Source organism: Niallia sp. FSL M8-0099 (genome assembly GCF_038006945.1).
Classification (GTDB): domain Bacteria; phylum Bacillota; class Bacilli; order Bacillales; family Cytobacillaceae; genus Niallia; species Niallia circulans.
The window spans coordinates 2,362,249-2,477,591 of the sequence record NZ_JBBOWF010000001.1 but is presented as its reverse complement, the minus strand read 5'-3'; the positions used below and the strand labels follow the sequence as shown (position 1 = coordinate 2,477,591).

General features: G+C 34.2%; 132 protein-coding genes, 1 pseudogene, 1 riboswitch and 1 other annotated feature (1 of these 135 running past the window's edge). Of the genes and pseudogenes, 102 read left to right on the top strand and 31 right to left on the bottom strand.

Annotated features, from left to right (window positions below; genetic code table 11):
• The 21 genes from NSQ92_RS12260 to NSQ92_RS12160 all read left to right on the top strand — a co-directional run.
• Positions 1–776, top strand: the final stretch of a protein-coding gene (locus NSQ92_RS12260; protein ID WP_341152824.1) for a GNAT family N-acetyltransferase. 2,326 nt of this gene lie to the left of the window's left edge; the window shows 776 of its 3,102 coding nt (coding positions 2,327–3,102); the start codon falls outside the window, past its left edge; it ends in the stop codon at positions 774–776.
• The gene (locus tag NSQ92_RS12255) at positions 763–1,623 is read left to right on the top strand and encodes an amidohydrolase family protein (RefSeq protein ID WP_047940435.1); all 861 of its coding nucleotides are present in this window, start codon (positions 763–765) and stop codon (positions 1,621–1,623) included. Before NSQ92_RS12260 ends, NSQ92_RS12255 begins: the two co-directional genes overlap by 14 nt.
• Positions 1,624–1,769: 146 nt before the next feature.
• Positions 1,770–2,426, top strand: coding sequence for an HD domain-containing protein (locus tag NSQ92_RS12250; RefSeq protein WP_047940436.1), 657 nt, complete (start codon positions 1,770–1,772; stop codon positions 2,424–2,426).
• Positions 2,407–4,293 carry a ribosomal protection-like ABC-F family protein gene (gene abc-f, locus NSQ92_RS12245; RefSeq protein WP_047940437.1) on the top strand — a complete coding sequence of 629 codons (1,887 nt, stop codon included), beginning with the start codon at positions 2,407–2,409 and terminating at the stop codon, positions 4,291–4,293. Before NSQ92_RS12250 ends, abc-f begins: the two co-directional genes overlap by 20 nt.
• Before the next feature lie 69 nt (positions 4,294–4,362).
• Positions 4,363–5,484, top strand: coding sequence for a conserved virulence factor C family protein (locus NSQ92_RS12240; RefSeq protein WP_095259071.1), 1,122 nt, complete (start codon positions 4,363–4,365; stop codon positions 5,482–5,484).
• A 97-nt stretch (positions 5,485–5,581) separates the two neighbouring features.
• The gene (locus tag NSQ92_RS12235; protein ID WP_047940439.1) at positions 5,582–6,016 is read left to right on the top strand and encodes a BrxA/BrxB family bacilliredoxin; all 435 of its coding nucleotides are present in this window, start codon (positions 5,582–5,584) and stop codon (positions 6,014–6,016) included.
• A 179-nt stretch (positions 6,017–6,195) separates the two neighbouring features.
• On the top strand, positions 6,196–6,972 hold the full coding sequence (locus NSQ92_RS12230) for a class I SAM-dependent methyltransferase (RefSeq protein WP_047940440.1): 777 nt from the start codon (positions 6,196–6,198) through the stop codon (positions 6,970–6,972).
• 121 nt (positions 6,973–7,093) lie between these two features.
• The gene (locus tag NSQ92_RS12225) at positions 7,094–7,690 is read left to right on the top strand and encodes a YpjP family protein (protein WP_047940441.1); all 597 of its coding nucleotides are present in this window, start codon (positions 7,094–7,096) and stop codon (positions 7,688–7,690) included.
• 76 nt (positions 7,691–7,766) lie between these two features.
• Positions 7,767–8,348, top strand: coding sequence for a TerD family protein (locus tag NSQ92_RS12220; RefSeq protein WP_047940442.1), 582 nt, complete (start codon positions 7,767–7,769; stop codon positions 8,346–8,348).
• A 36-nt stretch (positions 8,349–8,384) separates the two neighbouring features.
• The gene (locus NSQ92_RS12215) at positions 8,385–9,167 is read left to right on the top strand and encodes a TerC family protein (RefSeq protein ID WP_047940443.1); all 783 of its coding nucleotides are present in this window, start codon (positions 8,385–8,387) and stop codon (positions 9,165–9,167) included.
• Positions 9,168–9,441: 274 nt separating this feature from the next.
• Positions 9,442–10,638, top strand: a complete 1,197-nt coding sequence (locus NSQ92_RS12210; RefSeq protein ID WP_047940444.1) for an HpcH/HpaI aldolase/citrate lyase family protein — start codon at positions 9,442–9,444, stop codon at positions 10,636–10,638.
• Positions 10,580–11,938, top strand: coding sequence for a phosphoribosyltransferase family protein (locus NSQ92_RS12205; protein WP_341152823.1), 1,359 nt, complete (start codon positions 10,580–10,582; stop codon positions 11,936–11,938). The genes NSQ92_RS12210 and NSQ92_RS12205 overlap by 59 nt, the downstream gene beginning before the upstream one ends.
• Before the next feature lie 2 nt (positions 11,939–11,940).
• A complete protein-coding gene (locus NSQ92_RS12200) occupies positions 11,941–13,059 on the top strand; it encodes a cysteine protease StiP family protein (RefSeq protein ID WP_047940445.1) in 1,119 nt (372 codons plus the stop codon).
• Positions 13,056–13,850, top strand: a complete 795-nt coding sequence (locus NSQ92_RS12195) for an HAD family hydrolase (RefSeq protein WP_047940446.1) — start codon at positions 13,056–13,058, stop codon at positions 13,848–13,850. The genes NSQ92_RS12200 and NSQ92_RS12195 overlap by 4 nt, the downstream gene beginning before the upstream one ends.
• A gap of 822 nt (positions 13,851–14,672) precedes the next feature.
• A complete protein-coding gene (locus NSQ92_RS12190; RefSeq protein ID WP_047940447.1) occupies positions 14,673–16,322 on the top strand; it encodes a YceG family protein in 1,650 nt (549 codons plus the stop codon).
• Positions 16,319–17,422, top strand: coding sequence for a toxic anion resistance protein (locus tag NSQ92_RS12185; protein WP_095259065.1), 1,104 nt, complete (start codon positions 16,319–16,321; stop codon positions 17,420–17,422). Before NSQ92_RS12190 ends, NSQ92_RS12185 begins: the two co-directional genes overlap by 4 nt.
• A gap of 331 nt (positions 17,423–17,753) precedes the next feature.
• Positions 17,754–18,365 carry a TerD family protein gene (locus NSQ92_RS12180; protein ID WP_047940448.1) on the top strand — a complete coding sequence of 204 codons (612 nt, stop codon included), beginning with the start codon at positions 17,754–17,756 and terminating at the stop codon, positions 18,363–18,365.
• Positions 18,366–18,426: 61 nt separating this feature from the next.
• Complete coding sequence (locus NSQ92_RS12175) at positions 18,427–19,005, top strand: TerD family protein (RefSeq protein ID WP_047940449.1); 579 nt, start codon at positions 18,427–18,429, stop codon at positions 19,003–19,005.
• A gap of 249 nt (positions 19,006–19,254) precedes the next feature.
• Positions 19,255–19,962, top strand: coding sequence for an anthrax toxin lethal factor-related metalloendopeptidase (locus NSQ92_RS12170; RefSeq protein ID WP_061796437.1), 708 nt, complete (start codon positions 19,255–19,257; stop codon positions 19,960–19,962).
• A gap of 30 nt (positions 19,963–19,992) precedes the next feature.
• Entirely contained in the window at positions 19,993–20,787 is a 795-nt protein-coding gene (locus tag NSQ92_RS12165) for a thymidylate synthase (protein WP_341152822.1), read from the top strand.
• Complete coding sequence (locus tag NSQ92_RS12160) at positions 20,784–21,272, top strand: dihydrofolate reductase (RefSeq protein ID WP_047940452.1); 489 nt, start codon at positions 20,784–20,786, stop codon at positions 21,270–21,272. Before NSQ92_RS12165 ends, NSQ92_RS12160 begins: the two co-directional genes overlap by 4 nt.
• Before the next feature lie 259 nt (positions 21,273–21,531).
• On the opposite strand, the gene trhA is transcribed toward NSQ92_RS12160, so the two are convergent.
• Positions 21,532–22,170 (bottom strand): PAQR family membrane homeostasis protein TrhA, encoded by a 639-nt coding sequence (gene trhA, locus NSQ92_RS12155; RefSeq protein WP_047940453.1) that lies wholly within the window; start codon positions 22,168–22,170, stop codon positions 21,532–21,534.
• Between the two features lie 199 nt (positions 22,171–22,369).
• Between trhA and ilvA the strand changes: the two genes are divergently transcribed.
• From ilvA to NSQ92_RS12130, 5 genes are all read left to right on the top strand, one after another.
• Complete coding sequence (gene ilvA / locus NSQ92_RS12150) at positions 22,370–23,635, top strand: threonine ammonia-lyase IlvA (RefSeq protein WP_047940454.1); 1,266 nt, start codon at positions 22,370–22,372, stop codon at positions 23,633–23,635.
• A 256-nt stretch (positions 23,636–23,891) separates the two neighbouring features.
• Complete coding sequence (locus NSQ92_RS12145) at positions 23,892–24,734, top strand: DegV family protein (RefSeq protein WP_047940455.1); 843 nt, start codon at positions 23,892–23,894, stop codon at positions 24,732–24,734.
• Between the two features lie 416 nt (positions 24,735–25,150).
• Positions 25,151–26,749 (top strand): ATP-binding protein, encoded by a 1,599-nt coding sequence (locus tag NSQ92_RS12140; RefSeq protein ID WP_341152821.1) that lies wholly within the window; start codon positions 25,151–25,153, stop codon positions 26,747–26,749.
• 193 nt (positions 26,750–26,942) lie between these two features.
• Complete coding sequence (locus tag NSQ92_RS12135; RefSeq protein WP_047940456.1) at positions 26,943–27,755, top strand: SGNH/GDSL hydrolase family protein; 813 nt, start codon at positions 26,943–26,945, stop codon at positions 27,753–27,755.
• A 10-nt stretch (positions 27,756–27,765) separates the two neighbouring features.
• Positions 27,766–28,338, top strand: a complete 573-nt coding sequence (locus NSQ92_RS12130) for a YpmS family protein (RefSeq protein ID WP_047940457.1) — start codon at positions 27,766–27,768, stop codon at positions 28,336–28,338.
• A gap of 89 nt (positions 28,339–28,427) precedes the next feature.
• On the opposite strand, the gene NSQ92_RS12125 is transcribed toward NSQ92_RS12130, so the two are convergent.
• Entirely contained in the window at positions 28,428–29,186 is a 759-nt protein-coding gene (locus NSQ92_RS12125; RefSeq protein ID WP_341132624.1) for a DUF4397 domain-containing protein, read from the bottom strand.
• A gap of 389 nt (positions 29,187–29,575) precedes the next feature.
• Between NSQ92_RS12125 and rsgA the strand changes: the two genes are divergently transcribed.
• From rsgA to msrB, 3 genes are all read left to right on the top strand, one after another.
• Positions 29,576–30,628 carry a ribosome small subunit-dependent GTPase A gene (rsgA, locus tag NSQ92_RS12120; RefSeq protein ID WP_341132623.1) on the top strand — a complete coding sequence of 351 codons (1,053 nt, stop codon included), beginning with the start codon at positions 29,576–29,578 and terminating at the stop codon, positions 30,626–30,628.
• Between the two features lie 171 nt (positions 30,629–30,799).
• Complete coding sequence (gene msrA / locus NSQ92_RS12115; protein WP_082138222.1) at positions 30,800–31,333, top strand: peptide-methionine (S)-S-oxide reductase MsrA; 534 nt, start codon at positions 30,800–30,802, stop codon at positions 31,331–31,333.
• Positions 31,333–31,758, top strand: coding sequence for a peptide-methionine (R)-S-oxide reductase MsrB (msrB, locus tag NSQ92_RS12110; RefSeq protein WP_047940460.1), 426 nt, complete (start codon positions 31,333–31,335; stop codon positions 31,756–31,758). The genes msrA and msrB overlap by 1 nt, the downstream gene beginning before the upstream one ends.
• Positions 31,759–31,817: 59 nt before the next feature.
• Here the strand turns inward: msrB and NSQ92_RS12105 are convergent, their stop codons facing one another.
• Positions 31,818–32,891: an SGNH/GDSL hydrolase family protein gene (locus tag NSQ92_RS12105; RefSeq protein ID WP_095322269.1), complete on the bottom strand. Its 1,074-nt coding sequence runs from the start codon at positions 32,889–32,891 to the stop codon at positions 31,818–31,820.
• A gap of 227 nt (positions 32,892–33,118) precedes the next feature.
• On the opposite strand from NSQ92_RS12105, the gene NSQ92_RS12100 reads away from it, so the two are divergent.
• A complete protein-coding gene (locus NSQ92_RS12100) occupies positions 33,119–33,358 on the top strand; it encodes a YozE family protein (RefSeq protein ID WP_047940462.1) in 240 nt (79 codons plus the stop codon).
• A gap of 428 nt (positions 33,359–33,786) precedes the next feature.
• On the top strand, positions 33,787–34,491 hold the full coding sequence (locus NSQ92_RS12095) for a hypothetical protein (RefSeq protein ID WP_047940463.1): 705 nt from the start codon (positions 33,787–33,789) through the stop codon (positions 34,489–34,491).
• On the opposite strand, the gene NSQ92_RS12090 is transcribed toward NSQ92_RS12095, so the two are convergent.
• Entirely contained in the window at positions 34,488–34,640 is a 153-nt protein-coding gene (locus NSQ92_RS12090; protein ID WP_156485379.1) for a hypothetical protein, read from the bottom strand. The genes NSQ92_RS12095 and NSQ92_RS12090 overlap by 4 nt on opposite strands.
• Positions 34,641–34,830: 190 nt before the next feature.
• On the opposite strand from NSQ92_RS12090, the gene NSQ92_RS12085 reads away from it, so the two are divergent.
• Positions 34,831–35,001, top strand: a complete 171-nt coding sequence (locus NSQ92_RS12085; protein WP_082138223.1) for a YozD family protein — start codon at positions 34,831–34,833, stop codon at positions 34,999–35,001.
• Positions 35,002–35,080: 79 nt separating this feature from the next.
• Here the strand turns inward: NSQ92_RS12085 and NSQ92_RS12080 are convergent, their stop codons facing one another.
• Positions 35,081–35,206, bottom strand: a complete 126-nt coding sequence (locus tag NSQ92_RS12080) for a hypothetical protein (protein WP_095259060.1) — start codon at positions 35,204–35,206, stop codon at positions 35,081–35,083.
• 239 nt (positions 35,207–35,445) lie between these two features.
• On the opposite strand from NSQ92_RS12080, the gene deoD reads away from it, so the two are divergent.
• The 5 genes from deoD to NSQ92_RS12055 all read left to right on the top strand — a co-directional run bounded on the left by deoD (position 35,446) and on the right by NSQ92_RS12055 (position 40,663).
• A complete protein-coding gene (gene deoD / locus NSQ92_RS12075) occupies positions 35,446–36,147 on the top strand; it encodes a purine-nucleoside phosphorylase (RefSeq protein ID WP_047940464.1) in 702 nt (233 codons plus the stop codon).
• An 85-nt stretch (positions 36,148–36,232) separates the two neighbouring features.
• Positions 36,233–37,093 carry a M15 family metallopeptidase gene (locus tag NSQ92_RS12070; RefSeq protein WP_341152820.1) on the top strand — a complete coding sequence of 287 codons (861 nt, stop codon included), beginning with the start codon at positions 36,233–36,235 and terminating at the stop codon, positions 37,091–37,093.
• A gap of 155 nt (positions 37,094–37,248) precedes the next feature.
• Positions 37,249–38,721 (top strand): lmo1851 family serine protease, encoded by a 1,473-nt coding sequence (locus tag NSQ92_RS12065; RefSeq protein ID WP_285850767.1) that lies wholly within the window; start codon positions 37,249–37,251, stop codon positions 38,719–38,721.
• Positions 38,722–38,834: 113 nt separating this feature from the next.
• Positions 38,835–39,740, top strand: a complete 906-nt coding sequence (locus tag NSQ92_RS12060) for a CobW family GTP-binding protein (RefSeq protein WP_144544908.1) — start codon at positions 38,835–38,837, stop codon at positions 39,738–39,740.
• Positions 39,741–39,835: 95 nt separating this feature from the next.
• Positions 39,836–40,663, top strand: a complete 828-nt coding sequence (locus NSQ92_RS12055; RefSeq protein WP_179290064.1) for a hypothetical protein — start codon at positions 39,836–39,838, stop codon at positions 40,661–40,663.
• Positions 40,664–41,100: 437 nt separating this feature from the next.
• Here NSQ92_RS12055 and NSQ92_RS12050 read toward each other — a convergent pair whose 3' ends face one another.
• The gene (locus NSQ92_RS12050; protein WP_047940468.1) at positions 41,101–41,346 is read right to left on the bottom strand and encodes a hypothetical protein; all 246 of its coding nucleotides are present in this window, start codon (positions 41,344–41,346) and stop codon (positions 41,101–41,103) included.
• 456 nt (positions 41,347–41,802) lie between these two features.
• Here NSQ92_RS12050 and NSQ92_RS12045 point away from each other — a divergent pair, with 456 nt between their 5' ends.
• Both NSQ92_RS12045 and NSQ92_RS12040 read left to right on the top strand, forming a co-directional pair.
• Positions 41,803–42,654, top strand: coding sequence for a CAP domain-containing protein (locus NSQ92_RS12045; protein WP_095322267.1), 852 nt, complete (start codon positions 41,803–41,805; stop codon positions 42,652–42,654).
• 248 nt (positions 42,655–42,902) lie between these two features.
• Positions 42,903–43,406 (top strand): GNAT family N-acetyltransferase, encoded by a 504-nt coding sequence (locus tag NSQ92_RS12040; RefSeq protein ID WP_047940470.1) that lies wholly within the window; start codon positions 42,903–42,905, stop codon positions 43,404–43,406.
• Between the two features lie 43 nt (positions 43,407–43,449).
• On the opposite strand, the gene NSQ92_RS12035 is transcribed toward NSQ92_RS12040, so the two are convergent.
• From NSQ92_RS12035 to NSQ92_RS12025, 3 genes are all read right to left on the bottom strand, one after another.
• On the bottom strand, positions 43,450–43,881 hold the full coding sequence (locus NSQ92_RS12035) for an Hsp20/alpha crystallin family protein (protein WP_095259056.1): 432 nt from the start codon (positions 43,879–43,881) through the stop codon (positions 43,450–43,452).
• Between the two features lie 18 nt (positions 43,882–43,899).
• On the bottom strand, positions 43,900–44,382 hold the full coding sequence (locus NSQ92_RS12030; protein WP_095259055.1) for an Hsp20/alpha crystallin family protein: 483 nt from the start codon (positions 44,380–44,382) through the stop codon (positions 43,900–43,902).
• A 152-nt stretch (positions 44,383–44,534) separates the two neighbouring features.
• Positions 44,535–45,899 (bottom strand): MATE family efflux transporter, encoded by a 1,365-nt coding sequence (locus NSQ92_RS12025; protein WP_341152819.1) that lies wholly within the window; start codon positions 45,897–45,899, stop codon positions 44,535–44,537.
• A gap of 292 nt (positions 45,900–46,191) precedes the next feature.
• Between NSQ92_RS12025 and NSQ92_RS12020 the strand changes: the two genes are divergently transcribed.
• The 3 genes and pseudogenes from NSQ92_RS12020 (at position 46,192) to NSQ92_RS12010 (ending at position 49,600) form a co-directional block, all read left to right on the top strand.
• Positions 46,192–46,536: an ArsR/SmtB family transcription factor gene (locus NSQ92_RS12020; protein ID WP_341152818.1), complete on the top strand. Its 345-nt coding sequence runs from the start codon at positions 46,192–46,194 to the stop codon at positions 46,534–46,536.
• Between the two features lie 32 nt (positions 46,537–46,568).
• Positions 46,569–47,872, top strand: a pseudogene (locus NSQ92_RS12015) (arsenic transporter).
• 84 nt (positions 47,873–47,956) lie between these two features.
• Positions 47,957–49,600 carry an FAD-dependent oxidoreductase gene (locus NSQ92_RS12010; RefSeq protein ID WP_341152817.1) on the top strand — a complete coding sequence of 548 codons (1,644 nt, stop codon included), beginning with the start codon at positions 47,957–47,959 and terminating at the stop codon, positions 49,598–49,600.
• A gap of 147 nt (positions 49,601–49,747) precedes the next feature.
• On the opposite strand, the gene NSQ92_RS12005 is transcribed toward NSQ92_RS12010, so the two are convergent.
• The gene (locus NSQ92_RS12005; RefSeq protein WP_047940477.1) at positions 49,748–50,305 is read right to left on the bottom strand and encodes a GNAT family N-acetyltransferase; all 558 of its coding nucleotides are present in this window, start codon (positions 50,303–50,305) and stop codon (positions 49,748–49,750) included.
• Between the two features lie 461 nt (positions 50,306–50,766).
• Between NSQ92_RS12005 and NSQ92_RS12000 the strand changes: the two genes are divergently transcribed.
• The 6 genes from NSQ92_RS12000 (at position 50,767) to NSQ92_RS11975 (ending at position 58,032) form a co-directional block, all read left to right on the top strand.
• Positions 50,767–51,105, top strand: coding sequence for a DUF4870 domain-containing protein (locus NSQ92_RS12000; protein WP_047940478.1), 339 nt, complete (start codon positions 50,767–50,769; stop codon positions 51,103–51,105).
• 604 nt (positions 51,106–51,709) lie between these two features.
• A complete protein-coding gene (locus NSQ92_RS11995; RefSeq protein WP_141231669.1) occupies positions 51,710–52,252 on the top strand; it encodes a hypothetical protein in 543 nt (180 codons plus the stop codon).
• 269 nt (positions 52,253–52,521) lie between these two features.
• Positions 52,522–53,820 (top strand): NCS2 family permease, encoded by a 1,299-nt coding sequence (locus NSQ92_RS11990; RefSeq protein ID WP_047940480.1) that lies wholly within the window; start codon positions 52,522–52,524, stop codon positions 53,818–53,820.
• A gap of 423 nt (positions 53,821–54,243) precedes the next feature.
• Positions 54,244–55,482, top strand: coding sequence for an EAL and HDOD domain-containing protein (locus NSQ92_RS11985; protein ID WP_047940481.1), 1,239 nt, complete (start codon positions 54,244–54,246; stop codon positions 55,480–55,482).
• A gap of 136 nt (positions 55,483–55,618) precedes the next feature.
• A complete protein-coding gene (dapF, locus tag NSQ92_RS11980) occupies positions 55,619–56,605 on the top strand; it encodes a diaminopimelate epimerase (RefSeq protein WP_061796399.1) in 987 nt (328 codons plus the stop codon).
• A 497-nt stretch (positions 56,606–57,102) separates the two neighbouring features.
• Positions 57,103–58,032 carry an ATP-dependent DNA ligase gene (locus tag NSQ92_RS11975; protein ID WP_047940484.1) on the top strand — a complete coding sequence of 310 codons (930 nt, stop codon included), beginning with the start codon at positions 57,103–57,105 and terminating at the stop codon, positions 58,030–58,032.
• Positions 58,033–58,169: 137 nt separating this feature from the next.
• Here the strand turns inward: NSQ92_RS11975 and ligD are convergent, their stop codons facing one another.
• A complete protein-coding gene (ligD, locus tag NSQ92_RS11970) occupies positions 58,170–59,390 on the bottom strand; it encodes a DNA ligase D (protein ID WP_341152816.1) in 1,221 nt (406 codons plus the stop codon).
• A gap of 201 nt (positions 59,391–59,591) precedes the next feature.
• Here ligD and ku point away from each other — a divergent pair, with 201 nt between their 5' ends.
• The 11 genes from ku to NSQ92_RS11915 all read left to right on the top strand — a co-directional run bounded on the left by ku (position 59,592) and on the right by NSQ92_RS11915 (position 71,446).
• Positions 59,592–60,428 (top strand): non-homologous end joining protein Ku, encoded by an 837-nt coding sequence (gene ku / locus NSQ92_RS11965; RefSeq protein ID WP_047940485.1) that lies wholly within the window; start codon positions 59,592–59,594, stop codon positions 60,426–60,428.
• Between the two features lie 60 nt (positions 60,429–60,488).
• On the top strand, positions 60,489–61,136 hold the full coding sequence (locus NSQ92_RS11960; protein ID WP_061796390.1) for a phosphatase PAP2 family protein: 648 nt from the start codon (positions 60,489–60,491) through the stop codon (positions 61,134–61,136).
• Positions 61,137–61,201: 65 nt separating this feature from the next.
• On the top strand, positions 61,202–61,747 hold the full coding sequence (locus NSQ92_RS11955) for a glycerol-3-phosphate responsive antiterminator (protein ID WP_047940701.1): 546 nt from the start codon (positions 61,202–61,204) through the stop codon (positions 61,745–61,747).
• Between the two features lie 290 nt (positions 61,748–62,037).
• Positions 62,038–62,856, top strand: coding sequence for an MIP/aquaporin family protein (locus NSQ92_RS11950; RefSeq protein ID WP_047940487.1), 819 nt, complete (start codon positions 62,038–62,040; stop codon positions 62,854–62,856).
• Positions 62,857–62,882: 26 nt separating this feature from the next.
• Positions 62,883–64,373, top strand: a complete 1,491-nt coding sequence (gene glpK / locus NSQ92_RS11945; protein ID WP_341152815.1) for a glycerol kinase GlpK — start codon at positions 62,883–62,885, stop codon at positions 64,371–64,373.
• A 308-nt stretch (positions 64,374–64,681) separates the two neighbouring features.
• Positions 64,682–66,292 carry a glycerol-3-phosphate dehydrogenase/oxidase gene (locus NSQ92_RS11940; RefSeq protein ID WP_047940702.1) on the top strand — a complete coding sequence of 537 codons (1,611 nt, stop codon included), beginning with the start codon at positions 64,682–64,684 and terminating at the stop codon, positions 66,290–66,292.
• 798 nt (positions 66,293–67,090) lie between these two features.
• Positions 67,091–67,174: riboswitch (ZMP/ZTP riboswitch) on the top strand.
• A 43-nt stretch (positions 67,175–67,217) separates the two neighbouring features.
• On the top strand, positions 67,218–68,063 hold the full coding sequence (locus NSQ92_RS11935; RefSeq protein WP_047940489.1) for a bifunctional 5,10-methylenetetrahydrofolate dehydrogenase/5,10-methenyltetrahydrofolate cyclohydrolase: 846 nt from the start codon (positions 67,218–67,220) through the stop codon (positions 68,061–68,063).
• Between the two features lie 270 nt (positions 68,064–68,333).
• A complete protein-coding gene (locus NSQ92_RS11930) occupies positions 68,334–68,534 on the top strand; it encodes a cold-shock protein (RefSeq protein ID WP_016203922.1) in 201 nt (66 codons plus the stop codon).
• A 499-nt stretch (positions 68,535–69,033) separates the two neighbouring features.
• Positions 69,034–70,491: a DEAD/DEAH box helicase gene (locus NSQ92_RS11925; protein ID WP_047940490.1), complete on the top strand. Its 1,458-nt coding sequence runs from the start codon at positions 69,034–69,036 to the stop codon at positions 70,489–70,491.
• Between the two features lie 157 nt (positions 70,492–70,648).
• Positions 70,649–70,849 carry a cold-shock protein gene (locus NSQ92_RS11920; RefSeq protein ID WP_047940491.1) on the top strand — a complete coding sequence of 67 codons (201 nt, stop codon included), beginning with the start codon at positions 70,649–70,651 and terminating at the stop codon, positions 70,847–70,849.
• Positions 70,850–71,053: 204 nt separating this feature from the next.
• Entirely contained in the window at positions 71,054–71,446 is a 393-nt protein-coding gene (locus tag NSQ92_RS11915) for a hypothetical protein (RefSeq protein ID WP_047940492.1), read from the top strand.
• A gap of 70 nt (positions 71,447–71,516) precedes the next feature.
• Here the strand turns inward: NSQ92_RS11915 and NSQ92_RS11910 are convergent, their stop codons facing one another.
• Positions 71,517–71,804, bottom strand: a complete 288-nt coding sequence (locus tag NSQ92_RS11910) for a DUF6509 family protein (protein WP_047940493.1) — start codon at positions 71,802–71,804, stop codon at positions 71,517–71,519.
• A 437-nt stretch (positions 71,805–72,241) separates the two neighbouring features.
• Here NSQ92_RS11910 and NSQ92_RS11905 point away from each other — a divergent pair, with 437 nt between their 5' ends.
• Positions 72,242–72,445 carry a cold-inducible protein YdjO-related protein gene (locus NSQ92_RS11905; RefSeq protein WP_171510321.1) on the top strand — a complete coding sequence of 68 codons (204 nt, stop codon included), beginning with the start codon at positions 72,242–72,244 and terminating at the stop codon, positions 72,443–72,445.
• 316 nt (positions 72,446–72,761) lie between these two features.
• Here the strand turns inward: NSQ92_RS11905 and NSQ92_RS11900 are convergent, their stop codons facing one another.
• From NSQ92_RS11900 to NSQ92_RS11885, 4 genes are all read right to left on the bottom strand, one after another.
• Positions 72,762–73,454, bottom strand: coding sequence for an LrgB family protein (locus NSQ92_RS11900; protein WP_061796380.1), 693 nt, complete (start codon positions 73,452–73,454; stop codon positions 72,762–72,764).
• Entirely contained in the window at positions 73,451–73,831 is a 381-nt protein-coding gene (locus NSQ92_RS11895) for a CidA/LrgA family protein (protein ID WP_235844422.1), read from the bottom strand. The genes NSQ92_RS11900 and NSQ92_RS11895 overlap by 4 nt, the downstream gene beginning before the upstream one ends.
• A gap of 146 nt (positions 73,832–73,977) precedes the next feature.
• Entirely contained in the window at positions 73,978–74,853 is an 876-nt protein-coding gene (locus tag NSQ92_RS11890) for a LysR family transcriptional regulator (protein ID WP_047940498.1), read from the bottom strand.
• Positions 74,854–74,956: 103 nt separating this feature from the next.
• Positions 74,957–75,139 (bottom strand): hypothetical protein, encoded by a 183-nt coding sequence (locus tag NSQ92_RS11885; RefSeq protein WP_047940499.1) that lies wholly within the window; start codon positions 75,137–75,139, stop codon positions 74,957–74,959.
• Between the two features lie 74 nt (positions 75,140–75,213).
• On the opposite strand from NSQ92_RS11885, the gene NSQ92_RS11880 reads away from it, so the two are divergent.
• On the top strand, positions 75,214–75,501 hold the full coding sequence (locus NSQ92_RS11880; protein ID WP_047940500.1) for a hypothetical protein: 288 nt from the start codon (positions 75,214–75,216) through the stop codon (positions 75,499–75,501).
• A 51-nt stretch (positions 75,502–75,552) separates the two neighbouring features.
• Here the strand turns inward: NSQ92_RS11880 and NSQ92_RS11875 are convergent, their stop codons facing one another.
• Positions 75,553–75,876, bottom strand: coding sequence for a hypothetical protein (locus tag NSQ92_RS11875; protein ID WP_047940501.1), 324 nt, complete (start codon positions 75,874–75,876; stop codon positions 75,553–75,555).
• A gap of 286 nt (positions 75,877–76,162) precedes the next feature.
• Here NSQ92_RS11875 and NSQ92_RS11870 point away from each other — a divergent pair, with 286 nt between their 5' ends.
• Positions 76,163–76,681, top strand: a complete 519-nt coding sequence (locus NSQ92_RS11870; RefSeq protein ID WP_047940502.1) for an HAD family hydrolase — start codon at positions 76,163–76,165, stop codon at positions 76,679–76,681.
• A 220-nt stretch (positions 76,682–76,901) separates the two neighbouring features.
• Here the strand turns inward: NSQ92_RS11870 and NSQ92_RS11865 are convergent, their stop codons facing one another.
• From NSQ92_RS11865 to NSQ92_RS11850, 4 genes are all read right to left on the bottom strand, one after another.
• The gene (locus NSQ92_RS11865) at positions 76,902–77,597 is read right to left on the bottom strand and encodes a DUF3298 and DUF4163 domain-containing protein (protein WP_095259046.1); all 696 of its coding nucleotides are present in this window, start codon (positions 77,595–77,597) and stop codon (positions 76,902–76,904) included.
• A 95-nt stretch (positions 77,598–77,692) separates the two neighbouring features.
• The gene (locus NSQ92_RS11860) at positions 77,693–77,920 is read right to left on the bottom strand and encodes a hypothetical protein (protein WP_047940504.1); all 228 of its coding nucleotides are present in this window, start codon (positions 77,918–77,920) and stop codon (positions 77,693–77,695) included.
• A 12-nt stretch (positions 77,921–77,932) separates the two neighbouring features.
• Positions 77,933–78,163, bottom strand: coding sequence for a hypothetical protein (locus NSQ92_RS11855; protein WP_047940505.1), 231 nt, complete (start codon positions 78,161–78,163; stop codon positions 77,933–77,935).
• A 27-nt stretch (positions 78,164–78,190) separates the two neighbouring features.
• Positions 78,191–78,514: an ArsR/SmtB family transcription factor gene (locus tag NSQ92_RS11850; protein ID WP_047940506.1), complete on the bottom strand. Its 324-nt coding sequence runs from the start codon at positions 78,512–78,514 to the stop codon at positions 78,191–78,193.
• 141 nt (positions 78,515–78,655) lie between these two features.
• On the opposite strand from NSQ92_RS11850, the gene NSQ92_RS11845 reads away from it, so the two are divergent.
• The 4 genes from NSQ92_RS11845 to NSQ92_RS11830 all read left to right on the top strand — a co-directional run bounded on the left by NSQ92_RS11845 (position 78,656) and on the right by NSQ92_RS11830 (position 82,865).
• The gene (locus tag NSQ92_RS11845; protein WP_047940507.1) at positions 78,656–79,039 is read left to right on the top strand and encodes a PH domain-containing protein; all 384 of its coding nucleotides are present in this window, start codon (positions 78,656–78,658) and stop codon (positions 79,037–79,039) included.
• A gap of 165 nt (positions 79,040–79,204) precedes the next feature.
• A complete protein-coding gene (locus tag NSQ92_RS11840; RefSeq protein ID WP_047940703.1) occupies positions 79,205–79,963 on the top strand; it encodes a class I SAM-dependent methyltransferase in 759 nt (252 codons plus the stop codon).
• 81 nt (positions 79,964–80,044) lie between these two features.
• Positions 80,045–80,304: a binding site (T-box leader), on the top strand.
• Between the two features lie 94 nt (positions 80,305–80,398).
• Positions 80,399–82,039 carry a methionine--tRNA ligase gene (metG, locus tag NSQ92_RS11835; protein WP_341152814.1) on the top strand — a complete coding sequence of 547 codons (1,641 nt, stop codon included), beginning with the start codon at positions 80,399–80,401 and terminating at the stop codon, positions 82,037–82,039.
• A 310-nt stretch (positions 82,040–82,349) separates the two neighbouring features.
• Complete coding sequence (locus tag NSQ92_RS11830) at positions 82,350–82,865, top strand: hypothetical protein (RefSeq protein WP_047940509.1); 516 nt, start codon at positions 82,350–82,352, stop codon at positions 82,863–82,865.
• Positions 82,866–82,885: 20 nt separating this feature from the next.
• Here the strand turns inward: NSQ92_RS11830 and NSQ92_RS11825 are convergent, their stop codons facing one another.
• The 3 genes from NSQ92_RS11825 to NSQ92_RS11815 form a co-directional block, all read right to left on the bottom strand.
• A complete protein-coding gene (locus NSQ92_RS11825; protein ID WP_268874777.1) occupies positions 82,886–83,020 on the bottom strand; it encodes a hypothetical protein in 135 nt (44 codons plus the stop codon).
• A 426-nt stretch (positions 83,021–83,446) separates the two neighbouring features.
• Positions 83,447–83,629 (bottom strand): hypothetical protein, encoded by a 183-nt coding sequence (locus NSQ92_RS11820; RefSeq protein WP_061796358.1) that lies wholly within the window; start codon positions 83,627–83,629, stop codon positions 83,447–83,449.
• Positions 83,630–83,772: 143 nt separating this feature from the next.
• A complete protein-coding gene (locus NSQ92_RS11815) occupies positions 83,773–84,603 on the bottom strand; it encodes a type II toxin-antitoxin system SpoIISA family toxin (protein ID WP_047940511.1) in 831 nt (276 codons plus the stop codon).
• Positions 84,604–84,905: 302 nt separating this feature from the next.
• Between NSQ92_RS11815 and NSQ92_RS11810 the strand changes: the two genes are divergently transcribed.
• The 7 genes from NSQ92_RS11810 to NSQ92_RS11780 all read left to right on the top strand — a co-directional run bounded on the left by NSQ92_RS11810 (position 84,906) and on the right by NSQ92_RS11780 (position 89,029).
• On the top strand, positions 84,906–85,436 hold the full coding sequence (locus NSQ92_RS11810; protein WP_341152813.1) for a GNAT family N-acetyltransferase: 531 nt from the start codon (positions 84,906–84,908) through the stop codon (positions 85,434–85,436).
• Positions 85,437–85,460: 24 nt separating this feature from the next.
• The gene (locus NSQ92_RS11805; protein WP_369988083.1) at positions 85,461–86,033 is read left to right on the top strand and encodes a histidine phosphatase family protein; all 573 of its coding nucleotides are present in this window, start codon (positions 85,461–85,463) and stop codon (positions 86,031–86,033) included.
• Positions 86,026–86,700: a Type 1 glutamine amidotransferase-like domain-containing protein gene (locus tag NSQ92_RS11800; RefSeq protein ID WP_095259044.1), complete on the top strand. Its 675-nt coding sequence runs from the start codon at positions 86,026–86,028 to the stop codon at positions 86,698–86,700. Before NSQ92_RS11805 ends, NSQ92_RS11800 begins: the two co-directional genes overlap by 8 nt.
• Positions 86,701–86,919: 219 nt before the next feature.
• Entirely contained in the window at positions 86,920–87,462 is a 543-nt protein-coding gene (locus NSQ92_RS11795) for a GNAT family N-acetyltransferase (RefSeq protein WP_061796355.1), read from the top strand.
• 68 nt (positions 87,463–87,530) lie between these two features.
• Positions 87,531–87,872 carry a PH domain-containing protein gene (locus tag NSQ92_RS11790; RefSeq protein ID WP_082138225.1) on the top strand — a complete coding sequence of 114 codons (342 nt, stop codon included), beginning with the start codon at positions 87,531–87,533 and terminating at the stop codon, positions 87,870–87,872.
• Between the two features lie 115 nt (positions 87,873–87,987).
• Positions 87,988–88,248 (top strand): cupin domain-containing protein, encoded by a 261-nt coding sequence (locus NSQ92_RS11785; RefSeq protein ID WP_341152812.1) that lies wholly within the window; start codon positions 87,988–87,990, stop codon positions 88,246–88,248.
• A 298-nt stretch (positions 88,249–88,546) separates the two neighbouring features.
• Positions 88,547–89,029: an HXXEE domain-containing protein gene (locus NSQ92_RS11780; RefSeq protein ID WP_047940517.1), complete on the top strand. Its 483-nt coding sequence runs from the start codon at positions 88,547–88,549 to the stop codon at positions 89,027–89,029.
• A gap of 388 nt (positions 89,030–89,417) precedes the next feature.
• Here the strand turns inward: NSQ92_RS11780 and NSQ92_RS11775 are convergent, their stop codons facing one another.
• Positions 89,418–90,032 (bottom strand): DedA family protein, encoded by a 615-nt coding sequence (locus NSQ92_RS11775; protein WP_061796352.1) that lies wholly within the window; start codon positions 90,030–90,032, stop codon positions 89,418–89,420.
• Positions 90,033–90,217: 185 nt separating this feature from the next.
• On the opposite strand from NSQ92_RS11775, the gene NSQ92_RS11770 reads away from it, so the two are divergent.
• Together NSQ92_RS11770 and NSQ92_RS11765 are read left to right on the top strand one after the other, a co-directional pair.
• On the top strand, positions 90,218–90,967 hold the full coding sequence (locus tag NSQ92_RS11770; RefSeq protein WP_095259042.1) for a hypothetical protein: 750 nt from the start codon (positions 90,218–90,220) through the stop codon (positions 90,965–90,967).
• Positions 90,968–91,708, top strand: coding sequence for a hypothetical protein (locus tag NSQ92_RS11765; protein WP_341152811.1), 741 nt, complete (start codon positions 90,968–90,970; stop codon positions 91,706–91,708). It begins immediately after the preceding gene.
• Positions 91,709–91,746: 38 nt separating this feature from the next.
• Here NSQ92_RS11765 and NSQ92_RS11760 read toward each other — a convergent pair whose 3' ends face one another.
• Positions 91,747–92,520, bottom strand: coding sequence for a YhfC family intramembrane metalloprotease (locus NSQ92_RS11760; RefSeq protein WP_061796347.1), 774 nt, complete (start codon positions 92,518–92,520; stop codon positions 91,747–91,749).
• Between the two features lie 120 nt (positions 92,521–92,640).
• Between NSQ92_RS11760 and NSQ92_RS11755 the strand changes: the two genes are divergently transcribed.
• On the top strand, positions 92,641–93,828 hold the full coding sequence (locus NSQ92_RS11755) for an RtcB family protein (protein ID WP_061796345.1): 1,188 nt from the start codon (positions 92,641–92,643) through the stop codon (positions 93,826–93,828).
• Between the two features lie 525 nt (positions 93,829–94,353).
• Here NSQ92_RS11755 and NSQ92_RS11750 read toward each other — a convergent pair.
• Together NSQ92_RS11750 and NSQ92_RS11745 are read right to left on the bottom strand one after the other, a co-directional pair.
• Entirely contained in the window at positions 94,354–94,869 is a 516-nt protein-coding gene (locus tag NSQ92_RS11750) for a hypothetical protein (protein ID WP_053215567.1), read from the bottom strand.
• A gap of 222 nt (positions 94,870–95,091) precedes the next feature.
• Positions 95,092–95,412 (bottom strand): hypothetical protein, encoded by a 321-nt coding sequence (locus tag NSQ92_RS11745; protein WP_047940523.1) that lies wholly within the window; start codon positions 95,410–95,412, stop codon positions 95,092–95,094.
• A gap of 163 nt (positions 95,413–95,575) precedes the next feature.
• Between NSQ92_RS11745 and NSQ92_RS11740 the strand changes: the two genes are divergently transcribed.
• The 6 genes from NSQ92_RS11740 to NSQ92_RS11715 all read left to right on the top strand — a co-directional run bounded on the left by NSQ92_RS11740 (position 95,576) and on the right by NSQ92_RS11715 (position 100,780).
• A complete protein-coding gene (locus NSQ92_RS11740) occupies positions 95,576–96,157 on the top strand; it encodes a DJ-1/PfpI family protein (RefSeq protein WP_412759322.1) in 582 nt (193 codons plus the stop codon).
• A gap of 25 nt (positions 96,158–96,182) precedes the next feature.
• Positions 96,183–97,076: a PhzF family phenazine biosynthesis isomerase gene (locus tag NSQ92_RS11735; RefSeq protein WP_328283549.1), complete on the top strand. Its 894-nt coding sequence runs from the start codon at positions 96,183–96,185 to the stop codon at positions 97,074–97,076.
• Positions 97,077–97,108: 32 nt separating this feature from the next.
• On the top strand, positions 97,109–97,819 hold the full coding sequence (locus NSQ92_RS11730; protein ID WP_095322253.1) for a nucleotidyltransferase domain-containing protein: 711 nt from the start codon (positions 97,109–97,111) through the stop codon (positions 97,817–97,819).
• Positions 97,820–98,056: 237 nt separating this feature from the next.
• Positions 98,057–98,431: a VOC family protein gene (locus NSQ92_RS11725; protein WP_047940527.1), complete on the top strand. Its 375-nt coding sequence runs from the start codon at positions 98,057–98,059 to the stop codon at positions 98,429–98,431.
• Between the two features lie 45 nt (positions 98,432–98,476).
• Positions 98,477–99,343 carry a proline iminopeptidase-family hydrolase gene (locus NSQ92_RS11720; protein WP_341152810.1) on the top strand — a complete coding sequence of 289 codons (867 nt, stop codon included), beginning with the start codon at positions 98,477–98,479 and terminating at the stop codon, positions 99,341–99,343.
• A gap of 186 nt (positions 99,344–99,529) precedes the next feature.
• Complete coding sequence (locus tag NSQ92_RS11715; protein ID WP_053215568.1) at positions 99,530–100,780, top strand: DUF445 domain-containing protein; 1,251 nt, start codon at positions 99,530–99,532, stop codon at positions 100,778–100,780.
• A gap of 115 nt (positions 100,781–100,895) precedes the next feature.
• On the opposite strand, the gene NSQ92_RS11710 is transcribed toward NSQ92_RS11715, so the two are convergent.
• On the bottom strand, positions 100,896–101,129 hold the full coding sequence (locus NSQ92_RS11710) for a DUF378 domain-containing protein (protein ID WP_047940529.1): 234 nt from the start codon (positions 101,127–101,129) through the stop codon (positions 100,896–100,898).
• 158 nt (positions 101,130–101,287) lie between these two features.
• On the opposite strand from NSQ92_RS11710, the gene NSQ92_RS11705 reads away from it, so the two are divergent.
• The 8 genes from NSQ92_RS11705 to NSQ92_RS11665 all read left to right on the top strand — a co-directional run bounded on the left by NSQ92_RS11705 (position 101,288) and on the right by NSQ92_RS11665 (position 106,309).
• Positions 101,288–101,773, top strand: coding sequence for an NUDIX hydrolase (locus tag NSQ92_RS11705; RefSeq protein ID WP_053215569.1), 486 nt, complete (start codon positions 101,288–101,290; stop codon positions 101,771–101,773).
• Position 101,774: 1 nt separating this feature from the next.
• Complete coding sequence (locus NSQ92_RS11700) at positions 101,775–102,344, top strand: histidine phosphatase family protein (protein WP_341117857.1); 570 nt, start codon at positions 101,775–101,777, stop codon at positions 102,342–102,344.
• Positions 102,345–102,365: 21 nt separating this feature from the next.
• A complete protein-coding gene (locus NSQ92_RS11695) occupies positions 102,366–103,112 on the top strand; it encodes a class I SAM-dependent methyltransferase (protein ID WP_047940531.1) in 747 nt (248 codons plus the stop codon).
• Between the two features lie 322 nt (positions 103,113–103,434).
• Entirely contained in the window at positions 103,435–104,244 is an 810-nt protein-coding gene (locus NSQ92_RS11685; protein WP_341152809.1) for a pentapeptide repeat-containing protein, read from the top strand.
• A gap of 167 nt (positions 104,245–104,411) precedes the next feature.
• The gene (locus tag NSQ92_RS11680; protein ID WP_047940533.1) at positions 104,412–104,594 is read left to right on the top strand and encodes a hypothetical protein; all 183 of its coding nucleotides are present in this window, start codon (positions 104,412–104,414) and stop codon (positions 104,592–104,594) included.
• A gap of 149 nt (positions 104,595–104,743) precedes the next feature.
• Positions 104,744–105,028, top strand: a complete 285-nt coding sequence (locus NSQ92_RS11675; protein ID WP_341152808.1) for a hypothetical protein — start codon at positions 104,744–104,746, stop codon at positions 105,026–105,028.
• Between the two features lie 628 nt (positions 105,029–105,656).
• Positions 105,657–105,857 carry a helix-turn-helix transcriptional regulator gene (locus NSQ92_RS11670; RefSeq protein ID WP_047940535.1) on the top strand — a complete coding sequence of 67 codons (201 nt, stop codon included), beginning with the start codon at positions 105,657–105,659 and terminating at the stop codon, positions 105,855–105,857.
• A complete protein-coding gene (locus NSQ92_RS11665) occupies positions 105,854–106,309 on the top strand; it encodes a hypothetical protein (protein ID WP_047940536.1) in 456 nt (151 codons plus the stop codon). The genes NSQ92_RS11670 and NSQ92_RS11665 overlap by 4 nt, the downstream gene beginning before the upstream one ends.
• Positions 106,310–106,455: 146 nt before the next feature.
• On the opposite strand, the gene NSQ92_RS11660 is transcribed toward NSQ92_RS11665, so the two are convergent.
• Positions 106,456–107,022 carry a non-canonical purine NTP pyrophosphatase gene (locus NSQ92_RS11660; protein WP_341152807.1) on the bottom strand — a complete coding sequence of 189 codons (567 nt, stop codon included), beginning with the start codon at positions 107,020–107,022 and terminating at the stop codon, positions 106,456–106,458.
• Positions 107,023–107,539: 517 nt separating this feature from the next.
• Between NSQ92_RS11660 and NSQ92_RS11655 the strand changes: the two genes are divergently transcribed.
• From NSQ92_RS11655 to NSQ92_RS11630, 6 genes are all read left to right on the top strand, one after another.
• Positions 107,540–107,914 (top strand): iron chaperone, encoded by a 375-nt coding sequence (locus NSQ92_RS11655; RefSeq protein WP_341152806.1) that lies wholly within the window; start codon positions 107,540–107,542, stop codon positions 107,912–107,914.
• Positions 107,915–107,934: 20 nt separating this feature from the next.
• Positions 107,935–108,597, top strand: coding sequence for a DUF1801 domain-containing protein (locus tag NSQ92_RS11650; RefSeq protein ID WP_082138226.1), 663 nt, complete (start codon positions 107,935–107,937; stop codon positions 108,595–108,597).
• A 130-nt stretch (positions 108,598–108,727) separates the two neighbouring features.
• Positions 108,728–108,958, top strand: coding sequence for a hypothetical protein (locus tag NSQ92_RS11645; RefSeq protein ID WP_341152805.1), 231 nt, complete (start codon positions 108,728–108,730; stop codon positions 108,956–108,958).
• 173 nt (positions 108,959–109,131) lie between these two features.
• The gene (locus NSQ92_RS11640; protein WP_341152804.1) at positions 109,132–109,614 is read left to right on the top strand and encodes a DUF2975 domain-containing protein; all 483 of its coding nucleotides are present in this window, start codon (positions 109,132–109,134) and stop codon (positions 109,612–109,614) included.
• 10 nt (positions 109,615–109,624) lie between these two features.
• A complete protein-coding gene (locus NSQ92_RS11635; RefSeq protein ID WP_047940541.1) occupies positions 109,625–109,840 on the top strand; it encodes a helix-turn-helix domain-containing protein in 216 nt (71 codons plus the stop codon).
• A gap of 2 nt (positions 109,841–109,842) precedes the next feature.
• On the top strand, positions 109,843–110,628 hold the full coding sequence (locus tag NSQ92_RS11630) for a DUF817 domain-containing protein (protein WP_047940709.1): 786 nt from the start codon (positions 109,843–109,845) through the stop codon (positions 110,626–110,628).
• 372 nt (positions 110,629–111,000) lie between these two features.
• Here NSQ92_RS11630 and NSQ92_RS11625 read toward each other — a convergent pair whose 3' ends face one another.
• Entirely contained in the window at positions 111,001–111,348 is a 348-nt protein-coding gene (locus tag NSQ92_RS11625) for a hypothetical protein (protein WP_047940542.1), read from the bottom strand.
• Positions 111,349–111,727: 379 nt separating this feature from the next.
• Between NSQ92_RS11625 and NSQ92_RS11620 the strand changes: the two genes are divergently transcribed.
• The 6 genes from NSQ92_RS11620 (at position 111,728) to NSQ92_RS11595 (ending at position 115,217) form a co-directional block, all read left to right on the top strand.
• On the top strand, positions 111,728–112,423 hold the full coding sequence (locus tag NSQ92_RS11620) for a DUF4176 domain-containing protein (RefSeq protein ID WP_341152803.1): 696 nt from the start codon (positions 111,728–111,730) through the stop codon (positions 112,421–112,423).
• Positions 112,423–112,632, top strand: a complete 210-nt coding sequence (locus NSQ92_RS11615; protein ID WP_047940543.1) for a hypothetical protein — start codon at positions 112,423–112,425, stop codon at positions 112,630–112,632. Before NSQ92_RS11620 ends, NSQ92_RS11615 begins: the two co-directional genes overlap by 1 nt.
• Before the next feature lie 25 nt (positions 112,633–112,657).
• Positions 112,658–112,966, top strand: a complete 309-nt coding sequence (locus NSQ92_RS11610) for a hypothetical protein (RefSeq protein WP_047940544.1) — start codon at positions 112,658–112,660, stop codon at positions 112,964–112,966.
• Positions 112,963–113,826 (top strand): hypothetical protein, encoded by an 864-nt coding sequence (locus NSQ92_RS11605; protein ID WP_341152802.1) that lies wholly within the window; start codon positions 112,963–112,965, stop codon positions 113,824–113,826. Before NSQ92_RS11610 ends, NSQ92_RS11605 begins: the two co-directional genes overlap by 4 nt.
• 269 nt (positions 113,827–114,095) lie before the next feature.
• Positions 114,096–114,728, top strand: a complete 633-nt coding sequence (locus tag NSQ92_RS11600; protein WP_321198392.1) for an HNH endonuclease — start codon at positions 114,096–114,098, stop codon at positions 114,726–114,728.
• 21 nt (positions 114,729–114,749) lie between these two features.
• On the top strand, positions 114,750–115,217 hold the full coding sequence (locus NSQ92_RS11595; protein ID WP_095322245.1) for a DUF6985 domain-containing protein: 468 nt from the start codon (positions 114,750–114,752) through the stop codon (positions 115,215–115,217).
• Positions 115,218–115,343: the final 126 nt, after the last annotated feature.

Genomic DNA, 115,343 nt, shown 5'->3' with positions numbered 1-115,343 from the left:
ATGTTTCGAATGGAATAGTATCTTTTAAAGCTTCTCCTGCTTACTATCCAGGCGTCTATTCTTTAGTAGTAAATGGGAAGGAATGGTTGGAGCATGCTTTTCCTAAGCCTATCGCAAAAAGTTGGTGGAATCCGTGGTGTGGAGGTATAAAAAACGGTCCGCCAGATTTAAATGTATTTTCTCTCTTAAAGGAAGAGACAGCTTGTGCATTTACTAGTCTAAAAGATATCCATCATAACGAATGGACTGGTGTGAAGCTGGTAACAACGATAAGGCATCATGAGAAATGGAAGGGGTTAAAGTATGAACAATATTTCCTTACAATGCCAGGGATTCCTTTGCTCATTACATTTATAGAAATAATCGATGATGCAGGCAGACGTATGGCAGAAGAAGAATGGCATACAAACCTATTTATCACTTGCAATGAGGAGGAAAAAGCTGTTCTCCATATTCAGGATAACAAGGTGAGTACGAAACAATATATGGTTGCTTCAGAAGAGCAAGAAGTTAATATAAAGGGTCATTCCTATTTATCGCTAGAGCAAGAAAAGTGTTATTATATTGCAAGTGATAAATCAAAAGGTATAGATTTTTATAGTAATAAAGATGTGATACAGTTGATTTCCTATGCTAAGTGCAGAAGAACAGAGAACCGCTTATTTACAGAACCAACCTATCTTCTGTTTACCGAGGGGGAATTACAGTCTTCTTTAGTTAATAAGGTAAGGCAAATAGCATTTTCAGAAAGGGAATACGTAGATGAAAATAATTGATGCCCATATACACTACTCAAATATTGGATCGTTTAAAGAGACAGCTCGAGATCTTTCCTTTGTAGATTATAGTTATAATGGCTTGAAAGAAGAGATGAGGAAGGCTGATATTGTCCTTGCGATTGGGATGGGGGTTACAGAAACGCCGGAGATGGGCTTTCCTGATTATAAGGCCCAGACTCCAATGGGATTAGATTTGGACTTATTGGTTCCAGACAATGTCGTCTGCTGTGCTGGGATAAATCCATATGATATGGATTTATCGGCACAAGAACGATTAGAGCAGGAGATTCAAAAGCCACATGTTGTGGGAATAAAAATTTATTTAGGCTACTACCCTTTTTATGCCTATGATGAAGTATATGAACCTGTTTATCGACTAGCAGAAAAGTATCAATTACCAGTTGTGTTCCATACTGGAGATACATACTCTGAAAGAGGATACTTAAAATATAGTCATCCTCTAGCAATTGATGAAGTGGCTGTGAAACATCGTAATGTGAATTTTATGATGGCACATTTCGGTGATCCTTGGACATTGACTGGTGCGGAAATTATTTATAAAAATTCGAATGTATATGCCGATTTATCTGGTTTAATCGTTGGAACAAAAAAAGAACTGGAAGAAGCACATGAAGGGATTTTTCTCGATCATTTACGCCATGCATTAGTTTTTGCCCAATCATATGATAAATTGCTTTTTGGGACAGATTGGCCGCTAGCCCCATTTGAACCATATATAGAGTTTATAAAAAAGCTCATTCCAGAAACTTACCATGAAGACGTATTTTATCGAACAGCATTGAAGGTATTTCCAAAAATAAAGCCCTTTTTAAGTAAGAAATAGGAAATGAATAATGAAACGAAAGCCGGTGTAGAATAGTTTTATTTTCTACTCCGGCTTTCATATTTATATTGATTGTTCTTTCATATTCGAAAAACTACTTTTCATGATACAATATGGACATAATAGATTGCTGGATGTGAGAATAAATGAAGCTTATTACGAAAGTTGAAAATATAATAAAGCAAGAGATGGAGAATGATGCTAGTGGTCACGATTGGTATCATGTAGATAGAGTACGTAAAATAGCCTTATTACTTTCAGAAAAAGAAGGAATTGGGTATTCTCATACTATTGAACTATCTGCGTTATTGCATGACATTTCAGATGAAAAATTAAATAAATCAAAAAGCGAAGGGCAACGGAGATTAGCAAATATACTAATGCAGATTCCAATTGCGAATCAAGAGAAGGAACAGATTAAAGCTATCATCGAAACAGTTGGCTTTAAAGGAGGAAATGGGATAACTCCCAATGGCCTGGAGGCAAAAATAGTCCAAGATGCTGATCGATTAGATGCGATTGGAGCACTTGGCATCGCTCGTACTTTTGCTTATGGAGGAAGTATAGGAAGTCCTATCTATGATCCACATATAGCAGTAAGGGAAAAGATGACAGAAGAAGAATATCGAAAAAACAACTCATCTTCTATTCACCATTTCTATGAAAAACTATTGAAAATTAAAGACCATTTACATACAGACAGTGCTAAAAAAATGGCCGTGGAAAGGCATCAATTTATGGAAAGCTTTCTAAAAGAATTTTATAAAGAATGGAATGTACAAAATGAAGAGTATTTCAATTGAAAATGTAACAAAGACATATGGAGAGAAAAAGTTATTTGAAAACATCTCTTTTTCAATAAGTGAAAAAGAACGGGTAGGTTTAATTGGCATCAATGGAACTGGGAAATCATCCTTATTAAAAATTGTTGCAGGAATAGATATTCCAGACGAAGGAGATATCATAGCACCCAAGGATTTTCGTATAGCCTATTCTGCCCAAAGTCCAGAATTAAATCCAGATCTTACCGTATTAAACCAAGTATATGCTGGTGATGCACCGGTTTTAGCATTAGTTAAAGATTATGAAGCAATGATAATGGAAATCAACCATGATCCTGAGAACAATAAGCTTCATGAAAAATTATTTGATTTACAAAAAAGAATGGATGCTTTAAATGGCTGGGAAGTTCATACAAATGCAAAGACGGTATTAATGAAGTTAGGTATTACTAATTTTAATAAGAAGATTGGCGAATTGTCAGGCGGGCAAAAAAAACGGGTTGCTTTAGCACAAGTTCTGATTCAAGAACCAGATTTGCTTATTTTAGATGAACCGACAAATCATCTTGATTTTGAGGCAGTTAAATGGCTGGAAGATTATTTAAGCAGGTACACAGGAGCACTATTATTAGTAACGCATGACCGCTATTTCTTAGATCGTGTCACAAACAGAATGTTTGAATTAGATGGGGGCAATTTGTATAGCTATAAAGGCAATTACGGTGACTTTTTACAGGCCAAAGCTATCAGGGAAGAAAATGAAGCAGCTACTCTTGATAAGCAAAAGAATTTATTTAGAAGAGAATTAGAATGGATTAGAAGAGGGGCAAAAGCGCGTTCTACTAAACAAAAAGCCAGAATTCAGCGTTTTGACGCATTAGATGATAAATTAGCTAATGTTAAAGCTAAAGATAAATTAGATATCTCCTTGAAAGGTAGTCGATTAGGTAAGCAAGTCTTTGAATTGCTGGGGGCAAACAAACGTTTCCATGATAAAATAATCTTAAATAATTATAATTTGCTTGTAAAACCAGGGGATAGAATTGGAATAATTGGTAAAAACGGGACTGGTAAATCAACTTTCTTAAATATTTTAGCAGGCAAGGCACCCCTTGATTCTGGCGAAAGAATCATTGGTCAAACAGTAAAAGTGGCTTACTATACGCAAGAAAATGAAGATATGGATACATCTAAAAGAATGATTGAATTTCTAAAAGAAACGGCTGAAGTTATAGAAGCCTCCGATGGAAAAGTCATTACAGCTGCCCAAATGCTGGAAAGATTCTTATTTCCTCTTCATACCCATGGAACGATTATTGGGAAGCTATCTGGTGGGGAAAGAAGAAGACTTTATTTGTTGAAAATACTAATGGGAGAACCAAATGTACTCTTATTAGATGAGCCGACAAATGATTTAGATACACAAACATTAATGGTTCTGGAAGATTATTTAGAAGATTTTAATGGTGTGGTTATTACCGTATCCCATGATCGCTATTTTCTCGATAAGGTTGCTGAACAACTGTTGATTTTAAAAGGAAATGGTGTTATCGACACCTATTATGGCAATTACAGTGAATATTTAGAGGTGGAGAGAAAAGAAGATCAACAAATAAAAGATAAAACAGAAATACCACTTGCTAAAAAGGAAGTAAAAGAGAAAAAAGTAAGACTAAGCTATAATGAACAAAGGGAATGGGCAACCATTGATGAGAATATTGAAAAAGTCGAAGAAAGATTAGCTAAAATAGAAACAGAATTAGCCGAGACTGGCAGTGACTTCGAAAAAGCAGCTGAGTTAATGAAAGAGCAAGAACAATTAAATAACCAATTAGAACACCTAATTGAACGCTGGAGCTATTTATCTGAAATCGCTGATAATTCGTAGAAAAGCTGTTTATTTTCGATATAGCATTAAGCGTGATAAGATAAATGTTGAAAAAGAGGGGGATGGAAAATGAGAATTATTTCTATAGAGCCAACACCAAGTCCTAATACGATGAAAATTAATTTAGACCAAGAGCTGCCAATGGGAAAAAGTAATAATTATAAGGTTGATAATTCAGCGGAAGCACCTGAATTAATTCAAAATATCCTTTCCATTGAAGGGATTAAAGGGGTTTACCATGTAGCTGATTTTCTAGCGGTTGAAAGAAATGCCCGCTATGATTGGAAAGAATTACTTTCAAAAGTGCGGAATGTCTTTGGGGAGGACGAGGCTACAGAGGAGTCAAAAGAGATAAATGAACATTATGGAGAGATAAATGTTCAAGTTCAAATGTATAAAGGGATTCCCATGCAAATTAAATTATCGGATGGCACTGAAGAAAGAAGGTTCGGTTTACCTGATTCCTTTATTCAAGCAGTATCAGAAGTTCGTACACCTGAAGATAATGTAGTAATGACTCGTAAATGGAAAGATTTCGGCGTGCGCTACGGTGAATTTGAAGAAATTGGGCATGTAATGGTGGAAGAACTTGTTGCAGCATACCCACAAGAGCGAATTAATGCGATTATTGAGCATGCAAAAAATCCGCAAACTGAAGCAAATGAAAAACCGGTACGAGTGCGAACAAGGCTGTCATTTGCAGATTTAGAGAATCCAGATTGGAAAGTTAGATATCAAAAGCTGGAACAAAGCGAAGATCCTACAGTAGATGATATTCCTGTACTAACGAAAGCATTAGATGATGAAAAACCATCTATCCGCAGACTTGCGACTGTCTATCTTGGAATGATTGAAGATACAGCTGTTCTTCCTTCCTTATATAAAGCATTAAAGGATAAAACGGTAACAGTGCGGCGTACTGCAGGAGATTGCTTATCCGACTTAGGGTTTCCAGAAGCAATGGAAGAAATGATCCATGCATTAGATGATAAAAGCAAGATTGTTCGATGGAGAGCCGCTATGTTCTTGTATGAAGTTGGAGATGAGAGAGCATTGGCTGCACTTAAGGCTCATGAGGATGATCCAGAATTTGAAGTGAGCTTACAAATAAAACTAGCAATTGAGCGAATTGAACTAGGAGAAGAAGCAAAAGGTTCTGTTTGGAAACAAATGACCGAAGCGCGAAAATAAGCTGTAACTATATTTTCCTAATGCTAAAGATTGTACGAAAAACATTTCTAATGTATATTTAGGAATAGAATATACGTATATTATGGAGGGATTACTTATGTCAATGGCATATGATGAGTATATGAAACAAGTGGTAAAACCGATGAGAGCAGAATTAACCCAAGCAGGCTTTGAAGAATTGCTGACAGAAGACGCTGTGGAACAATTTATTGAAACAAACAAAGGTACTTCTTTAGTAGTGGTTAATTCTGTTTGTGGTTGTGCTGCAGGTTTAGCAAGACCAGCAGCAACGCAGGCAGTGCTTGCATCTGAAAAAAAGCCAGATCAACTAGTAACAGTATTTGCTGGCCAAGATAAAGAGGCAACAGCAAAAATGCGCGAATTTTTCGGGGATATTGAGCCTTCTTCTCCGTCCATGGCATTAATCAAAGATAATAAAGTTGTTCATTTTATTCATCGCTACGATATTGAAGGAAATTCAATGGAAGCAATTATGGAAAATCTTGTATCAGCTTTTGAACAATATTGCTAAAAACTTGGTTCATGAGAATAAAGGGTTACCTTTTTTCTCATGGACTTTCTTTTTTAGGTTTTTTGTATAGGGTTTATATTCGTCGATAGATAATTTAAATTTATCTATTTTATAATGATGACCTAATCTTAACATGATTCGTATTGAATATAGTATTACATAGAAGTAGGAGAAAAAATATGATTGTAACAACTGCCGGTAGGACAAATAAGGACATGCAAATTCTCGCAGATAGAATTGCCAAAGACTTCAACTGCAGATATGTCAGGAGAGAAAAAGTATCTATTCAGCACTTAAAAGAGCAATATCAATCAGATATTCTGATAATTGGGAAAAATAGATTTGAGTTCTGTTCGTTAAATGGAGAGGAGCCTTTCTTTTTTCACCCAAATTCAGCAGTCTTTCGAATAAAAAGGCTGATGAATAAGGAAAATGATCCTTTTATTGACGCAACCAATTTAACAAAGGGAAAGAGTTTCTTAGATTGTACTTTAGGACTTGCTTCAGATAGTATTGTTGCAAGTTATGTCGTGGGCAGTAGCGGAAAAGTGGAAGGATTAGAAGCGAATCAAGTGATTGCTTTTCTTGTAAAAGTAGGTTTGAAAGAATGGGAGACGAGTAATGCCGCTGTTGATGAGGCAATGCGAAGGGTTACAGTCAAGCATATTAACGCATTAGAGGCACTTGCTCGAAAAGAAGACAATAGTATAGATTGCGTATATTTTGATCCTATGTTTGAGGAAACTATTTCATCAGCTGGAATCAACCCGTTAAAACAACTAGCACTTTATGAAGAAGTGTCGGTAGAATTAATCAATCAAGCAAAGCGAGTGGCGAAAGAAAGAGTCGTATGGAAAGATCATTTTAGGAGCAGCAGATTTAACCAATTTCAATTTGAACAGGTGAAGCGTAAAACAGCTAAATTCCATTATGGAATCTGGTTAAAAAAAGAATAATAAAAAAATAACCTCTATGATAAGGATAATAGTAGAAGATTAGCTAGTAAATAATATATACTTATTCTATAAATATTTTTTCATATATTAACATCAGGATGCGGAAAGCGAGGTGTAATAAATGCCTAATTGGCTTCGTAAAAGCCTGGTCGTATTTGTTTCTATTTTAACGTTTGGTCTTGTTTCACCATCACCAGCAACCTTTTTAAATAATAATAATAATGATAAGAAACCAATTGATGAGCGAGAAGTACCATTTGCTAGAGAAAGTATCGAAGATGAAGCGATATTTGTTGATAGTACTGAGGGAAATTTCTCAAGAGCAGATTTTATCAGCAATATGATGAAGGAAGCAGAAGCACAAAGCTATTTAAAATTCGGGCCAAAAATTAAACCAGTAATTGAAGATGAATTTCGTTTAGTTGTTCTTCCAAATATGGAAAAAGCAATTAATGAAGTAACGCATATTTTTCCAGAAGAAGAGTTAAGTTATTTAACAGTAACTGAATTTCCTGCTGCAGGTACAAGTGAACGGATATTTCATATTACGAGAGATAACGAGGATATTATCCGATTTCATGTAAGAAGGGATCGTCCCCCACAGGAAGGTTATTATTTTAACTTCCATTACCACACGTATCATGATCAATTCCAAACTCATTATGCACTTGGAGAAATTTACTGGGATAAAAATACTCCGCCAAAGTGGATGAGCTAAAAAGGGGAAATTGAAACTTTTTTATCTATGATTACGTAAAGGAACTATACTGAAAAAACTTGGAGGTAGAAAGATTATGGCAATTAGTTTATCCAAAGGACAAAAAGTAGATTTAACAAAAGGCAATCCTGGTTTATCAAAAGTAATTATTGGTTTAGGCTGGGATTTAAATAAGTATGATGGCGGAACTGATTTTGATTTAGATGCTTCTGTATTCTTACTTGGCGAAAATGGAAAAGTAACAAATGATGCTGACTTTGTATTTTACAATAATCCATCAGGTGGAAATGGTGCGATTGTTCATTCCGGAGATAATCGTACAGGCGCAGGCGAAGGAGACGATGAACAAATTATCGTAGATTTAAAAAGTATTCCAGCTAATATTCAACGTGTTACTTTTACGATTACCATTCATGATGGAGAAGCAAGGAATCAAAATTTCGGACAAGTTTCTAATTCATTTGTACGTATTGTTAACGAAGAATCTAATGAGGAATTGATTCGTTACGATTTAGGAGAGGATTTCTCTATTGAAACAGCGTTAGTTGTTGGGGAACTATATCGTCATAATAATGAATGGAAATTTAGTGCTATTGGCAGTGGTTACCAAGGTGGTTTAGCTGCATTAGCAACAGACTTTGGTCTGCAAATTGGCTAAGACTTTATAAGCATATTTTAGGAGGAACCTTTTTTCATGGGGATATTTGAGACGATTATAGATACATATGCGCAGTTTTTTAACTGGCAAATGTGGGGTGAGGTACTAACAGACCCAGTCAGCTGGGGCTATATTGGAACACTTGTAATATTGGAAGGCTTGTTATCAGCGGATAATGCATTAGTTCTTGCCGTGATGGTTAAGCATTTACCACCAGAACAAAGAAGAAAGGCGTTGTTTTACGGGTTACTAGGTGCATACATATTCCGCTTTATAGCTATCGGTATTGGTGTTTATTTAATCGAATTCTCATGGGTGAAAATACTAGGAGCGGCCTATTTGGCCTATCTCTCTATTAAGTACTTCGTGGATCGTAAAAAAGCTGCGAATCAACCAGAAGACGGAGAAGAAGAGAATAAAGGAATCAACAAAAATGGAATTCTTATTCGCACATTCGGATTATTTTGGGGAACGGTAATTTCTGTTGAATTAATGGATATTGCCTTTTCAGTGGATAGTGTTTTAGCAGCATTTGGTGTCAGTAACCAAGTGTGGGTATTATTACTGGGTGGTATTCTTGGTGTGCTTATGATGCGTGGTGTAGCGGGTGTTTTCCTTAAATTAATTGATAAAATTCCAGAGCTGGAAGCAACTGCTTATATTCTAATCTTGATTATCGCAGTTAAGATGCTATTAGGCGTTTTTGATATTCACATCGAACATATTTATTTCTTCGGATTGTTAGTAATAGCATTTGGAGCAACTTTCGTTATTCACTTTAAAAATAAAAAGAAAGCAGAACAACAAGGCGAGGCTTAATAATTTTGAGGATATTTCTAGTTTCTGTCAATAGTTAGTACTAGGGATATCCTCTATTTTATTAATAAGAAAACTTCTTTGCTGTAACCCTTCCCGAAAACCTCTATAAAAACCTTATGGATGCAGCTAAAGCCATTCATAACGAAATAATACTCAAAAAATGAATTTTATAGTAAAATAGTAATAATTATCCTCTTTCAAACAAAACTATTTATTTGTGAATTTTCAGAATAGTATATAAATGGAATGAAAATACTGGAATGGAGCAAAGGAAATGAAATTATTCTCTGACTTAAATGAAAAACAATTGGAACGTCTTTTCTTCAAATTACCAGAAGAGGTGTTTAGCACTTCGGAGAAAGAAGTATTATCCTACGCACTTGCTTCGACATTGTATATGCCTGCAACTAGACCTAATATTTATCAGGACTTATTGAGAAAGAAACATCCTGCTTTAACCTCTATGGTTATTTGTCTGGAGGATTCTATTGGCGATCATGAGGTCGATTTAGCAGAAAGAAAATTAGTAGAAGAGTTAACCGATATTGATCATGCTATCCAAAATGGCTCCCTGATAAAGAGTGAATTGCCATTGATTTTTATTAGAATCCGTTCCATTGCGCAGTTTTTAAGTTTAATGGATATACTTGGTGATAAGATCGCTTTATTAACAGGTATTGTAATACCAAAATTTGAAGCAGAAGCAGGAGAAATTATTTTAAAGGAATTACAAAAATATAACAAGCTCGGATACTGTTTATATGCAATGCCGATATTGGAAACGAAAAAAATAATTGAAAAAGAAACGCGAATGAATGAGCTTCTCTCCATAAAAAAAGTGCTTGATGATTATAAGCACTTAATTTTAAATGTTAGAATAGGTGCAACTGATTTTTGTGGATTATATGGGATACGTAGAAGCCCAGAAACAACCATATATGATATTGCCATTATTCGAGATTGTATTTCAGATATTATTAATATATTTACACGGGCAGATAGTGCCTATGTTGTTTCTGGACCAGTCTGGGAGTATTTTACGACGAAAGAAAGATTTCTAATTCCTCAATTAAGAGAGACACCTTTTCGAAAACGTTATGGAAAAGCAGGAATGAGTATGCGAACACAGCTAATTGATAAACATATGGACGGATTAATAAGAGAAGTTATGATGGATATAACGAATGGATTAACAGGGAAAACGATTATTCATCCGACCCATATAAAGCCAGTTCAGGCATTAAACGTTGTTTCCTATGAAGAATATTTGGATGCATTAAATATTATGGATAGCAATAATGGAGAAATTGGTGTTATAAAAAGTAGTTTCTCCAATAAAATGAATGAAATTAAGCCTCATTTATATTGGGCGCAAAAAATTATTTTAAAATCAAAGGTTTACGGGGTGTTCCATGAAGGATTTACATACATTGACTTACTTAAACAAGAAAATTTCATTACCAATCATTGATCATTTACAGATGGACATTTATGTTAAAGAAAATCCATTTCAGCTTCCTATCGAGGACTTTTTTAAAATGGCTTCAAGAATCAATAAAAGACGGGCGTTTTTATTTGTCAGTAGACTACTGGGAAAGCATTTGCCAATAGAACCAAAAAAAGGTCTGCTAACAGGTTTTATGCTTGCAGCGAGATATGAAGAAATTATGACAGGAAAGCACTCACCGCAAAAGGAGAAATTATTGGAGATTTATCATGATTCCTCTTTGCCTTTCCTGGATAAGCCTTTTATCCAAAAAGAAGTTTGCAATCCTATTATTATTGGCTTTGCCGAAACAGCAACTGCACTTGGCCACTCTTTTTTCAAGGCTTTTAAACAAGCATCCTTTTTTCATACCACAAGAGAAAAGATTAACGAGCTGGATCCAATCATTTCATTTGAAGAAGAACATTCACATGCCACTTCCCATCGATGTTACGTAAAAACGGATATTCTTGCTAATAATCGGGAAATAATTCTCGTTGATGATGAACTCACAACTGGAAAAACAGCGATTAATATTATCCGAGATCTCCATAGAAACTATCCAAGAGATAAATATACGGTGGCATCCATTCTCGATTGGCGCTCTAATAAATGGCAATTAGAAATGAAAGCTCTTGAAGAAGAGCTGCAAATAACGGTGCAATCTGTCTCCTTATTGAAAGGTAGTTTTGAATTAGTTGGGGAGCAAATAAATCTTACACCTAAAATGGAGAGTTTGGTAACAAATGAAGGGAATCCATTGATAGAATATATTAGTCTAGAAAATTATGTGAAAGATCGCATTGTGCCATTGACGTCTTCAAATCTTGCGGGTGAGTGCAATAGCTTCCGATATTTAAAGGATACTGGCAGGTTTGGGATTCATACAGAAGAAGGAACAGATGATTGGATAAAAGAGGCTGCAAAGATGCTCAAGAAGAAGAGGAGGGGAACTAGTCTTTGTGTCGGAACAGGAGAATTTATGTATATACCCATGAAGTTAGCTAGCTTCATGGGGGAAGACATATCTTATCAATCGACTACAAGAAGTCCAATTTATCCACATAATGAAGAGCATTATGGAGCTCAAACAGCATATTGTTTTGCAAATCCAGAAGATAAAGAGATTGTAAATTTCTTATATAATGTAAAGCCTAATCAATATGATGACATATTTTTATTCTTTGAGAGAAATGTGAAAGAAGATAGCTTAAAAGAGCTGCTGACGGCATTAAAAGCAGTTCAGGTAAAAAAGATTAATATCGTCTATTTTAGCGGGAGGTAAAGATGCATTTAAACATAAATGAGCAAGTGAAATTCGGATCTTATAATAGTGAAGATGTCATTTTTCTTTTGAAAAATTTAAACGGAATTATACTAGAAGGTTCCACCGAGGAACGAGAAAAAAAGATTCAAAGTGGAGCACATTATAGCGAAACATTACCAATCGAATATAATCCACCAGAACAGTATTTACAGCTTTTTTGGAAGACACTGCATGATTATAAAGATAAGGTAGCACTTAGTACCGCAGTTGTCGCAGAGCAGATTTATCGTAAACATGGAAAACAAACGGTCTTAGTTTCATTAGCAAGAGCTGGTACTCCTATTGGGATATTAATTAAGCGATATTTAAAAGAAAAATATCATGTTTCTTTACCGCACTATAGTATTTCGATCATCAGAGACAGAGGGATAGATGAAAATGCCATTAAGTACATATTAAAAACACATAAAGGATCTGCTATCCAATTTATTGATGGATGGACAGGTAAAGGAGCTATTTCAATTGAATTAACAAAAGCCTGTGAAAGTTTTTTTAATAAATATCAGGTTCACTTAGATGATACATTAGCTGTACTGGCAGATCCAGGATACTGTACTACACTCTATGGTACGAGAGAAGATTTCTTGATACCGAGTGCTTGCTTAAATTCCACTGTGTCTGGACTTGTCAGCCGTACCGTACTAAATGAAAGATATATTCAAATGGATGATTTTCATGGTGCTAAATATTATCAGGAATTAGAGCCATATGATGTATCAAATATTTATTTAGATAAAATTACTGAGGCTTTTCAAAATATTAATTCAAAGCAAGTTGAAGAAAGAATGAATGAGAATGGCTTTGATCAATCCGTTGATTTTCGAGGGATGAAAGAAGTTCTAGCCATTAAGGAGGAATTTCATATTGAGAGCACGCATTATGTTAAACCAGGCGTTGGAGAAACTACAAGAGTCCTTTTAAGAAGAGTGCCATGGAAGGTTTTAATGAAAGATCCGGATAGTCCTTATGTGCAGCACATCGTTTTGCTTGCCGAAGAAAGAGGCGTAGAAATAATTCCATATCCCCAAATGAGCTATACATGCTGCGGTTTGATTAAAAAGGTTGTGCAAGAGGGATGAAATTATTTGCATCTGACTTAGATCGAACATTAATTTATTCCAAACGTGCTTTAGAAGAAATGGAAACTCCTTGGAATCAATCGATGATTGGGGTCGAAGAGAAGAATGGGAAGTATGTCTCTTTTATGACAAAGGAGAGCTATGGTTTATTGAAAGAGATTGCTTCCCACTATTTATTTATTCCTGTGACAACAAGAACATATGAGCAATATAAGCGGATCTTTATATTTGAAAGAGATGTACCGGTATCTTACTGTGTAACCAGTAACGGGGCAAGAATACATCATAATGGAGAAATCATGAAAGAGTGGGAAGAAAGGCTAAAGCGGAAGCTTGGTGTGGAATGTATCGAAAAAGAGGAGATATTGGAAATGCTCCGAGAGTATTCTCTCCCTGGAGAATTGAAAATTGCTGATAATCTTTTCTTTTATTATGTGCTAAATACCACTATAGACTCCGATTTAAAAATACAACTAGCAAAAATAGCAGCAGCAAATGGCTGGAATATCTCATTGCAAGGAAGAAAGCTTTACTTTATGCCGAGTCCTGTTTGTAAAGGAGAGGCAATAAAGTATATAAAGGAACGAGAAGGAATCGAGCAAACAATTGGAGCTGGAGATTCCTTATTGGATCTACCTTTTTTAAATATATGCCAAACAGCGTTTATTCCTAGGCATGGCGAGTTAATATGTGGTGAATCAAGTAGATACTCTCATAAAGCCACAGCTCATAAAGGTGCGTCTGCTGGAGAAGAAATCTTAAGAAAAGTTTATAAAGAATTTACTCTTTAACGACTCTAAGGCGACCGAATCACGGTCGCCTTAGAGTCGTTAAAGAGATGGATTTGAATGAAGATAAATATATTTTATAGATCATCAGGTGAATCTTTTATCAATTTGAGCAATAAACAATAAATGGCGACAAAGAATAAATAGCAGCAAACAAATATAATAATCCCAAATAAGATAGATTCGAAAAAGATGGCCATAAAAAAACTAATTATTAGAGAAATAAAGATTAAATCAATAAAAACATACATGTTGGAAGATAGAACATTTTGCACATAATTTAAATCTGTCTCAATTTCATGATATGTGTATTTTCGAAAAAATGATCTCATAGTTAGCACCTACTCGCCTATTGTACTGTATTATATGCACAAACAGAAGGTTAGGTGCTAAAAACACAGGTTGAAGAGTATAAAGAAAAATCTTACGAAAGATTTCAGTGTGACGATAAAATGATTTAGTAAAATTAAATGGGATTTTTATGTGCTGCTTGTGGTGGTTAGGGGGGAACTCCTGTAGGATAAGCGGGATAGCCTGAGACCTTGCAGTCTGAAAGCAGAACGCGGCTAAGCGTGAACCCCTGAAACAAAAAGCAATAACCCTATACATAGGATATACTATAGACAAACTTATAATTCTAAAATTCTGTGGGTTTATATACAGTTTAAAATCTTACGAAAGATTTCTTTTCGGACTACAAAAAATGAAACTTTTTTATTAAAAATTCGTAAATAAATATAAAGTAGAATGTTTAGTGTTTACAAGGAGCTATGCTATGATAAAGATAGAAAGTTATCTTTGGTTTAAAATTAGGAAGTGGAGAAAATGAATAAAGACTTTTATACCATTAATAATATAATACTTCCATTGTCTGAAGAAAACTGGTTTAAACTTTTGCTAAAGCCTATTAAAGAAAGACCATTATATGATACCAGTAATCGTATATTTACTTTCGGGCAGGCAGTCGTTAAACTACTGGGAATATCGCTAGACGAGGATGAATATTATAATCAGCTGTTTAATTGGATACATAAAGATAATACTGGTTTACACTTATTAACAGATGAAACACTCGATAGGACAATCGATAATCAGCATTTCCAATCTATTCAAAAAGTATTTAATCGAATGAATGAGCAGAATTTATCCATTAATCGATTTGTTGCTTTTCTTGACGGAGAGAATGTACTGATAAAATCCTCTGTTCCAGCTATTCATCGGAAATTGCGGGAAAGTTTTATTAAAGTAATTCAGCATTTCGCAGAATTGGAAGAAAACGGCTTGAAAAATAAGGATTTAAGAAGATTAGTAGTGGATATTGTAAAATGGTCGATTAATCATTTACAGCCTGTCTTAGAAGAAACCGAATTAAATGAAAATATGCCTAAGTTTCTTTGGTATGGTGATGCAAGTAAAAGTCAGTCCTATTTTATCTATTATCTCCTTACCATTGGGTGTGATATTGTAATGGTTCATCCTAATGGCACAGATATTTTAGAAAAGTTAAAGCTAGATAAGGAGCTGTTTTTTCAGCATCAATATCCACAACGGAAAGAACCTGAAAGCTTTCCTACAGAAGAAAGAAAAAGAACAGCGACTGTAGCATATCGAGCGTCAAAGGAAATTGAGAGTATACTGCATCATGAGGGATCCAATCTTTATAAACCATGGCAATTTAGAGATTATATCCCCTTTTCGGTTACCCTAAAAACTACATATGATGAAATTTTTCTTTTGGAGAAAGAGCTTGCTATGATTCGACCAAACTTTGAAGTGAAAAATGGAGAAGTGCATATCCCTGCTATTTTTGCTAAAATATTTGGTGTAAGTAAAAATCGCAAAGAATACTGGGATCGTATTCACGGAATAGTCAATCGAGAGGATACGCTATTGATTAAAGATTTTCCGTTTACAAGAGCAATTATTAGCGATTACCGATATCATTATCGCGGAGCGCTGGGAAGAAACGGTTTACTTGATCCGGAAAAGATGATGAGTGCCCATTATTGGAATTATAAACAGCTGCCAACCGGCTTACAAAAAGGGATAGCTGCTGCAATTTCAAGAGTATGCTCAAGACCAGTACTTATAAAACAATCGGATGAATCAGATGAAGATGTAGCAATTTTTCTATTTTCACAATGTTTACTTATACCAGATGAACTTTTAAAAATGCTGCAAAAATTTGATTACTCTCAAGAAGTACCAAGTATTGTATTATTTAAAACAGAAAAAAGCGGCGTATTCACGCGAGAAGATGCAGCAATGTTAATTTTAATGAATGCATTGGGTGTTGATATTATTATTTATAATCCACCTGGACATGTCGATATGGAGAACTTTATACAAGACAATTTATTTGATGCCCATTGGCTCGAGGACGTTGTATTTGATATGGAGTATAAAGAGCCATCCTTTTTGAAAAGGGGACTGTTTGGCGGATTTTTAAAGAGTAGAAAGGGAGATAATGGATGAACATGCAACCATCAAATATAAACAATGCGGATAACCAGGTCGCAGAATTATTAACAGAAGAAAAAGTATCAGAAATTAAATTAGCGCTTAGAAATGAGCCAGAAGTGCAAAAATTGGCCCAGTCTATTGATGAAAAGGATCAAATTCAGATTCTTGAATTCGGGAAAGAGCCGGCAACGCAAATTTCAAAATTCTCCGATAAAATTCTTAACAATATGAGAACTACTAAAGTGGAAGATTCCGGAGAATTATTAAAACAGCTCGGCAGAATAATGGATAAATTTGATAAGAAAGATTTTGAAGATGCGTCAAAAGGTTTCTTTGGCAAACTGTTTAAAAAAAGCGAAAAGATTATGGAAAAACTTTTTGGGAAATATCAGTCTATGGGACAAGAGATTGATAAAGTATATGTTGAAATATCGAAATATCAAAATGAAATGGTTGATTCGACGACGATGCTTGATGAAATGTATGAGCAAAATTATCAATATTATTTGACGCTCGAAAAATATGCAGTTGCAGGGGCAATGAAGTCGGAAGAATTAAAGACACAAGTGCTTCCGCAAATCGAAGCTAAAGCAACTGCTGGAGATCAATTAGCGGGTATGCAGCTCGACTCCCTTAGAAATGCGATAGAGCTCCTTGATCAGCGGGTTTATGACTTAGAAATGGCCAAAATGGTTGCTCTGCAAACAGCACCGCAAATACGTTTGCTTCAAAGAGGAAATACAAAATTAATTGGAAAGATTAATTCGGCATTTGTTACGACGATTCCAATTTTCAAAAATGGACTAATCCAAGCTGTTGCTGCCAAAAGACAAAAATTAGTCGCAGATAGCATGAGTGAACTGGACAGAAGAACAAATGAAATGCTTGTCAAGAATGCGCAAAATATATCCCAGCAAAGCGTCGATATTGCAAGACTTGCAGGAAGTCCCAGCATTAAGATTGAGACGATTGAAGAATCTTGGAATATTATTATAAAAGGAATGCAAGAAACAAAAACAATTGAAGAAGAAAATAAGCGGTTAAGAGAAGAAGGCACAAAGAAATTAGAAGAATTACAAAATAACTTTAAGCAAATGAAACTTCAAGGTTAATGAGAGAGTTAATTCCAATCACTTTTTATGAATTATCATGAGAATAATTGATAAGAAAAGTGTTTCGAAACTCTATAAAGTTTAGCTGCATTGATTGAAATGGATATATTTTCTGAGGCGAGAAATTGTCTTAGAAAATATATCATCCATCTTAACATAAATCGGGAAAGATACTAGTTTATTACTAGGAGTTTGATTGCACTTTAGAATCATAAGATAGTAGAGAAATATTAAAAGACGTTATTTTAGAGCTAAATAATCGGTGTGAATTAGTGTTAAAATAAAAAACTTTAAAAAAGTAAAATTATATCATACATAGGAGTTGGGAATATTGGCGATTAATTTGCAAAAAGGTCAGAGAGTTGATTTAACAAAAGGGAATCCAGGATTAAGCAGAATTTTAATTGGACTTGGTTGGGATCCTGTTCAACAAAATAAGGGCGGGGGCTTATTCGGTTCTCTTTTTGGTGGAGGACAGGCAGCAAGTATTGACTGTGATGCATCTGTAATTATGGTAAATGAACAAGGAAAGGTTCAAGCAAATAGTGATGTTATTTATTTTGGCAATTTAAAAAGTCGCGATGGCAGTGTAATCCATTCAGGCGATAATTTAACAGGTGACGGGGATGGAGATGATGAACAAATCCGCGTTGATTTAAGTAAAGTTCCTGCACATATACATAAACTCATATTTGTTGTTAATATTTATGATGCAGTAAAAAGAAGACAAGATTTTGGAATGATTCAAAATGCCTTTATTCGAATTGTTAACCCATTGACGAATCAATCACTTATTCACTACAATTTATCAGATGATTATGCAGGGAAAACTAGTGTAATAGCTGGAGAATTATACAGACATGGACAGGATTGGAAGTTTGCGGCTGTTGGCACAGGTACAAATGCTGGTAGTTTAGGAGAGTTGGTTAAATCGTTTTCATGATAGGGGTAAAGCAATAGTAATTTGAGGATCCATCTATTATTTGACGAGGGAGGAATAGAAATTGAGTATTAATCTTTCTAAAGGACAACGAATTGATTTAACTAAAACAAATCCAGGCTTAACAAGAGCAATTATTGGATTAGGCTGGGATATTAACCAATATGACGGTGGGGCTGGCTTTGATTTAGATGCATCGGCATTTATGGCCGATGACAATGGGAAAGTGATAAATGATGTGGATTTTATCTTCTATAATAATCTTATTCATCCTAGCGGCGGTGTGGAACATACAGGTGATAACCGTACAGGAGAAGGCGATGGGGATGACGAGCAAATCATTATCGATTTCACAAAAATCCCTGCACATGTAAGCAAAATTGGGATTGCGGTAACCATCCATGACGCTGAAGCAAGAAGACAAAATTTTGGACAAGTTTCAAATGCATTTGTTCGCGTTGTAAATGAAGATAATAATATGGAGATTCTCCGATTTGATCTAGGGGAAGATTTTTCAGTTGAAACAGCTGTGATTGTATGCGAACTTTATAAACATGGCGGAGAATGGAAATTTAACGCAATAGGTAGCGGCTTTTCTGGAGGACTTGCTGCACTATGTCGGAATTATGGTTTAGAGGTTTAATGAGGAAAACTATTAAAATTTTGTCTTGATTTTTCTCCTTGCTGACATATGTCCAAAAGAGTGAACATAGAAGTATGCGGTGATTTCTCTATGTTTTATTCTTTTGGATTTTTTTAGGAATTCTTACCCAATATTAACTAGTATTTTGCGTTGACTCCCCATGATATAATTTTAATAGATTAGTATATTCTTATCCGATGAATGAGTAATGGATAAAAAGTGCAGTCCGTTTATTGGGGAGGAAGAGGGATGAGATGGCTCAAAAGATTGGCACCAGTAGGAATGATAGCAGCAACCAGTATTCTTATGGGAAACTCACAGCTTCCAAATAATGAAACATACTTAAAAAATCTGTCTGATTTAACAGTTGTTAAAGCACATCTTTCCACCGATGCAAAAGAAAATTTAGGGAATATTATTATACTGCCTGATGCGAAGTTTGACCAAACAGAAGCAGCTACTATAATTGAAAGATTAAATAAGTTACCTCCTACGCTATTAAATAAGATACAATCTAGTGGAATAAAGGTGAAATTATTTACAGGTAAATTAACAGATAATAAAACGGCACAGAAATTCGCTGGTATTATTCCTAGAGGATACACCTCCCAAAAACCATGGGATGATGTACCTGGTATTGGGGGAGGCAAGGTTGTGCTAGTGAAGATTGGCGCAAGCGAAAAGGGAAAAGGTCATAGTTCAGTTAATTTAGAGTATCATGAATTAGCCCATTCTATTGACTATAAAATTTTAAAATATGGAAGTAAAACAGAAGGATATAAAGCAATATGGAATGAAGAAAAAAGTAGACTATTTCCAACTAGACAATATTTTCTACAATATGCGGAAGAATATTTCGCCGAAACATTTGCTATGTTTTATGTTGGTGGAACGGAAAAGGAAAAACTTTTTGAGTATGCTCCAAAAACATATCATTATATCGCTTCTATTCAATAGCTTGATTAATAAAAAAAGGGTGTTTAAAAAATGAGACAATATTTAGATCTATGTGAACATATTTTAACAAATGGTGTAAAAAAAGAAGATCGTACAGGAACTGGAACCATTAGTACGTTCGGATATCAAATACGCTTCGATCTTTCCGAAGGTTTTCCTTTAATTACGACAAAAAAGCTTCATTTACGTTCAATTATCCATGAATTACTTTGGTTTTTAAATGGTGATACTAATGTGAAATACTTACAAGATAATAATGTCCGCATTTGGAATGAATGGGCAGATGAAAAAGGGGATTTAGGTCCTGTTTATGGTCATCAGTGGCGTTCGTGGACGACAAGAGAAGGGAATACAATTGACCAAATTTCGGAATTAATTCATGCCATCAAAACAAATCCTGATTCAAGAAGACTAATAGTGAGTGCTTGGAATGTAGGAGATATTGAGAAAATGGCATTACCACCTTGTCATTGTTTATTTCAATTTTATGTAGCAGAAGGCAAATTATCTTGTCAATTGTATCAGCGATCAGCAGATGTATTTCTAGGAGTGCCTTTTAATATAGCTTCCTACGCCTTACTAACACATATGATTGCACAAGTTTGTGATTTAGAGGTAGGAGAATTCGTGCATTCATTTGGTGACGTTCATATTTATACGAACCATATTGAGCAAGTAAAGCTGCAGCTTACGAGAGATCCTAAGCCGTTGCCACAGTTGAAAATTAACCCAAATGTAAAAGATATCTTCTCATTCGAATTTGATGATTTTGAAATTATCAATTATGAAGCCCATCCTCATATTAAAGGAGCAGTAAGCGTATGATTTCTTTAATTGTTGCCATGGATCGTAACAATGTAATAGGAGTAAATAATCAATTACCTTGGCATTTGCCGAATGATTTAAAGTATTTCAAAAGAATAACAACTGGGCATCCAATCGTAATGGGTAGAAAAACAAGGGATTCAATTGGCAGAAATTTGCCTAATCGTGAAAATGTCATCATAACGAGAAATTCTGCCTATCAGTGTGAAGGCTGCACGATTCTCCATTCTATTCAAGATTTTTATGAGTGGTGCAAAGAGAAACAGACTGAGGAAATTTTTATTATTGGCGGAGCGGAGCTTTTTGCAGAAACAATTAAGAAAACAGATAGATTGTATTTAACACAAATTGATCATGAATTTTCAGGAGATACCTTTTTTCCGGCATTAAATTGGCAGGAATGGAAGCTGGTAAGTGAAAAAAAAGGGGAAGTTGATGACCAAAATATTTACCCGCATACCTTTTTAGTTTATGAGAGAGTGTGAGAAGGGAAAGATATTTGTTTCCGTTCTGCTACAGACACTCTAACACCTATGCGAATTGAGTAAGCTTGATCTCTGTGTGGGCTATATAAAGCGTTTCTACATCCCGCAGAGAGTAGCTCCATTACACTTCATTTTAAAGTTAATAAAAAAGCCAAACAGTTATACGACAAACTTTCGTATATTGTTTGGCTTTATTTCTAGACAAGATACTTATATCCCATCCTCTTATTTACTAATAGTGTATTTTATTCACTTTTATCTATACATAAAGATACACACAAAAATACATTAAAGCACTCCCTGCTAATACGAATAGGTGCCAAATAGCGTGGAAGTAGGGAATCTTTTGCATGACATAGAAGATGCTTCCGATCGTATATAAAAGCCCGCCGCCTACGAGAAGCATAAAACCAGTTGTGCCAATGGCATGATATAACGGGACAATAGCCATTACAATCAGCCAGCCCATAATAACGTACAAAATGGTGGAAGTAACTATATATTTTTTTACATAATAACATTTAAAGACAATACCAATAATGGCCAAAGCCCATACGATTCCAAATAGTGTCCAGCCTAACCCGCCACGGATAGCAACTAAAACAAAAGGAGTATAGGTACCTGCGATTAAAAGATATATAGAAGAATGATCGAGTATCTCGAAAAAGTCCTTCACTTTCTCATGGGTAATGCTATGCAATAGGGTGGAGCATAAATATAGGATAATCATGGTTGCTCCAAAGATAGAGAAACTGACGATTCTCCATGGGTTATCTGTTTCAACAGCATTAATGATCAGCATCACTAATGCAGGTATACTTAAAAGAAAGCCAATCCCGTGGGTAATACTATTTGCAATCTCTTCTTTTAATGAGAAATCTTTAATCGAAAAATTCATAATTTTATTCACTCCTTATCCCCTAATTGTAATGGATTTCTTTCATAAAAACAAACAATTGCCGAATATGCTGCAATCAGATAATTTTACGTGGTCAAAAAAGTTTAAAAAAAATGAAAATTTAAAATTTTGTTAGTGATAAAAGAATAATTCATGATATAATGTACAAATTAAAATGGTTAGAAATGAGGGTGTGGAAATGGAACAAAATGTAATGAAAAAATGGGTGCAATTGGAGGATATTATTATTGCATACCAAGGTATTAAAGACATAGTAGCCCATACTCCCTTACAAAAAAATTATCGGTTATCCGAAAAATATGATTGCAACATTTATTTAAAAAGGGAAGATTTACAGCATGTTCGTTCCTTCAAACTAAGAGGAGCATTTTATTCCATGAAGATGCTGGAAAAAGAGAAAATGAAAAATGGCGTAGTATGTGCAAGTGCAGGGAATCATGCACAAGGAGTGGCCTATTCTTGTCGTTATTTAAATGTGCATGGAAAAATATTTATGCCTGCAACAACTCCAAAGCAAAAGGTCACACAAGTTAAAATGTTTGGCAAAGAAAATGTAGAAATTGTTTTAATAGGGGATACTTTCGATGATTCATATGTAGAAGCAGTAGCGTGTGCAGAAGCGGAAGAAAGAGCATTTATCCATCCATTTAATGATGAAAATGTTATTGCTGGTCAAGGGACAATGGCAATCGAAATGATGAATGATATTGATGTCCCGATTGATTTTGTGTTTGCAAGTATCGGTGGCGGTGGCTTAATGGCAGGGTTAAGTACATACATGAAAAGCGTTTCTCCAGCAACGAAAATGATTGGTGTAGAACCAGCTGGTGCCCCTTCGATGAAGGAAGCCTTAATTAGAAATAAAGTAGTAACATTAAATAAAATTGATAAATTTGTAGATGGGGCAGCAGTCAAGAGTGTTGGACAAAAGAATTTTGAAATTTGCAGAGATTATGTAGATGATATCGTGTTAGTGCCTGAAGGCAAAGTATGTACATCTATTTTGTCTTTATATAATGAGCACGCCATAGTCGCTGAACCAGCTGGAGCTCTTCCAGTTGCTGCGCTAGACTTGTATAAGGAAAAAATAAAAGGCAAAAATGTTGTGGTTGTCATTAGTGGTGGTAATAATGACATTGATCGCATGCAGGATATTAAAGAACGCTCTTTATTATATGAAGGTTTATTATATCACTTTATTGTTAATTTTCCGCAAAGAGCAGGTGCACTAAGAGAGTTTTTAGATGATGTTTTGGGACCTGATGACGATATTGTTCGATTTGAATACGTCAAAAAGAATAATAAGGAAAGTGGTCCTGCACTTGTAGGTTTAGAACTGAAAAATAGGGATGATTACAGAGAATTAATTGAACGAATGGATAAAAAAGGATTTCCGTATACGGAAGTAAATAGAGATTCTAACTTATTCCATTTACTGGTCTAATCCATCTAATATGGCCATGCGCGTTGTTATTGAGCGCATGGTTTTTTGAGCATGCATTTACTTTTTAAAGCGTTTTGAGTTCAGTTATTTCGTCAGAGATTGTGATGCGATTCACAGGTTACGAAATGCTTAATTTGTGGTATAGTGGATAATAGATGCTCAAAAAAATACAAAGCAGCATAGGAATATAATAAAAATAAATGTATAATAAAGTAAGCGCTTAATTGAAAAATGAATGATTAATAGGAAGTGTGAAATGAAAAAAATCAAAATTGTAACAGATTCAACGGTAGATTTATCACAAGAAATTTTAGAAAAATATGAAATTGAGGTAGTATCTTTATCTATTTATGTTGATAACAAATCATATTTGGATCGAGTAGATATTTCACCAGCGGAATTTATTGATAAGATGATAGCAGCAGATGAGCTACCTAAAACCTCCCAGCCATCTGTTGGCACTTTTGTGGAAAAATATGATGAACTTGCAGACGAAGGCTTTGATATAATTTCCATTCATATGACTGGTGGAATGAGTGGGACAGTAGAATCAGCTAAAAGTGCCAGCCAATTAACAAAGGCAACCGTCTTTGTTGTAGACTCAGAATTTATTTCTAAAGGTTTATCTTTTCAAGTATTAGAAGCAGCCGAAATGGTAAAAAACGGGCATAACGCAGCCGAAATTTTGCAAAGATTAAATCATGTGAAAAAACATACGAAACTTTTTGTTGTAGTAGATACATTAGAGAATTTAATGAAGGGCGGAAGAATAGGAAAAGGGAAAGCGTTTCTAGGTTCTTTATTAAATATTAAACCCATTGCAACTCTAGAGGACGGTGTATATACACCTGTAGCAAAGGTACGAAGTCGTTCACAAGCAGTGAAATATTTAGCTAATGCCTTTGCGGAAGACAGCATAGGAAAAAAGATCAAAGGGGTAGGCATTACACACGCTGGCAGCCTAGATGTTGCGCTTAAATTGAAAGAAGCAATAGAAAAGGCTACTGGTTTTAATAGAGTTGATATTGACTATACAACTCCTATCATTTCCACCCATACGGGACCAGGGGCAATCGGGTTTAGCTATTATATGGAATAATCATTCTTTTATTGTAGGATTCAGCAAAAGGCAGATTGCTGCTCGACAAAAAGAATGTTGTGGGTTATAGGAATATAAAAACAATAAAAGCCAAACAATCATAGGAACATCCTGTGATTGTTTGGCTTTTTCTGTCTAAATAAGTTATATCTGAAACACTTTGATTTTGTGAGGATAAATGTAGAATCCTCTTATTCATTAGAAGGAAAGAGCAATTCATACCTCCTCTTTTTTTAAAATTAGTGAATTAAAAAAATGGGGTAATTAAAGGGAATTTAAGTGAAAATGTCGAATCAACATATAAATTAAGATAACGAACATAAATAACGATATATAATTCAATTGTAATTGGGAGAAGTAGTTTCAAGTATAGTATGTCTTTTGTAACCAAGGAATATAAGAAATAGGTGGCCAGTATGATAAAAAAATATAAAACTATTCCGTTTGCAAATAAATATCAAGTTGTTTCTTTTTTTCTGCCCTTTTTTCTTCTCATGCTTTTTGTAACATTCATATTCTATTACCAGTATAAAGAGTGGAAGACATATTTTGAAAAGGATGGGGAAGAAATTTTAACATTATTAAGTGATAATGTTTCCTTGCATATGGGTGAATCGAAAAGGACTGATTCTAAGCAACTACTTCATAATATAATCAACTCTCCAGATTTTAATAAAAGCATTTTGGAAATAAAGGAACGCATTTATATATCGGTATTAGCAGAAAATGAGAAGCAAAATCATATAGCTGTTATCTCACAGCAAAATCAAAAAATAGGAATTCATTATGTTGATAGACTAGCAGAAAATATAATGCCTGTATATAAGAGAACAATTACTATGCATGAAGTTCAGCACAGTAGCATATACAAACTTAATAAAGACCATTATAAGAGTTCCTTCATTCCTATTTATGATAAAAAAGGCCATTTGGTGGGCGTTATTGGAATGGAAAGGAAACTCAATGACCAGTTCTATTTTCTGAAAAAACTCGCACTTCAAATGATATTTTTCTTTTTAATTAGCTTTATCTTTCTGTTTATTTATATAAGAAACTGGTTAAATAAAATCCTTCACCCTATTAACAAAATGATGGTAGGTTTGAATGAAATAAGTGGTGGGAATTTTGATGTTAAAATGGAGATAAATGAGAACTCAGAATTACAAGGGTTGATGAAAAATTATAATGAAGTTGTTGCTAATCTTGCGTCTCTTTTCTATCGTTTAACCAATACTGCAAAAGAGCTTGGAACAATATCAAAGGATTTTCAACTAACTACAATGGAAGAAGCACTTATGCAAATGGATAATATTGTAGATTACTTGAAAATGAATAAGGAATTACAAAGAGCGGAGAAAATGAATGCAGTTGGTCAGCTTGCTGCATCTGTTGCTCATGAAATAAGAAATCCGATGACTGTCGTCAAAGGTTTTTTGCAAATTTTTTATGCAAAAGAACATATGAGTGAAGAAGAAAGAACATATATTAAATTAATGATTGAGGAAATGAATCGCGCAGAAACAATTATTAATGATTATTTATCTTTAGCAAAGCCTGATGTGGAACAATCACAAAAGGTTGATGGAGCAGCATTGGCAAATAAAGTCATTGACTTAATGCACTCTTATGCAATGATGGGCAAAGGTATTCACTTTAAAAAAAATATTCAAAAAGTATACCTAGAAGCTAATAATAATGAATTAAAGCAAGTACTTATAAATATTTTAAAAAATGCAATTGAAGCAATGAAAAATGGAGGAACGATAACTATTAACCTTTATCCAGTAAAGAAATATGGGGTATTTGAAATAGAGGATACTGGAATAGGAATGACAGAAGAAGAGATAAACCGATTAGGTACTGCATTTTATTCGTTAAAAGAAAAGGGGACTGGGATGGGTTTAATGGTTTGTTATCAGATGGTTGAGCAGATGAAAGGACATATTGAAGTACAAAGCGAAAAAGGAAGGGGCACGTTATTTAGAATTTTCATCCCTCTCTATCTTAATGAGTAAAAAAAGTAATTCTCCTTACATATGGATGAATTTAGAGTTTCCTAAAAGAAAAAGTTTAAATAAGAGAATTTTTTACTTATTTCGCAGTGATTAGGATGCATATTGGGAGCTTATTGGAAAAAAATAAGTGCATAAATTCATTTCGAATTCTCTTCAATATGCTATACTATAAAAAATGAAGGTAGGTGAAAAGATGAAAAAACCATTTACCTTTCTTGTTTTATTATTTTCTCTTTTAATGCTTGTTTCCTGCTCCAATCAGACACTCTATAATACAGAAAAAGATATGGTAGTTTTGAATAAAAAGGATATACCAGTCAGTTTTTTACCAAAAGAATTAGCAATAGTATCTGTTGGAGATTCTCTCACACAAGGTGTTGGTGACAGCACTGGAAAAGGGGGATATATTCCATATCTGCAAACTTTACTTGAAGAAACTAAAGGAGTAAATAAGGCAGATTTTTTGAATTATGGGGTAAGAGGCAACAGGTCCGATCAGTTATTAAAAAGAATTAAAACAGAGGAAGTTAGTGAGTCAATTAAAAAAGCAGATGGTGTAATTATTACTATTGGTGGAAATGATATTATGAAAGTTGTACGAAATAATATTACCAATTTGCAAATGGATTCTTTTAAGGCACAATTAAGCGAATATGAAGATAATCTAAATAATGTTTTGGCTAGTATACGAGAATACAATCCTAAAGCTGTCGTAATAGTAGTTGGGGTCTATAACCCATTTATCAAGATGTTTTCCGATATCAAAGAAATGAATCAAATTGTGGCCGATTGGAATAGTACAAGTGAAAGGGTATTAGCAAAATATGAGCATACATATTTCGTGAGTATCGAGAATATTTTTGAAAATCCAACATCAGATTTACTTTATGAAGATTATTTTCATCCTAATGACAAGGGATATCAGCTTATTGCTGAAGCCATCTATGAAAAGATGTTAACAGCGCCACTAGCTGATATACTGGAGAATTTGCAGACGGAGAATTGAGGAGAAAAGGTTGTTTAAGAACAAGTGGAAACTAGCATTTTTAACATTAGCAGGTGTTCTTGTACTTGGTATCATTTATATAGCGATAATGATATTTAAACCAGTTGAGAAGACACCGATATTAAAGCAGCAAGGAGAAGAAGTTCCATTTGCTGTTACAACAAATCGTGAGGATTTGACGAAGCTAATTAATCATTTTCTAGAAAAAGAAGGACTTAATGGTCCGATTCATTATGAAATAAATATAGCGGATCAAGTAGAGCTATATGGTACGATGCCGATTTTTCAAACAGATATTCAAATGAAATTAACCTTTGAACCAATAGCATTAGAAAATGGGGATTTATTATTAAAACAAAAAGAAATAAGTATTGGTCATCTGCCGTTACCCGTATCTTATGTAATGAATTTCATTGAAAATCAATATAATTTTCCAGATTGGGTTGATATTCAGCCAAATGAAGAAGAAATATATGTTCATTTAACTAAGATGGACTTGAAAAACGGAATGTTAGTAGAGGCGAAAACATTTGATTTAGAGCAAAATATAATTCAATTTAATTTATTGCTGCCAACTGAATAAGTAATGTATGAAAGGCTATTTCTAAAAAGTCTCCTATCCCAAATGTAAATGGATTAATGGTGGGAGATTTTGAGAATAGCCTCTTTATGCTAACAGGAAAAAATTAATAATTCACAAGTTTTTTCATCGGTTCCTTCGACAATAAATCCACTATATGTTTTATCGGCTTCTAATTGGAGAGCAGGAAATTTCTTTAATACTTCCTTTGTTTCTGTATTTCTTGCTTCTAAATAGACAGTCATTGGAAACAATCCTAAATAAGAACTTGCTCCTCTATAAGGAATGGATGGAAATACGATATCTCCTTTTTGAACGGCGATATCAATGGTTGGCAGGTTTTCTGCCAGTTGAATAATTCGTAGTTTTGTTTCGTTTGCTGGTACAATTGGAAATTCAGGAAATGAATGTATTGTGAGGTTTCTTTCATTGCCAGCAAGAGCAAAAGTATGATATGCATTACAATCAATATTCAATATTTGACTGGATAATGGATCTATCTCCTTCCCAGTTTCATATATATCCAGTTGATATTTTCCAGCAGGCAATGTTAATTCATTGCTCATCGTTTTAAAGGATACTTCTCTTAACAGACATATACCATTCATGTAAATATCAACAGCAGGCAAGTTATTAGTGCCTTGTAAAAACCTGACTTTCCCATATTCATTTTGCCTCTGGATGTCCGAGACAATGGCAGACTTACTTTCCTTCTTTAAAGCATGGGTTAAGCTTTGAAGATGCTTATGATAATAATATACATGTAATTCAGGATTCGTATATTTATAGTAATCACTTAATACGTTATACATTCCAGCTTCTTGGATGGAGTGAAAATGATCTCTTGTCATGGAACTTCCCCCTAATATTCATAATTCTCTTACTTTCCATTACGATTTAAAAGTAAATCCAGCTTGACAGATGAAGAAAAGAGTCTTCTGAAAATAGAATATGCTAAAGATTAGGGAGAGTGCCTAATAAAATAGGCTTTACAATTTAAATGAATATTTATATAATAAAATTAATAAGTGAAAGGGGCTGATGTCTTATGAGTAACAATACATTTTTTAAATCGTTTATTCATATAGCATACAGCCCAAACGGTTACGTCAATAAATGAGTATTTGTCATCTATAGATAGAGGATAAGTTCTTATGTGGAGACTTCTAAATGTTTGTAGGGAAACCATGGGCTGTATGCACCATGGTTTTTTAATTTACAAATATTTGGAGGTCTATACATGGAATTAACCCAGATTGGTTTTAACGAAACTATCAAAGAAGCGTTTGAAATGGTTGCAAAGGAAAATCAAATAATTGGCAGAATTTCTTTAGAACACAAAAGAATGTATCGAGTGTGGACGGAATATGGTGAGCTTTTATGTGAAGTATCCGGAAAATTAGCATACACTGCACAGTCAAGAGAAGAATTACCCGCAGTTGGCGATTGGGTGATTGTTTCGCCGAGAATTCTTGAAGAAAAAGGAACCATTATAAACATATTACCTCGAGTAAGCAAATTTTCTAGAAAAGTAGCAGGTAATAGTACCGAAGAACAAATAGTAGCAGCCAATGTTGATACTATTTTCTTAGTTAATTCATTGAATGAAGATTTAAACATAAGAAGAATAGAACGCTATTTAACTTTAACATGGGAAAGTGGAGCAAGACCGGTCATTGTTTTAACGAAAGCGGATTTAGTAGATGATATTAGTGAAAAAGTCACTTTAGTAGAATCAGTAGCTTTTGGTATTCCTATTATAGTAGTAAGTATTGTAAATAACATTGGATTAGAAACGTTGACAACATTTCTTTCTCCTGGAAAGACAGTCGCTTTATTAGGTTCATCTGGTGTCGGGAAATCTACTTTAACAAATTATCTATGCGGATACAATAAACAGGAAGTCCAAGGAATTAGAGAGTCCGATGCAAAGGGAAGACATACTACTACAAATCGAGAGATGGTTTTGTTGCCGAATAGTGCAGTATTAATTGATACTCCAGGAATGAGGGAGCTGCAATTATGGAATAGTGAAGAGGGTATTTCTAATAGTTTTTCTGAAATAGAAGAATTTGCAGCATATTGTAAATTCCGAGATTGTCAGCATGAAAAGGAAATTGGCTGCGCAGTAAAGCTTGCTATTGAAAATGGGAAAATCGAAGAAGAACGATTACTTAGCTATAAAAAGCTGTTAAGAGAACTGGCTTTTCTTGAGAGACGACAAGATAAAAAAGCACAATCAGATCAAAAGAAAATATGGAAAAATAGGAATAAACAATTTAAGAAGATGTAGTTACTTGATTGTTTTTATAAAAAGTCCCTTGGTCTTATGAATCAGGGGATTTACGTTTCTTTTAGAGACTTAATTTTTGCATATTTCTCTTATAAACATTAAGCTAATAGTGTGAAATCATGGAGATAAGGGAATAAAAAAGAGGAGAAAGTTATTTAGGGGGGTATAGATGTGAAGGAAAATGTAAAAGTGGCAACATTTGCAGGAGGATGTTTCTGGTGTATGGTTAAGCCTTTTGATCAGGAGCCAGGGATTATCAAAGTTGTTTCTGGGTATACAGGAGGACATAAAGAGAATCCAACCTATAAAGAAGTTTGTTCTGAAACGACGGGACATTATGAAGCAGTCCAAATTACATATGATCCAGATGTTTTTTCATATGAAAATTTGCTTAGTATTTATTGGCAGCAAATTGATCCAACTGATGCAGGGGGGCAATTCTATGATCGCGGTCAATCCTATCAAACAGCAATCTTTTACCATAGTGAGGAACAAAAGCAAGCAGCTGAAATATCTAAACAACAATTAGAATCAAGTGGTAGATTTAGTAAACCGATTGTAACAAAAATTCTTCCAGCATCTACTTTTTATCCTGCGGAGGATTATCACCAGGATTATTACAGAAAGAATCCTGAACATTATAATCGTTATCATATTGGATCAGGACGTGCAGCATATATTCAAGAGAATTGGAGAGATGAGTAATGGAAAAAGACAAACTAAAAGAAAAATTAACACCCATACAATATGAAGTAACACAAAACAATGGAACAGAACCACCATTTCGTAATGAATATTGGGATGAATTTGGTGATGGGATTTATGTCGATATTGTTTCAGGAAAACCATTATTCAGTTCCCTTGATAAATATGATGCTGGCTGTGGATGGCCAAGTTTTACAAAGCCAATTGATGAAGAAGAATTAACGGAAAAGAAAGACACTAGTCATGGAATGATACGCACAGAAGTGAGAAGTAAGGAGGCTGATTCTCATCTTGGTCACGTATTTAATGATGGTCCGCAACCTACAGGCTTACGATACTGCATGAATTCAGCAGCGATGAAGTTTATACCAAAAGAAGAATTGGAAGAAAAAGGATATGGTAAGTATTTAAGTTTATTTAGATAATAGAAGAAAGGGGGATGCCATGATAGGTATCCCCCCCTTTCTTCAAGGAAGTATTTTTGCTAATTAGTGATAATAGAAGATATTTGGATCAAATGTTGATCGGTTATATTATATCTTGATTTATGTGCGGAAATTTGAAAAGTAACCTTATGATCCGTATTTTTTAGACCGCTAGTGACATAGAGTGATCTTTCTTTTTTAAATGGCCACCATGTGGAAATAGTAGTTACATAGTTATTGTCTATAAATACATCCATCATTCCACCCTTTTCACTTCTGATTACGTTTACTCCTAAAAAAGAACCACTAAAATGATATTCAATATTTGCGCCAATTTTACCGGATGTATAATAACCATCTTTTTTTCGGAAAGAAGGGTCGATTGAATCAATAGGATAACTGGTTTTCATCTTCAAACTAGATACCTCATTAACAGGTATAGTAGAAGTCAGTACTTTCTTTTTATTGTGAATTGCTTTTTGCAGCGTATTAACGACTTCTTGAGCATATAGATAATATCCATAGTCATTTGGGTGTACAAGATCATTTGTTAATCGTTCAGTTGATAATCTAGATTCTCGAAAAGGAATTCTCATATCAATATTTGTTGCATAAAAGTTTTTAGATATCTGTTTTATAACGTTCACAAAGTCCTCATTATCTAGACTGCTTTCTGTAATTGTTATTAATTCTGCATCAGGATAACGGAGGACAACCTCTTCTAATAAAGACTGATAAAAGAAATAAAATTGCTTATCATCCATATATTTTCGATCATTTTCTCCAAATACAATAAATACTAAATCAATATTTTTAGATAAACTATTTTTCAATTTATATAATCCTTCAAATGCAGTGGCTCCGCTTTGTACTACTAACTGTTTTTTAAATGAGCCTCCATATTTTTCTGTTAAGCTCCTTTCCATAAGGTGAAACCATTTTCGATGATTGTTGCTTGCCCCTGAACTCCTGCCAATACTATCGCCTACAATTAAATAGTTCACTTGTTTTCCATCCGTAATTTTTTTGTAAACATTTCTTTTCGGTTGTTCAGAATGAACTAATGCATATGCCATGCTGGTTATGACAATAAAAATAAGAGAGTAAATAAAATATTTCAATCCTTTTTTCATTTTTCTATTTTCTTACCCTCCTTATTAATTAACGAATATCCTGTTCATTAAATTACCCTACAGAAATACAAGGTAACCAGTAATTTTATTGTATTTTGAATGAGAAGAAATTTAGGCTCTTCGGACAATTACTATTGAATGAATTTAAATTCAACTAAATCACTTGCACCATTATTTTCAATTATGTATAGTATACGTTATATCTATCGATCAAGGAAGGTGAGATCATGACTAAATCTTTTTATCATTTTCTTATGAAGTTTAGACATCCCGAACCAAATGATCAAATTAGCGAATTTGCGAATGAAGCTTATCTTGATCATGATTTTCCCAAAAATAGTTTTGATTATGATGAAATAAGCGATTATCTAGAATTAAATGGTCATTATCTTCCAAGCATGCGTATTTTTGATGAGGCATGGGAGAAATATTTATTTCAAGAAGAAAAGAAGAATTATAGCTATTGAAAACATCCAACCACAATTTGTTTGGATGTTTTTTTATCTTCTTAATGTTGCCTGTCTAAAAGGTTAATTATTCCTTAAATAATAAGAAGAAAAAAAGGAAGAGCTGATGCTTGTACTTAAACATTGGAAAGTATTCTTCCTTTTAACCTATACACATATAATGAATAAACCGTTTAAGGAGTGACAATAACACAATTAGGAAGATAGAGAATTTTTATGCGCGAATAGTGGTTTGTTGCATATGATAGTAGTACCAAATAAGTGAAAGTATAGCCGGAAAAGGATGGAAATTACATGGTAATTGAAGATAGGATAATATTCCTTTAATATCCCCCATCTTCATGGATCAAATATTCTATTCAAGAGTGTGGGGGAAAAACGCATAAGTAGCAGTGCCACACAATCTTGTTTAGAGAGGATTTGTTATTATGGCGAATCGAAAAAAACCAAAATTCAAAATTGGTGATACAGTCGTGATCACGATATATGGAACGGTCGGAAAAATCACGGATGTAAAATATTTGGATCATATGCATGTATATGAAGTAAATAAAAGTGAAGGTTTATATTTGGAATCCAGTTTGCAAATGCTTTCTGAGTATGATGGTGAAATTATGGATTCAGAGAAGATTGATATTGAATTTCGCTTCTTTATTGGTGATTTAGTCAAAGTGAAAGGATATGGATCCAATCTTTTTAAAATAATGGGGTTTCGAACAGAAATTTGGAGATATAAAAACGATGCATGGGAAGATGTAATTTATGAGCTTTCTAGAGTAAGTGATGGAGAATGGCTAGAAGCAGGGGAAGATGAATTAACCCTAGTAGCAGATGCAGATAGTGCAGATTCATTTATACAAAAATTAGGACTACTTTATATATTGGATAAAAAACAAAAATCCATTGAGTTAAAAAAGGCGAATAGCTCTTTCCAGCAGACCGAAAAAGAATTATTAGAAAGAAGTAAGGAGAAGAAAGAGCTCATTGACGGATTGCTAGATATCTATAATGATTACAGTATTTTATATTCTTTATTTAAAGATACCGAATATGAGCAGGTTATGAAGTTAACCCTTCGAAAACTCAAGTTGGTCAGCAGCAGATCTGATAAAGATAATGAAACGAAAATCTAGAATAATAGATAGATAAACATCGGTATGCTGCTAATGACTAGAAGGGAAAAAAGCTTTTGTAAAAGGGAATGAAAAATAGTGAGGATTTCACTGTTTTCCTTGTTCAAATCTATTTTTATTTCTTCGACTACGAATTGGATTTTATTCATTATTAAATGCCTCCCTTTTTTATTTAAACTATATGTGGACCGGATGCAAAGCATGTCTATTTTTTCAATTAATTTGCTATATACTAGATAATATTTCTTGAAAAAAAGCCTGTTTTATCAGATAATTTTATTGTGAAAGCATTTTTTTCTTAATGTCACATATATTCTTTAAAAAAGGGGGGCGATAAGCATGAAAGAAATCGACGTAATTATTGATACTGAGGAAATAGCAGAGTTTTTCTTTCGTGAGCTAGTAAAAAGGGGATTCGTTCCTACTGAAGGTGAAATGGAAGAATTGGCTGACATTACATTTGAATATTTATTGGACAAATGCATTATTGACGAAGAACTTGATGAATAAAGATAATAAAAATGGTGAGGAAATCTCACCATTTTTTTATACATAATTTTATAGCACTCTAATAGCTTGAAAGGTCATATTATCGTTTGCGTCCCGTTGCAGAGTATTCTTTTCCATGCGCTTCCTGTTCTGCAATAATAGCCTCTTTTGGTATATGATTATTCTTCTTTGGAGAATTAATCCTATTTCGATGTTTTTTACCCATTATAATCCCCCTCACGACAGAATCCTTTATTTTCCTATAAAATAGGATAAAAATTAGTTTTGCCTCTCTTAGTGTAGGAAAACTAATTTTAGTATAACCTCATCAAAAATTTGTTATGCTAAAATTAAATATGTTTTACAGCATATTAGAATATGATATAGTACAAATAGTGAAGTTTTAATAAGCATGTAATATTTGGATTGAAACAATGAAATGAGTGTCAATTGGAGGAAATAAAAATGAGTGTACATATTGGTGCAAAAGAACAGGAAATTGCAGAAACTGTCTTACTTCCAGGGGATCCATTAAGAGCAAAATATATTGCTGAAAATTTTCTAGAAGATGCAGTGTGCTATAATGAAGTTCGTAATATGTTTGGTTATACAGGGACATATAAAGGAAAAAGAATTAGTGTACAAGGTACAGGGATGGGTGTTCCATCTATTTCTATCTATATTAATGAGTTAATTAGCAGCTATAATGTCCAAAACTTAATTCGTGTTGGAACATGTGGTGCAATCCAAAAGGATGTAAAAGTAAGAGACGTCATTCTTGCAATGAGTGCTTCAACGGATTCTCAAATGAATCGTTTAACCTTTGGAGGAGTAGATTACGCGCCAACAGCGGACTTTGATTTGCTGAAAAAAGCGTATGATAGTGGATTGGATAAAGGACTATCTTTAAAAGTAGGAAATGTCTTTACCGCAGATATGTTTTATAACGATAATTCTGAGCTGGAAAAATGGGCGAAATATCAAATCTTAGCAATAGAAATGGAGACAGCTGCACTTTATACGATAGCTGCTAAATTTAATCGTAAAGCCCTTTCTGTTTTAACTGTAAGTGATCATATCTTAACTGGCGAAGAAACAACAGCACATGAAAGACAAACAACATTTAATGAAATGATTGAAGTGGCTTTAGAAGCAGCAATAAAATAATTAGCAATAGAAAAAGGTATGCTTTTTGCATACCTTTATAAAATCCAGTAGTGTAGAAAATTTAATGATATGTAAGGTGACATAAATGAGGAAATCAGTAGCTATCTCATCTTTAGCATTAGCGATTGCAATGTTAACAGGGTGTGAAAAAGTAGATTTAAAATCAATACAAGACAAAGTTTCTTTTTGGGATAAAACTGAAAAGGAACAAGAAGTGGAAACACCAGTTAACAAAGAGGATCAGGTCAAGGATGAGGAGCAACAACCTTCTGAGACAGTGTCAGAGGAAGAAAAAACACCTTGGACACTTGAATCTATTTTTTTTAATGACATAAAAGAGGTTGATGGAAGAAAGATCATTCAAAATCCAACAAATATTGTTTCTCTTGTTAATAAAGAATTCGGCTTACCAGATGGCTATGCTCCAAAGGATTTAGTGAGACCAAATGTTGAATTTTCCTTTGGTAATCAGGATATTGAAAAAAGTTATATGAGAAAAGAAGCAGCAAAAGCGTTGGAGGACATGTTTAACGATGCAAAGAAAAGTGGCATTACACTTTATGCAGTTTCTGGTTATCGTTCTTACAACCGTCAAACGGAGGTCTATGATGCGGAGGTTAGCCGGGTTGGAAAAGAGAAGGCGGTACAAGCAGTTGCGTACCCTGGAAATAGTGAACATCAAACAGGACTTGCAATGGATATATCAAGTGAGAGTGCCAACTTCTTATTAACAGAGGAATTCGGAGAGACGAAAGAAGGAAAATGGTTAAAGGAAAATGCTCATTTATATGGCTTTATTCTCCGTTATCCGAAAGGGAAGGAGAAAATCACACAATATGAATTTGAACCGTGGCATTTTCGATATGTAGGTAAAAAATCTGCAAAAGATATTTATGAAAATGACTGGACCTTAGAAGAGTACTTTAAGGTCGTTCGAAAAATATAAGCTAGGGCGCAGAAAAGGAATACCACATCAATCATTCCTTTTCTGTTCCCTATTAATAGAAGAATTTCCTTATATTTGATTAAGTAAAAATAAACGTGGTATTCTATTTGCATACATAGTGTAAAACTCTCTTGGAAACGAAAGTGGTGAAGTATTTGGATAACAGTAACAATAATACAGAAAAAGAAATAGAGCAAGAAAGCGAACAAGGATATATAAAAATTAAGAAGTTTTATTTTGTCATGCTTTTATTTGTAGTAGTCATTGCCGCTGCTGGGATTACAACGATTGCTTTTTCTTTTGGTGATGAGCCTGCTGTTACGGTAAATAATCAGAGGGAAGAATTCAATAAACTGTATACAGCGTATGATACATTAATGGATAACTATTACAAGGATTTAAATTCAGTAGATTTAGTGAATGGTGCTATTGACGGGATGTTTACAGCACTTGATGATCCATATTCTGATTATATGAATGAAGAAGAGGCTGCAAACTTCCAACAAAGTATTTCTTCCTCTTTTGAAGGCATAGGAGCAGAAATTCAGCAATTAAATGATAGCATTGTAGTAGTATCGCCAATAAAAGGATCACCAGCTGAAAAGGCAGGAATTAAACCGAACGATAAAATTCTTACAGTAGATGGTGAGTCATTACAAGGAATGAGTTCTTCAGAAGCTGTTCTTTTAATTCGTGGTGAAAAAGGGACAAATGTAGAATTAGAAATAGAACGGTCTGGTGCAAGTGAACCGTTAAAAATAACGATTACAAGAGATACGATTCCGATTGAGACTGTTTATGGAGAAATGGGTAAAGATAAAATTGCTAAAATCCAAATAACAAGCTTCTCGGAGCATACAGCAACGGAATTAGTCGATATCTTAAATAAATATCAAGAGGATGGTATGAAAGGTATTGTCCTTGATTTACGTCATAATCCAGGCGGTTTATTAGAAGAAGTAAAGAAAATTGCTGGTTTATTTGTCCCAGATGGGGAAATTATTTATCAAATCGAACATAAAAATGGAACTGTAGAAAAAGTTACTTCGCAAAATAGCAGTAATATGGACATTCCACTTGTTGTGTTAATCGATGGTGGAAGTGCAAGTGCCTCAGAAATATTAGCTGGTGCGGTTAATCAATCTGCCAATGTTCCACTTGTTGGCGTTAAGTCGTTTGGTAAAGGAACCGTTCAACAAGCAAAAAGTTTCACAGATGGAAGTAATATTAAATTTACGGTAGATAAGTGGTTGACACCAAATGGTAGCTGGATTCATGAAAAAGGGATTGAACCATCCTATAAAGTAGAACTTCCAAGTTATGCAAGCTTAACAATGATTAATCCAGAAAGTAAATTGAAAAAAGGCAGCAATTCAGAAGAAGTTAAAACGGCGCAAGAAATGCTAAAAGCATTAGGATATGATGTAGACAATACAAATGGCTATTTTGATGATAGTACGGAAAATGCTGCAAAAGAATTTCAAAAGAAAGAAAAATTAAAAGAAGATGGAATTATTACCGGAGAAACAACAACAGAATTAATGAATAAACTCCGGGAAAAACTTCAAAAATCAGATACACAAATGAAAAAAGCGATAGAAGTATTAAAAGATGAAATGAAAAAATAAGATCTTCATGGTAAAGGGTGACAGACAATTGTCATCCTCTTTTTCTTAGGCTGTTTTCAAAAAGTAAGCATGCTCTTTTTTCAAAAATTATTATAAATAAAGGAAGATATAAGATGAAACAGACAGATATATACGTCCTCTCCGGATTTTTAGGTAGTGGAAAAACAACATTATTAAAAGAAATATTAAAAAAAGAGAAAGAGCTTGGCAGAAAAGCGGCTGTCTTAATGAATGAATTAGGCAGGATTTCCATTGACTCTAACGAAATAGATGGTGATATTCCATTAAAAGAGTTACTTGGTGGGTGTGTATGCTGCACGATCCAAGATGAAGTGGAAGCACAAATACAAACATTATTAGTGGAAGAAAAACCAGATGTTATTTATTTTGAAACAACTGGAGCTGCTCATCCTGTTGAAACGATAGATGGGATTCTTTCTCCTCTTTTTGCCAATCGTCTACGATTCAAAGGAATCATAACAGTTATAGATGGAAGACAGTGGCTTGAGCGATCAGCTTTAAACGCACCAATTCAACAACTTATTCTAGAGCAAGCAAGGCATGCAAGTATATTAATTATTAATAAAGAAGACGAGTTAACAGAAGCTGAAAAAGCAAAAATTAGCTTTGAGCTTCAATCGATTAATCCACATGCTTTTAGTTTGCTGACTACTTATTCCAAATTCCCTTTTGAAAAATTACTCCAAATGGAGAGCCATTACTATAAGGATATCGAAAAAACATCCATCCATTCATTGCATTTAAGTACATTTGTTTATACATTCCAAAAGAGCATTGGAGCAGACCAATTTGAAGATTTCTTAAGAGAGCTGCCTGATACGATCTATCGCATAAAAGGATATGTTCAATTTCACCAAGCAAAACATCCAGACTTATTTCAATATTCATACGGCATGCCTTTATTTATGAGAGAAGACATGAAAATGCCACTGAATATGGTGTTTATTGGAGAAAATGTCGATTGGAAGAAGATAGGGGCAGCGTTGGATCAATTATAAATAGCATGATATTTTAACAATTGAAGATAAATCAGAGTACGGAGAAGAAAATAGGGCAAACTTTCAATAGGAAATCATATTGAAGGTGGTTTATTGTGAACAAGAAAAAATTCCTATTACTTTTTCTTTGTTGTATTCTTATAACTCCGGCACCTTTAGTGATGGGAGCCGAAGAAAATATTTCTTCCCCGATTAGTTTTGATATTCAATTATTATCATGGAATGCCATTAATGAGATTATTCCAAAATATAGCAAATTTACTATTTTAGATATTGAAACAGGTAAGCAGTTTAAGGTACAACGGAGAGCGGGCAGCCAACATGCAGATGTACAGCCATTAACTGTAAAAGATACAAAGATAATGAAAGGTATTTATGAAGGGAAATGGAGTTGGAGAAGAAGAGCGATTCTCATTATGGTAAATGATCAATGGTTCGCAGCTTCCATGCATGGCATGCCTCATGGAGCAGGTGCCTTAGCAAATAACTTTCCTGGACATTTTTGTGTGCATTTTTTAGGGAGCACAACACATAAAACAGATAAGATGGATTTTTCTCATAAATTAATGATCTATAAAGCAGCAGGTCAATTAAGACAGTACTTAGAACAAATGAATCCCAATGATGTAGTCAAAGCCTTTATCGCAGGGATAAAAGAAAAAGATGCAACCATTTTATCATACATTACAACGAAGCAAGATTGGTCTTCAGAACTAGCTATGATAGAGAATATCAAAATAAATCGTTTAAATGTGGTTAATCCTGAAGTTTATGAGCAGGCGCTGCAAGTTACTCTTACCATTGAATGTAATGTATATATGAAAAATGCCAGAACAAGAAATATAAAAAAAGATCTAGTATTAGTTCGGACTTCACCATTAGAAGGATGGAAGGTAAAAGTGAAGGAACATCCGTTTGAATAGTTCAGGTAAAAGATAGAGAGTGGGACATAAGTAATTCAACCAAATCTAACTCCGAACAATTATACGTACACACTAAAAAATTCGTATAATTGTTTGGTTTTTTTATTTATTTTAAGAAAGAAGGTTTGTGGTAATCACCCGCAGCCTGAATACACTTCGCTTCCATGGGGCGAGCGCCAAGCCTCCTCTTTCCTGTGTAGTCTTGAACTTTCTCGCAGCTCCCATAGGAGTCTACGTGTATCATGGCTGCTCCATTTAGTTTCTTTTGAAATAAATGCTGGAAAGAAATAATCTTTAAAAACGGTGTGAAATGGAATGTCTGTAACGTAATGGGACGAGTTGGTTTGACCACTAAATTAGAGATTGTTCGTCTTTAACCATTATATATTTTGTTTTGTCCCACCCACATTTTTTACCATTATGCTTAAATCCGTTTATTATCCTTTCATTTCTCCAAACTTAATAAAGGTTTTTTCATCTTCAACCAAACCACAAGCAGCGCATTGAATTCGATAATCTGGACCAGTATATCCCATATGAAAAGGAGATAAATTCTCAGATGAATATTCCTCTATAACATTGCCTGTTTGCGGATCTAGCTTAACGGATTGAGGAACTTGCTGAATAATATTAAAGCGACTGCGATTTGTTTTGCAATTGGGGCAGCAATACGGTTTGTTCATATCAATACTCCATTCTTTATAAGGTATTTTAATCCATATTAGGTTTCCAAATTTACCGTTTTTTATGCATTCTAAGGAATAAGAATAAACACTAAAAGCTTGTAATAAACCCTAAATTTTTGTAAACTGTTTGTCTTTAATGTTATTTAAAGTTAGTCCAAAAAAGTTTGTCAAGGATGTTTTTTGATCTAAAATATAGTTCAGTTACTATAAAATATAAAAAAAGGATTTTATAACCATTCATATTTTGTAGAAACAAAGGGAGATAAATTAGTTGATATAGCTATTAACCTATTATATATCCCTTTTTTACCCATGTGAAATGATTCCAATTTCTTTCTATTGGTTTTAATATCCAGAAATATGACAAAAAAACGTATGGTATGATGTTGTTGTAAGTCGAAACAACAAAATCTACGACTATTTCGATTTGGATAACCAAGGAGGAAATAAACAATGAAAAAGAAGAATTTAATTTTTTCAGTGGCAGCTGCTTCAACATTATTGATGGCAACTCCACTAGCAAATAAAGCGGAGGCTTCAACGATTCAACCACAAGAAGCTAAAACAATCTATCAAGCACACAATCTTTCAGAAGAACAGTTAAATAAAATTTTCCATAATATATCTTCTAATTATCATATAGATATAGATAAAGTTTTGAACGAGTTAATAGGATCTATGGATAACCAACAGGCTTTTTATCCTGTTACTAAACAGAAGGAAACATCAAAAGAAGTACAAAAAGAAACAGTCAAACCAAAAGAAGTACAGAAAGAAACAATCAAACCGAAAGAAGTACAAAAAGAAACAGCGAAACCAAAAGAAACTAGTAATGTACAGCAGCAACCAAATTCAAAATCTAATACAACACAACAAAATACTACCCCTGAATCTACAAAAAGCAATTCAGCTAATGCAAGTTCTTCCGTGAGCGCATTTGAAAAGCAAGTAGTAGATTTAACGAATAAAGAAAGAGCGAAGAATGGATTGCCAGCACTTACTCTAGATAATGAATTAAGTAAAGTTGCAAAAGCAAAGTCACAAGATATGAGTGCAAATAATTATTTTGATCACACAAGCCCAACATACGGAAGCCCATTTGATATGATGAAACAATTTGGTGTAACGTATAAAGCAGCCGGAGAAAATATTGCCAAAGGTCAAAGAACGCCAGAAGAAGTAGTAAATGCATGGATGAATAGTGAAGGTCATCGTGCGAATATTTTAAGCAATAAATTTACCCATATTGGTGTTGGTTATGTAGAAAATGGTAATTATTGGACGCAGCAATTTATTGGTAAATAAAGTATAAATTTCCGCAACTTTAAAAATACAGCTTCAATCTATTGATGATGAGGCTGTATTTTTTTTGTGTCCGGATATATTTTTATCTGAAAAATGGAAATTCTAAAATAAGCGCTATTTTTAATCAAAATAGTGGTATTTTTGATTAGAAATTTATATAATGATTTTTCCTGAATATCTACTTTTATATAAAGCAAAATAAAGAATAGGACATCAGGTAATAAATTATTGTATAGGAGAAATTATTTGTGGAAATTAGACAAGGACATATAGATGATTTACCAGTTATTATGGAGATTGTAAAAAAGGCTTTGGTCATTATGCAAGAAGAAGGTAATGATCAATGGTCTCATAAATATCCAAACGAAGCCAGCTTCCTGGCTGATATGGAAAACAATAATCTATTTGTAGCTATTATGGATGATAAAGTCGTGGGTTCTATTACAATAGATCGAATTGGCGGTAAAAATTATGAGAAAATTGATTGGAGTTATGATAATAAGGAATATATGGTTTTACACCGTTTAGTTGTTGATCCTGATATTCGTGGAGGCGGCATTGCAAGTAACTTACTAGCATTTGCTGAAGTGTATGCGATTGAACAAGATATTTTTTACTTAAAAACGGATACATATTCATTAAATGATAAGGCCCAAAACTTATTTGTGAAGAATGGATATAATAAGGTTGGTTCGACATTTTTTGATGGAAAAGACAAACCGTTTTATTGCTATGATAAATTATTTCTATAATTATTATCGGTAAATTTAAAGAGGATAATTAGTCGGAGGGAAGTTACTTTCCCTCCTTTTCTTTATAGGGAAAAGAAAGCTGTAATATTCCATTATCATATTTCTTGTCAATATCTTTTTGATTTACATAATTGGGTATTGTTATATTTTTAATAAAATGTTTGTTTTGCCGTTCTTTTAAAAGATAGGCACAATCAGGAATAATGGTTTGGTAATAACCTTCAATACATAAAAGTTTGTTATTTAAATGTATCGAAAGCTGATTCATATCTATTCCTGGTAACTCTATGTCAATATAATATCGAGAATGGAATAGATAAAAATCGCAAGCAGGAAACGCATTACTATTTTTTATGGATGCAGATGGATGGGAGAACCATGCTTTTTCATTTGATCCAAACATATCTTTCCAGTAGTCTTCCTTATGACTATTCTCTGAAAATTGATAGATTTTTTTTAAGTTATCAAAACTCATAAAAATCTCCTCTTTCTATTAATTCATTTCTGTAACATCAATCTCTGAATAGTGAATATCAATATTCTTTTGAATTCTTATTTCTAAAATATCATCTTTATAAAGTGCGACAGATCCTTTTTTTCGAACAATTGCTGGAAGTGTGATTGTGTGTTTATCTTCAAATAAGGGGATATGCTGTATAATAAGTTGATTGGATGTATAGAAAATCTTAATATGCTCTAACCAGCTGCTATCAAGAATAGGAATTCTGACATAGACATGATGATGTGTTTCAAAAACAACATAATTAAATTTCTCGGCATGGTTAATATTATCGTTACGATAATTTGCTCCTTTTGAAAAGCTCTGAAACATTTTCTCTGGTTCCATTTTTTGTAGAGATTCAGGCATAAGTTTATCCATCATTTCTTGCACATACTTTTGGATATCTTGCGGATTCATTTGGTCCATTCTACTTTTGGCATCTTTATTAAAAGGGAATAAATTCCACGGGAACATTGGAAATTCATCCTTTCTCACTTACAAATATATGCTTATTTTTTATTGTATTCACATATGCCAAAAGTGTGTATTTGCCTAAAGGGAGATTTAGGGCAGGAATTCATTTTCATCTCATAAAAAAGAACTGTGTTAATTGACACAGTTCGGTGTTAATTTTCATATTGTTTATCACTAAATTTGTGTTTTTGAATTTTAAATAGTCTGCTCGTTAAGAACATTGCACCGGTTGCAAGGCCGATAATGAGTCCAATCCAATAGCCAAAGGGTCCTAAGTTAGTGTAAGTGGCAAGAAGATATCCGCTAGGCAGACCTATTACCCAATATGATAGAAAACTCATGATAAGGGTAACATTTACATCTTTATACCCTCGTAAAGCTCCTTGAATTGGTGCTTGTATTGCATCAGATAGTTGAAAGAATATCGCATAAATAAGAAAGTGGGCTGTTAAATGGAGAACCTCCCAGTCATTCGTATAAATACCAGCAATGTTAGTTCGAAACGTCAAAAGAATCATTCCGCTAATAAATGCGATGATTACAGCAAGTCCAACACCTAACCAACTATAGGCTTTAGCATCTTTTGTTCGTCTAGCTCCAACTTCATAACCAACAAGAATGGTTAAAGCAGTAGAAATGCTGAGGGGAACCATATACAAAAGAGAAGCGAAATTAATAGCTGATTGGTGGGCAGCAATTGTATTGGTATCATAATTGCTCATTAAAATCGTGACTGCGCTAAAAATACTTGTTTCAAAGAATACAGAAAAACCAATCGGGACGCCAATTGTCAATATTTCTTTCCATTTATTCCATGATACGGCCGGAAATTGGCTAAATAACTGAAAAGCTACAAAAGGATTTTTTTTATGGACGATATAAACCGCAATAAAGAGCATTACCCAATAAGTAATACTAGTTGCATACCCAGTTCCCACTCCGCCTAATTCGGGGAAAATCCAAATGCCATTGATTAGTGCAAAATTTAAGAGAATATTAATCGGTATTGCGATTAGCGTTATAAACATGGTAATTTGCGTCTGGCCAAGAGAATCAATAAAAGAACGCAGTACAAAGTATAGAAAAATAGGAATAATTCCGGTACTCAATGCGATTAAGTAATGATATGCGACTCTATAGACATCCTGTTCTAAGCCAAGATTTGCAAGAATCGAATCTAAACAGAAATAACCAATAATTAATAAGGCGATAGCCATACTAAAAGATAAGTATGCTGCTTGGATAACAGAAAATGATACCCCTTTTTGCTCGTTTTTTCCTATTAATTGGGAGACAATCGGAGGTAAAGCAAGCAATATACCACTAAGTCCTGTATATATTGGCGTCCACAAGGAGCTGCCTACTGCTACTCCAGCTAAGTCAACTGGACTATAATGTCCAGACATCGTTGTATCAAAAAAGCTTAATGCAAAAATACCAACCTGGGTAACCAGTACAGGAAATAAAATAATAATCATTTGAGATAGCTTTTGTTTGATAGAATATGTTTGTTTCATCTGCTTGTCCTCTTTCTTTACAATAACGTTTCGTATTATACCATAAATAGGGTGATTGAAGGAGAGAAAAAACGAAAACTTCAAATTTGTTCGTAAAATAGAGGGGGACAACCGCGTTTATTTTTTGGCTTGCAAAGTAAAAGTACTCCCATTATTATGAAGATTCAAAGGATAGGATAGTTTTCTCTAATTATAACAGGATAACAAATACTGATTAATGTGTTTGTTTTTTGTTACCTTTTCCATAAATATATAAGTATATGCTTATATGTAGCATAAATAAGGGGGGGAAATGATGAAGAAAAACCAATCTTTACCTGTATTATCTATAAAAGAGACAGCAGATGTATTAAAACTGTTAGGAGATAAGACAAGATTATCTATTGTTAGTTTGTTGTCTGAAAAAGCATTTTGTGTATGTGAGTTGGTAGAAATATATAATATGTCGCAGCCAGCTATTAGTCAGCATCTCCGTAAAATGAGAGACTTAGAGATTGTTAAAGAACAAAAGAAAGGTCAATGGGTTTTTTATTCATTAAACAAGACATGTAAATATTATGGACTGATAAATGAAATTTTACAATTTTTATCAAATGGATGTGAGGATATGACAATATTGGAAGAAAAAAGGGATTAAAATTATATGTAACTAATGGTGGGAGTCTTAATTTGCTACACACATTTTTGGCAATTATTATTTTTCTATTAACATTAACATTTGTGATTTGGCAGCCCAAAAATCTTTCTATTGGTTGGTCTGCTTGTGGGGGAGCAATATTCGCTTTATTAGTCGGGGTAGTGGATTTTAATGATGTTGCAGATGTGACTGGAATTGTTTGGAATGCAACACTTGCATTTATTGCTATTATCATCATCTCCCTTATTTTAGACGAAATAGGTTTTTTTGAATGGGCAGCACTACATATGGCTCGAATGGCTAATGGAAGCGGGCTAAAAATGTTTTTTTATGTTTCCCTTTTAGGTGCTCTTGTGGCAGCTTTATTCGCAAACGATGGTGCAGCGCTTATTTTAACCCCGATTGTGCTGTCGATGGTTCGAGCATTATAGGTAGAAGAAAGAATGGTTTTTCCATTTATCATGGCAAGTGGGTTTATTGCAGATACAACCTCTTTGCCTCTAGTCGTCAGTAATTTAGTAAATATTGTTTCTGCAGATTTTTTTGAAATCGGATTTGTTGAATATGCTTCTAGAATGATTATTCCCAATTTATTTTCCTTATTGGCAAGTATGCTTGTTCTATATATCTACTTCCGCAAGAGAATTCCTGAAATGTATGATTTAAACCATCTAAGGTTGCCGGCAGAAGCTATTAAGGATCCGCAAATGTTCCGATTTTCTTGGATAATCTTAGCCTTTCTACTAATTGGATATTTTGGCAGTGAATTTCTTGCGATTCCAGTATCCGCTATTGTTGGCAGCCTTTCTCTTGTTTTTCTTGTTTTTGCCAGACGAAGCGAAGCAAAGCAGTATCCATTAGCAATGTAATAAAAGGAGCGCCGTGGTCAATCGTTTTCTTTTCTATAGGAATGTATGTAGTCATTTACGGACTTCGTAATGTAGGCTTAACTGGCTTGTTATCAAATCTTATTCAAACTGCTTCCGACCATGGACTGTTTCTTGCGACAATAGGGATGGGATTTCTTGCGGCTGTTATTTCTTCTATTATGAATAATATGCCCACTGTTTTGATTGATGCTTTAGCTATAGCGGATACAAATGCAGCAGGAGTAATAAAAGAAGGCTTAATTTATGCTAATATTATCGGTTCGGATTTAGGACCAAAAATTACGCCGATTGGTTCATTAGCTACTTTATTATGGCTTCATGTATTGTCTCAAAAAGGGGTAAAGATTTCATGGGGAACCTACTTTAAGACAGGGATAATTTTAACCATTCCAACCCTTATGATTACATTAATTGGTTTATACTTATGGCTATCAATCATTTCTTAATAGACATTAGAAAAATCGTTTATGGGGTAACAGTACAGGAAAAGATAAATTATAAAATACACTATTGTTTATAGGAGGATGATCATGAAAATTGTTATTATAGGATCAGTAGCGGCAGGTACTTCAGTAGCAACAAAAGCACGCAGAAATGACGAGCAGGCAGAAATCACACTTTATAATGCAGATTATGACATTTCTTACTCCGGTTGTGGAATTCCTTATTTCTTAGGCGGAGAAGTTGATGAATTAGAAACTTTAACACCGAGAAATCCGGCTTGGTTTAAGAAACGATATAATGTTGATATTCTTGTACGGCATGAGGTTATCGCTATAGATGCAAAGCGGAGAAAGATTCAAGTGAAAAACTTGAATACAAGTGAAGTAATTGAGGATATTTATGATGTATTAGTATTTGCAACAGGAGCATCACCCTACACTCCAGCAATGGAGGGGGCAGATAAAGATCATGTTTTCCACATTCGAACCATTCAACATACAAGTGCTATTGACCGATTTATAAAAAAGAACGAGCCAAAAAGAGCTGCGATTATAGGGGCAGGGTATATTGGTTTAGAGATGGCTGAACAGTTAACAAATAGAGGGTTAGATGTTACATTAGTACAACGCAGTGATCACATATTATCACATATGGATATAGATATTGTTACATATGTAGAAGACCATCTAGAAAAAAAAGGAGTTAACCTTCTATTGAATGAGGAAGTTAGTGAAATAACTACTAATGAAATAAAAACAAAATCAGGAAATATTATAGAAACAGATTTGGTTATTTTAGCAACAGGGGTTCGGCCTAATGTTCAGTTAGCAGAGTCAATCGGTGTAAATATAGGACATTCTGGAGCTATTGCCGTAAATAATAAGATGCAAACTAACTTACCTGATGTATATGCGGTAGGGGATGTTGCTGAGAGCTATTCCCTTATAACCGGGAAACCCCTATATCGGCCATTAGGAAGCACAGCAAATAAAATGGGCAGAATAGCCGGTGATGTGATAACCGGAGGATCATTAGAACATAGAGGAATTTTAGGAACTGCTATTCTTCGTGTTTTTGACTTAGCTGTTGGACAAACTGGTATGAACGAAACGGAAGCATTGGAGGAAGGCTATGATATAGAAGTTCTTCATAATATCAAGCCTGCTAGAGCTGAATATTTGGGTGGCAAACAATTAGTAATCAAGGCAATTGCCGATCGGAAAACAGGCAGAATATTGGGTGTACAAATAGTAGGGGAAGAAGGTGTCGATAAAAGACTAGATGTTTTTGTTACAGCCATTACATTTAATGCAAAAGCGGAAGATTTATTTCATCTTGATCTTGCATATGCGCCGCCATTTAGTACGGCAAAAGATCCTGTCATGTATACTGGGATGGCTTTGCATAATGCAATTGAAAAGAAAAATCAATTAATCACGCCAAAAGATTTAACCGCAAGAATAGAAAAAGAGGAATCCATTCAAGTTATTGATACACGAGCTGCACAACAATTTAATGTGTCATGTGTGGATACCGCTATTAATATCCCTTTGGGCGATTTGCGAGAGAAATGCAAGGAGCTAGATCCAAATCGGCTCACTGTTACTTATTGTAATAGTGGTGTAACCGGAAATGCTGCCCAAAATATCCTGCGTAATTTAGGATTCATGAATATCTATAATCTTTCTGGTGGAAATAAGAATTATCAAAGCTATAAAAAGAAGCAATAAATTACTATAATCTTTCAATCAGAGGAGGGGATGAATATATGGAGGTTTTTTTTCATCCAATTCGCTGACAATATTATAGAAGAATAAAATAAGATCAGTGATAGTTATTCTCCTATCGACTGATCTTATTTTATTATCGGAGCTAAATTACGCCTCTCTGCAATCATTTGTCGTCTCTTCCGTATTTTGACGTAATGTGTATAGAGTAAATAAATCTTTAGGAATTTCAAATAGTTGATAAGGGATCCCAGAAGTATTTAAAATTTGTAACAAATTACTTCTTGTTTCATTTGCAGAAACCACATAGGGAAGCTTTTCAGCTGCTTTTAGTGAGCGGATATTATTGCTTCTAATTCGCATTAATATGCTTTCGATATTCAGCTCAAAAAATGCTTCAGCAAAAAATAAATCTTTTGCTATTTGATTGTATCCCATGCCGTGATAAGGTTTTCCTAACCAAGTTCCGAGGAAACCGATATTTTCGTTTATATCATATAGATTTATGGTTCCAATTGGATTTTGCCATTCATCTAATATCGTTCTAGAAATGAGTTCTCCTCTTTCTTCCGCTTCTATAGTCTGTTTGGTAAGAAAAAGGTATTCTTCATAAGAAGAAGCTTTTTGACGCACGAAAGGGAAGACATCAGGATGCGTCATTAAAGGATATAATGCTTGACATTCTTCAAGATCTCTTTTTTTTAACACAATAATCCCTCCATTTGAGAGCAGAACTTATTCATGCATAAGAAAAAGCCCACCCTCGAAATTTTTAATCCAATTGAAAAAAAATTTCGGGGTGGGAATCGAACCCACTAGAACCAAAGCGGTGGCGCACCATTTGCCTTCCCATCTTTAATTATTATCTCATGATAACAAATTACTTTTCTATATCATACAAAATTTCGGTGAAATTGAAAATAGGAAAATACAAACAAATTGTAAAAAATTAATGAATCATTGTAAAGAAAGATAAACTAATTCACAATAGCAGAAAGGGTTTAACTCTTGCCGATAAAGTATATAAACAGGCAAGAAAGAATGATAAATGTCACGGATGAAAGCTTATTTGAATTAATTGGACAATTATTATGAGAAAATGAAACATTTATATAGAATAATCGTATATAATAACATAGCAATTATTATTTTAGTTGGAGGTTTCTTTCATGGATTTAAATAAAGACAGATCATCAAATGATGATAGAGTTTTTGCAATGTTGATTTATGTGTCTAGTTTTTTTACTACTTTTATCGGACCATTAGTTATCTGGCTCGTGAAGAAAGATTCGCCTTTTGTGGATTATCATGGTAAAGAATATTTTAACTTTTTAATTTCCTATGCCATTTATTCCTTCATAGCATGGATTCTTGTGTTTCTTTTAATCGGATTTATTATTTTACCAATAATCGGAATTATGGCATTTGTATTTACAATCATTGCTGCTATTAAGGCTTATGAAGGCCAGGATTATCATATTCCTTTAACGATTCGTTTTATCAAATAATATAGATCATTAACCTTTTTATAATGGCAGCTTATTCGTTTAAATTAGCGACCAATTTCGGTGACTCGCTTTTTAACGAATAGGCTGGCATTTTATTTTTTCTCACATATACATACCAATGTGCTGAAAAAGCTCAACTTCCCTGCATGAACATATAAACCACCATCTACTTCTTCGGTTTTTATATTACCACATTCAAACCTTAATAATAGGTAACATGATAGTTTAGACTCTTTTAAAATTTTTCTTCTAATTAATCATAGATTTCATTAGAAATTAATAGAATAAAAAGAAAGAGAAAGATAAGTGCACAGTCGCGCTAACCTTTCATTATAAGAATGGATATAAAGGAGTCTTCATGATGAATATTGAAAAATATTATAAATATACAGCCATATCTTCGTTGAACGCTAGTTTAATTAGTTGTATTCCTATCTTTCTTTTTATAGGCATCTTTCTATTTAATCATTCAAATATCATTTTTCTTTACCTTTTAGTCCCATTCGCAATATACAGTGTAATTTGCTTTAGTCAATTTTATTTACATAAACGACGTTTAGAGAAAATGGAGAATTTTTTCTCCGCGGGACAAGCAAGATCAATTTTGAAAACAAATACGGTGGTTTTATCTTTTTTACCTGCGCCATCCTTAAGAATGGTTGTTTTTGATAGAGATGGACAAGAGATAGGAGAAATAAAAGATGAAAAATTCTCGATTATTCGTTGGTATTTGCCGTTCTTATTCGATCGATTTTATACAAAATCGTATGGCTTTTATAATACACAAGGGGATCTCCAATATGTTTTTACATTAAAAAAAGATAGAATAGATATAAAAAATAAGGATAAAAAAATAATCAGCAGAATTCTAGAAATAAAGACAGAAAAACGATTAGTGATCCAATTTCTTTATGGGGAAGACACAATCATAATGAAAAAAACCTTTGGACAAATGGAGTATCAGTTTGAGCAAGAAGATGGTCATAAATTAGCCCAGTTAAGAAAGGGCTGGATGCCAAAAGAGTGGGCCAAACGTTTTCAAGATCCTAATCTGCCGCTATTGTCAATTGATCACCATGCGTCTGATAAAGAAATTATTCACCTCTATGCCATATTGACAAAGTTATTCGCTTATACGAATCATTAATATGGATGGAGTTTTAGAACAGAAAGTTTTTCTTTGATAAGCTGATTTAAGGAAAAATGACTAAATAATAAGAAATAGCAATAAGGAAAATAGGAAAAAATGAGTATTTTCTCCTAAAAAACATTGGCAAAACATTGGCAATCTGCTATTATAATTTCTTGTGGCTACCTTATTGAATGCTAAAAGTCATGTCAGTCTTTGACATGCTTTACTTGCATTTTATAGGGGAAGCGGGTAGGGAGAGGGATACAACTAAATAGGTATATCAGATGAAAGATTATATTTTTTCATTTTTTCGGCTAAAAGAAAGTCAAACATCCATTAAACAAGAGGTGCTTGCAGGGTTTATTGGTTTTTTTACTGTTGTATACATCGTGGTAGTAAACTCCTTAATCTTAGCAGAAGCAGGTATTCCATTGGAAGCAGCAATCATTGCAACCATTTTAACATCCGTTGTTGGCTGTTTTTTAATGGGTTTTTATGGAAATGTGCCAATTTTGCTTGTACCAGGTATGGGTATCAACGCGTTATTTTCTTATACCATTGTAAATTCAATGGCTCTAACCTGGCAAGAAGCGTTGGCAGTAGTGTTTGTTTCTGGAATTCTCTTTATGATTGTTGCTTTTACGAAACTAGCTAGAATTGTCAGTGATTCTATTCCTGTTTCGTTAAAAGAATCGATTAGCGTTGGTTTAGGTCTATTTTTAATGCTAATTGGATTGGAAAAAGGCGGGATAGTAGAAAGAGGAACAAATTCAATTATTGCCTTGGGATCTTTTAATGATTTACATGTACTAGCAACAGTACTCACATTTTTAATAAGTATTATTCTATTTTTAAGAAATGTGAAGGGAAACTTTCTGATCACGATTATTGTTGGTACTTTCATTGCTTGGATGTTTGGACTGATCAATGTAAATGCAGGAAGTGGCCAGTCGGTTCACCTTCAAGAATACAAAAGTGTGTTTGGTCATCTGTCTTTTGACAAACTTGCATCGATTCCTTTTTGGATTGCCGTATTTTCTCTTACAATGGTCCTTGTGTTTGAGAATATTGGATTGGTCAACAATCATGTCCAATTTATAAACAAATCTGAGCGATTTCAAAAAGCTTTTCGAGCTACTTCTATTTCTGTCTTTCTATCTAGTTTATTTGGCACAAGTCCAACAGTAGCTACAGTTGAAAGCTCAGCAAGTATGACCGCTGGTGGAAAAACAGGTTTAACAGCTGTAACGACAGGTATTCTGTTTATTTGTTCAGCATTTTTTATTCCTGTCATAAAATTAATTCCAGATAGTGCGATTGCACCAATTTTAATTATTATTGGAGGATTAATGCTACAGAATATCCGAAATCTGGATTTAAAGGATTTAAGTGAAAGTTTTCCTAGCTTCTTTATTATTGCGATGATTCCGTTTACGTACAGTATCGCAGATGGCATGGCTATTGGGTTTATTCTTTACCCAATTTTAAAGATTGCTTTAGGTAAAGCGAAAGAAGTATCACTGCCTTTGTATTTCATATCCTCATTATTTTTGATTAATTTTTTACTTCAATATACACATTAATAGCAAAATCACTTCTGAAATTAGAAAGTCATTTTCTTTTTTCAGAAGTTGTTACTAGCTGTCTAACTATACTCGTTTTTGTGCATAAGCTTTTTGTCTCTATAGCTTTACTCTATTTAATGGTATTTTAAACTGCCCTGTATTTTTTAGAATTCCCCGTTTTATTCAAGATATCTTTTAGAAAAATAGAACGTAAAAAAGTTCTTTTTTCTGGATTAGCTATCATTTTGATTATATATAGCCTTGAATCAAAGAATCTTTTCTCCATTCCCTTTAAATACAACCTAGATGACCCCTAAACATTAACGATGACATTTCTGGTAAGAATTTTATTTTCTTACAAGCAAGGTTCGACAACCTTCTACTAATAAATTTATTAAAATGACAATAACTAAGCGCAAAAAGATTGACGGAGGTAAATAAATGGAAGTTTTTGTGGCGAGACAGCCACTATTTAATCGAATGGAAGAAGTTTATGGATATGAACTACTATATAGACATAATAATATTAATTCCTTCCCCAATATAAATGGTGATCAGGCGACAACAAATGTTATTATTAACAGTTTTCTTAATATTGGCATAGATAAATTATCAGACGGTAAACCTTGTTTTATTAATTTTACTGAGAATTTATTAGAACTTAAACTTCCTACATATTTTCAGCCAAGGGATATTGTAATAGAGATTCTAGAAACTGTTGTTCCAAGTCAAAAAATTATAGATATTTGTTTAGAACTCAAACAATTAGGCTACAAATTGGCTTTAGATGATTTTAATTTAGAGAAAAGTAACCCATACTCCTATTCTTTACTGCTATTAGCAGATATGGTTAAAATCGATTTTCAACATACGACTAAAGAAGTGCGAACAGAATTAGAAGCGATTGCTAAAAAGCATCACATTGAATTAATTGCTGAAAAACTTGAGACAAGTACGGAGTATGAACAAGCTAGAAACAGCGGCTATCATTATTTTCAAGGTTATTATTTTTCAAGACCAGTCATCATGTCTTCCCATGATGTGCCAACCTATATGACGGCATATTATAAGATCCTTGAGCTATTACATGATGAAAATCCAGATATAACCCGTATTTCTAAATTGATTGAACAGGATATTTCTTTATCATATAAGTTATTGAAATTAATTAACACACTAGGATATGGAGTAAAGCAAAAAGTAACCAGTATTAAACATGCCATTGTATATATTGGGCTTAGAGAACTTCGAAAATGGATTTATATTCTTACAGTTAGGGAAAAGGACTGGAAGAATGGAATTTCTTTAGAAGTGATTCATAATTGCTTAATACGTTCTAAAATGTGCGAAGCGGTAGCAAAACTTATACCGGGAAGAATAGAATATGGAAGTTTTTTTTTGACGGGAATGTTCTCTCTTATGGATACCATTATGAACAAGGATATGGATACCATTCTTTCCGATCTACCATTGGATGAGACAATTGTACAAGCTTTATCAGGACAGAAAAATGTTCAATATGATGTGCTTCAATTGGTCATTGCAGCAGAAACAGCTGACTGGTCGGGAATTGCACTTGGTTGTAAAGAATTGGATATTCAAGAAAAGGAATTGTTTAAAGTATATGCAGAATCTATTTCATGGGCAAAGAAGCTATTAGATGATGATTTATATGGATGAATGGTAATAACCTTAACGACTTGACTAAAAGCTGTTAAGGTTTTCTCTTTTTTTGGGCAAGGAAGAATTGATTGCAGGTTAGACAAAGGAACAGTAAAATAAATAAGAAACAAATATAGCTTGGAGGAACGATGAAATGAATATAAAAATTACAAAATGTCATGGAAGTGGCAATGATTTTTTAATAATAGATGAAATTTCAGACGCCTATCAGTTTACCGAAGAAGAAAGAGCAGAAATAGCTAAAACGCTATGTAATAGAGCTTCTTCTTTAGGAGCGGATGGTATTCTTTTTGTAATGCCTAGTCAAGTTGCTGATGCAAGAATGAGAGTTTTTAATGCCGATGGTTCCGAAGCATCGATGTGTGGAAATGGTATTCGTTGTGTCGCTCGATATGTTTGTGAACTCCTTCAGGTAGAGGAAGCGATGATTGAAACAATGAAAGCAAATTTAGAAGTGAAAAATGAAACAGATATTTATCCGGATATCCCAACGTATTTGGTAGAAATATCTCCTGTATCTTTTCAGACGAAGGATCTGCCGCTTGAGGTAGAATCGACTACACTAATAAATGAGAAAATTCCGGGGTTAAATAAAGATTTATTATTTACTGCTTTAGCTGTACCTAATCCGCATTTAATTACACTTGTAGATAAGGCAATACTTGATTCGGATATTCAAGAAACGATAAGTAAATATGTGAATGGTCCGAATGAGTATTTTCCAGACGGTGTAAATGTTAGCTTTGTTTCAATATTAGAAAAAGGAAGTATTTATGTGCGTACATACGAACGAGGAGTAGGGTTTACAAATGCTTGTGGGACTGCTATGTCTGCTTCCACTCTTGTTTCCATACTAAATGGGTTTAATGAAAAAAATACCTATGTGGATGTGTATAATAATGGGGGCAAAGTTCGCTGCTATGTACATTATCAAAATGATCAATATCGAATTGATTTAATTGGCAACGCTACTTATGTATATCGTGCAGATGTATCATTTGAATGGGATACAATAGAAAACTATGCCGTAACGAATAAGATATATTTCGAGGAAGAAGCTGTTCAATATAAAAAACTACAACAAGAAGCAAAGCAATATGTCGAAAATCATTTAAAATAAATTTGGAGAGAACAGTAGTTGGTTAGTATGGAAGGATAAGGTTAGGTCTATTCAACATTCTGTTATGTGGAATAGAAACTGACCTTTTTGTTATAGATGATAAAGTGATTAGAAAATGGACAAACTTCATTTCTAGCATTATTAGTAGTTAAACAGCAAGGTTAAGAGCGTCAAAAAAATAAAAATAGATTAGTTTGTTGACAAAATGATTTTAGAAAAGTTAAAAATGATTTTTATGCGCTGCTTGTAGTCTAAGGGGGAGACTCCTGCGTGATTAGCGAGACAGTCTTATACCCTGCAGACTGAAGGCAGACCGCGGCTCAGCGCGAGCCCGACGGGAAGCAATATCTCATCTCTATTCGAAGAAATTAAAAAATATCCTAAAGACCAACTACTATTTCTAAAATTCTGAGGTTTGTTTGCAGTTTGAGATAGATAAGATCCTTGTATAATTTTGTTCTATTAGCAAATGGTAAGAATAAAAGGAATAAAAGCACATGAAACCAATAAAGCCATTTGAACCACTACTAACAGAAGCAATTCCAAAAGGGGATCAATGGATTGCTCAAGTTAAGTGGGATGGAACAAGAATTCTCTCCTACTATGATGGAGAGGACACAAAATTATTTAATCGAAAGAAAAATGAAAGAACGCAGCAATATCCTGAATTATTAAAGACCGGTTCCTTTGTACAGGCAAAAAATTGTATTCTCGACGGCGAAGTCATTGCTTTACAGGATGGGAAACCATCCTTTTATGAAGTAATGAGACGGGACAGAGTGCGAAAACTTGAGCGATTAAGTGAGCTGCAAGAGGAAATCCCGATTACCTATATGATTTTTGATATCCTGTTCCTCGATGGACAGTGGCTGGTAGACAAACCATTACTGGAAAGACAAAAAATATTGCATGAAAAAGTAGCTGAGACGAAAGATATTCGTCTAGTTGAAAACTTTACAGATATGCGAGGTTTATTTGCTGTTTGTCAACAACATCAGTTAGAAGGAATTGTCTGCAAGGATCTTAGTAGTTCCTATGTTCTGGGCGGAAAGGATGCCAGATGGCTTAAGCGAAAAAAAGAGCAGGATTTAATCGCTATAGTGGGAGGAGTAACATTTAAAAATAAAACGGTCCATTCTCTCCACCTTGGGTTATTTGATGAGTCGGGGAAGCTGGTTTATATTGGAAGTGCTGGTTCGGGTAAATTGACCGCAAATGACTGGGCTGCTGTCTCAAAAGCGATTGAGCCAATCATTATAAATGAGAGTCCTTTTGCTAATCTCAGGAAAGCGAAAGATGGAGTCTGGCTGCGGCCAGCACTTACTGTCAAAATCTCCTTTTTAGAATGGACAGAAGGCAGAACATTAAGGCATCCAGTCATCGAGTCATTTGTCACTATCCCCATTGAAGAATGCAAATTAGTATAACAACATGCATAGCCAGAATTATTCTAGAAATTGGCCCAAACATTAGACAGAAAAATTTCCGTTCCTTTGTTTGGGCGTTTTATTGTCTTTATGTTTGCATACAAGGATATGATTAGAAAGTTTTCGCAATCATCTATTCAGATTTTTTTCTGCCCTTCAGTGTTTTGGACATTTGTTAACACATCTAGTACTTGACGAAAAGGTTGTTTTTCTTTTGCCGCAAAATAACCAGCGAAGGAATGAATCCCTTTTTGTAGTCTTTGTAAAACAACGTCCATTGAAAATTGGCGAGGATGTAAATCTTCCGTTAATTCATCCCATTCAATTGGGCATGCAACATATCCTCCTTTATTACCGCGAATAGAATAGGGAGCGATAATTGTTTTTCCTTCACTATGTTGGATGTAGTCAATGTATAATCTGTTTTTGCGGTTTTTCTTTAATCGTTCTATGGTGAAAAGCTCTGGATTTTCCGCAATCATATAGTTTGCAATAAATTCTGTGAATAAACGTACTTCTTCATAAGTAAATGTTTTTTCTGGAAGTGGTAAATATACCTGAATTCCTTTATTTCCTGATATTTTCACAAAAGATAAAAGATGTAATCGTTCCAAAATCTGTTGTAGAACTTTTGCCGCTTTAATAGCCATATAAAAATGTTCCACAGAAGGCGGATCTAAATCAAAGACAATTTCAGAAGGCATGCTATTAGAATAAATGGTTTCAAATGGTATATGAAATTCAAACGCTAATTGATTTCCAAGCCACATAAGCGTTTCTAGGTTATTGCAAATGATATACTCTATGTCGTCGTTCTTATATGTTTGTACATAAGGTGGAGCGTAGTCTGGACATTGTTTTTGATAAAAAGATTCTCCAAATAAACCATGGGGAAATCGAATCGTAGTCAATAAGCGATTTTCTAAAAAAGGAAGTAAATATGGACTGACCTCTTTTAAATATAAAATATAATCGAGTTTCGTAATCGTGGTGTTGGGAAATAGAGGTTTATCAGCATGAGTAATAGGCGTAGACTCTGTTGCGACGAGTTTCTCTAATGTACAGTCTTTCCAATCTATATTATATAAAAATTGGATAAAAACGGGGTTGCTCAGTTTATACTGTTGAAAGGAGGAAAACTGTAATTCTACGCAAATTCCTGGATTTAAATAATATAAATCGTCATCTTCCTTTATAGCATGTTCTTTTATAATCTGTATTAATGCTGTTTTTTCTGCTTTTTTTAAGCCTTTTTGAAAAGAACCTACAGTGATAATATTCTCGTTTCCAACGACACTGACACCAAATGAGTCTGTTTTTTTATAATAATTACTAATAAAAAATGCAGCTGTATGCATTTGTCTATCCTCCTGATTTATCTAACTCTTATTAGTATATCTATTTAAGTACATAGTATGAACAGTGTCTGCTGCCAATAATTAAATAGTATGAAAAAAAAACGGTGACACAATGTATAAATAGATAGAAGAAAAAGTGATGAATATTGCTTTTTTCATAAAAGAAATATTGTGTTCAACTAATAAGATTGGAGATTAATTATGCATACAATGTGGAAAGGAAATATAAGTTTTGGATTAGTAAGCATACCGATTAAGCTGCATTCAGCAATAGAAGATAAAGATATCAAGCTTAGAACACTTCATAAGGCTTGTCATGCCCCAATTAAATATGAAAAGAAATGTTCTGCTTGTGGAAATGAAGTTGCTCCAGAAGAAATCGTAAAGGCATATGAATATGCAAAAGGAAAATATGTTGTGCTTGATGAAGAAGATTTGAAAAACCTGCACAAAGAGAATGAAGATAAAGCAGTGGAGATTATTGATTTTGTGAAGATGGAAGAGATTGATCCTATTTACTTTGAAAAATGTTATTATATGTCTTCCGGTGAGGGTGGTAATAAGGCATATGCTTTATTAAGACAAGCCTTACTTGAGACAGGGAAAGTGGGAATTGCGAAAATTATTATTCGCTCCAAAGAACAGCTGGCAATTATTCGGGTTTATGAAAATACTCTCGTAATGGAAACTATTCATTTTCCTGATGAAGTTCGTAAGGTGGACGATGTACCAAATGTTCCGGAAGTAAATCAAATAGAGAAAAAAGAATTAGAAACAGCGATTTTATTAATTGATCAATTAACCACTGAATTTACACCAGAGAAATATACAGATGAATACAGAACAGCTCTTCTTGAATTGATTGAAGCAAAGAAAGCTGGCAAAGAGGTAGTGACAGGCACAGATAAACCAAGGGAATCGAATGTCATGGATTTAATGGCTGCACTACAAGCATCTATTGATAATACAAAGCCTAGTAAGAAAACAGAGGAAAAAAAGAAAAAGACCACAAGAAAGAAAGTTGTCAAAGAAGCTTAAAAATAAAGTGCTAGCTACTGCGAAATAGCTAGCACTAAAATATAACAGCGAGGGATTTACATGGAGAGAAGAATAACGTCAAAATATATCGGTGTAATGTTAGCAGTTATCCTGATTTTTAGCGGGCTATTTTATATTATTGCAAGACATGTAAAGAGCTCAGATATTATTTCATTTGATGATACAATCATCCATTTTACTCAATCATTTATTTCAGACGAATTAACAATATGGGTTGAACGAATAACCTTTTTAGGGTCTATTTTGTTTATCGCAGCAGCGATACTAATTATTACAGTACTTTTACTATGGAAGAAAAAGTATGCTTTAGCCATTTTTTTTATTTCTGCTAATGGTTTTGGTGCATTATTAAATACGCTTCTTAAATGGTTCTTCAAAAGAGAGCGTCCGGATATATTGCCTGTTATAATAGAAAAAGGCTATAGTTTTCCAAGTGGACACTCTATGGGTTCTCTTATTTTCTTCAGCTCATGTGCGTACTTATGTATACATTTGCTTAATTCAACTGGAAAGAAAGTGATGGCTTACATAATTGCTTGTATGCTTATTCTTTTAATAGGAACAAGCAGAGTATATTTAGGTGTCCATTATCCAACAGATGTTGTAGGTGGCTACTCAATAGGTATCGCCTATTCTGCTGTTTGCATATTAGCATTTCGCCTATATGAATTTAAAACGAAACGGTAGTGAATGTTGGGAAGCCTTGAATGGTCATGAAGAGATTAAGAATGAAACTTTTTGGGGGAAATGAAATGAATCAACCTATTATTCCAGCATCATCAAATATGAAGGAATTCGAAGCGTTTTTAAAAAGCGATTATGAAATTGGCGTATTTTTAGAGGTACATGTTTCACAGTTAAAACATATAAGCTTGCTTGCAAAAAAAGCAAATAAGAAAATGATTTATCATGTTGATTTAATCCAAGGATTGAAAAGTGATGATTTTGGAACAGAGTTTATCTGTCAAGAATTTAAACCATATGGACTTATATCTACAAAATCATCGGTTATTTTAAAAGCAAAGCAGAAAAACGTGATAGCAATTCAAAGGGTATTTCTCCTTGATAGTCATGCAATAGCGAAAAGCGTTAAACTAGTACAACGAACACATCCAGATTATATCGAAGTGCTTCCAGGAACAATGCCTTGGATGATTAAAGAAATTAAAGAGAGTTTAAATGTACCCATTCTTGCAGGTGGTTTGATTCGCACGGATAAGGATATAAGCAATGCAATTGAAGCAGGGGCTACTAGTATAACTACTTCTAAAAAAGAATTATGGCAAAAAATAAAGTAAATAATTTTTTTATAGTGAAAACAATAAAAATAATTGACAGACCAACAGGAAGCGTTTACAATAACCTTACAAGTTAATTTAATGTGTTGGAGAAAAGGAGATACACGCAGTAGTCACCATAATTTTAGTGGCTTAATCTGTCGTGTTCTCCTTTTTTTGCATGTTATATGACAATCACTCTGTAATGATAAAAATAAATGTTAGTATGATGGTAGTTTAGGGGTAAAGCAGTTTAATATAATTCATTGTCAGAATTTTAACAGAGTGAAACAAGGAAAAGGGGGATTTTGATGTCTGCGTTTATGGGAGAAGTTGTTGGTACCATGATTTTGATTATATTTGGGGGAGGCGTTGTAGCTGGTGCGAATTTAAAGAAAGCGTTCTCTAATGGTGGAGGGTGGATTGTGATTACTCTTGCCTGGGGATTGGCAGTTACAATGGGAGCATTTGCTGTCGGAAGTATTAGTGGTGCCCATTTAAATCCAGCTGTTACCATCGCGCTTGCAATCACTGGTGATTTTGCTTGGAATCAAGTATTGCCGTATATTTTGGCACAAATGATTGGCGCTTTTTTAGGTGCATGTATTGTATATTTACACTATCTCCCGCATTGGGGTGCAACAAAGGATGCGGAAGCAAAATTAGCAGTCTTTTCAACAGGTCCTGCTATTCCACATACCTTTGGAAATATATTAAGCGAATTGATAGGGACGTTTATGTTAGTGCTTGGCTTATTGTTTATTGGAGCAAATAGTTTTGCTGAGGGATTGAACCCGCTTGCTGTAGGCTTGCTTATTGTTGTAATTGGGATGTCATTAGGGGGAACAACTGGCTATGCTATTAATCCTGCACGTGACCTTGGTCCAAGAATTGCCCATTTTGTTTTACCAATTGCCGGCAAAGGATCATCCAATTTCCGTTATGCTTGGATACCAGTTGTTGGTCCCATTTTAGGCGGATCACTAGCAGCCGTTTTTTATACGTATATCTTTAAAGGGGTTGTCTTATCAAGCTTTTGGATTGTAATAGCGATTACTGTCATTGTATTATTACTTGCATTTTTTAAGACAAAAGGGGAAAGTAAAAGTATTGGTAAAAAAGTAGCATAATCATTTACTAATGGGAGGTTTTATTCATGGAAAAATTTATATTATCATTAGATCAAGGGACAACAAGCTCAAGGGCGATTATTTTCAACAAAAAAGGGGATATTGTGCATGTGGCCCAAAAGGAATTCACACAAATATTTCCGAAGCCAGGATGGGTTGAACATAATGCAAATGAAATATGGGGTTCTATTTTAGCTGTTATTGCGACAGTTTTATCAGAATCAGATATTAAGCCGGAACAAATAGAAGGTATTGGGATTACCAATCAACGGGAGACGGCTGTTGTATGGGATAAAAATACTGGGGCGCCCGTATACAATGCCATTGTATGGCAATCAAGACAAACAAATGAAATTTGTGAAGAACTAAAAGCACAAGGATATAATCAGCTTTTCCGTGATAAAACAGGACTTTTAATTGATGCTTATTTTGCAGGTACCAAAGTAAAGTGGATTTTAGATCATGTAGATGGAGCTAGACAAAAAGCAGAAAACGGGGAGTTATTATTTGGTACAATTGATACATGGCTAATTTGGAAATTATCTGGTGGAAAAGCGCATGTAACAGACTATACAAATGCTTCACGTACGTTAATGTTTAATATCTATGAATTAAAATGGGATGAAGAACTACTTGAAATATTAACAGTTCCAAAATCGATGCTCCCAGAAGTAAAAGGATCTTCTGAAATATATGCTCATACAGTGGAAGGACATTTCTTTGGAAATAGAATTCCAATTGCAGGAGTGGCAGGAGATCAACAGGCTGCTTTATTTGGTCAGGCATGTTTTGAAGCGGGAATGGCGAAAAATACTTATGGTACGGGCTGCTTTATGTTAATGAACACAGGTGAAAAAGCAGTAAAATCAGACCATGGCTTGTTAACAACAATCGCATGGGGGATAGATGGAAAAGTAAATTATGCCCTTGAAGGAAGTATATTTGTGGCAGGATCTGCTATCCAGTGGCTAAGAGATGGCTTAAGAATGATAAAAGATGCGAAAGACAGCGAAGACTATGCAAGCAGAGTAGATTCTACAGATGGAGTTTATATTGTACCAGCGTTTGTTGGATTAGGAACTCCATACTGGGACAGTGATGTGCGAGGGGCAATGTTTGGAGTAACTAGAGGGACAACAAAAGAGCATTTTATTCGGGCAACACTAGAATCACTTGCATATCAAACAAAAGATGTTCTGGCTGCAATGGAATCTGATTCGAATATTCAAGTTAAAACATTACGAGCTGATGGAGGAGCCGTTCGAAACAATTTCCTTATGCAGTTCCAGGGAGATATATTAAATGTTCCTGTGGAAAGACCAGTTATAAATGAGACAACTGCATTAGGAGCAGCTTATCTTGCTGGTTTAGCTGTTGGTTTCTGGAAAGATCAAAAGGAAATTGCGGAAAAATGGAGCCTAGATCGTTCCTACGAACCAAAAATGGAGGAAGAGACAAGAGAAGGATTATATGCTGGATGGAAGAAAGCTGTTAAGGCTACAATGGCTTTTAAATAAAAGGGGAACCTACTGTTTTAAAGTTTAATATAATAGTATAAATACTATGAATATCTAGGTTAATATGATATAATAAACACAAGTTAATATTTTTTGTCTGGAGAAATGGAGAGACCACAAAGCATTATCGTTCTATTGGTAATGTAACTTTGTGGTCTCTTTTTGTTTGTATATAGATCATGTACAAACTAAATTGTTTTGAATGTATTACGAAAGGAAATTATTAAACTAACAAGTTTTTTAAGTATAGGGAGGGTTTTACTTTGCAAAAGAAGCCAAGTAGTAGAGAAAAAATACAACAACAGTTAATGAATAATAAATTTGATGTGTTAGTGATCGGGGGAGGTATTACAGGAGCGGGAATTGCTTTAGATGCCGCAGCTAGAGGAATGGAAGTTGCTCTTGTAGAAATGCAGGATTTTTCAGCAGGAACTTCAAGCAGATCAACAAAGCTCGTCCATGGTGGTCTCCGCTATTTAAAGCAATTTGAAGTGAAGATGGTTGCAGAAGTAGGGAAGGAGAGAGAAGTGGTGTATGAAAATGGACCACATGTAACTACACCAGAATGGATGTTACTTCCGTTACACCAAGGAGGAACGTTTGGAAAATTTTCCACCAATATTGGTCTAAGAGTATATGATTTCTTAGCTGGAGTAAAAAAATCGGAACGAAGAAAAATGCTATCGAAAGAAGAAACACTTGCAAAAGAGCCATTAATTAAGAAAGATGGTCTTAAAGGCGGAGGGTATTATGTGGAATATCGCACAGATGACAGCCGACTGACTGTAGAGGTAATGAAAAAGGCCGTAGATTGTGGTGCAGCTGCGATTAACTATACGAAAGTAGAGAACTTCCTATATGATAAAAACGGAAAAGTAGAAGGTGTAGAAGTTAGAAATCTTATCACAAATACGGTTTACCCTATTTATGCCAATGTTGTGGTAAATGCAACTGGACCATGGGTTGATACATTAAGAACGATTGATGGAAGCCGAAAAGGTAAAGCGCTTCAGCTGACAAAAGGGGTTCATTTAGTTATTGATCAATCTGTATTTCCTTTAAAACAAGCGATTTATTTTGATACACCAGATAAGAGAATGGTTTTTGCTATTCCACGGGATGGAAAAACATATGTTGGGACAACAGATACTTTTTATAGTGAAGATCCCATTCATCCTTCGATGTCGAAAGAAGATAGAGATTATCTTTTAGAAGCAATTAAGTTTATGTTTCCTTCGATCTCCGTTTCCGCAGAAGATGTGGAGTCAAGCTGGGCGGGAGTTAGACCATTGATTTTGGAAGATGGAAAAGATCCCTCTGAAATTTCTCGCAAGGATGAAATCTGGGAGTCTGACAGTCGGCTTATTACTATTGCTGGAGGGAAATTAACGGGGTATCGTAAAATGGCTGAAACAGTTGTTAATCTTGTTTCCACTAGATTGCAAGAGAAGACGGGGAAGTCATTTAAACAATGTATGACAAAGTCGATGCCAATCTCTGGTGGAGATGTTGGTGGTTCAAAAGGTTTTTCTACGTATATCCAAGATGTTGTATCAAAGGGAATGAATGGAGGACTTTCAAAAGAGGAAGCAGAAAACATTGCAAGGCTATATGGCAGTAATGCGCCTATTCTTTATGAAATTGCAAAGGAGTTAAGCGGGAAATATGAAGAACTTTCCCCAGTCCTACTTGCACGGATTCACTATGCAATGGAATATGAATATGCAATAACTCCGACAGATGTACTACTAAGACGGACAGGAATGCTTTTATTTGATATTGCTAAAGTAAAGGAAGTAAAAGATGCAGTAATTGAATACATGGCAGAATATTACGATTGGAGCACCGAAAGAACTAATACCCTAACAGCCGAACTAGAAAAAGAAATACACAAAGCAACTATTCCGTTTGCAGGGTAATGGAAAGTTAATAGGAAATAAGGCTTTCCCATTTAATGAAATTCTTTAGAACAAATGATAGGTTGGTTAGCTCGAAGCGACCGCACGTAAGTGATTCATGCGGTCGCCTCGAGCAGACAACAGGATAGGAAGCTCATTGATTACAACATGGTAATTAAGTGTATGAAATGGAGGGAAACGAGTGCCTGATAATAGTGAGAATATCGATTAACCCTTCCACAAAATAAGCGTTTTTACAAAAATAGGGAAACTAATAGTTGACTATAAGCAAATTTTGCGATAAGATGTTCCTTGTATGTATTTGAGGTTTAACAGAATTTTGTAGAATTATTGTGTAAAGTAACAGGAAATTTATAAGTATACGGAACAACTATATAATAGCATTCAAAACAATTACACTCCATTTATCTTCAAAAACACATTTAAATCCTTCCTAATGCGGATTAATCCTTCCATTATTTTTTCAAAAATGTATTTTTGTGTTCTGCACAATTCACCCTAAATTCACACTGGCGCGGTCTAGGAACCGTAAGGATGAAAGAGAGGTAGGGCTTTCGTTGTTTTAGGCATTACACCATTTTTAATAGAAGTGTATTTCCTTAAATATATGCATTGCTTAATTGTATTCGATCGATGAATACATGAATGGGACCTTTTAAATCTGAGTTGATCATCAGACTTAAAAGGTCCTTTTATATTTGATAAAGCTAATCTGGTACTTTCCACTATCTTTCAAATAAAATAACGGGAAGATTATTTTATTTGAAAGGGAGCTATGATATGATACAAATGAACTTATCAATACATAGTGACTGACGACATAAATGGAAATAACCATATGGGAGCTGTGTATATGTATAGCCGGTCGTCTGGGCAGAAGGGCAAAAAAGCACTTCTTTTTTATAATTTACCAGGAGGTATATACATGTCGGAAAAATTAATTTTAGACGGAAATGTAGTAGCAAATGCAGTAAAAGATGAATTAAGAGGAAGAATAAGTGCTTTAAAGGAAAAAGGGATTACTCCATGCTTGGCAACAATATTAGTTGGCGATGATCCTTCATCCGCAACGTATGTACGAATGAAAGGGAATGCATGTGCAAAGCTCGGCATAGAATCAAGAAAAATTCATTTAGATAAACAAACAACAACAGAAGAGTTGTTAGCAACGATTCATTCATTAAATAAGGATGAAAAGGTGCATGGGATTCTTTTACAACATCCAGTTCCAAGCCATATAGATGAACGGAAAGCATTTGAAGCAATTGAGATTGAGAAAGACGTGGACGGTGTTACTAGTTTTGGATATGGGCAAACAGCTTTAGGATTTGGTAAATATCCATCCTGTACTCCAGCAGCTATAATGAAAATTATGGAGCATTATAATATAGAAGTTAATGGAAAACATGCGGTAGTAGTAGGGCGTAGTCCAATTTTAGGAAAGCCTGTTTCTGCATTGCTTTTAAATAAAGATGCAACCGTGACAACCTGCCACTCAAGAACGGTTCATTTAGAAAATCATGTCAGACAAGCAGACATTGTGATTGCTGCTGTTGGAAAACCTAATTTTATTCAAGGTGAATGGATTAAACCAGGTGCCGTTATTTTGGATGCCGGCTATAATAAAGGCAATATCGGAGATGTTGATTATGAAGCTTGTTTAGAAAAAGCCTCTGCCATTACCCCGGTTCCAGGAGGAGTTGGACCAGTTACGATTAGTATGCTGTTAAAGCATACGGTTGACTCTGCAGAAGCAGCAATCGGGGAATAACGTTAAAAAATTAAACAGGAAAAATCTACCATTGGTGTAATATTATAAGTTTTGAAAACGTTATTGACAAAAACGTAAAAAAATTATATTATAAGTGTAACGCAATTAAGTTCGGTATATGTTTTATGGATAAGGTGGTCGTAGCTGCAATGTATGTAGGCGATTTCTTCTACATCATTTCAGTTACGGCTTTTTCATGTTGAATGACGTATCGATTCCTAAAAGTTATATTAGGTGCTTAGTGTGTAACACATTTTTGGAGGTTTTACAATGAACACAGGTAAAGTAAAATGGTTTAACGCAGAAAAAGGTTTTGGATTCATCGAGTCTTCTGAAGGTCAAGACGTATTTGTTCACTTCTCTGCAATTCAAACAGAAGGTTTCAAAACTTTAGAAGAAGGCCAAGACGTAACTTTTGAAATCGTTGAAGGTAACCGTGGACCACAAGCTTCTAACGTAACTAAAGCTTAATAAGAAAACAAAAAAAGGTGATGCCTTTCAAAATGCATCACCTTTTTTAATGATGTTTCCCATAAAGCTTTTGTTTTTCATTGAAAGGAAGAATAACAAAAATCAATGGCTTAGATTAGCATTTGGATAAAAAATTCTCCATCAACTTCATTATATTCATCCGTTAAAAAACCACATAATTTCCCACTAAAGTATGGTATGCAGGCTTTTAATTGGTCCTATTTACCTTAATGTTTTGGAAAATGAAAAAAAGTGAAATAAAATGGAGAGTATATATTTATAACAAAATAAAACAATACACTCTAGGTTGGTATTTTCTAAACAAATAATGTCCCTAATAATAGGGCGGTGTTTTAAGGTCTATATAAGAGTAATCATGCGCTAAAATTAGTGGGATCCATTCATTTAAAAATGATAAAGATCCTATCCTACGACATTTCTGGCCCTATATTCTAAGGAATATCAATCAACGGAGTACAATAACAAGGAGGAAAAAGTATTGACAACTTTTTCAGATTTTAAATTAAGCAGCAGTTTAGAAAAAGCATTATCAAATATGGGATTTGAAGAGCCAACACCAATTCAGGCGCAGGCGATTCCGATTGCATTATCAGGTAAGGACATGATTGGACAAGCTCAAACAGGTACTGGTAAAACAACTGCCTTTGGTGTGCCTTTATTAGAAAAAATTGAGGTTGGCAAAGCAGTTCAAGGACTAGTTATTGCTCCAACGAGAGAATTAGCAGTCCAAGTAGCAGAAGAATTAAATCGTATTGGCTCAGTAAAAGGAATCCGTACCCTGCCAATATACGGTGGACAAGACATTAACCGCCAAATTCGCGGACTTAAAAAGAAGCCGGAAATTATTGCGGCTACACCTGGTCGATTAATTGACCATATTGAGCGTAAGACAATTCGTTTACAAGATTTAAAAATGATTGTTCTTGATGAGGCAGATGAAATGCTTAACATGGGCTTCATTGATGATATTGAAAGAATCTTAAGCGAAACTCCAGAGTCTCGTCAAACGTTATTGTTTTCAGCAACAATGCCGAAAAGAATTCAAAGCCTTGCTGAAAGATTTATGGTTGAACCTCAAGTTGTAAGAGTGAAAGCGAAAGAAATGACTGTTACAAACATTGAGCAACATTATATCGAAGTACAAGAACGTCAAAAATTTGATGTATTATGCAGCTTGCTGGATATTCAATCACCTGAACTTGCTATTGTCTTTGGTCGTACGAAGAGACGTGTGGACGAAGTGGTGGAAGGTCTTATTAAACGTGGATACTCTGCAGAAGGAATTCATGGTGATATTCCACAAGGTAAACGTGACCAAGTAATTCGTCGTTTCAAGGAACAAAGCATTGATATTATGGTAGCAACAGATGTAGCAGCTAGAGGACTTGACATCAGCGGTGTGTCTCATGTTTATAACTTTGATATCCCACAAGATCCAGAAAGCTATGTTCACCGAATCGGTAGAACAGGACGTGCTGGTAAAAAAGGTCTTGCTGTAACATTTGTTTCTCCTAGAGAACTTGATCATTTACGTATTATTGAAAATGTGACGAAGAAATCAATGACGAAAAAGCCGATTCCTTCTCTAACAGATGTGTTAGCTGGAAACCAACAAGCAACAATTAGTAAAATTGCCAAAACAATCGAAGAAAATGACTATGCAGAGTATAAGCGAGTTGCAGAAGGTTTATTAGAAGAAACAGATTCTGTAACACTACTTGCAGCAGCATTGAAGCTTCTTACAAAAGAGCCAGATGCTACACCAGTTAAATTAACGGCTGTTGAGCCACTGCGTTCAAAGAAAAAAGATAACCGATCTGGCGGCGGTAATCGTAGACGTCGTTCTGATCGTGGGGGAGAACGAGGCAGCTATGATAGAAAACGCCCAAACTCTTCTGGTGATAGAAGACCTAGAAGTCGTAACAGAAGTAAGTAATCGTTTTAAGTTTACTTTATACCTATGTCTCCCTAATAGTAGGAAGAAAATAATGGAATTTAATGTTTCAGCGTTTTAAAAGAAATAAATTGGGGAAACTAGTTAAATGAAGGATAGGATATATCCTTGTTATTTAAATCTAGGAGGCAATAAAAAAATGGCAACAGGTAAAGTAAAATGGTTTAATTCAGAAAAAGGCTTTGGATTTATCGAAGTAGATGGCGGAGAAGATGTATTTGTACATTATTCAGCAATCCAAACAGAAGGATTCAAAACTTTAGACGAAGGTCAAGAAGTTAATTTTGATATAGAAGAAGGCAGCCGCGGGCCGCAGGCTGTAAATGTAACAAAACTATAAAATGTAAGGAAGAGTCCTACGGGGCTCTTTTTTTGCTAAATGGAAACTGTTTGGATAAAATAAGATAGAATACTTTCATCAAGCGGGAAAAAATTTCCTTGATGTTTGTTTCTTACGGATCATGCAGCTGTGTTCCACATTGAGTTTAAAGTGGAGTTAGTTTTGATCTGTTAAGTGATATAGAGAAAGAAAGAGGTGCAGACCATGAAAGAATTTACAGTGAATTTTCATGTAGAAGATGGAGTAGACCAAATGATTGTGCAAAAACTAAGTGAGGACGATTTTAATCGTGTTACCAGTGGCGGTACACGTCAATTATTTGAATTAGATACAAATATCGGATTCTTTATTTATTTTGACGCTGAAGATGAACACGGTAAAGAATCATACTTAGTTCTGCAATATGAAGAAGAAAAGGAAGAACCAACAGCATGCTTTAGTTTTCAACTAAAAGATTTTTATCAATTTGTTGCCTTGCACCTAAATGATCTCCAATATGAAGAAGGCGAAGAAGAGGAAGAGGACTTTGGCCCTATTCACTATCTGGCTCATTTAATGCACCATATTGTAGAGGATGGAAAATCGGTAGAAGTATAAAGAAAAAAGCTGGAGATTATTTTCTCCAGCTTTATTAGCGTAATTCCATCTGAACGGCATTGGTTTAATATTAATCCTCTAAATAATGCTGCTTGCAAAATGCTTGTATTTGTTCTAATTCTTCATCCTCTAAACCATAATCCAAATATTTATTTTCTAAACTATTATAAAAATGATAATTCAATATACGGGATCCATTTTCGTCTACTGAAAATAAGATTTTTATTTGTAAATGATCTTCATCTGCTAATTCATCTTCCTCATCAAACTCGACAGTAAGAAAAAATTCAAAGCGCTGACCAGCAAGAATGCCGGTAGGATCTTTAATTTCCTCAACAGTATATTCTTTAATGTTCACTCCATAAACCTCCAATAAATTCGCAACAATATTATAGTGTTTTCACTCTGAAAATAATATCATATAAAAGCGGGAATAGCTAATTGTATTCTTGCTAGGACTAAATTGCTCTCTAATCGATTTTAAAAAAATAAAGTAGTTTTTTAAAATAATATTTGCATTGAGGGTAGAAAGTATGGCATAATAAACAGTTTGACATTTTTATCAGGATATGGTATATTTAATAATAGATTTTGTTCATATTTTTTGTTTACACTTGTTTAGGGATTTTTATGTTTTTCTCTGGTTTACAAGTGTTTTTTATTTTTATCCTGTTAAAACTATCGTTTTGTAGTTCATTATTTAGTTCGTAGCAGTAAATGATTTACTTTTATGAACGAATATGGGAATCGAAGTTTTAACAAATAATTAGCTTCCTGGAGGTGCTTCATTTGGCAATGGGATTTGGTAGAAGAAATAATGAAGAAATTGTTAAAGAAGAAGTGGTGGTTTGGGATTGTACATCAGACACATGTAAATGTTGGATTCGTGATAATTTTAAAAGCAGTGAGACACCAAAGTGCCCAATCTGCGGAAGTGACATGGTAAAAACAACTAGAGAGCTTCAAGTAGTAAATAATAATAGTATATATTCAAAATAAAAGAGGAATTTTCCAAAATAGGATGGACCTCACAAGACTTTTCCACTGAAGGTTATATTTAGTGGGATAAATCTTGTATGGTCCAAACCACTGATGGAGATTTTTTTGATATTTGCGTTTATTTTCCAGCTTAAAATAAACGCAAATAAATACATAAATGCAAACATATATCGTTTGAGCTCTTTTGATCATTTTTATCGAACATTCCATAGTGCTAGAGACATTCACCTTTCCTTAGGAGTTTAATGTCTCTAGCACTATTTTTGCGTTTTTAATGCAGCTCCAATAAAATTTTTTGTCCCTAAAACTCGATTAATCATACAGTCAAGCTAAGCATTAATGGAATTAAGGATGTACCCCATAGGACAGTGATCCATGCTGCTAATATCATGGCTAATGTCGAGAAGGTTGCTTCTTGTTCACCAATTTCCATTGCTTTTGATGTTCCAACCCCATGTGCTCCCATTCCAAGCGCTAAGCCTTTTGCAATGGGAGAACGAAGGGACAGCCATTTTATAGCATAAGGACCTATAATTCCTCCAAGAACCCCTGTTATAATGACGAATATTGTTGTTAATGTCGGCAGACCACCGATTTCTTCTGAAACAACAATAGCGATAGGGGTAGTTATGGAACGCGGTAAAATACTCATAATAAAATCATTGTTTAATCGAATCAAAATAGATAATAAATAGGATGAAAAGATAGCAACCAATGTGCCTGTTGTTACACTGACTATAATAATGGAAAAATGCTTTTTCAATAAATGTAAATTTTTATAAATAGGAACAGCAAAAGCGATAGTCGCTGGACCCAATAAATGGGTTAAAGGCTGAGCTGATTCCATATAAGTTGTTGCTGGAATATGAAAAACAGTAATAAATAAGATGAGCAAGATGGGGGTAACTAATAATGGGTGAAATAGCGGCATATTATATTTTTTATAACATGCTTTTGCTATTCGATAAAGTACATAAGTCATAATGGTAAGAATAATAATTTTGATCATTTGCTAAAACGTCTCTTTCTGTTATAAATTTTTTCAGCAGTAAAACCAGTAGCCCCCATAACAAAAAATGTGCTTATTGCAATTAGTAAGACTGTTTCAATTCCTTTTATATTGAAAATTTCGTTATAATTAACAATTCCAACAGCTGATGGAATAAAAAATAATAACAATTCTGCAAGCAGCCAAGCTGCTCCTTTTTCTACCCATTCCACTTTCACTAATTTAAGCTTTAATCCAATAAAAAGAATTATTAATCCAATCATTGAAGCAGGAATTGGTATCGTAACAATCATTTTAATTCCCATCCCGATAAAAAGAAAAACGTGAAGGAATATGATTTGCCCAGCAATTATCACTATATTCTTCAATGAGATCACCTTCTGATATTCATTTGATGGAATGAAATCTTCCATCTGTTTCGTATATGAATATCATACGCTTAACTTGGTTATTCGTAAAATACATAGTAATTATAGTTAATATAACTAATAGTTATAATGATGCTAGCAGAGCTATATAGACCTTATTCATTGTTAAGAACAAAGTCAATGAATCTTCTGCTAGCAACGGATAAATAGCGATCCTTTTTCGTAATGATAACTAGTTCCCAATTGGTAATAGGTTCTAAATCAACAAACCGAACTTGATTATTATTTGCTCGATTGCATATTGATTCGGGGAGAATCGAAATTCCTAGGTTCGCTGCCACAATCTCAACCATAAAGTCCCACTGGGAGCTTTTGAAGATAATATTTGGTTCAAATCCTTCTTGAATGAACTTTTTGCGCATAATTTCATATAAGGCGAATTCTTCACTGTAAAAAATAAATTCTTCTTCTTTTAATTCTTTCATTTGCACCTTCTTTTTATTTGCAAGCCGATGAGATACAGGTACTATTAATTTCATTTCTTCCTTTACAAGTGGGAAGACGTTAAAAGCCTCATCTGCTAAAGGAAGAACAGCGACACCCATTTCAAATTCACCCTCTTCGACACTTTTCACAACTTTTGCCGCCCCATATTCTTTTATATTTATTTGGATATTTGGATATGCTTTATGAAATGCGGCGATTATTTTGGGGAAGAATAAGCTTCCAATGATCGGCGGAAGACCAATATTAATATTTCCTCTTGTTAAATTGGTCATATCATGCAAGGTGGATGACATTTCTTCCACCTGAGCAATAATTTTTTGTCCATATTCATAAACTACTGAGCCTGCATCTGTAAGTTCATGGGTTTTATTGGAACGGTGAATTAAGGTTAAGCCAATCTCCGCTTCTAAGCTTTTGATCGCTTTACTTAGAGCAGGCTGTGAAATATGCAGCTTGTCCGAGGCTTTTGTCATATTTTTTTGTTTCACCACTTCAACGAAGTAATGTAGCTGTCTAATTTCCATTTTCCTTCCTCCTCTTGATTGAAAAGGGCTGTCCCGTTTGTAGAGACAGCCTTGTGACTGGATAGAAATGGGGCATTAGCTTAGTATTCCCGTTTTCCTCCAGTTATTTTGGAATTTTTTTAAGAAGGGATAAATTTCTAATCATTGAACCAACAAACATAGTTCCAGCGCCTCCAAAAAGAAGAATCAAGACTGTTTGCTTACTAATAACATCAAATGGATAAAGAATACTACTTAAGATTGCAAGAAATCCAACCAACGATAAAAACCAACCGAATTTTGTCATAATTAACTTCCTGTCCTTTAAAAAATAGATAACTATTTATTTATTTTACGCAAAGATGGAGGGAAGTACAACTATTGTGTGATTCTTTTTGGGAAAATCCTTTCCATACTAAAAATAAAAATGGATTAGGAAAATTAGGTTTAAAGAAGGAGTGGAAGCGGGTATACGAAGATTATCATCTAGATAAGGGTGGGAAAAACATGAGTATTTTTCAAGAATTAAAAGAGAAAATCGTCTTTCCTCCTAATTGGAAAGATAACTTAATGGCCCACAAGAAATATGAAAAATTATACAAAAAAAATCCGACAAAGCTTATATACAGTAATATGTACCGTACTAAATCAATGGAAAAAATAGACTAGGGTGGAAGCCATCCTAGTCTTTGTTATGTTGCAAAATATATTTATATTTTATTAGGCCATCGATGTTTCTTTTAAATAATCAGAAAAAACTTTTTGTACAAGATCTTGTTCCTGGATATCATCAGCGCTATGTAAATCCTTAATACAGACAACGTATACTGATTTTACAAATAAGTGAAGTGCTTCATCATCGGTTAATTTCTGGATTTTTTTAATTAACTGATTATCAGTAATGTAATTAACGATACGACCAAGGAATTCCTTCGGATAATCTTTAGGTTGTTTCCCTGTTTCTTCTTGAAAAATTCCCCCTTGTCCTTCAATTTCGACATGACGTATTACTTTTTCTAATTCTTGAATACTAAATATCTCCATTGATTAAACACCTCTTTCCCTCTAGTATTATAACAGGCTATTAAACTGTAGTAAATTAGTGTTTTTTCACTATTTGAAAAAGATTATTATAATAGGATTTTAAATGTGTTATATAAAAGATATAGAAGCCTTTTGCCGTGAAATTTTTTAAAATTAATCGAATCCCCTGCAAAACAGGGAATCTAATGGTACAATATCTATGATTAATTAATTAAGTCAGCAATTCTTAACTAAACCAAGCTAGACTAGTTGAGGGAATTGGCTAAAGTTGTGAGAAGGAGTAATAATGGATAATAATACAATGTATCATATGGTAAAAAAATTTCATGAAGCATTTGGACATGAAGTAGCTGCAGAACCTACTGCAATCGCAGAAAAAACAGCTGTTAATCGAGCAGTTTGGACTGGAGAAGAGTTAGTAGAATTTTTATATGCAACAGCAGAAGGGGACGAAAGTAAATTTAAAGCATTATATGAGCAGTTTTTAAAGGGACTAAATAAAGCTGCTGATAAAATACTTTCGGAAAAGAAACCCGTTGACGATAAATTAGTAGCACAAATGGATGCTTTAACGGATGTAGAATACTTTAATCAAGGAAGTTTTGTCATTGCTGGTGTTGAACCATTTTCTCTCTTCCAAATTGTTCAAGAAGCAAATATGGGTAAGCTATTTGAAGATGGTAAACCAAGATTTAGAGAAGAAGATGGTAAAATTATTAAGCCGCCAAATTGGGAAAAAGACTTTGCTCCTGAAGGCCGCCTGCAAGCAGAAATAGAGAGACAAAGAAAAAATAAAGGAAAATAGCAGTTGAATATCCACTAAAAAGACGAACACGAATAATTATTAGAAGCCTGCATACGATCTTCTAATGATTATTCGTGTTTTTCATTAATTATAATACGATTCTGAAAGAGTTATTTTAGTTCGCATAAAATAACTCTTTCAGAATCGGTTTTTTAGATGAAGCTGTTTCGGCTTCAAGCAATGTATAATAATGCACCTTTACTTTTTAAATTATTATTCCTTATATAGAGAATACAGATGCCGGGATGAATATCGAAGGATTGCCAGAAGCATACGGGGCAACTTCATATTGCTGGAAAATGAGCACTATCCCGTTATCTGCTAAATAGAAATCCGTTTCGTCTGTCACTTTAAAATCGGTGAATTCTTTTGCATCTGAGTAAAAAATTTCTGGGTGTTTTTTCATATATGCTATCGCATAAGTTGTGACTTTGCCATAATGTTCCTTGGAAGGTAGAAAGTCATCTAATGTTAATAGCTTTCCTGATTTGAGGTCGAAATTATAGGTTGTTATCACTGTATTCCCATGTGCTCCCCCGGTAAATTGATAGTCAGAAAACAAAATGCTTAATTTATTATTTTGGTTATATTTGACTTGATAGTTGGTTATATATTCAAACTGACAGGCAGATGCTGATTCTTTGCAAATTGAATCTTTTTTTAGGTTTTCCATTTCTTTCATCAACTTTATGTATTGATTATACGATGCTTTTATATGTTGTAATAAGATTTTGTTCACGCTATTCTGCGCTTTGTTGTTAGGAGCACTAACAAGGGATGGATATTTTAGTTCTTCAATATTTTTATATTGTTTTGTAATAACAACATTCGGTGAAATGGCGAAAGCATTTAAAGGTTGAATAATAATTACGAGGATAACCATGATTATCAATGGTAAATTTGTTTGTCTTTTCATACATCACTTCATTCCTTCCTAGTCTTAATACTATTTTTCCCTTTTTTGAATGAATAATGTATGAAGATAAAGAAAAAAATGCTAAATGGTGTAGATTATTCTACATCTTTTAGCATTTTTTCAATCGCGTAAAGTTCTTTATTTAAGTCATTAATAATGGTCATTTGCTGTTTATGTATCGAAAGGCTTTCCTTTTCTACTTTTAGTCTTTCTATAGCTCGTGCTTCTTTTCTTTTTAGAAAACGTACGAGAATAAAAATCAGCAAAGCTGGAATAAAAATATAAAGAATTAAAGTTGGCAAGAATAATAAAAGAACGCTCATCGTTTATCTCCTTTAATTTGTCTCATTTAACAATTTTTCGATGTTCACAATTCTTTCTTTCAATTTGTGGAGTGCTTCTATTTGTTCTTTTTGATAAGCTATGTTTTCTTTTTCTAAGTTCAACTTCTCATCTGCTCGAGTTTCCGCTCTTTTCATATATCTTGCTAAATAAAATATGAAACCAAGTACAATTAGAATAGGAATACTTACGATAAAGAGATTGATCATACTAAATATTTGCATTTTGTTCCCCCTAAAATATTTTTTTATTTACTCCTTTCTTTTCTTAATCGTGACACTATCAGCCAGGTTTGCAATTAATTCCTCTGATAAAGGAAGCGAAAAAGGGATTAACACATAATACTTCATTGCTTTTCCATCTTCAGAAATTTCATGATGACCTTTAATTAATTCTGCATTTTCTAATTTTTGAAGATGTAAATATAATAACGGTCTACTGATTCCAAGCTCTCTTGCTAGTTGGCTGACATATTTCTTTTCATTTTTCAAGATAGCGATAATTTTCAAACGGTATGGGTTTGATAATGCTTCAAGAACAAGAAGTAATTTGTCTCCATTTTTTATATGTTTCATATGTAATAATTTTATTACAGGTGTAAAAGAAAATCAAGTAGATGATTATCGAATATTTTGCAAACATTAGCAAGAAAGTAGATAATTAAATTAAGCTACAAATCTTAAATTTTTATATGAACAAAAAATGGAGTTGATTAAATGGGCTTTTTAAATGGGTTGTTGGGAAATGCAAGTGAAACAGATGTGAAAGAACTAGAAAAAGAATTAAGCAGCATAATCGGTTCGAATGAAAGAATCGAGCTTGCTTATAAATTAGTCAGAGATTTAATTGTATTCACAGACTTACGACTAATTTTTGTTGATAAGCAAGGACTGACAGGTAAAAAAGTTGAGTATATGTCTGTACCATATAAAAGTATTTCGCGTTTCAGTATAGAAACGGCAGGTCACTTTGATTTGGATGCTGAATTAAAAATTTGGATCTCTGGGGCAGAATTGCCCGCCATTTCAAAACAGTTTAAAAAAGATAACAGTATTTATGACGTCCAAAAAGCATTGGCAAGTTATGTTGCTAAAGCCTAATCTATAAGATTACAGTCCAGCATGAAGTCTGAATGGAAGCTGGACTGTTTCTAATCAAACAATAGCAGGAATGTAATGCTATTTGTGGAATATTTATTTAATATGGTGGAAATAGGATTAATTAGGGCAGAAGGAAATGGTCTGGTTAAAAAGAGGGGGAATACAATGAATTCAGAGGCTAAATTCTCAGGGAAGTCTACATTATATGATCACTATCGTCCAGGTTATCCTAAACGTTTTTTTAAGGAGCTTATTTCCGAGTATAGTGGCTCAAATGATCATTTTGTCATCGCAGATATTGGAGCAGGCACAGGAATCTTTACCGAGCTAGCTGCAAATATCGGCACAAATATTATCGCTATAGAGCCAAATGATGATATGAGATCTATTCTTAAAGCAAGAATGGAAGACTTCAAACAAGTAACTTGCCTAGATGCTTCAGCCGAAAACACAGGAATCGCAGATAATAGTGTGGATTTAATTACAGTTGCACAGGCGTTTCATTGGTTTGAAGCGGATGCATTTAAAAAAGAATGCAGACGTATACTAAGGAAAAATGGTCAGGTGATGCTCATTTGGAATAGTCGTGATCATACGAGTCAATTAAATTCAGAAACTGCTAAAATATCCAAAAGATATTGTCCGAATTTCCAAGGTTTTAGTGGCGGTATAAATATTGATCGTTTAGGTCTGCAGCATTTTTTCACAAATGGATATGAACATTATGCGGTATCCAATCCATTAAAAATGAATAAAGAACATTTTATTGGCCGAAATCTTTCTGCATCTTATTCTCCGCAAAAAGGTGATCCTTTTTATGATGAATTTGTAGAAGAACTGGGGTTTCTTTTCGATAAGTACAGTAAAGATGGAAACATTATCGTTCCTAATGATCTGCATGTTTATGTAGGCGCTGTCATATAGGGTGGATGGTAGAAATTATCCTGTTTTTTCAAAACATATTGACATTTAGCATGGATATAATTACAATAAGTCTTAATAAATTTGTAGGCGTTGAAAAGGAAAAGTAAATAAGGGGAGATTTTATAGAGAGCTTCTGACGGTGGAAAAGAGGCAAATGAACCTTATTGAAAATGACCTTGGAGCTTCGTACCGAAAACGATCCGTGAGTAGACTACGACGAGATAGGCACTCGTTATAACAGCAGCAGTATCTCTTCTTTTTTTAAAGACGTACTGAATAGAGGCAAATAGTGTAAACTATTTGTGAAGCTAGGTGGTACCACGGGTTAACTCGTCCTAATCTTTTTAGATTAGGGCGTTTTTTTATGCTTTTTTTATTTGGATAAATAATTTCAAATGAACGAAAGAAGCAATTCTATAAAAGGAGGAAGTAAATATGAGTATATTTATAGGAGGAGCATGGCCATATGCGAATGGCTCTTTGCACTTAGGGCACGTGGCAGCATTATTGCCAGGGGACATTTTAGCCCGTTATTATCGGCAAAAGGGAGAAAAAGTTCTTTACGTATCAGGAAGTGATTGTAATGGGACACCTATTTCTATTCGCGCCCAACAAGAGAATACATCCGTTCAAGAAATAGCGGATCGCTATCATGCTGAATTTTCCCAGTGTTTTTCTAAGCTAGGTTTTTCATATGATCTTTTCACAAGAACAGATGCAAAGCATCATCATGCTTCTGTTCAAGAGATTTTTCTAAGCTTATTGCAAAAGGGGTATTTATCCAAAAAAACCGTAGAGCAGGCATACTGCCAAAAGAATAATCAGTTCTTGCCAGACAGATTTGTAGAAGGAATTTGTCCTTATTGCAAGCAAAGAGCCAGAGGGGACCAATGCGATCACTGTTCTTCGATATTAGACCCACTAGAATTAGAAGATAAACGTTGTAAAATTTGTGGGGAGGAGCCAGTCATTAAGAAAACAGAACATTTCTATTTCGCTTTTAGCAATTTTCAGAAAGAGCTAGAAAACTATGTAATACAAGCAGAAGATAATCAGCTCTGGAATGAAAATGCAGTTTCCTTAACGAAAAGATATTTGCGAGAAGGACTACCAGATAGGGCAGTAACTAGAGATTTACCTAATGGGATTGATGTGCCATTAGAAGGTTTTGAAGGAAAGAAAATTTACGTATGGATCGAAGCGGTAGCAGGCTACTTAACAGCAAGTATGGAGGCCTGTAAAGCAAAAGGTCTCCATGTGGATGATTATTGGAACTCTGAAACAATATCTTACTATGTTCATGGAAAGGATAATATTCCATTTCATACAGTTATTTGGCCGAGTATTTTACTTGGATTGGGAAGAAATTCTCTACCAACCCATATTGTCTCCAGTGAATATTTAACATTAGAAAAAAGGAAATTATCTACTAGTCAAAATTGGGCTGTTTGGGTTCCTTATATTTTGCAGAAATATGATCCTGATTCGCTTCGGTATTTTTTAACGATAAATGCTCCAGAAACCAGAGATACGGACTTTTCGTGGCGAGAATTTATTTATAGTCATAATAGTGAATTATTAGGCGCCTATGGGAACTTTGTGAATCGAACCTTAAAGTTTATTCAAAAAGCATACAACAGCAAGATTCCCAATAGACAAGTCTCCAAAGAAATCATTGCTAGCACAGACGAAGTTTATCGAAGCGCAGGTAATTGGATAGAAAGAGGAAAAAGTAAAAAAGCGTTAGAAGAAATTTTTGCTTATATTCGGTCTGCAAATCGCTATTTTGATCAACAAAAACCGTGGGAACAAGTAAAAAATGATAAGGAGGCTGGTGAAATCACATTAGCAAATTGTACATTTATGATTGTCAATCTTGCCCAGCTTCTTGAACCTTTTGTCCCATTTTCCACCCAGAAAATTAGAGCAATGCTTGGGATTACAAATTTAGAGTGGCGATTACAGCCTACACTTCCTGAGGAAATACTATCTGTCACGCCACTTTTTGCGCGCTTAGATTTAGGATTAATAGAAGAAGAGCTAAATCTGCTGATAATGGGACAAAAACATTCATAATTTTTGTCATTTCTCCCCTTTTTTTGACGGTGATTGAAAAGGGGAGAGCTAAAAAATATGCTGTAGAAAATTGCTGTATTTTCAGAGGAGATAGAGGAAAATAGCTTATACTTAACGAATAAATTATCTAATGTACGAATCTTTATAACTTTTTCTTTAGACATAGAATATACTATGCTGAATATAGAGTTTAAAAAAGAAGAATTTGCTTGGCAATATAATTATTGTAACAGAATAAAATAGATTATAATCAAAGAGCGAATGATAAAAGGGGTTGAAGGAGGCAATTAACAATTGGGAGGGAGCGGAAATGAAGTGGAGTGAGTTTGTATCACCTAAAAAGAACAGAGTCTTACCAGTTATTATCGAGGTATATGAAAAGAAATATCCTCCTTATGCAAGTAAGCTTTATCCCATATATTATACAAGCTTTAATGATTTAGGAATTCTGTTTACACCATGCGGGTTATTTAGACGGAAAAAGAAACGGGATTTAAGAACAATACGATATAAAGACATCGTCTCTGTGGAATTTAATGTACACCGTGTTCCTACTGTCTACCTATACCTTTTAGGCTCGTCTTTACATGTCAATATAATTATTCAATTAAAGGACCAATCCATTTTACATTTAGAAAGTGAAGATATCAGTATTTTGCCAGATGTATTTCAGCTATTAAAAAAACATAAGGTAGTTAGGAAAGATCCTCAAAAGCTTCAAAGCATTTTAAAAGAAAAAGATACAATGGAAAAATTTTACTCCTATATGGATAAGCATTTAGAAGCAGATATGCAGTACAGTAAGAAAGAACCTAAAATAAAATAGTGGCCATGGAAGGAAAAGGATCATCTTTTTCTTTTTTCAATCGTTTCTAAAATAGCTAAAGCCTGTTTATTGTATACGGAAACAGAAAAATGCATGGCTGGTACAGACATATGCCGTCTATTGGGATTCTGGCTTTGTTTTCTTATTAATGTCATACAAAAATAGCCTCGTGACTTTTTATTTATAGGTTGTCCGTATAATTAGTGTTTTTATACAAGTAATTTTTCTCATCATTAGCTTGTAAATTGTTATTTGCAGCATTCCTCGTTGAATTATTATTTTTCTGCAGTGAACATTCAGGAAACGAAATACAGGATGATAAATATAGCAGCAAGAAAATAAACAATAAATGGTGGTAGTTGTTCGTCTGATAAAATAATGCAACAAAGCTATAGCTTGCTTTCAAAAAAATTAGTGGGGAATTTCCGAACCTATTTTTAATCAATCATTTACCATTTATCATATATTAAGCCGCACATCTCACAGATTTTAATATATACCGGAAAAAAAGAAGAGTCTTAGACAAGGAGAGGAATTTTTTAGAGCAGAAATTTCCCTCCTTGTCTAAAGACTCTGTTTCATTAGGCACGTTTAGCTAGTAAGTTTAATGCTTTCTTATTCATGTCATGAATATCTTCAAATGTTTCTGATACTGCTACTGTCATCTTTCTCCTATTCGGATTCATTGATTTTTTTGATTGGTTCTTTGGTTTATTGAATGGTGTAGGAGTGGAAGCAATTGCAGTTTTCTTTTTTTCTGCCATATCAATTCCTCCTTTATAGAAAAATTTTATAAAATCCGGCACAAGCTATTAATCTCCAAAACTATAAAACTTTAGATCGTGAAATTTTGCTCATGCATTTTTTTCTACATATTATTATACTACAAAACAGGTAAAAAGGAGCCTTAAACCATGTACCAATCGAAAATTTGTGCTAAATTAAGAATGTGGGAAGCGTCAATTCCGTCCACTTCCACGAACTGGGAGCTGATACCTATCAACATATTGTAACTTTCCCCATAATATGCAACGATGAAAACATTTTTAACTAAATCCTCATTATTTATATTACTTTCTGGATCTTTTAAGGGGATACTTTTTCCAGCGAGAAGATCTTGAATAACATTTTCTTTCACTTCTCTGTCTAAAAAGCTAATATTATAGCAAATTTCTACACTATTAAAAGCAGATTCTAAGTTTTGCTTTAAATCTTCCGCACTTGCACTAATCGCAAAAGGGAAAATCGCAATATGAAATTGAAATGTGTCTGCGTATAGGTTTAAATAGGTCCGTAATTCATCTTTATATTGACGCCAATGCTGGGGAAGATTGCGTTCCATAAAATGATCAGCTGTTTTGGAAATAACTTCAGTGAAGTTCTGAACCTTTTTAGCATTGTAGCCTAATACTTCTTCATTTTTGCGAATCGTTTTTCGAATATAATTACTATGTTGAAATTCAGTATTCCAAATTTTAAGAATATCAGGTGTTTGAAAAACCGCAATATCAATGAACACTGCTGCACATGCTAATGATAAAATCATGGTCCAGTCAGCCATTTGCAGCTGCTTTGTCAAAATTCCAAGGCAAACAAGGAGAAAAAATAAAACATAATATGATTTTCGAATTGCTTGGAGATTTTCCACATATTTATCTGTTCGCCACCAAAAATAGATGAGTGAAAGAACAATCAATAAAATCATTGCCGTAATAAAAACAAAATAGATTGCCGCCAATGTTTATCCTCCCTTTAATCGCTTACCAACTATTATAACATGCATTAATAATTGTAATGGAAAATAAAAGAAAAAGAAAAACGTTTTCTACATATAAAATGTATAGATAGTCAGACATTTTTTAAGGAAGAATGATTTATAACCTGGATTCTGTCTATTTTAACCAAATGTTTGGATGAGAATAAAAAATTGAAGGGAAGTGAAAATATTTAAAATAGTTCCCCTAGGATAATCTAAGTCTATCCCTTATAATAAGAAAATTATGGTAAAATAAAGATCAACAGAGAAAAGGGGGAATAAGGATGTTTCCAATATTAGAAACAGAGAGATTGCTATTAAGAGAGATTGAGAAAGAGGATGCTGGGGATTTATTTGCTTATTTTTCTAATAAAGAAGTCATGCAGTATTATGGGCAAGAGGCATTTACAAGTATAGAGCAAGTAGAAGCATTAATAGAGCATTTTTCTAATAACTTTGAAAATCAACGAGGAATTAGATGGGGCATGCAGCTCAAAGGGACTACCCGACTTATTGGTACACTTGGTTTAAACAATTTAGTACTTTCTCATAAACGAGCAGAAATCGGATATGAAATCCATCCTGAATATGGGCGCTCTGGTTATACAGCTGAAGCAGTCCAAAAAGTTGTCTCCTATGCATTAGAAGAGCTTCATTTAAATCGGGTAGGAGCGATGATTTATTTAGAAAACGAAGCATCAAATAAAATTATTCAAAAGCTTGGCTTTCAGCATGAAGGTGTTTTGAGAAAGTACTATGAACAGAATGGAAAGGCGTTTGATATAAATGTATACTCTATTCTGAAAGATGAATAAAAAATGCTGGATGGGATGAACAATTTGGAATCTAGAACAACGATTTATTTTGTCAGGCATGCACACTCCATTTATTCCGAAGATGAAAGAGGCAGACCTTTGTCGGAGAAAGGCAGCTCGGATGCTAAACAAGTAGCTAAACGAATGGAAAAGGAAGCTATCGATATCGTTTTATCGAGCCCATATAAGAGAGCGATTCAGACAATAGAAGGAATTGCAGAATATTTTCAAACAGATATCAAGCTTATCTCCGAATTTAGAGAACGTAAATTGGCAAAAGGATCTATTCCTGATTTTAATACTGCCATCGAAAAAGTTTGGAGAGAGGAAACCTTTTTCTGGGATGGTGGAGAGTCTAATATAACAGCCCAACAAAGAGGAGTCCAAGCTTTATTTCAAATACTAAAGCAATATGAAAATAAAAAAATTGTTATCGGAACACATGGAAATATCATGGTTTTAATCATGAATTATTTTTCAAAGGACTATGATTATTCATTTTGGAAGAATTTAAAGATGCCTGATATTTATAAATTAATATTTAAAGGAAATCAATTAATAACGGTTCAGAGAATATGGGAGGATAATAATGGATAGACATTTATTCTTATTTGGCGGCGGCCCGCCATTTACATATAAAATGGCAAGAAAATTTTCCGAACTGATCTCGGTGCGAACAGGAAAAATTTCTTTGCTAATTATCGATAGACCAAACTGGAAGGAATATATGCCCAAGTATACAAAAATATTAGTGGAAAATGGAATAACAGAATTCCAATTTATCCCTTTGCCAACTATTTCAGAGAAAGAGGCCGCTGAACTGCTAAAGAATAGTGCCGGGATTATCATCGGTGGTGGTAATACGGAACATTATGCAAAGTATATTGTCGAGACTACTTTATCAAGGATTCTCAAAGAACAATTTTCAGCAGGAGTACCAATTGCTGGTTTTTCTGCTGGAGCTCTAATTAGTATGGAGCATTGTATCATTTCAGCAAATGACAATGAAGATCGAATTTTTAAGTGGCAAACAGGATTAGGGCTGTTGAAAAATACGGTTATTGCTGTTCATTTTAGTGAATGGATGGATGAAAATCATTTAAGGAAAGCTGTTATTAAGTTTCAGCCCCATGAACATTTTGGAATAGACGAAGGTACAGGAATGTATTTTTATAACAATCGGTTAATGGCTGTAGAAGGAAATAATGTTTTTCAGATTAAAAACAATCGTCTCGAAGAAATGGAAAAGATCAACTTTTTATAGGAATATAAATTTTACGCAATCAAATTTATTACCAATAGAAAAAAAGACCTTTAATATAGTCACTTTGCAATTACCTTTTTTTGCTAGAAAGATATTCATTATAACCTAGTTTAAAAAGCAGAAAATCAAATGATAAATTGCATTTATTATTTCTAAAAAATTTTGTAGTATTCATTTGTAAAGATGATTACAAATAGGATTTAGAGAGGTGGATAAAAAATGGTTCAAACAACAGATTCTATTTACATAAGATTATTAGAGGAAAAGGATGCAGAGGGACTATGGAAGCTCGAATTAAAAAATCGAGATTTCTTTAAGGAATATTCGATTGCTCGCAAGGAAGAGTTCTATACATTGAATTTTCAACAGCAGCTTATTAACACATGGAAAGAAAATGCAAAGCAAGACATTGATTATCATTTTGGCATTTTTCTACAAGAGTCCAATGAGTTAATTGGAAGTGTTAATTTATATATGGTAAGACGAGAGCCGGCACATAATGCTATTGTTGGTTATGTTCTTGATAAAGACAGTAACGGCAAAGGCTATATGACTCTTGCTGTGAAAAAATTAGTTGATTATGCCTTCCATACACTTAGTCTACATCGATTAGAAGCAGGAGTGATGCCCCATAATATTGGCTCGATTCGCGTACTGGAAAAGGCTGGGTTTCACAAAGAGGGAGTAGCCAAAAGCAATGTGAAAATAAACGGAGAGTGGAAAGACCATCAAATTCTAGCTATCATTAATCCTAATGATTAAGGTTAATAGATTAGGAATCTTTTGCCGACTTCAGCCGTAAAGTAATTTAAAAGGCGAAGGAGGAAGAAATGATGATAGCAGATTTGCAAATATTGCACCAACAACTAAAGAAAAACGAAACGATACAAGGATCTATTAGATGCTCATTGGAAGTGTTTATTTATAAAAAAATAGTGCGTCCAGGAATGCTGGCAGCAACAGAAAAACGATTAATTTTCTGTGCAGACTCCATTCCTGGAAATGAACTAATCGAAAGTTTTGATTATGCAAATATAGAAGCAATTCAGTTAACGCGAAATTTAATGAATCAATATATAACGATAAAGTATAAAAAGGATACAATAAAATTTAAACAGCTTATTAGTGAGGATATAGAGGATTTTATGACGAAAATAAAAACGTATAAATAACTGTTTATTCTGTGACGATAAAAAGAAAGAATTATGGTAAATGAAATTAATTACAATTGGTAAAGGAAAAAGCATAGAGCAATACAATTCTGTTTCTGCTAGCTATTGTTAAATCATGAAAACAGAAGAAGCTACGAATATTGGGATAATAACGCTTGGTCCAAAAGGAATATTAGGTAATCATCCAGCACCGGTTCCACAGCTGTTCCATGTAGTCGAGGGTGAAGGCTGGGTTAGAGATACCGATAATAGGAAGCTTCTTATAAAGAAAGGGGAGGCAGTCTTTTGGGAGCAAGGAGAATGGCATGAAACAGGATCTGATACTGGTTTGACAGCAGTCATAATTCAAGCTGCAAACTTAAAGAAGCCTGATTAAAGCTATAACTTTCCATTATTTATAGGAAAGAAAAAGTGCTTTCTATAATCATCTGAGAATGTGGAGAATAATGGATGAAGGATGAAAGATTAGTAGTAAAGATATTCGTTCTGGGGATAATTGTCATTTCTTGTTTGCCTTTTTACATGGAAGAATTATCGACACACATCCAGTAAATGTATATCTTATTTTTCTCTTAATTGTCGCAGCATACTATTCTTTAAACCGGATTATTTGGAAACATAAAAATTAAGTCCGGATAAATGGAAAAATTACTTTAAGGGTGGAGTAAAGGGATATGGACTATTCTCATATACTACTTTTTTGTTTTGCTATTACACTTCATAATATAGAAGAGGCAATTTGGCTTCCTAAATGGTCTCAGCAATCTTCGAGGTTTCAAAAGCCAGTTACTTCAAGTGAATTCTATATTGCTGTTATTTTTGTAACTATATTAGCTTATGTGTCTGCAACCAGCTTTTTATACTGGCCAGAATCAGTGTTAGCGAAATGGATTTTTGTTGGATTTTTAGGTTCAATGATATTAAATGCTATTTTTCCTCATCTTGTTGCAACTATTTTCTTGAAAAAGTATGCACCTGGACTTCTTACTGGTTTATTACTTAACCTTCCAATCAATTCATTCGTAATCTATCATATGTTTTCCATAAATTTAATTAGATGGAATGAGTTAGTCATTGCCACATTTACAGTAGGGATTATTTTAGTGGCGCTTATTCCTTTTCTGTTCAAAATTGGTGGTAAAATAACTCCTTCTTAGGATAGCGCTTTGGATTAAAAAATAGATTAGTTGGAAAATAGAAATCTTGTTACCGAAATGAAAAGGAACAAAAAGAGGGTAGGACATAAGTCTTTCAATCAAATATACCCCGAACAATTATACGTACACACTAATAAATATTCGTATAGTTGTTCGGGGGTTAATTAAATTTAAGAATGGAGGTTTGTGGTAATCACCCGCTGTCTGAATACACTTCGCTTTCCATCGGGCGAGCGCCAATCCTCCTCCTCACTATATGAGGAGGCTTAGTTTGCTCCCCGACTCATCAAGTGTCTGTAGTGTAATGGAACGAATTGGTTTCACCACTAAATTAGAGATTGTTCTTCTTTATCCATTATATATTTTATTTTGTCTCAGCCACGACCTTTTATTTTTGCTTAATGACTCGTTTATATATGTATTGTCCAATAAAAGCAAGACCTATTACAGCAATTATCACGTATGCTACATTGGAGTACATGTCCATATAATGAACGATGTCTTCCCATGAATCACCAACTGTTGCTCCAATACGAATAAGAACGAAATTCCATGTGAATGTACCTATCGTTGTTAAAAATAGAAAAATACCAAAATTCATTTTTGCCATGCCTGCTGGCAGCGAAATTAAACTTCGAATAAGTGGAATAAAGCGGCAGAAGAAGACTGTCCAATAGCCAAATTTATCAAACCAGCGATCTGCTTTATATAAATCATCTCTTTTTAAACGAAGGATATGGCCCCATTTATCAATAATTTTTTCCAATCTTTTTATATCCAATAAGGAACCGATAAAATAAAGAATAATAGCTCCAAGTACAGAACCAATTGTAGATACGATGACAACGCCTGTAATGGTCATACTAGTCTTTACAGTCATAGCGCCTCCAAAGGTCAAAATAACTTCCGAAGGGATGGGTGGAAAGATATTTTCAAACATAATCAATATCAAAATACCTGTATATCCAAAATTTTCCATCGTTTCTATTATCCAATTTTCCATTCCATGCACTCCTTATATTTTCCATTCAATCATATAAAAATATCTTACCATATGCTTTTAAAACCATCTAATATAATCCTATTTCTACAATTATGATATCATTCACTTTTTTACAAAATGAGATGTTGTTATTTGGTAATTGTGCTAAAATAAGGATTAATTCAATGGATTTATAGGAGATGTATATGTTTGATTATTGGATTCCCAATGCGTTAATTACAAGTATGATGACTATAATTGGTTGGGGCATACTTATTGGTGCAGTATGTTATGTGTATAGAAAACAAACAGAAAAACCTGTTATATGGAAAATGGCCATTATTTTATACATCGGTTTATTTTGCTTTAACTTTTCATTTATGGTTAGTGAAACACCAGTAAAGATAGCTATTTTACCACTTGGTGTATGGATACTTATATTGGTTTTTGGAAAGCGGAAAGAACGTTGGAAGGTGTATCGACCATTTGCTTGGCTTGGATTCTTTGGAAATTATATTTTTCTTATTACAACCTTGCTTAGTATTCTGGTACAGAGTTTGTTGTATCCAACCGATAAAGTAGAGACTTTTTTAGCTGAACTAAATAATCCTGGCATTCTATTAATTCATCCTTCAGGCAAACAAGCAGTTCTTAATAAAGAGCTGTTTATAGAAAGTCTGTCTTCTTGGGAGATTGGGAAAATGGATACACAGCAATGGTATTATGAATCATTTCCAGAAATTAAGGAGGAAGAATGGGAAGAGGAAGAACAGATGCCACATCAGACAATGGAACGCTTTCCCTATATTCTTTTAGGAGCGACTCCAAAGTGGGGGATTGGCTATGAATCTACCATTTATATGGAAAGAGATGGAAAGGGGATGCTTATTTCAACAGAAAAGGGTCAGTACTATTTTCGCTCCTCTGAATCTGTATTAAAAGGGGGAACAGATTAGATGAAATTTAAAAGAGTATGGTATTTACTAGTTGTAGTCATGATTGCTATATGCTTTTTTATTTTTCTTTTCTTAAAGGAAGCCGAAAGCTCTCCATCCGATCTTCCTAATGAAACTAGTATAAGAAAAATGATTGAAGATACTGGTGAAATGAACATAAATAGAGTTTTTGACCAAAGAGCCTTAGATGAAAAGCATATTTTCATTCCACATCTTTCTAGTGATAATCAATATGGCTATAGTTTATTAGAATGGATAGATAATAAATGGGAAGTAACCTATGTATCAACCACTGGAGAACCGCTTATATGGAGGATAAAGGCGGGAAATCAGTCAGAATCCTATTTTCTATGGAATCTTGATTCTAAAAAAAAGATAGAAACTCTTACTTTCTATTTAATAAGAGACCGACATTTTACAAGTGGCTGGAGCGGTGAATGGTATGAACCAGCAATTCAAATCGAGGAAGACGTATCAATCAGTGGAAAACCATATGGTATATACAAAGTGCCAGATAAATGGGGAGCCATATGGAATGCAGCACAAATAAAGATAGAGAATCAGGAGGAAGATTTTATTTCTTACAATGGTGAAGGACTATATTATGGGGTTAAAGGATATGATAAGAAAAATAATTATGTAGTACCACTTAATAGCTATGAAAATGGTGGGATTACCAGTTCAGGTGCCGCAACAGAAGATATAGTAATTATGGATGAATGGGTAGGTGAACAATGGTAAAAAGCTCTCCATAAAAAGGAGAGCAGAATATCTAATATTTATTTCTCGAATTTTGGTTTCATTTTTACAATAAATAGGATGGATAGTACAGCAATTATCCCTAGAAAAACTTCCATTACAAGTAGGTTGGTGATAGTACCCGCCTGATATAATGCTGGGAAGAAATTGATAGCTGCGTGTATAAGAATCGCATAAATAACATATATAAATTTTTGCTGTCTAATTGCATAAAGGACTAATATGGATAATGCAAGGTGCAGTGCAAGGGCAAAGACTCTTTCTAAACCACCAGATGCAAAAAGCATTACATTAGCTTGTTCAAATTGCTCTTTAATGTTGTTAATGGCTTCAGGTGTCGCAGCAGGGCCCAATATTGTTTCCAAGTTCCCAGTTTTGATCATAGATGAGATGAGCAGAGAATTTAGTGCTGACATGCCGCCTATAAATATAGCTTCTATTCCTCCATGTCCTAATCCATATGATAGTCCATCATTAAATTGATGATTGTTCTTCAACCATACTTTAAAAGCAAAATAGCGGCCAATTTCTTCAAATATACCTGCAGCTAGGCCGCCGTATAAGGCAAAAAGATAAGGATTGCTGCTCCATTTCAACTCCGTTCCAGTAGGGCTAAGCACGATGAAATGAACGATTTTTTCAAGAATTTGCGAAAATACAATGAAGATAACAATACCAACAAGTAAGGATCTCCAAGACATCATTTTTTTTCTTTGTAAATACACCATTAATATAATAGGAACTATTACTGCCAGAAATAATTGCAGAGATATCCCAATATAAATAGAATTCATTCGTTTTATTCCTCCCATTCCAGTTTCATCTGTTATATTAAGTGTATAACAGATTGGAGCTATACGTCAATGATTATACAAGCTTTATAAGTAAAAAAACTGAAAAAAGGAAGTGACCAAATGATTGAATTAACAGGAAAATATAATAGAGCTAAAGTATTTACGGATCAATTAGAAGAAGTGGCTGAAGCACAGATTAAGGAATTATGTGATCAGGAATTTGCTAAGAACAGTAAGATTAGAATTATGCCGGACACGCATGCGGGAGTGGGCTGTACGATAGGTACGACTATGACTATTCAAGATAAAATTGTCCCTAATTTAGTAGGGGTAGATATCGGTTGTGGTATGGCGGTAGCAAAATTAAAGATAGACAGAGCAAGTTTGAATTTTGATGAACTAGATGAAACGGTTCGTAAGTTTATTCCAAGCGGATTCTCGATCAGAGATAAAGCTCATTCATATAGGGAACAAATTGATTTAGATGAGGTGAAAGCTCCTATAAATAAAAAAAGAGCAGAACATAGTATTGGAACCTTAGGTGGAGGTAATCACTTTATCGAGTTAAATGAAGCAGCTGATGGAAGTGTATATATCGTTATACATAGTGGAAGCCGTAACTTAGGTGCACAAGTAGCAGAATATTACCAAACACTTGCTTACGATAATTTAGTTAATATCGACGGGATCAAAAAAGAAATGATTGCTAAATTGAAGGAAGAGGGGAGGCATGCTGAAATTCAAGCAAGCTTAAAAAATATGGAACTACCAAAAATAAACAAAGAACTTGCTTATTTAGAGTCCCAAGGATTTAAAGACTATATGCATGATATGAAGATTGCGCAACAATATGCTTATTTAAATCGACTTGCCATGATTGATGTTATTGTTACAAAGATGAATTGGGCAGTTTTAGATCAATTTACTACTATTCACAATTATATTGATATGGAAAATATGATATTAAGAAAAGGAGCTATTTCTGCTAGAAAAGGAGAAAGAGTAATTATTCCTTTGAATATGAGAGATGGCAGCATTATTGCCTTTGGAAAAGGAAACGAGGACTGGAACCAATCCGCTCCTCATGGCGCAGGAAGATTAATGTCAAGGACCAAAGCGAGAAAGACCGTTAGCTTAAAAGATTTTGAGTCAGCCATGAAAGAAGTTTGGAGTACTTCCGTGAAGAATAGTACGTTAGATGAAAGTCCATTTGCTTATAAACCAATGGAAGAGATAATTAAACATACAGCAGAGACTATTGATATTGCAGAAATTATTAAGCCTTTGTATAACTTTAAGGCAAATTAAGAAGGAAATAGAAAGGCTGAAAAATATAAATAAAGGAGAGGGAAAGGATTCTTCTTCCGCCTCTCTCCAAATATGCACATTTAGAAGAATTTCAAAAGCGAGCGAAATAAAAATCGGAAAAATCCATAAAAAATCTCAAAAAAGTCTATTAAAATGTCTAACAGGCTCCCAAAAAAGGAGTCCTTTTTCGCTTTTTTTCCTTTTGTTTTCTCCAAGCTATAACCTCCCACTTTCATTAACAAATGGCACCATAGTATGAATACCTATTACTCCATTAACCATTTGCGTAATAGGAAAATTAACAGTAATACTTGCTAATTTTGAAATGATATTAAAGCTATTAAAATTTGATAGAAAGATATACATATTAGTGTTAGATCTTTAAAGTTGTTTAATTTCCGTAGATTATATATATTTGTGCTCAAAGGAGCTTCTTTAAAAGTTATCATAGATACCAAGTGATAGCGGGGCGAAATTATTTTCTATTGAATATTACGAGCATGATGATAAAAGCGGCTTGTGGGTTCAAGAATCACTCAGGGATGTCTTTGACCCACGCAGGAAAGCTCTAATCCGTTTCTGTACTGCTGCTGGGAGAACCAGTTGGATATGTTCACCTTTTTCATTGCAGGTAAAAATTCCTTTGAAAACTTCGGGCATGGCATCGTACTGTTTTTCTAACTGTTCATTAAATTTTTTGAAACAGTCATAATTATATTTTTCCAGCAGGTAGGGCATCAAAAAAGCTGACCGCAAGATTTCATATTCCTGATAATTATATGGAGTACTTTCGGGGATCTTTTTTAAGATTTCCAACATCCTATTCATTAAAATTGCCACCTCTTCTTCGCTTGCAAAGGCAGCATATCCTCGAATGGCAGTAAGTCGCATATCTAAATATCGCTCTTTTTTATAAGCTCTTAAAAAAAAGTCCTTTCCGTCATCTGGCAAGTCAAATACTAATTGCTTTAATAGTGCATTGCGTTTGGCAATATCCTTTGTATTATAATATGTTTCCATTTTTTTGCTTCTTTCGCCCATATATCCCACCTGCTTTGTTTTGTTGACTTCTTATTTTTTTAGTGTCTCCTCGTGATTTTTACGTTTTGTATATTCTTTTCGATATTAAGGTTATTAGTTCCTCCATTCTAATTGTACTAAATGCCACGTTAGTTAAAGGAGGACTTGCAAACAACTATATACAATTCTAAATGACTTTATTATAACTTAACAATCGCTAAAAATGTGCACAGTCCCATTTAATCATCTTCTTTTTGTTAAACTATAAACCTTTGTTGCAATGATATGCGGTGTAATCCGTTCTTTTAATGTAGGAAATACAGATCCAACATATTCTTCGGGATTTCGAATATAGGCCTTTTCGTACATATAAATGGTAAATGAGCAGGATACACGGACAAAAATATCTCCATCCATATCATATGGTTCTGAAATCGTCAGAACTTCAAAAGAATCATCGTATTTATTAGTTTTTGCGTTAATCCTTTTTGTTACATTCTCTCTATATTTCGTTGTTCGCGTTGGTTTGTAATGAAAATCAACGACGCCAATTGCTTGAATCATATTTTCCTCCCAAATAATTCATTCGAACAAATATTATACCATTTATTTATAAGAAATTTGGTGGGAATATTATTTAAAAATTCACAAAACGTGGTAGGATGTAAAGACTAGGGTTCTTAATTGATTTTTCATTATTTTACATACGAATACTATTTTAGGGGGAATTATGAAGGCTCGCATTGTTGGAATATTGATTTTTAATGAAGTAGAAGTATTGGATGCTGCTGGTCCATTTGAAGTGTTTTCTTTAGCTGGTGGAGAGAATAAATTATTTCATGTCTATACTATTTCAGAAAAAGGAGGAACTATTTTAGCAAGAAATGGTCTTAGAATAGAAGCGGATTTTTCTTTTGAAAACCATCCTGATTTGGATATTCTCATTGTTCCAGGCGGCTATGGAGCAGAAGAAATCGAAATTTATAATCCTGTTGTCATTAAGTGGATTAAAATGCAATCAAAGAAAGTAGAATATATGACTTCTGTCTGTACAGGAGCATTTTTATTAGCGAAGGCTGAGTTGTTGGATAATTTAAAGGCTACCACGCACTGGATGGATATCGATCGCTTGGAGCAAGAATTTCCAAAGGTTCAGATAGTTAGGAAAGTGAAATTTGTAGATGAAGGAAAGATACTAACTTCTGGCGGGATATCTGCCGGAATCAATATGTCCTTTCATATAGTAGAGAAGTTATATGGCAAGGAAATAGGAAGGGAAACAGCAAAGCGGATGGAATATGATAGATAAATAGACTTGTAGGAGGAAAATTGAAATGAAGAAAATTTCTGTTTTACATTATGATGCATTTACTAATAAGCCGGATAAGGGAAATCCTGCTGGAATTGTGTTAGAGGGAGAGAAATATACCGAAATAGAAATGCAGAAAATTGCTAAAGAGGTGGGCTTTAATGAAACGGCGTTTGTTTCACCATCAGAATGTGCTGATCTAAAAATTCGTTATTTTACCCCCGGACATGAAGTGAATCTTTGTGGTCATGCTACTATCGCTACTGTTTTTGCTCTTAAAACGATGGGGCTGCTCTCTGAAAAAGAAGTTTATTCTATCGAAACAAAGGCGGGTGTGCTTCCGATTAAAATTGATTATCGTGATCAGTCTTCTCCTGCCATTACGATGCAGCAAGTTACACCACAATTTAAACAATTCAAAGGTTCACGATTAGCATTAGCAGAAGCAATCGGTCTTAAAGAATCTGATTTAGATACAAATATTCCGATTCTTTATGGCAATACGGGGCTGTGGACACTCCTTGTTCCTATTAAAGAACTGCGTGTATTTTCCAAAATGGCTGTGAAAAATGACTTGTTTCCAGCTATTTTAGCGGAAATTCCTCATGCGTCCATTCATCCATTTTGCCTGGAAACCTACGATGTAAATGCAATTATGCATGGAAGGCATTTTTCCTCTCCTTACTCTGGTACAAGCGAAGATCCAGTTACAGGAACAGCGTCGGGAGTGATGGGGGCATATTATATTACATATGTGGATGAGGAATGGAAAAATAAAACTATTGTCATTGAACAAGGTCAGGAGATAGGTCGTGATGGGAGAGTATCTGTTATTGTTTCTGAGAGGAATGGTCAATTGGATGTGGAGATTAGTGGAACTGCAGTGTTTGTCAAGGAATTAAAAATAACTATTGATTGATGATACTAGTGATTAGAATTGGGGGATAATTAATGGAAAGATTAGAGCCAGTGGAAGCAGCCCGCCTTTTTATAGATACATATTATTCACATTGTAATGCTGCTGTTTTAGCAGGAAGTGTAGTAAGGGGACAAGCAACAGCTACTTCCGACCTTGATATTGTCATTTTTGATGAAAAAATCGTCTCTTCTTATAGAGAGTCCATGATGGAATTTGGTTGGCCAATCGAAGTATTTGTACATAATTTATCTTCCTATAAAGATTTCTTCTTAATGGACTATAATATAGCAAAACCTTCTATGCAGCGAATGATCACAGAAGGAATCGTGTTAAGAGACGACGGAGCTTTACAAGCAATCAAACAAGAAGCAAAACAAATGCTGGCAGAAGGACCGAAAGAATGGTCAGAGGAAACAATTCGTACGAAGCGTTACTTTATAACAGATGTACTAGATGATTTGATCGGAGCAGACAATAAACAAGAGGAAATTTTCATTGCGAGCACATTAAGCTTTCTTCTCCACGAATTTGTTTTAAGAGTAAATAAGCAATGGGTTGGTACATCGAAATGGATGGTCAGGAGTTTACGGCACTATGATTCTCTATTAGCGGATGAGTTTATTGAAGCATTTGATTGCTTTTATCGAACCAGAGAAAAAGAAAAAATTATAGAGCTTACGGAAAAAGTATTAAAGCCGTATGGCGGCAAGCTGTTTGCGGGATTTTCGCTTGGTAAGGAATAATAAAAACCTAATTGTAGGAGTAAAAAGTATTTAGTACCTTCGCTAGTCTCATGATTTAATGTATGATTTATTCTGTGCCCTATTACGTAGGGTCGAGAAGCCAGGAAATCTATGACTTCTTGACCCCTATTCTCCATTATTTTTTCTAATCATAAGTGATTAGTTTTACGATATGGTTTTATTAGGTTAGCTCATTATAAGATTAATAGGACGAAGATATAGGGAGGAATAGCGAAGATGAATATAATTGGTGTGCATCATGTGCAAATAACCATTCCTAAAGGAATGGAAGAAAAGGCTAAGGATTTTTATTGTGGCGAGCTGGGGTTAAAAGAAATAGCGAAGCCTGCATCTTTGCAAGGAAGAGGTGGTTTTTGGCTATCACTAGGAAATATGGATGTCCATGTTGGAACAGAAGATGGATTTGATCGTTATTCTACTAAGTCTCACCTTGCTTACCAAGTAGATAGTATGTCGGATTGGAAAAATAAACTTAGTGATTTAGGAGTTGAAATCACCAATTCTATTCCTATTGAAGGCTATGAGCGCTTTGAGTTCCGTGACCCATTTGGAAACCGCGTGGAGATAATTGAAAGAAAGATATTGGAATAATTATATAGGCTAAACTAGTTAGTATAATCGAAAAGGAGTAAGCGGATGAAAGAAGGATTTTTAGAGGTTACAGGGGGAAAAGTATGGTATATCATACATAATGAGACAGCAGAAGGTACTCCACTGCTTATTTTACATGGAGGACCAGGTTCTAGCTCTTACTCTTTACAAGGGTTAAAAGAATTGGCAACCGATCGACCAGTCATATTGTATGATCAGTTAGGCTGTGGAAAGTCAGATCGACCAGATGATGATTCCCTATGGACATTAGCCAGGTTTGTAGAAGAAGTCGCTCAAGTTCGTACAGGTTTAGGGTTGAAAAAAGTCCATATTCTTGGCCATTCATGGGGCACTACTCTTGCAGCTGCTTCTTATTTTAATAATCCAGAAGGAATTAGCAGCATTATTTTCTCCAGTCCGTGTTTAAGTGCACCATTGTGGGAAAAAGATCAAAAGAAAAATTTAGCTTTATTACCACTAGAGGTGCAAGAAACGATCAGAAGCTGTGAAGAAAAGGGAAATACAGATACACCTGCTTTTCAACAAGCGATTGAAGTGTTTAATGATCATTTTGTATGTAGATTAAAGCCTTATCCAGAACATTTAAAACAAGGTAAGCACTTTAGAAATCCACATGTGTATCAAATAATGTGGGGACCTTCCGAATTTACTGTACAAGGGAACTTAAAAACATTTGATTGTACAGAACAGCTATCAAAAATTTCTATACCAACATTGTATACTTGTGGGCGCTATGATGAAGCAACACCTGCATCAACAGAATATTATAGTAGCAGAACTCCACATGCAGCTTTTCATGTATTTGAAGAAAGTGCCCATATGGCCTATATAGAAGAACCTGAACAGTATAGAAAGGTAATGAATGAATTTTTATCGCTATTAGACAAGTGATAAAGCGGCGCGAGGAAGCTGAAAGGTCGAACAGATCTTTTGGCTTTTGTTGTACCATAAGAAAAAATTCGCTAAATATCTACTTTCTCTTTCTGTTTTTAGGTGATTATTGGTATACTACAGAATAGAGGTTCTACCTCTAAAAAGATGTAATAACGATTTTAAAAGTAAAATGAGGGACAATGCGTGGAAAAAAAATCATCAAGAAAGCTTGCAAGGTATTCACTGCTTATTATGGGATTGGGGTTTATCCTGACATTTCCTTTTCAAGATAATAGTTGGATACATCTAATTCATGGCGGTTTTGAGGCTGGACTTGTCGGAGGACTAGCAGACTGGTTTGCCGTTACAGCACTATTTAGACATCCTTTAGGTTTGCCAATCCCACATACTGCTTTACTACCTAAAAATAGGGATAGGATGGTAAATGGGTTAGTGAATGTTTTGAAAAAAGATTGGTTATCAAAGGAAAGTATCCAGGATAAAGTGAAGAATATTCCTTTTACCGAAAAAATCACTGCTGCCATCAACACAAAAATAGAATCAGAACCAGTAAAGAAAGCAATGATAAAGGCTACACAGCAAGCAATTAGAAATATAGACGTCGAAAAAATAACTCCATTTGTGCGTAAGCAAATGTCAGCGGCTCTATCAGATGTGCAAATAAGTAATATTCTAAATCTGCTTACAAATCAATTAATTTCAGAAGAAGTTGACAAGAAGGCTTTGGATCATATTCTAGTAAAAACGGAAGCTTGGCTGCGAAAAGAAGAAACAGCTCGAAAACTTGGCTCTGTTTCGATGAATGTGTTAAATAATGTCGAGGCAAGCGGCATGCTGCAATTTGCGTTAAAAACATTGCAGAATATTTTAACAGAGGAAAAGTTAGGGCAAATTGTCCAAAATCTCTGCTTGAGTGGAATGCGTAGTCTTCAAAAAGATGGGGAGCAAAACCGTGAAGCATTGGTTCTGTACATTCGAAAGGAAATTGAAAGCCTTCCAGAAAACGAGAAAGTATTAGCAGGAATCAATACATGGAAGGATAAAGTACTTGATTCACTTGAGTCTAATCATACAATCTTAACAAGTCTCAAGCAAGCACAAGAGAAGGCAATCGAACTTCTTGAAAATAAGGAGTTTATGGAAACAAAAGCTCTTCCATTTATTCTGCAGTTAGTGGAAAAAATCGAAGAAAATAGCGAAAAGATTGATCCTTGGATTATTCACCAAATTTCTCATTTTATCGAGAAAAACCATGATCAAATTGGCAATTTAGTAAAAGAAAATCTGGATAAGCTGGATAACGAAACACTTGTCGATATGATTGAGAATAATGTTGGTAAAGATTTGCAATGGATTCGGGTAAACGGAGCCGTATGCGGATTTATTATCGGTCTGTTCTTAAGTGGAATTCAGTTAGTGGCGAATATTTTATAACAAGATAATAATTGAAAAAACGGCAAACGAAACAAATGCATAGTTTTGTTTGCCGTTTTAATTTTTTTAATGACGATATAGTCGACATGTAATTATTAAGCGCGAATATTCCAATTTAATAGGCGGTACGCTTTTTGGAACTTGTTTTTGATAAGCTTTTTGATGAGAAAAGTAAACTAAGACTCAACAAACCAGCGATTCCAACTATACTATAGATAATTCGAGAGAATCCTGCATGCTGTCCTCCAAAAATCGCCGCGACAAGGTCGAACTGAAATAGGCCGATAAGTCCCCAATTAATAGCACCGATTACGATAAGTATTAAGGCAATTTTCTGTAATACACTCATCTTTTAACCTCCTTTTGTGTTATGAAACTCACTAATAGCTTTATACCCTTTTAACCAAATTAAAATCTAAGAAATATTACCAGTTTCAAAAAAAAAGAACTATAATAAAAAAGGACTTAACTTTACAAAATATTTATCATAATGTTTGGAGTGAAAAAATGAAAGGGATACAAACACCGATTTGCAGTACTGGAATTGCTGTTGTGTTATTAAAAAAAATAAATGGTTTAGATAAAGTTTTATTATTGAAACGAGCAACTCCAGTATTTAAAGATATGTGGTGTTACATAGGGGGAAGCCTAGAACAAGGGGAACAAGCTTGGGAAGCAGCTCTAAGAGAGGTAAAGGAAGAAACAGGTATTACCAAGCTAGCCCTTTATAGTTCGAATACATTTGACCAAATATATTCGCCTGTAGAAAACTACCTATATATTGCCCCAGTATTTGTTGGCATCGTAGAGGAAAATCAAGAAGTACGGTTAAATAATGAGCATAGTGAGTATAAATGGTTGTCTTTTGAAGAAGCAAAGGAATTCGTAACACTGCCAGGAAATGACGAAGTTCTTACCTTTATCGAAAAGCACTTTATTAAGAAAAAACCTACGGAATGGTTACGTATTAGAGTGGAAAATGTGGGAGAGTAAAATGATAACATATATTTACATGGTAAGACACGGTGAATCGTCAAAAGCCCAAGGAACAGAAAGAACAAGAGGGTTAACAGAAAAAGGAAAAGAGGATTCTGAACGTATAAGCAAAATGCTACAAAAGGAAGAAATTGATCTTTTTGTTTCCAGTCCTTATCAACGTGCTATCTTAACCATTAATGATTTAGCTGCAGCCTTGGGCAAAGAGGTGTTCATTATGGAAGACTTAAAAGAAAAAGTGTTTAGTCTAGATGCCGTTCCATTAACTAATAATGAATTGTATCCATATCTTAGTAAGTCGTTTTCGAATCCAGATCATGCCTTAGCTGGAGCTGAGTCTAATAGAGTATGTCAAAAACGGGCAATAAAGGTTTTAAAACAGTTACTAACTACATATGTAGGAAAAAAGATTGTAATTGGAACCCATGGGGTAGTAATGACGTTAATGATGAGCTACTACGATAGGCGGTTTGATTTAGATTTTTTACTTCATACGACAAAGCCAGATATTTACCGGATGAAATTTATGAAAAATGAATTAGTAGAAGTGGAAAGATTATGGGAGTGATTTCAAGGGGAGGATTTTCTTATGAATGAGCAAAGTGCGACTAATAAAGCGGCATGGGAATATCGTGCCTATGAATTTTGGATAAATCGAGATGGCCACCCAAAGGAAAAAGCGAAAGAAATAAGGAAAAACCCTCGAGCATGTTTAAAAAAACATCAAGCATTTTTAGAGAATGTCGAGAACAAAAGGATAGCAAATCTATGTGGATCAAATGGTAGGAAAGCAGTGCCATTAGCACTGTTAGGAGCTGAGGTGACAGTCTTTGACCTATCAAAGGAAAATGAACGATACGCGAAAGAGCTAGCGTATTATGCTAATACGTCCATAAATTATATGGTAGGAGATGTTTATGACATCAATTTACAAACATACGGAGAAACGTTTGACATTCTCTATTTAGAAGGTGGAGTACTCCATTATTTTTATAATTTAGATAAACTTCTGTCCCTTTTATTTTCCCTTTTAAAAAAGGGTGGCACAATGATTCTAAGCGATTATCATCCTTTGCTGAAATGCTTGAATGAGGATTTCTCGGCGAAGCCTGCTTATTTTGATACGGAAATACATACAGGCGATATCGCATATAAACATTTTTTCCCTGAAGAAGAGCAAGTTGGTTTTCCCGATGTTTCTCTCCGCTTTTATACACTTAGCGAAATTCTTAATGCAGTTATTACGGCTAGGTTTACAATCGATCGATTTGAGGAACACCGTGGTTGGAAAAAGGAGAATATCCCTTGGGAATTTACACTTATTGCAAGGAAATGATGATAAAGACACAATTAGTTGAAGAAGAATGAAATCAATTTCTTGAAAAGTTCTGAAATGAGAAAAAAGGATAATGAAATTTCACATGCTTATTTGATGAAATGGGAGGGTTAGGATGAATCGCAAAATGAGGAAATCCCAAAATAATAAAGCGATTTGTGGCGTTTGTGGGGGATAGGTGAATTTCTTGGTATTACGCCATTAGGTATTCGCTTAATCTTTATAATTACTATACCAATATCCATTCTTATTTATATTATTTTAGTAAATAGTATGTCTGATTCACCGAGAAGCTTATAAATAATTACTAGGAGTTTTGGAAATGATTAATGCGTTAAAGTCAGATTGTCAAAATTGCTTTGGATTATGTTGTGTAGCATTGCCATATGGAGAATCAGCAGATTTTCCCTTTGATAAAGAGAGTGGAATGCCATGCAGAAATTTATGTTCAGACAATGCTTGTTCCATCCATGATAAATTGAGAAAAACAGGATTCCGCGGTTGTGTATCATATGAATGCTTCGGTGCGGGGCAGCATGTATCTCAAACCATTTACAAGGGGGAGGACTGGCGGAGGGGCAAGCATGCAGAAGAAATGTTCCTTATCTTTCCGCTTGTTCAACAACTACATGAAATGCTCTGGTATCTAAATCAAGCACTTACGTTAAAGGAAACTTCTTCTTTTCATGACAAACTTCAACGTATTTATGATGAAACCGTTGAACTAACCGAGAGAACACCGAAAGAGATTTTAACAATTGATCTTAATTCTCATCGAAGGAAAGTTAACGAGCTCTTAATTGATTCAAGCATAAAGTATAGAGAGAGTTGGATGAATAAAGGGAGAAAGAGATTAAAAAATAAATCGGACTTTATAGGGGCTAATTTAAAAGGATTAGATTTACAAGGGGAAAATTTTCGAGGGAAGCTCATGATTGCTGCTAATCTAAGGAATAGTGATTTGCGAGGAGCTGATTTTATTGGTGCAGATCTACGAGACGCTGACTTAAGGGCAGCAAACCTGGAAGCTGCGCTCTTCCTTACACAATCGCAAATTAATTCCGCTATTGGCGATGTTCATACTAAAATACCAAACTATTTTGAAAGACCCAAACACTGGATAGAGAGATAGATTTTGTGAATATTTATGGAGCTTTTTTATGGAATGCGCTCTTTCTTAACTGAAGTCATAAACCGGCTTCAGTTTTTTTATTTAAAAGGAAAGGACAAATTTAGAAATGCATACATATTCATATAGCTACTAGTTGTTGGATCATTCTTAGAAAGAGGCGATAACGCATGGTGAGACTAAATACTTTATATCAGCATAAAGTAAAGGGCTGGCAATCAAAACAAGTTATTTATCAAATTCCTCCCTCCATTGGAGAAACAATTGTCATAGAAAAAGCTTATTACAAAATTGTGAATATCATCCATTACAGTGAGGAGGGCTCTGTAGAGGTAATAGCGGACACTGAATAATAACTTACGGGAAAAAGGTGTAAGATAGTAGAAATATTTGTTGTTTTGTGATGAATATATACCTATTGTTTCCATTATCCCAATTAAAGATGTCTAATTATCTCCATTTAAGCTATAATAGTAATAGACACACTCGAAAAGGAGAATGTATGAAAACAAAGGCTAAGATTAAAGGTGTAAAGTATAGCACAGATTACAAATTTCCAAGGTATAAAGTGAAGTTAGAAACGCCTGAGGGGAAAGTATTAATCATTGCCTTCGATCATACTTTAGCTTCCAAAACAAAAGGGTATGTTCCATTAAATGTTAATTATGATGGAGAAGACATGGGGAATAAATTGTCATGGTATTCTAAAAAAATTGAAAATATGACCATTAATGACTTTCTAAGAATAGTGGCTGGTAAGATTGATAAGTTTTATAAAGTTAGTTAAGGTGACTCTCTGTTTGAGAGTTTTTTTATTATCATAAAGATAACGCTTACAAAAAAAGAAGTCGCTTCATATTATATATTAGATAATCGAATAGGATAGGAGCATGTTATATGATATTCGAGGCGTTTCCATTGTTAGTGAAGTTTTTATTTTACCTAATATTTATTTTATCGATGAATCCTTCTTAACAGGAGTAATTTGCTATGTTTAAAGAAAAATCTTGTTATTGAATACAAAATATTCAGATGCAAAATGATTGGCTGAATTCTTAACTGAATTTAGCTTTTTTATTTATCAAGTAATTATGATGGAGAGGAATAAAGAGTAATTATCATTACGGAAGAAAACTTATTACCCTTAAAAAGTGAATCCTACGGTATAACTATATCGTCTAACTAGCGAATCTATAAGGGGGGGAAGAAGTGATTTCGAAAAAACATAACAAATTTTTTAGTATGAGAATAAAAGATGTAATTTTCAGTTTAAATGCGTGATTAGACAAAGAGATGTTATTGTTGCTAAGGAATTATAATTTTCAATGTAAGATTTATCTTGCATTTTATAAATATATAATGTAAGATAAATCTTACATATTGTTAAATATATATTTCATTGTGTAGGTGAGTATATGGCAAGTAAAATGAAACTAGCAAGAATAGAAAAAGGTTTAACACAAGAACAGCTTGCAAAACGAGTGAATGCTACTAGGCAGACTATCGGTTTGATTGAAAAAGGAGAATACAATCCTAGTTTGAATTTATGTATTGCTATTGCTAAAGAATTAAATACAACATTAGATGATTTATTTTGGGAGGTCGAGTTGTCATGAGATCTTGGATATCTTTTTTATTACCTAATGATGAATATAAGGAAAAAAGGATTTTGTACTTTTTTTCAGAAGGAGCAATAATCCTTTTGCTTATCCTTGCAGGAATGCTTATACTGAATAACTATGTTAATTTAGATGCTAAAACATCTCTATTACTACCTATTGCTATATTTCTCCTTTATGTGTTAGGGCGGTATATACTATCTGGCATTGAGTATGCAGATATTGCAACAGAAGATTCTTATAAGAAAGAATTAAGAAGTATTGTGATGAAAACAAGTAGTTTTGTCATTTTATTTTTCTTGTTTTATGCTATTTTTTCAAGTTTTCCAGCCAACATAAATGAATGGATGGAAACAATTGTGTTAATAGTGTTCGCAGGTTTGCTATGGTTTTTCGTTAACTACATTTCTTTAAAACGTTCTTATAACAAAAATAAGGATTTGCTATAAACAATTTATATGTTCATTTGTTAAATAATAAAATAAACTAAGATTATGAAGATAATAGAATCCAAGCATTCCTTGTTTGCTTTTTCGGTGCAAGAACATATTGTGTTTAAGTATGTTCTTGCACCGCTTTTATTAGATTTTCTCTATCACAACGCTTCAAACCATTTTCCAAATTTACGAATACAGGACTCTTCTTTCTTTTCTTCATATATATGGAAATCATCTTCCGTAAATTCAGCAAGTGTTTTATTAAAATGTTTGGGAATGAAAATATACCAGAGATCAGACCATTTTTTATCATTATCTAAACCTCTTATTTCTTCAGCTATCGTTCCTTGTGATTTGCTCTCAAAGTAGGTTATTTGTTCACCATCATAATAGGCCAAACAAGATCTAAATTCGCAAGCACGGTTATTTTCCTCTTTTAGTAATTTCAATATACCAGTAATACCGATAGTATCTAACATATGGTTTACATATGCTCTAGGAAAACCGTTTAATTCTTCGATGAAAAAACCAGAATCTAAAGCAACGCATGGTCTCTTAACGATTTCATATGCTTGCAAGACTTTTTGTTTAGCAATCTCTTTAATATCTTCAGTACGTGGCTCGCTTAACTCTTCCTGTATAGGAGTCACTTTTATATTTTTTAATTCCTTTTCAGCAGATGCAATTTTTCCTTTGTTGGTTGTTACAAATATAATTTCCTTCATCAAAGTGTCTCCTTGTGTTTGTATATTACTTATTGAATTTTACTGTTCTTTTAATATAACAAAATTTATAGAAGAAAAAAGAGAATTTTAGCTAATCGGTAAAGAACTTTTAGAGCAAGATTAAAATAGAATAACTTTTCATATAATGATCATAAGGGAGGGAGAAGAAGAATCCGATTGTCTTAATGATAATAATAGGATTGGTTGTTCTTACAGATTGTTTTTGGCTTGATAGAAATAAAAGCAGATGGGGATGGATGAAAAACTGGTCTAGCTTTGGCAAGGGGCTATTCTTTTCAGTGTTTATTATCATTTCTATGTTAATTTATGTTGGATTAAGTGTAGTATATTTTTAAGGATAATAGCTAAGACAATAAGTATAAAGAACTTATAACTATAGCAAAAGTGTTGAATCTTAACCTTCTTTGTAGCTAGAATAACAAATGAATATACGATATGATAGACTCAGAATCAAAATAACATTAAGTGGCAATAGAATGTATGTTGGAGGATAAATATGGAAGTATTTGCAGATTTTTTAGCAGGGATTGATAATCCAGAGCATCGGTCTCGAACAGAAGAGGTTTTACAGTGGGTAATGAAGAAATTCCCCAATTTAGTTCCGAAAATGGCTTGGAATCAGCCGATGTTTACAGATCATGAAACATTCATAATTGGCTTTAGTATTGCAAAGCAGCATTTGGCAGTTGCACCTGAACGAGCGGGAATCATCCAATTTTCAGAAGCAATTGTGCAAGCTGGCTATGATCATACGAAGCAGCTCGTACGAATAAAGTGGGACAATCCCGTTGATTTTTCTTTATTAGAAAAAATGATTGACTTTAATATTACTGATAAAGCAAATTGTAAGACATTTTGGAGAAAAGCGTAATAATAGAAGGGTGTACTCGTATGACAAATAGAAAATTAAATCCTCAGGTGGAAGAATATTTAAGCAAAGATAGCAATTGGCAGGAAGAATATGTGAAGCTAAGACAGCTTGCTCTTGAGTGCGAAGAACTGACCGAAGAATTTAAATGGATGCATCCATGCTACACTTATAAAAATAAAAACATTGTGCTTATTCATGGATTTAAAGAGTATTGTGCCCTGTTATTTCATAAAGGTGCTCTCTTAAAGGATCCTCAAGGAATTCTAGTCCAACAAACAGAAAATGTCCAGGCAGCACGGCAAATCCGCTTTAAGAATTTACAAGAAATAGTGAAAATGGAATCTGTCATAAAAGAATATATTCTTGAAGCAATTGAAGTGGAAAAATCCGGTTTGGAAGTGACGATAAAAGAGCATAAAGAATTCAGTATTCCAGAAGAACTTGAAATGAAATTTGAAGAAATACCAGCATTAAAAACAGCTTTTGAAGGATTGACACCAGGACGCCAAAGAGCATACATTCTTCATTTTTCCCAGCCAAAGCAAGCAAAAACAAAAGTAACAAGGATTGAAAAAGCAATGGAGAGAATCCTAAATGGCAAGGGATTAAATGACTGTATTTGTGGCCTTTCCCAAAAAATGCCTAATTGTGATGGATCACATAAATTTGCCGGCAAAAAATAGTCGCATAGGGACAGTATTAATGTGTCTGAAAGGAAGCTGAGAACTGTCTTTTTTGTTTTATTTGAAAAAGAAGGAATTTTCTGTCTAAACATAGAATTATTCATAAAAATATGTTTAGAGAGGTGTAAGAATGGATCAAATTAGTTGTATTTCCTACATATTGCATCAGTCTCGCGAAGAAAACATCCGAAAAATAGCAATTGATTTGTTAATTGGAGACATTTCGTTAAAAGAAGCAGAAAGAATTTCTCCTGAAGTAAAGAAAGAACTGAAGAAGGCAGAAGCATTGTATAAAAACCAGCGGATTGATTTAAAGGCCGTTTCCGTATTTGTACAAGACTTTATGTTTATAACAGGATAGTTTATTGATAAATAATTTTATTGTTAAAGTATTTCTTTTTATAAGAGGTACTTTTTATTTTACTCTTTTTTATTATAAACAATAAAAAATAAATAATTAATAATAAAAATTTATTGTAAATCGATAAATGGTATGATAAATTCAAATAGAAATAAAATAGTGAGGTGTTTTTGATGAAACAAGTATCAACGCTCTTTTTAAAGATTGCAGTTATTCTTATTGGTGTACCTATTCTGGCCTTATGTATCTTTTTAGTACCAGAAATCGGAAATTTTGTTGCTGAGTTGTATCCAAATGATGCTTATTTAAAATATTTGATAATGCTTGATTTTTATGCAGCAGCATTTCCCTTCTACTTCGCATTATATCAAGCATTTAAACTGTTAAACTATATTGATAAGAATGAAGCATTTTCGGAGTTGTCAGTTAATGCACTAAAGAAAATAAAAAACTGTGCCATTTCTATAAGCGCGATTTTTGTGTTGGGATTGCCGTTATTTTACCTCTTAGCAGAAAGGGATGATGCGCCAGGAATTATTTTAATTGGACTTGTTCTGATTTTTGCTTCGATGGTCATTGCCGTTTTTGCTGCAGTACTTCAAAAGCTATTAAAAGAGGCAATTGATATAAAATCAGAAAACGACTTAATCGTCTGAGGTGATATAAATGGCAATTATAATAAATATTGATGTAATGTTAGCAAAAAGAAAAATGAGTGTAACAGAATTATCGGAAAAGGTTGGAATAACAATGGCTAATCTTTCTATTTTGAAAAATGGAAAGGCAAAAGCAATCCGTATTTCAACATTAGAGGCAATATGCAAAGCATTGGATTGCCAGCCAGGCGATATACTGGAATATAGAAACGAAGAGGAAATCTAGTGATAAGAGCACTAAAGCAGCTTATTTGTTTCGGATGGCAACAAGCTTTAGCTTGTGTTTTTCCTGTAGCTATTTTTGCATCACTGGCAATGACAAAGATGATAGAACTTCCCTTGTTACCAAGATACGATTGGCTGCTTCTTATCTGTCTTTTTATGCAGTGGGTGATGGTCCGTACTGGTTTGGAAACGATTGATGAGTTAAAGGTTATAACCGTTTTCCATTTGATTGGACTTGCCCTTGAGCTTTTCAAGGTTCATATGGGTTCATGGTCTTATCCAGAAGCGGGCATTACAAAAATTTTTGGCGTCCCTCTCTTTAGTGGCTTTATGTACGCAAGTGTTGCGAGTTTTTTATGTCAGGCATGGCGGAGGTTAAAGGTAGAGCTAGTAAATTGGCCATCTTTTTTAGTTGTTGTGCCACTTGCTGCTGCTATATATTTGAACTTTTTCACCCACCATTTTTGGATAGATATTCGTTGGTATTTATCTGGATTGGTCCTAATCGTGTTTTGGAAATCATGGGTCTTATACAAGGTAAATGGTATTAGATATCGAATGCCGCTAGCACTCTCTTTTGTACTGATTGGATTTTTTATTTGGATAGCGGAAAACATTGCAACTTATTTTAGTGCATGGGAATATCCCAATCAAAAAGATGCTTGGAGCCTTGTTCATGTTGGGAAAGTGAGTTCATGGCTATTATTGGTGATAGTTAGCTTTCTTATTGTGGCAACTTTGAAGCTGGTTAAGGGGAAAAAAACCAGCTTAAATAATAATGAGAAATAAAAAGCGTAAACAGATAGCTCCTTGATGGGAATGAAGTCTTGGAGCTATTATTAAATTGATTTTAGTTTTCCTCATTAGCTTCATTCGAGTTCACTTCTTTTCCTACTCGGATCCATTTCATCATATTTTGTTTATCTGGATAAGTTTCCTCTAAGTAATTGTATTTTTCTAAAAAGGCTTGTCCCTTTTTCGTTAATCTAGCTGGTTTTATGGAGAAAAAGGGATCGATTCTTAGTACTCTTTCAATAAATCCTTCATTTTCTAAAAAAGGATGAAATTTCCAAATTGCCGCTGTTGCATATCATAATCTTTTGCTGTCGGTAAAGCAATGCCCTTATGTATCTCTCTTAGAATGCTGTAGGCAGCCCTCATTTAGAAATCATTTCGAGTAATCGCATAGATAAAACTGCAAATACTCCCAATAAAACCAATCCATAAATGAACGGAGATTTCCGTATCAAGTGTTCCAGAAAATATAATAGAAATGGCAACACCGTATATAAATCCTATCATTATGGCAAACAATCGGTTATATCCTTCTATTTTAAAACAAAGCTCCATTATGATGGTCTGGATTAAAATAATGAAAAATCCACTAATAGACAGAAAAATAAGAGCTTCAAAAAGTTCATCTATCTTATTTTCTATTAAAAATAAGATAGCATAAAGAAATAGATAACAAAAAAAGCTCGCGAAAAAACCTTTCATCACATTTATCAAAAAAAAATCCTCTAATTTATTTTTGAACTATTCTATATTTTACCAAAGAACAGAGCTAATATGTTTTAAAAGCAATAAAATAATAATTCCATCTCATCCTTATAAGGGTCAAGGATTGCAGGGATTTCAAAAAATATACTAAGGAGGATAGAAGCTGATTTAGAAAATTTAGTAGGAAAAAGCAAAATTAGCCTTTGATTGAGTCAGTCTTTCCGGCTTCAAAATTATTAGTAGACAGCATTTGAATGAAGGGGTATTTAGGAAAATAAAGGAATATAAGTAGGTCTTTGGTATTTAGCTATTTTTAACCTTATCATTTCCAATTCCCTCATTTATAATATATGTATGTAAAATATTTACATGGCAGGGAGGGAGCCATTTGAATGATAGAAAACAGTTAAAGGCGTTGGCAATGAAAAAAATAGCTCAGCTCATGGATTCTTTATCCGATGAATCAAAGGGGAAATATCGTGCGGCAATCCATGCGTTTGCTGACTTATATTTGGAGGACGAGCTCGTCTTTCGGGAACTCTATTTTGCTTATAAGCAAGGGCTCCGTTCCTATGATATAAAGAGCACTAACCAGGAGGCCATTTATTATAGAAAAGAGGATAAGGAGCATGTGATTCAGTTTAGACAGTCCCATTATCATTTACAGGACCATCTTTTCTTCCCTTTCGTTACTTCCTGCATAGAAATAATGAGAGAAGTGCTGCCATTAGGGTCAGTTGTGGAACTGAATCCGCTTTACTTTCTGCCAGAACAGCAAACTTCTTCAGCAGCCAAAATTGTCATCACCAAGCGTTATACCGTTCCAACAGGTTATCAAACGTTTTTTCCGTACGGCGGTGTGGTTTATCCTGTAGGAGAAATGAAGAAAGATGCCATCCTTTATTTCACAGAGCCTTTGATTACAAATGTCATACATATGGGTTTTAAAGATGAGAAGGAAGAAGCATTTGAACTGCTTATGAAAGAAGAGCTAGTTGTAGAAAAAAAGATGACATCGATTGAGTTTTCCGCACAGGACATGCAATCGTTACAAGTGGAAATGGAAAGAGCTGGTGAAAGATAATGGCAAACTATACGTCAAGCTTTTCCTCTAGCTTAGTATCAAATATGATCTCTTTTTTGGAAGATGCCAAAGAGGGCATACAGAAAAATTTTGAGCAAATGGACTTAGAAAATGCCTCTGTGGAAGAAGAGATGCGGGAAAAAATAGAAGAAATGATTATAGAACTGAATCGACTGATTGTCGCTATTGAATCCGTTCCTTTTAGATGAGAAAATAGGAGAGAGGAGTTTACCATTGGGAACCGCACAGATAAAGATGGATATCCGTGAGTTACAGGCTACTTTACAAACCCTGCAATCCAGTATCGATGAGTTTAGTAGTTACACAGACACCTTTCGTACGGGCACAAGAAATCAGCTGAAAAACTTTCATTCTGATTTCATTGATAAAGTAGATGCTATTCTGGATCATATGAATAATGATGTAAATAAAGAGTTAGTAAAAAATATGCATGCTGTCTATACAGCCGGTAAAAGCATATTGGAAGAAATGACAAAGGCAGACGAAGAAATCAGCAAGGACATTCGGAGCGGCCAGTCATGAAACGGGACTTAAAAATTAACTATGGGATTCTGGATCAGATCATTGAACAGCTTCATACATATAAGCGGGCTCTTCATCAGATGCAGACTTCTCTGCATACGATAGCTGGCTATACAGAGAGGAACGCGGGAAAGAGCCTGGAAGCCTGGGAAGAGCTCATGCAGCAATCTAAGAAAAATATCCAAAGCTATCAGACGCAAATAGAGGATTTATTAACATTGTTTGAAAACTATGTGGCTGATACCACTGCCTATATTAGCCCTATTTCCAGAAACAGCATGATGAGAGTCGATCGGAACGATATTTGGGGAAATCTCACCCAGATTGAATGGGGAGTAACCTATAGACTTAGCCGCGCCATTCAGGAAACATATCGGTCCCCCAGCCTTCTATTTAGTCTGTTTGACGATACAGATCCGGAAGAAAAAGAGCGAAGCAGATATAATAAACAACAGCTGGAAAGCATTCGAAATGATATGGAATCTGTTCAATCCAAGCTAAAAAATAAAATGGAAGAGCTGTGGGATCTCTATGAGTCAAAAGTAAAAAAGTATGAAAATACAGATGATGAATATGCAAACAAGGCCTCTCAGGTCAAGGATCGCTATACAACCTTCTCTGAAAAGGTAAGCGATGTGATTTCTGTAACAGCAGAGGGAGCTTGGGATTTTGTAAAAGGGCTCGCGGTAGCGATTTATGAGATAGCCAAAGGCCTTATTACGCTTGTGATCGATGCTGGAATCGTGGCCGCATCAGGAATAATTCCAGATTCTATAGAGCCGGATTTTCTAAAAAAAGCTTCTACTCGGGGAGTGCAGCCACTTCCTTCCTCCCATATGTCGGCCAAGCAAAATACCTAAAGCTGTTAAAAGGAGAAAAAAGTAAAAATAAAGCCAACGAAATCCGTTCAGCCATTTCACAAAAAACAACAAAATCGCTCCAACGAATCGATGGAAGCAAGAAAGAGAACAGCCTATGGCCTAATGGCATAAAAAATAGTGGAAAACAATATGTCTAAGAAGTTACCCACTTCTTTAGACAAAACTTTATGCCCAATCCGTCCTTCCAACTAAGTACAGCGAATCAGGCTCCTATCAACGTGTGGAGCAGAGCCACGATAGAAAATCGGATGGATTCAATCGTTCCGGCCTCTTTGAGGAAAGTGGAAGGGAAGGGGACTGCTAAGGGTACGGGTAAAGACACTCCAGCTGCTTTCAGACAAACTGAATTTGCTAGTTCTTATGAAGAAAGGCTTAATCAGACACCTTCACTAATTAATCAAAAGGTTGGATTTGAAGGAACAAGAGGGGAATCTAAATGTACACTTAAACCACCACCGGATCCACAGTTGAAAAAAATATTAAATGAAGCTGGTGTTGATGGAATACAATATAAAAATGCTGTTCCTGATTTTTCGCCAGTTGCAAAAGCCGAATTTGATATTGATTACATGTTAGGTGGAAATGGAAACAGAGGAACAAATGCTAGAAGAGCTAATTTCGCTCAAGCAGATCAAAAATTAGCAGATCAGCTTAATAGTTCCCCAAATCTTGCTCGAAATTTCGGGATGAAAGCTGGTGGAATAAAAGCTAGAGATATAGAAAGATACCGAGAAAGAAATAAATTAACATGGCATGAATTAAACGATGTCAAAACTATACAACTTGTGCCATCAAAGATAAACAAGACATTCGGACATCTTGGTGGTGTAGGTGAGATAAATGCAGGCGCGTTTGAACCTGGGGGATTTGCTAAAAAATAATAGTAGAAAGGTGATTCTAATATGAAAATAAATGATACAGTTTTTGGTGAACTTGAATATGAATATGGTTGGTCTAGGTACACTACTATAGAATTTTGTGGAAAAGAAGCAGAGGTAGCACTTATGATAAAAGGTGAAGAGGATGGTAAGTTTGATGAAGAACAATATATTGCTTATAACTCACTGATGCAAAAATGGGAACAAATACAATACAGTATATTGCAACCAATTTTAAACTATTATAAACAAACGCGACATGAATTGGGTTATGATATTGACCACAATGAGAATTACCCGGAAATTGAAACAACTGATCAAATACTTGAAATGATTAACCTAGTTGGTATTGTTGTTCCGTATGGGGATATTTATGATGAACGTGATATTGGAATAACATTTGATTGTACATGGGATATAGAAAATGGGTTGGGACTCCGTTTATTGAATGAACAGGTGAATGAAGTAGGGTACCAAGATGTAGCAATCTAAATATACTATTTGTTATACCATAACAATCTTTAACCATATTTTAATGGGAAATTAGTACAATAATTAGTCGAGATGAAAATTAAAATGTATTGAAGTAAAATTACAGGGGAAATGGCGAAAACTAAT

Coding starts and splice junctions, on each gene's coding strand:
- NSQ92_RS11640 (WP_341152804.1), top strand. CDS start 109,132: ATGAAACAAGTATCAACGCTCTTTTTAAAGATTGCAGTTATTCTTATT.
- NSQ92_RS11755 (WP_061796345.1), top strand. CDS start 92,641: ATGATTGAATTAACAGGAAAATATAATAGAGCTAAAGTATTTACGGAT.
- NSQ92_RS11950 (WP_047940487.1), top strand. CDS start 62,038: ATGTCTGCGTTTATGGGAGAAGTTGTTGGTACCATGATTTTGATTATA.
- NSQ92_RS11985 (WP_047940481.1), top strand. CDS start 54,244: ATGGAAGTTTTTGTGGCGAGACAGCCACTATTTAATCGAATGGAAGAA.
- trhA (WP_047940453.1), bottom strand. CDS start 22,170: ATGAATTTTTCGATTAAAGATTTCTCATTAAAAGAAGAGATTGCAAAT.
- NSQ92_RS11685 (WP_341152809.1), top strand. CDS start 103,435: ATGATTAATGCGTTAAAGTCAGATTGTCAAAATTGCTTTGGATTATGT.
- NSQ92_RS12140 (WP_341152821.1), top strand. CDS start 25,151: ATGATAAAAAAATATAAAACTATTCCGTTTGCAAATAAATATCAAGTT.
- NSQ92_RS11825 (WP_268874777.1), bottom strand. CDS start 83,020: ATGACATTAATAAGAAAACAAAGCCAGAATCCCAATAGACGGCATATG.
- NSQ92_RS11800 (WP_095259044.1), top strand. CDS start 86,026: ATGGATAGACATTTATTCTTATTTGGCGGCGGCCCGCCATTTACATAT.
- NSQ92_RS12200 (WP_047940445.1), top strand. CDS start 11,941: ATGCATTTAAACATAAATGAGCAAGTGAAATTCGGATCTTATAATAGT.
- NSQ92_RS12000 (WP_047940478.1), top strand. CDS start 50,767: ATGGATTTAAATAAAGACAGATCATCAAATGATGATAGAGTTTTTGCA.
- NSQ92_RS12100 (WP_047940462.1), top strand. CDS start 33,119: ATGACTAAATCTTTTTATCATTTTCTTATGAAGTTTAGACATCCCGAA.
- NSQ92_RS11785 (WP_341152812.1), top strand. CDS start 87,988: ATGAAAACAGAAGAAGCTACGAATATTGGGATAATAACGCTTGGTCCA.
- NSQ92_RS12010 (WP_341152817.1), top strand. CDS start 47,957: ATGAAAATTGTTATTATAGGATCAGTAGCGGCAGGTACTTCAGTAGCA.
- NSQ92_RS12060 (WP_144544908.1), top strand. CDS start 38,835: ATGAAACAGACAGATATATACGTCCTCTCCGGATTTTTAGGTAGTGGA.
- NSQ92_RS11900 (WP_061796380.1), bottom strand. CDS start 73,454: ATGATCAAAATTATTATTCTTACCATTATGACTTATGTACTTTATCGA.
- NSQ92_RS12035 (WP_095259056.1), bottom strand. CDS start 43,881: ATGAGTTTTGATAACTTAAAAAAAATCTATCAATTTTCAGAGAATAGT.
- NSQ92_RS11650 (WP_082138226.1), top strand. CDS start 107,935: ATGACAAATAGAAAATTAAATCCTCAGGTGGAAGAATATTTAAGCAAA.
- NSQ92_RS11720 (WP_341152810.1), top strand. CDS start 98,477: ATGAAAGAAGGATTTTTAGAGGTTACAGGGGGAAAAGTATGGTATATC.
- NSQ92_RS11705 (WP_053215569.1), top strand. CDS start 101,288: ATGAAAGGGATACAAACACCGATTTGCAGTACTGGAATTGCTGTTGTG.
- NSQ92_RS11635 (WP_047940541.1), top strand. CDS start 109,625: ATGGCAATTATAATAAATATTGATGTAATGTTAGCAAAAAGAAAAATG.
- NSQ92_RS12250 (WP_047940436.1), top strand. CDS start 1,770: ATGAAGCTTATTACGAAAGTTGAAAATATAATAAAGCAAGAGATGGAG.
- NSQ92_RS12125 (WP_341132624.1), bottom strand. CDS start 29,186: ATGACAAGAGATCATTTTCACTCCATCCAAGAAGCTGGAATGTATAAC.
- rsgA (WP_341132623.1), top strand. CDS start 29,576: ATGGAATTAACCCAGATTGGTTTTAACGAAACTATCAAAGAAGCGTTT.
- NSQ92_RS12105 (WP_095322269.1), bottom strand. CDS start 32,891: ATGAAAAAAGGATTGAAATATTTTATTTACTCTCTTATTTTTATTGTC.
- NSQ92_RS11875 (WP_047940501.1), bottom strand. CDS start 75,876: ATGGAGATATTTAGTATTCAAGAATTAGAAAAAGTAATACGTCATGTC.
- NSQ92_RS11860 (WP_047940504.1), bottom strand. CDS start 77,920: ATGAGCGTTCTTTTATTATTCTTGCCAACTTTAATTCTTTATATTTTT.
- NSQ92_RS11855 (WP_047940505.1), bottom strand. CDS start 78,163: ATGCAAATATTTAGTATGATCAATCTCTTTATCGTAAGTATTCCTATT.
- NSQ92_RS12240 (WP_095259071.1), top strand. CDS start 4,363: ATGAGAATTATTTCTATAGAGCCAACACCAAGTCCTAATACGATGAAA.
- msrB (WP_047940460.1), top strand. CDS start 31,333: ATGGAAAAAGACAAACTAAAAGAAAAATTAACACCCATACAATATGAA.
- NSQ92_RS11940 (WP_047940702.1), top strand. CDS start 64,682: ATGAATAATAAATTTGATGTGTTAGTGATCGGGGGAGGTATTACAGGA.
- NSQ92_RS12230 (WP_047940440.1), top strand. CDS start 6,196: ATGATTGTAACAACTGCCGGTAGGACAAATAAGGACATGCAAATTCTC.
- NSQ92_RS11600 (WP_321198392.1), top strand. CDS start 114,096: ATGGATTCAATCGTTCCGGCCTCTTTGAGGAAAGTGGAAGGGAAGGGG.
- NSQ92_RS11615 (WP_047940543.1), top strand. CDS start 112,423: ATGGCAAACTATACGTCAAGCTTTTCCTCTAGCTTAGTATCAAATATG.
- metG (WP_341152814.1), top strand. CDS start 80,399: ATGAGTATATTTATAGGAGGAGCATGGCCATATGCGAATGGCTCTTTG.
- NSQ92_RS12215 (WP_047940443.1), top strand. CDS start 8,385: ATGGGGATATTTGAGACGATTATAGATACATATGCGCAGTTTTTTAAC.
- NSQ92_RS12220 (WP_047940442.1), top strand. CDS start 7,767: ATGGCAATTAGTTTATCCAAAGGACAAAAAGTAGATTTAACAAAAGGC.
- dapF (WP_061796399.1), top strand. CDS start 55,619: ATGAATATAAAAATTACAAAATGTCATGGAAGTGGCAATGATTTTTTA.
- NSQ92_RS12170 (WP_061796437.1), top strand. CDS start 19,255: ATGAGATGGCTCAAAAGATTGGCACCAGTAGGAATGATAGCAGCAACC.
- NSQ92_RS11660 (WP_341152807.1), bottom strand. CDS start 107,022: ATGAAGGAAATTATATTTGTAACAACCAACAAAGGAAAAATTGCATCT.
- NSQ92_RS11795 (WP_061796355.1), top strand. CDS start 86,920: ATGGTTCAAACAACAGATTCTATTTACATAAGATTATTAGAGGAAAAG.
- NSQ92_RS11955 (WP_047940701.1), top strand. CDS start 61,202: ATGAATCAACCTATTATTCCAGCATCATCAAATATGAAGGAATTCGAA.
- NSQ92_RS11960 (WP_061796390.1), top strand. CDS start 60,489: ATGGAGAGAAGAATAACGTCAAAATATATCGGTGTAATGTTAGCAGTT.
- NSQ92_RS11935 (WP_047940489.1), top strand. CDS start 67,218: ATGTCGGAAAAATTAATTTTAGACGGAAATGTAGTAGCAAATGCAGTA.
- NSQ92_RS11700 (WP_341117857.1), top strand. CDS start 101,775: ATGATAACATATATTTACATGGTAAGACACGGTGAATCGTCAAAAGCC.
- NSQ92_RS12235 (WP_047940439.1), top strand. CDS start 5,582: ATGTCAATGGCATATGATGAGTATATGAAACAAGTGGTAAAACCGATG.
- NSQ92_RS11655 (WP_341152806.1), top strand. CDS start 107,540: ATGGAAGTATTTGCAGATTTTTTAGCAGGGATTGATAATCCAGAGCAT.
- NSQ92_RS11905 (WP_171510321.1), top strand. CDS start 72,242: ATGGGATTTGGTAGAAGAAATAATGAAGAAATTGTTAAAGAAGAAGTG.
- NSQ92_RS12045 (WP_095322267.1), top strand. CDS start 41,803: ATGAAAAAGAAGAATTTAATTTTTTCAGTGGCAGCTGCTTCAACATTA.
- NSQ92_RS11840 (WP_047940703.1), top strand. CDS start 79,205: ATGAATTCAGAGGCTAAATTCTCAGGGAAGTCTACATTATATGATCAC.
- NSQ92_RS11915 (WP_047940492.1), top strand. CDS start 71,054: ATGAAAGAATTTACAGTGAATTTTCATGTAGAAGATGGAGTAGACCAA.
- NSQ92_RS11975 (WP_047940484.1), top strand. CDS start 57,103: ATGAAACCAATAAAGCCATTTGAACCACTACTAACAGAAGCAATTCCA.
- NSQ92_RS11645 (WP_341152805.1), top strand. CDS start 108,728: ATGGATCAAATTAGTTGTATTTCCTACATATTGCATCAGTCTCGCGAA.
- NSQ92_RS11890 (WP_047940498.1), bottom strand. CDS start 74,853: ATGGAAATTAGACAGCTACATTACTTCGTTGAAGTGGTGAAACAAAAA.
- NSQ92_RS12090 (WP_156485379.1), bottom strand. CDS start 34,640: ATGAATAAAATCCAATTCGTAGTCGAAGAAATAAAAATAGATTTGAAC.
- NSQ92_RS11695 (WP_047940531.1), top strand. CDS start 102,366: ATGAATGAGCAAAGTGCGACTAATAAAGCGGCATGGGAATATCGTGCC.
- NSQ92_RS11735 (WP_328283549.1), top strand. CDS start 96,183: ATGAAGAAAATTTCTGTTTTACATTATGATGCATTTACTAATAAGCCG.
- NSQ92_RS12020 (WP_341152818.1), top strand. CDS start 46,192: ATGATGAAGAAAAACCAATCTTTACCTGTATTATCTATAAAAGAGACA.
- NSQ92_RS12195 (WP_047940446.1), top strand. CDS start 13,056: ATGAAATTATTTGCATCTGACTTAGATCGAACATTAATTTATTCCAAA.
- NSQ92_RS12255 (WP_047940435.1), top strand. CDS start 763: ATGAAAATAATTGATGCCCATATACACTACTCAAATATTGGATCGTTT.
- NSQ92_RS11680 (WP_047940533.1), top strand. CDS start 104,412: ATGGTGAGACTAAATACTTTATATCAGCATAAAGTAAAGGGCTGGCAA.
- NSQ92_RS11595 (WP_095322245.1), top strand. CDS start 114,750: ATGAAAATAAATGATACAGTTTTTGGTGAACTTGAATATGAATATGGT.
- ilvA (WP_047940454.1), top strand. CDS start 22,370: ATGGAACAAAATGTAATGAAAAAATGGGTGCAATTGGAGGATATTATT.
- NSQ92_RS12095 (WP_047940463.1), top strand. CDS start 33,787: ATGGCGAATCGAAAAAAACCAAAATTCAAAATTGGTGATACAGTCGTG.
- NSQ92_RS11870 (WP_047940502.1), top strand. CDS start 76,163: ATGGATAATAATACAATGTATCATATGGTAAAAAAATTTCATGAAGCA.
- NSQ92_RS12080 (WP_095259060.1), bottom strand. CDS start 35,206: ATGGGTAAAAAACATCGAAATAGGATTAATTCTCCAAAGAAGAATAAT.
- NSQ92_RS12160 (WP_047940452.1), top strand. CDS start 20,784: ATGATTTCTTTAATTGTTGCCATGGATCGTAACAATGTAATAGGAGTA.
- NSQ92_RS11790 (WP_082138225.1), top strand. CDS start 87,531: ATGATGATAGCAGATTTGCAAATATTGCACCAACAACTAAAGAAAAAC.
- NSQ92_RS11760 (WP_061796347.1), bottom strand. CDS start 92,520: ATGAATTCTATTTATATTGGGATATCTCTGCAATTATTTCTGGCAGTA.
- NSQ92_RS12185 (WP_095259065.1), top strand. CDS start 16,319: ATGAACATGCAACCATCAAATATAAACAATGCGGATAACCAGGTCGCA.
- NSQ92_RS11830 (WP_047940509.1), top strand. CDS start 82,350: ATGAAGTGGAGTGAGTTTGTATCACCTAAAAAGAACAGAGTCTTACCA.
- ku (WP_047940485.1), top strand. CDS start 59,592: ATGCATACAATGTGGAAAGGAAATATAAGTTTTGGATTAGTAAGCATA.
- NSQ92_RS12205 (WP_341152823.1), top strand. CDS start 10,580: ATGAAGGATTTACATACATTGACTTACTTAAACAAGAAAATTTCATTA.
- NSQ92_RS11605 (WP_341152802.1), top strand. CDS start 112,963: ATGAAACGGGACTTAAAAATTAACTATGGGATTCTGGATCAGATCATT.
- NSQ92_RS12190 (WP_047940447.1), top strand. CDS start 14,673: ATGAATAAAGACTTTTATACCATTAATAATATAATACTTCCATTGTCT.
- NSQ92_RS11725 (WP_047940527.1), top strand. CDS start 98,057: ATGAATATAATTGGTGTGCATCATGTGCAAATAACCATTCCTAAAGGA.
- NSQ92_RS12025 (WP_341152819.1), bottom strand. CDS start 45,899: ATGAAACAAACATATTCTATCAAACAAAAGCTATCTCAAATGATTATT.
- NSQ92_RS12070 (WP_341152820.1), top strand. CDS start 36,233: ATGAGGAAATCAGTAGCTATCTCATCTTTAGCATTAGCGATTGCAATG.
- NSQ92_RS11710 (WP_047940529.1), bottom strand. CDS start 101,129: ATGAGTGTATTACAGAAAATTGCCTTAATACTTATCGTAATCGGTGCT.
- NSQ92_RS11780 (WP_047940517.1), top strand. CDS start 88,547: ATGGACTATTCTCATATACTACTTTTTTGTTTTGCTATTACACTTCAT.
- NSQ92_RS12225 (WP_047940441.1), top strand. CDS start 7,094: ATGCCTAATTGGCTTCGTAAAAGCCTGGTCGTATTTGTTTCTATTTTA.
- NSQ92_RS12210 (WP_047940444.1), top strand. CDS start 9,442: ATGAAATTATTCTCTGACTTAAATGAAAAACAATTGGAACGTCTTTTC.
- NSQ92_RS11670 (WP_047940535.1), top strand. CDS start 105,657: ATGGCAAGTAAAATGAAACTAGCAAGAATAGAAAAAGGTTTAACACAA.
- NSQ92_RS11930 (WP_016203922.1), top strand. CDS start 68,334: ATGAACACAGGTAAAGTAAAATGGTTTAACGCAGAAAAAGGTTTTGGA.
- NSQ92_RS11850 (WP_047940506.1), bottom strand. CDS start 78,514: ATGAAACATATAAAAAATGGAGACAAATTACTTCTTGTTCTTGAAGCA.
- NSQ92_RS11745 (WP_047940523.1), bottom strand. CDS start 95,412: ATGATTCAAGCAATTGGCGTCGTTGATTTTCATTACAAACCAACGCGA.
- NSQ92_RS11665 (WP_047940536.1), top strand. CDS start 105,854: ATGAGATCTTGGATATCTTTTTTATTACCTAATGATGAATATAAGGAA.
- NSQ92_RS11990 (WP_047940480.1), top strand. CDS start 52,522: ATGAAAGATTATATTTTTTCATTTTTTCGGCTAAAAGAAAGTCAAACA.
- deoD (WP_047940464.1), top strand. CDS start 35,446: ATGAGTGTACATATTGGTGCAAAAGAACAGGAAATTGCAGAAACTGTC.
- NSQ92_RS11845 (WP_047940507.1), top strand. CDS start 78,656: ATGGGCTTTTTAAATGGGTTGTTGGGAAATGCAAGTGAAACAGATGTG.
- glpK (WP_341152815.1), top strand. CDS start 62,883: ATGGAAAAATTTATATTATCATTAGATCAAGGGACAACAAGCTCAAGG.
- NSQ92_RS12135 (WP_047940456.1), top strand. CDS start 26,943: ATGAAAAAACCATTTACCTTTCTTGTTTTATTATTTTCTCTTTTAATG.
- NSQ92_RS12145 (WP_047940455.1), top strand. CDS start 23,892: ATGAAAAAAATCAAAATTGTAACAGATTCAACGGTAGATTTATCACAA.
- abc-f (WP_047940437.1), top strand. CDS start 2,407: ATGAAGAGTATTTCAATTGAAAATGTAACAAAGACATATGGAGAGAAA.
- NSQ92_RS11765 (WP_341152811.1), top strand. CDS start 90,968: ATGAAATTTAAAAGAGTATGGTATTTACTAGTTGTAGTCATGATTGCT.
- NSQ92_RS11885 (WP_047940499.1), bottom strand. CDS start 75,139: ATGACAAAATTCGGTTGGTTTTTATCGTTGGTTGGATTTCTTGCAATC.
- NSQ92_RS12165 (WP_341152822.1), top strand. CDS start 19,993: ATGAGACAATATTTAGATCTATGTGAACATATTTTAACAAATGGTGTA.
- NSQ92_RS11770 (WP_095259042.1), top strand. CDS start 90,218: ATGTTTGATTATTGGATTCCCAATGCGTTAATTACAAGTATGATGACT.
- NSQ92_RS11920 (WP_047940491.1), top strand. CDS start 70,649: ATGGCAACAGGTAAAGTAAAATGGTTTAATTCAGAAAAAGGCTTTGGA.
- NSQ92_RS11730 (WP_095322253.1), top strand. CDS start 97,109: ATGGAAAGATTAGAGCCAGTGGAAGCAGCCCGCCTTTTTATAGATACA.
- NSQ92_RS12085 (WP_082138223.1), top strand. CDS start 34,831: ATGAAAGAAATCGACGTAATTATTGATACTGAGGAAATAGCAGAGTTT.
- NSQ92_RS11775 (WP_061796352.1), bottom strand. CDS start 90,032: ATGGAAAATTGGATAATAGAAACGATGGAAAATTTTGGATATACAGGT.
- NSQ92_RS12050 (WP_047940468.1), bottom strand. CDS start 41,346: ATGAACAAACCGTATTGCTGCCCCAATTGCAAAACAAATCGCAGTCGC.
- NSQ92_RS11750 (WP_053215567.1), bottom strand. CDS start 94,869: ATGGGCGAAAGAAGCAAAAAAATGGAAACATATTATAATACAAAGGAT.
- NSQ92_RS12030 (WP_095259055.1), bottom strand. CDS start 44,382: ATGTTCCCGTGGAATTTATTCCCTTTTAATAAAGATGCCAAAAGTAGA.
- NSQ92_RS11820 (WP_061796358.1), bottom strand. CDS start 83,629: ATGGCAGAAAAAAAGAAAACTGCAATTGCTTCCACTCCTACACCATTC.
- NSQ92_RS11675 (WP_341152808.1), top strand. CDS start 104,744: ATGAAAACAAAGGCTAAGATTAAAGGTGTAAAGTATAGCACAGATTAC.
- NSQ92_RS11865 (WP_095259046.1), bottom strand. CDS start 77,597: ATGAAAAGACAAACAAATTTACCATTGATAATCATGGTTATCCTCGTA.
- ligD (WP_341152816.1), bottom strand. CDS start 59,390: ATGCATACAGCTGCATTTTTTATTAGTAATTATTATAAAAAAACAGAC.
- NSQ92_RS11810 (WP_341152813.1), top strand. CDS start 84,906: ATGTTTCCAATATTAGAAACAGAGAGATTGCTATTAAGAGAGATTGAG.